The organism is Acinetobacter sp. Root1280 (assembly GCF_001425285.1).
Taxonomy (GTDB): Bacteria; Pseudomonadota; Gammaproteobacteria; order Pseudomonadales; family Moraxellaceae; genus Acinetobacter; species Acinetobacter guillouiae.
On record NZ_LMED01000004.1, the window covers coordinates 1 to 115,343 of the forward strand.

Annotated in this window: 110 protein-coding genes, 1 tRNA gene and 3 pseudogenes (1 of these 114 running past the window's edge); 36 read left to right on the forward strand and 78 right to left on the reverse strand. The window is 36.5% G+C overall.

Features of this window, described 5'->3' with window-relative positions; translation table 11 throughout:
- Nucleotides 1-108 (forward strand): annotated as a pseudogene (locus ASC84_RS05500) (IS5/IS1182 family transposase); the annotation flags it as partial.
- An 841-nt stretch (nt 109-949) separates the two neighbouring features.
- Here ASC84_RS05500 and ASC84_RS05505 read toward each other — a convergent pair.
- The 5 genes from ASC84_RS05505 to ASC84_RS05520 all read right to left on the reverse strand — a co-directional run bounded on the left by ASC84_RS05505 (nt 950) and on the right by ASC84_RS05520 (nt 3,435).
- Nucleotides 950-1,561: an NAD(P)-dependent oxidoreductase gene (locus ASC84_RS05505; RefSeq protein ID WP_004721223.1), complete on the reverse strand. Its 612-nt coding sequence runs from the start codon at nt 1,559-1,561 to the stop codon at nt 950-952.
- Nucleotides 1,562-2,150: 589 nt separating this feature from the next.
- Nucleotides 2,151-2,351: a hypothetical protein gene (locus ASC84_RS05510; protein WP_004721224.1), complete on the reverse strand. Its 201-nt coding sequence runs from the start codon at nt 2,349-2,351 to the stop codon at nt 2,151-2,153.
- A gap of 23 nt (nt 2,352-2,374) precedes the next feature.
- A complete protein-coding gene (locus tag ASC84_RS05515; protein ID WP_004721225.1) occupies nt 2,375-2,644 on the reverse strand; it encodes a hypothetical protein in 270 nt (89 codons plus the stop codon).
- Between the two features lie 101 nt (nt 2,645-2,745).
- Nucleotides 2,746-2,904, reverse strand: coding sequence for a DUF1328 domain-containing protein (locus ASC84_RS22155; RefSeq protein WP_004721227.1), 159 nt, complete (start codon nt 2,902-2,904; stop codon nt 2,746-2,748).
- Between the two features lie 186 nt (nt 2,905-3,090).
- Complete coding sequence (locus tag ASC84_RS05520; RefSeq protein ID WP_004721229.1) at nt 3,091-3,435, reverse strand: hypothetical protein; 345 nt, start codon at nt 3,433-3,435, stop codon at nt 3,091-3,093.
- Nucleotides 3,436-4,002: 567 nt separating this feature from the next.
- On the opposite strand from ASC84_RS05520, the gene ASC84_RS05525 reads away from it, so the two are divergent.
- On the forward strand, nt 4,003-4,452 hold the full coding sequence (locus ASC84_RS05525; RefSeq protein ID WP_056512393.1) for a BLUF domain-containing protein: 450 nt from the start codon (nt 4,003-4,005) through the stop codon (nt 4,450-4,452).
- 39 nt (nt 4,453-4,491) lie between these two features.
- The gene (locus tag ASC84_RS05530; RefSeq protein WP_056512395.1) at nt 4,492-4,959 is read left to right on the forward strand and encodes a BLUF domain-containing protein; all 468 of its coding nucleotides are present in this window, start codon (nt 4,492-4,494) and stop codon (nt 4,957-4,959) included.
- A gap of 328 nt (nt 4,960-5,287) precedes the next feature.
- Here the strand turns inward: ASC84_RS05530 and ASC84_RS05535 are convergent, their stop codons facing one another.
- The 9 genes from ASC84_RS05535 to efp form a co-directional block, all read right to left on the reverse strand.
- A complete protein-coding gene (locus tag ASC84_RS05535; protein ID WP_056512397.1) occupies nt 5,288-5,548 on the reverse strand; it encodes a hypothetical protein in 261 nt (86 codons plus the stop codon).
- Between the two features lie 496 nt (nt 5,549-6,044).
- A tRNA-Val gene (locus tag ASC84_RS05540) sits at nt 6,045-6,121 on the reverse strand.
- Between the two features lie 44 nt (nt 6,122-6,165).
- Entirely contained in the window at nt 6,166-8,181 is a 2,016-nt protein-coding gene (locus ASC84_RS05545) for a DUF3488 and transglutaminase-like domain-containing protein (RefSeq protein WP_056512607.1), read from the reverse strand.
- A gap of 18 nt (nt 8,182-8,199) precedes the next feature.
- Nucleotides 8,200-9,108 (reverse strand): DUF58 domain-containing protein, encoded by a 909-nt coding sequence (locus ASC84_RS05550; protein ID WP_056512400.1) that lies wholly within the window; start codon nt 9,106-9,108, stop codon nt 8,200-8,202.
- Between the two features lie 12 nt (nt 9,109-9,120).
- Nucleotides 9,121-10,080: a MoxR family ATPase gene (locus tag ASC84_RS05555; RefSeq protein ID WP_056512403.1), complete on the reverse strand. Its 960-nt coding sequence runs from the start codon at nt 10,078-10,080 to the stop codon at nt 9,121-9,123.
- A 141-nt stretch (nt 10,081-10,221) separates the two neighbouring features.
- Nucleotides 10,222-11,247 carry a 2-dehydropantoate 2-reductase gene (locus ASC84_RS05560; protein WP_056512405.1) on the reverse strand — a complete coding sequence of 342 codons (1,026 nt, stop codon included), beginning with the start codon at nt 11,245-11,247 and terminating at the stop codon, nt 10,222-10,224.
- Nucleotides 11,248-11,442: 195 nt separating this feature from the next.
- A complete protein-coding gene (locus ASC84_RS05565; protein WP_004721243.1) occupies nt 11,443-11,745 on the reverse strand; it encodes a YbdD/YjiX family protein in 303 nt (100 codons plus the stop codon).
- 32 nt (nt 11,746-11,777) lie between these two features.
- A complete protein-coding gene (locus ASC84_RS05570; protein ID WP_004820734.1) occupies nt 11,778-13,877 on the reverse strand; it encodes a carbon starvation CstA family protein in 2,100 nt (699 codons plus the stop codon).
- 397 nt (nt 13,878-14,274) lie between these two features.
- The gene (gene efp / locus ASC84_RS05575; protein ID WP_004721246.1) at nt 14,275-14,844 is read right to left on the reverse strand and encodes an elongation factor P; all 570 of its coding nucleotides are present in this window, start codon (nt 14,842-14,844) and stop codon (nt 14,275-14,277) included.
- A gap of 340 nt (nt 14,845-15,184) precedes the next feature.
- Between efp and epmB the strand changes: the two genes are divergently transcribed.
- From epmB to ASC84_RS05590, 3 genes are read left to right on the forward strand one after another with little or no spacing between them, the layout of a single operon-like run.
- Nucleotides 15,185-16,201, forward strand: coding sequence for an EF-P beta-lysylation protein EpmB (gene epmB / locus ASC84_RS05580; RefSeq protein WP_004721248.1), 1,017 nt, complete (start codon nt 15,185-15,187; stop codon nt 16,199-16,201).
- A 14-nt stretch (nt 16,202-16,215) separates the two neighbouring features.
- Entirely contained in the window at nt 16,216-17,967 is a 1,752-nt protein-coding gene (locus ASC84_RS05585) for a hypothetical protein (RefSeq protein ID WP_034612070.1), read from the forward strand.
- The gene (locus ASC84_RS05590) at nt 17,949-20,186 is read left to right on the forward strand and encodes an EAL domain-containing protein (protein ID WP_056512410.1); all 2,238 of its coding nucleotides are present in this window, start codon (nt 17,949-17,951) and stop codon (nt 20,184-20,186) included. The genes ASC84_RS05585 and ASC84_RS05590 overlap by 19 nt, the downstream gene beginning before the upstream one ends.
- Nucleotides 20,187-20,332: 146 nt before the next feature.
- Here the strand turns inward: ASC84_RS05590 and rpmE are convergent, their stop codons facing one another.
- From rpmE to ASC84_RS05610, 4 genes are all read right to left on the reverse strand, one after another.
- Nucleotides 20,333-20,557: a 50S ribosomal protein L31 gene (gene rpmE / locus ASC84_RS05595; RefSeq protein WP_004721254.1), complete on the reverse strand. Its 225-nt coding sequence runs from the start codon at nt 20,555-20,557 to the stop codon at nt 20,333-20,335.
- Between the two features lie 227 nt (nt 20,558-20,784).
- Nucleotides 20,785-21,765 (reverse strand): bile acid:sodium symporter family protein, encoded by a 981-nt coding sequence (locus tag ASC84_RS05600; RefSeq protein ID WP_004721256.1) that lies wholly within the window; start codon nt 21,763-21,765, stop codon nt 20,785-20,787.
- A gap of 205 nt (nt 21,766-21,970) precedes the next feature.
- Nucleotides 21,971-22,372, reverse strand: coding sequence for a lactoylglutathione lyase (gloA, locus tag ASC84_RS05605; protein ID WP_056512413.1), 402 nt, complete (start codon nt 22,370-22,372; stop codon nt 21,971-21,973).
- Nucleotides 22,373-22,661: 289 nt separating this feature from the next.
- A complete protein-coding gene (locus ASC84_RS05610; RefSeq protein ID WP_056512415.1) occupies nt 22,662-24,857 on the reverse strand; it encodes an MFS transporter in 2,196 nt (731 codons plus the stop codon).
- 181 nt (nt 24,858-25,038) lie between these two features.
- Between ASC84_RS05610 and ASC84_RS05615 the strand changes: the two genes are divergently transcribed.
- Nucleotides 25,039-27,678 (forward strand): Lon protease family protein, encoded by a 2,640-nt coding sequence (locus ASC84_RS05615; RefSeq protein WP_056512418.1) that lies wholly within the window; start codon nt 25,039-25,041, stop codon nt 27,676-27,678.
- 226 nt (nt 27,679-27,904) lie between these two features.
- Here the strand turns inward: ASC84_RS05615 and grxD are convergent, their stop codons facing one another.
- Nucleotides 27,905-28,246: a Grx4 family monothiol glutaredoxin gene (gene grxD, locus ASC84_RS05620; protein WP_004721264.1), complete on the reverse strand. Its 342-nt coding sequence runs from the start codon at nt 28,244-28,246 to the stop codon at nt 27,905-27,907.
- A 165-nt stretch (nt 28,247-28,411) separates the two neighbouring features.
- Here grxD and ASC84_RS05625 point away from each other — a divergent pair, with 165 nt between their 5' ends.
- Nucleotides 28,412-29,623 carry an aspartate aminotransferase family protein gene (locus ASC84_RS05625; protein WP_056512421.1) on the forward strand — a complete coding sequence of 404 codons (1,212 nt, stop codon included), beginning with the start codon at nt 28,412-28,414 and terminating at the stop codon, nt 29,621-29,623.
- 137 nt (nt 29,624-29,760) lie between these two features.
- On the opposite strand, the gene ASC84_RS05630 is transcribed toward ASC84_RS05625, so the two are convergent.
- The 3 genes from ASC84_RS05630 to surE form a co-directional block, all read right to left on the reverse strand.
- Entirely contained in the window at nt 29,761-30,693 is a 933-nt protein-coding gene (locus ASC84_RS05630) for a LysR family transcriptional regulator (RefSeq protein WP_004721269.1), read from the reverse strand.
- A 95-nt stretch (nt 30,694-30,788) separates the two neighbouring features.
- Nucleotides 30,789-31,625, reverse strand: a complete 837-nt coding sequence (locus ASC84_RS05635; RefSeq protein WP_004820715.1) for a peptidoglycan DD-metalloendopeptidase family protein — start codon at nt 31,623-31,625, stop codon at nt 30,789-30,791.
- Between the two features lie 106 nt (nt 31,626-31,731).
- A complete protein-coding gene (gene surE, locus ASC84_RS05640) occupies nt 31,732-32,517 on the reverse strand; it encodes a 5'/3'-nucleotidase SurE (RefSeq protein ID WP_004721271.1) in 786 nt (261 codons plus the stop codon).
- Between the two features lie 116 nt (nt 32,518-32,633).
- Here surE and ASC84_RS05645 point away from each other — a divergent pair, with 116 nt between their 5' ends.
- The 4 genes from ASC84_RS05645 to ASC84_RS05660 all read left to right on the forward strand — a co-directional run bounded on the left by ASC84_RS05645 (nt 32,634) and on the right by ASC84_RS05660 (nt 35,523).
- The gene (locus ASC84_RS05645; protein ID WP_056512425.1) at nt 32,634-32,999 is read left to right on the forward strand and encodes an MCR_0457 family protein; all 366 of its coding nucleotides are present in this window, start codon (nt 32,634-32,636) and stop codon (nt 32,997-32,999) included.
- A gap of 183 nt (nt 33,000-33,182) precedes the next feature.
- Nucleotides 33,183-33,557: an MCR_0457 family protein gene (locus tag ASC84_RS05650; RefSeq protein WP_004721274.1), complete on the forward strand. Its 375-nt coding sequence runs from the start codon at nt 33,183-33,185 to the stop codon at nt 33,555-33,557.
- Between the two features lie 141 nt (nt 33,558-33,698).
- Nucleotides 33,699-34,847, forward strand: a complete 1,149-nt coding sequence (dacC, locus tag ASC84_RS05655) for a D-alanyl-D-alanine carboxypeptidase PBP5/6 (protein ID WP_056512427.1) — start codon at nt 33,699-33,701, stop codon at nt 34,845-34,847.
- Nucleotides 34,848-34,980: 133 nt separating this feature from the next.
- Nucleotides 34,981-35,523: a gamma carbonic anhydrase family protein gene (locus ASC84_RS05660; RefSeq protein WP_056512431.1), complete on the forward strand. Its 543-nt coding sequence runs from the start codon at nt 34,981-34,983 to the stop codon at nt 35,521-35,523.
- A 121-nt stretch (nt 35,524-35,644) separates the two neighbouring features.
- Here the strand turns inward: ASC84_RS05660 and ASC84_RS05665 are convergent, their stop codons facing one another.
- Nucleotides 35,645-36,127, reverse strand: a complete 483-nt coding sequence (locus tag ASC84_RS05665) for a hypothetical protein (protein WP_004721281.1) — start codon at nt 36,125-36,127, stop codon at nt 35,645-35,647.
- A 13-nt stretch (nt 36,128-36,140) separates the two neighbouring features.
- On the reverse strand, nt 36,141-37,187 hold the full coding sequence (locus ASC84_RS05670) for a linear amide C-N hydrolase (protein WP_056512434.1): 1,047 nt from the start codon (nt 37,185-37,187) through the stop codon (nt 36,141-36,143).
- A gap of 735 nt (nt 37,188-37,922) precedes the next feature.
- On the opposite strand from ASC84_RS05670, the gene ASC84_RS05675 reads away from it, so the two are divergent.
- From ASC84_RS05675 to ASC84_RS05695, 5 genes are all read left to right on the forward strand, one after another.
- A complete protein-coding gene (locus tag ASC84_RS05675; protein ID WP_056512437.1) occupies nt 37,923-38,408 on the forward strand; it encodes an NUDIX hydrolase in 486 nt (161 codons plus the stop codon).
- A gap of 4 nt (nt 38,409-38,412) precedes the next feature.
- On the forward strand, nt 38,413-39,549 hold the full coding sequence (mnmA, locus tag ASC84_RS05680) for a tRNA 2-thiouridine(34) synthase MnmA (protein WP_034613669.1): 1,137 nt from the start codon (nt 38,413-38,415) through the stop codon (nt 39,547-39,549).
- A gap of 30 nt (nt 39,550-39,579) precedes the next feature.
- Nucleotides 39,580-40,311: a high frequency lysogenization protein HflD gene (gene hflD, locus ASC84_RS05685; protein ID WP_004721292.1), complete on the forward strand. Its 732-nt coding sequence runs from the start codon at nt 39,580-39,582 to the stop codon at nt 40,309-40,311.
- Between the two features lie 56 nt (nt 40,312-40,367).
- Nucleotides 40,368-41,756, forward strand: a complete 1,389-nt coding sequence (gene purB / locus ASC84_RS05690) for an adenylosuccinate lyase (RefSeq protein ID WP_056512439.1) — start codon at nt 40,368-40,370, stop codon at nt 41,754-41,756.
- Nucleotides 41,757-41,858: 102 nt separating this feature from the next.
- Nucleotides 41,859-42,500, forward strand: coding sequence for a DUF2238 domain-containing protein (locus ASC84_RS05695; protein ID WP_004721297.1), 642 nt, complete (start codon nt 41,859-41,861; stop codon nt 42,498-42,500).
- Nucleotides 42,501-42,568: 68 nt separating this feature from the next.
- On the opposite strand, the gene ASC84_RS05700 is transcribed toward ASC84_RS05695, so the two are convergent.
- Nucleotides 42,569-42,943 carry a helix-turn-helix domain-containing protein gene (locus ASC84_RS05700; protein WP_004721299.1) on the reverse strand — a complete coding sequence of 125 codons (375 nt, stop codon included), beginning with the start codon at nt 42,941-42,943 and terminating at the stop codon, nt 42,569-42,571.
- Between the two features lie 126 nt (nt 42,944-43,069).
- On the opposite strand from ASC84_RS05700, the gene ASC84_RS05705 reads away from it, so the two are divergent.
- Nucleotides 43,070-43,921 carry an SDR family oxidoreductase gene (locus ASC84_RS05705; protein WP_056512443.1) on the forward strand — a complete coding sequence of 284 codons (852 nt, stop codon included), beginning with the start codon at nt 43,070-43,072 and terminating at the stop codon, nt 43,919-43,921.
- Between the two features lie 60 nt (nt 43,922-43,981).
- Here ASC84_RS05705 and ASC84_RS05710 read toward each other — a convergent pair whose 3' ends face one another.
- The 8 genes from ASC84_RS05710 to uvrB form a co-directional block, all read right to left on the reverse strand.
- A complete protein-coding gene (locus ASC84_RS05710; RefSeq protein WP_056512609.1) occupies nt 43,982-44,662 on the reverse strand; it encodes a hypothetical protein in 681 nt (226 codons plus the stop codon).
- Nucleotides 44,663-44,674: 12 nt separating this feature from the next.
- Nucleotides 44,675-45,409 carry a hypothetical protein gene (locus tag ASC84_RS05715; protein WP_056512445.1) on the reverse strand — a complete coding sequence of 245 codons (735 nt, stop codon included), beginning with the start codon at nt 45,407-45,409 and terminating at the stop codon, nt 44,675-44,677.
- Nucleotides 45,410-45,539: 130 nt separating this feature from the next.
- The gene (locus ASC84_RS05720; protein ID WP_056512448.1) at nt 45,540-46,001 is read right to left on the reverse strand and encodes a hypothetical protein; all 462 of its coding nucleotides are present in this window, start codon (nt 45,999-46,001) and stop codon (nt 45,540-45,542) included.
- 148 nt (nt 46,002-46,149) lie between these two features.
- Entirely contained in the window at nt 46,150-47,607 is a 1,458-nt protein-coding gene (locus ASC84_RS05725; protein WP_004721304.1) for a glyceraldehyde-3-phosphate dehydrogenase, read from the reverse strand.
- 354 nt (nt 47,608-47,961) lie between these two features.
- The gene (locus tag ASC84_RS05730; RefSeq protein ID WP_056512451.1) at nt 47,962-49,662 is read right to left on the reverse strand and encodes a hypothetical protein; all 1,701 of its coding nucleotides are present in this window, start codon (nt 49,660-49,662) and stop codon (nt 47,962-47,964) included.
- 112 nt (nt 49,663-49,774) lie between these two features.
- Nucleotides 49,775-50,704 (reverse strand): EamA family transporter RarD, encoded by a 930-nt coding sequence (gene rarD / locus ASC84_RS05735; protein WP_004721306.1) that lies wholly within the window; start codon nt 50,702-50,704, stop codon nt 49,775-49,777.
- Nucleotides 50,705-50,848: 144 nt separating this feature from the next.
- The gene (locus tag ASC84_RS05740) at nt 50,849-51,439 is read right to left on the reverse strand and encodes a lipocalin family protein (RefSeq protein ID WP_056512453.1); all 591 of its coding nucleotides are present in this window, start codon (nt 51,437-51,439) and stop codon (nt 50,849-50,851) included.
- A gap of 137 nt (nt 51,440-51,576) precedes the next feature.
- Nucleotides 51,577-53,598 carry an excinuclease ABC subunit UvrB gene (uvrB, locus tag ASC84_RS05745; protein ID WP_004721309.1) on the reverse strand — a complete coding sequence of 674 codons (2,022 nt, stop codon included), beginning with the start codon at nt 53,596-53,598 and terminating at the stop codon, nt 51,577-51,579.
- A gap of 177 nt (nt 53,599-53,775) precedes the next feature.
- Between uvrB and ASC84_RS05750 the strand changes: the two genes are divergently transcribed.
- The 3 genes from ASC84_RS05750 to ASC84_RS05760 all read left to right on the forward strand — a co-directional run bounded on the left by ASC84_RS05750 (nt 53,776) and on the right by ASC84_RS05760 (nt 57,706).
- Nucleotides 53,776-54,555, forward strand: a complete 780-nt coding sequence (locus ASC84_RS05750; protein ID WP_004721311.1) for a hypothetical protein — start codon at nt 53,776-53,778, stop codon at nt 54,553-54,555.
- Between the two features lie 108 nt (nt 54,556-54,663).
- Entirely contained in the window at nt 54,664-56,067 is a 1,404-nt protein-coding gene (locus ASC84_RS05755) for a sensor domain-containing diguanylate cyclase (RefSeq protein WP_227515095.1), read from the forward strand.
- Between the two features lie 187 nt (nt 56,068-56,254).
- Nucleotides 56,255-57,706 carry a GGDEF domain-containing protein gene (locus ASC84_RS05760; protein ID WP_004721315.1) on the forward strand — a complete coding sequence of 484 codons (1,452 nt, stop codon included), beginning with the start codon at nt 56,255-56,257 and terminating at the stop codon, nt 57,704-57,706.
- A gap of 101 nt (nt 57,707-57,807) precedes the next feature.
- On the opposite strand, the gene ASC84_RS05765 is transcribed toward ASC84_RS05760, so the two are convergent.
- Nucleotides 57,808-57,987 (reverse strand): hypothetical protein, encoded by a 180-nt coding sequence (locus ASC84_RS05765; protein WP_004721316.1) that lies wholly within the window; start codon nt 57,985-57,987, stop codon nt 57,808-57,810.
- A gap of 221 nt (nt 57,988-58,208) precedes the next feature.
- On the opposite strand from ASC84_RS05765, the gene ASC84_RS05770 reads away from it, so the two are divergent.
- Complete coding sequence (locus ASC84_RS05770; RefSeq protein WP_004721317.1) at nt 58,209-59,444, forward strand: pyridoxal phosphate-dependent aminotransferase; 1,236 nt, start codon at nt 58,209-58,211, stop codon at nt 59,442-59,444.
- A 99-nt stretch (nt 59,445-59,543) separates the two neighbouring features.
- Here the strand turns inward: ASC84_RS05770 and ASC84_RS05775 are convergent, their stop codons facing one another.
- Both ASC84_RS05775 and ASC84_RS05780 read right to left on the reverse strand, forming a co-directional pair.
- The gene (locus tag ASC84_RS05775) at nt 59,544-59,921 is read right to left on the reverse strand and encodes a hypothetical protein (RefSeq protein WP_004721319.1); all 378 of its coding nucleotides are present in this window, start codon (nt 59,919-59,921) and stop codon (nt 59,544-59,546) included.
- 229 nt (nt 59,922-60,150) lie between these two features.
- Nucleotides 60,151-61,047 carry an AraC family transcriptional regulator gene (locus tag ASC84_RS05780; protein WP_056512458.1) on the reverse strand — a complete coding sequence of 299 codons (897 nt, stop codon included), beginning with the start codon at nt 61,045-61,047 and terminating at the stop codon, nt 60,151-60,153.
- Between the two features lie 201 nt (nt 61,048-61,248).
- On the opposite strand from ASC84_RS05780, the gene ASC84_RS05785 reads away from it, so the two are divergent.
- A complete protein-coding gene (locus tag ASC84_RS05785) occupies nt 61,249-61,944 on the forward strand; it encodes an alpha/beta hydrolase (protein ID WP_056512461.1) in 696 nt (231 codons plus the stop codon).
- Nucleotides 61,945-62,117: 173 nt separating this feature from the next.
- On the opposite strand, the gene ASC84_RS05790 is transcribed toward ASC84_RS05785, so the two are convergent.
- The 11 genes from ASC84_RS05790 to ASC84_RS05840 all read right to left on the reverse strand — a co-directional run bounded on the left by ASC84_RS05790 (nt 62,118) and on the right by ASC84_RS05840 (nt 77,929).
- A complete protein-coding gene (locus ASC84_RS05790) occupies nt 62,118-63,608 on the reverse strand; it encodes a surface lipoprotein assembly modifier (RefSeq protein WP_056512463.1) in 1,491 nt (496 codons plus the stop codon).
- 67 nt (nt 63,609-63,675) lie between these two features.
- Nucleotides 63,676-64,437: a Slam-dependent surface lipoprotein gene (locus ASC84_RS05795; protein ID WP_056512465.1), complete on the reverse strand. Its 762-nt coding sequence runs from the start codon at nt 64,435-64,437 to the stop codon at nt 63,676-63,678.
- Between the two features lie 201 nt (nt 64,438-64,638).
- Nucleotides 64,639-67,773 (reverse strand): TonB-dependent receptor, encoded by a 3,135-nt coding sequence (locus ASC84_RS05800; protein ID WP_056512468.1) that lies wholly within the window; start codon nt 67,771-67,773, stop codon nt 64,639-64,641.
- Nucleotides 67,774-68,447: 674 nt separating this feature from the next.
- Complete coding sequence (locus ASC84_RS05805; RefSeq protein WP_056512471.1) at nt 68,448-69,461, reverse strand: FecR domain-containing protein; 1,014 nt, start codon at nt 69,459-69,461, stop codon at nt 68,448-68,450.
- On the reverse strand, nt 69,462-69,983 hold the full coding sequence (locus ASC84_RS05810; protein WP_004721334.1) for a sigma-70 family RNA polymerase sigma factor: 522 nt from the start codon (nt 69,981-69,983) through the stop codon (nt 69,462-69,464).
- Nucleotides 69,984-70,260: 277 nt separating this feature from the next.
- Nucleotides 70,261-70,698, reverse strand: a complete 438-nt coding sequence (locus ASC84_RS05815; protein WP_056512474.1) for a Fur family transcriptional regulator — start codon at nt 70,696-70,698, stop codon at nt 70,261-70,263.
- Nucleotides 70,699-70,715: 17 nt separating this feature from the next.
- Nucleotides 70,716-71,141, reverse strand: coding sequence for a YbaN family protein (locus tag ASC84_RS05820; protein ID WP_004721341.1), 426 nt, complete (start codon nt 71,139-71,141; stop codon nt 70,716-70,718).
- A 31-nt stretch (nt 71,142-71,172) separates the two neighbouring features.
- A complete protein-coding gene (locus tag ASC84_RS05825) occupies nt 71,173-71,769 on the reverse strand; it encodes a biliverdin-producing heme oxygenase (RefSeq protein WP_004721344.1) in 597 nt (198 codons plus the stop codon).
- Nucleotides 71,770-71,810: 41 nt separating this feature from the next.
- Nucleotides 71,811-72,668: an energy transducer TonB gene (locus ASC84_RS05830; RefSeq protein WP_056512477.1), complete on the reverse strand. Its 858-nt coding sequence runs from the start codon at nt 72,666-72,668 to the stop codon at nt 71,811-71,813.
- A 903-nt stretch (nt 72,669-73,571) separates the two neighbouring features.
- Nucleotides 73,572-76,688 carry an efflux RND transporter permease subunit gene (locus ASC84_RS05835; protein WP_056512479.1) on the reverse strand — a complete coding sequence of 1,039 codons (3,117 nt, stop codon included), beginning with the start codon at nt 76,686-76,688 and terminating at the stop codon, nt 73,572-73,574.
- Entirely contained in the window at nt 76,685-77,929 is a 1,245-nt protein-coding gene (locus ASC84_RS05840) for an efflux RND transporter periplasmic adaptor subunit (protein ID WP_081409323.1), read from the reverse strand. The genes ASC84_RS05835 and ASC84_RS05840 overlap by 4 nt, the downstream gene beginning before the upstream one ends.
- 136 nt (nt 77,930-78,065) lie before the next feature.
- Between ASC84_RS05840 and adeR the strand changes: the two genes are divergently transcribed.
- Together adeR and adeS are read left to right on the forward strand one after the other, a co-directional pair.
- Nucleotides 78,066-78,797 (forward strand): efflux system response regulator transcription factor AdeR, encoded by a 732-nt coding sequence (gene adeR / locus ASC84_RS05845; RefSeq protein ID WP_056512485.1) that lies wholly within the window; start codon nt 78,066-78,068, stop codon nt 78,795-78,797.
- Nucleotides 78,787-79,878, forward strand: coding sequence for a two-component sensor histidine kinase AdeS (gene adeS / locus ASC84_RS05850; protein WP_056512488.1), 1,092 nt, complete (start codon nt 78,787-78,789; stop codon nt 79,876-79,878). The genes adeR and adeS overlap by 11 nt, the downstream gene beginning before the upstream one ends.
- A gap of 176 nt (nt 79,879-80,054) precedes the next feature.
- Here the strand turns inward: adeS and mobR are convergent, their stop codons facing one another.
- Nucleotides 80,055-81,737 carry a phenol degradation transcriptional regulator MobR gene (mobR, locus tag ASC84_RS05855; protein ID WP_056512491.1) on the reverse strand — a complete coding sequence of 561 codons (1,683 nt, stop codon included), beginning with the start codon at nt 81,735-81,737 and terminating at the stop codon, nt 80,055-80,057.
- A gap of 405 nt (nt 81,738-82,142) precedes the next feature.
- Here mobR and ASC84_RS05860 point away from each other — a divergent pair, with 405 nt between their 5' ends.
- The 8 genes from ASC84_RS05860 (at nt 82,143) to ASC84_RS05895 (ending at nt 88,847) form a co-directional block, all read left to right on the forward strand.
- The gene (locus ASC84_RS05860; RefSeq protein WP_056512494.1) at nt 82,143-82,433 is read left to right on the forward strand and encodes a phenol hydroxylase subunit; all 291 of its coding nucleotides are present in this window, start codon (nt 82,143-82,145) and stop codon (nt 82,431-82,433) included.
- 18 nt (nt 82,434-82,451) lie between these two features.
- Nucleotides 82,452-83,453, forward strand: a complete 1,002-nt coding sequence (locus ASC84_RS05865) for an aromatic/alkene monooxygenase hydroxylase subunit beta (protein WP_056512498.1) — start codon at nt 82,452-82,454, stop codon at nt 83,451-83,453.
- 12 nt (nt 83,454-83,465) lie between these two features.
- Nucleotides 83,466-83,735 (forward strand): MmoB/DmpM family protein, encoded by a 270-nt coding sequence (locus ASC84_RS05870; protein WP_004721361.1) that lies wholly within the window; start codon nt 83,466-83,468, stop codon nt 83,733-83,735.
- Between the two features lie 67 nt (nt 83,736-83,802).
- Nucleotides 83,803-85,329 carry an aromatic/alkene/methane monooxygenase hydroxylase/oxygenase subunit alpha gene (locus ASC84_RS05875; protein ID WP_004820631.1) on the forward strand — a complete coding sequence of 509 codons (1,527 nt, stop codon included), beginning with the start codon at nt 83,803-83,805 and terminating at the stop codon, nt 85,327-85,329.
- Between the two features lie 94 nt (nt 85,330-85,423).
- A complete protein-coding gene (locus tag ASC84_RS05880; protein ID WP_056512502.1) occupies nt 85,424-85,786 on the forward strand; it encodes a phenol hydroxylase subunit P4 in 363 nt (120 codons plus the stop codon).
- Nucleotides 85,787-85,797: 11 nt separating this feature from the next.
- Nucleotides 85,798-86,859, forward strand: coding sequence for an NADH:ubiquinone reductase (Na(+)-transporting) subunit F (locus ASC84_RS05885; RefSeq protein WP_056512505.1), 1,062 nt, complete (start codon nt 85,798-85,800; stop codon nt 86,857-86,859).
- Between the two features lie 111 nt (nt 86,860-86,970).
- Nucleotides 86,971-87,891, forward strand: coding sequence for a catechol 1,2-dioxygenase (gene catA, locus ASC84_RS05890; protein ID WP_056512508.1), 921 nt, complete (start codon nt 86,971-86,973; stop codon nt 87,889-87,891).
- A gap of 74 nt (nt 87,892-87,965) precedes the next feature.
- Nucleotides 87,966-88,847 carry a transporter gene (locus tag ASC84_RS05895; protein WP_056512511.1) on the forward strand — a complete coding sequence of 294 codons (882 nt, stop codon included), beginning with the start codon at nt 87,966-87,968 and terminating at the stop codon, nt 88,845-88,847.
- 192 nt (nt 88,848-89,039) lie between these two features.
- Here the strand turns inward: ASC84_RS05895 and cntB are convergent, their stop codons facing one another.
- The 6 genes from cntB to ASC84_RS05925 form a co-directional block, all read right to left on the reverse strand.
- Nucleotides 89,040-89,996, reverse strand: coding sequence for a carnitine monooxygenase, reductase subunit CntB (cntB, locus tag ASC84_RS05900; RefSeq protein WP_056512515.1), 957 nt, complete (start codon nt 89,994-89,996; stop codon nt 89,040-89,042).
- A gap of 111 nt (nt 89,997-90,107) precedes the next feature.
- A complete protein-coding gene (locus ASC84_RS05905; protein WP_056512518.1) occupies nt 90,108-91,559 on the reverse strand; it encodes an NAD-dependent succinate-semialdehyde dehydrogenase in 1,452 nt (483 codons plus the stop codon).
- 128 nt (nt 91,560-91,687) lie between these two features.
- Nucleotides 91,688-92,803, reverse strand: a complete 1,116-nt coding sequence (gene cntA / locus ASC84_RS05910) for a carnitine monooxygenase subunit alpha (RefSeq protein ID WP_004721375.1) — start codon at nt 92,801-92,803, stop codon at nt 91,688-91,690.
- 66 nt (nt 92,804-92,869) lie between these two features.
- Nucleotides 92,870-93,823, reverse strand: a complete 954-nt coding sequence (locus tag ASC84_RS05915) for an alpha/beta hydrolase (protein ID WP_056512522.1) — start codon at nt 93,821-93,823, stop codon at nt 92,870-92,872.
- Nucleotides 93,820-95,475, reverse strand: coding sequence for a BCCT family transporter (locus ASC84_RS05920; RefSeq protein ID WP_155860315.1), 1,656 nt, complete (start codon nt 95,473-95,475; stop codon nt 93,820-93,822). Before ASC84_RS05920 ends, ASC84_RS05915 begins: the two co-directional genes overlap by 4 nt.
- A 42-nt stretch (nt 95,476-95,517) precedes the next feature.
- Complete coding sequence (locus tag ASC84_RS05925) at nt 95,518-96,630, reverse strand: tartrate dehydrogenase (protein WP_004721382.1); 1,113 nt, start codon at nt 96,628-96,630, stop codon at nt 95,518-95,520.
- 100 nt (nt 96,631-96,730) lie between these two features.
- Between ASC84_RS05925 and ASC84_RS05930 the strand changes: the two genes are divergently transcribed.
- Together ASC84_RS05930 and ASC84_RS05935 are read left to right on the forward strand one after the other, a co-directional pair.
- Nucleotides 96,731-97,711, forward strand: coding sequence for a LysR substrate-binding domain-containing protein (locus ASC84_RS05930; RefSeq protein WP_004721384.1), 981 nt, complete (start codon nt 96,731-96,733; stop codon nt 97,709-97,711).
- 75 nt (nt 97,712-97,786) lie between these two features.
- Nucleotides 97,787-98,620, forward strand: a complete 834-nt coding sequence (locus tag ASC84_RS05935) for a DMT family transporter (protein ID WP_056512525.1) — start codon at nt 97,787-97,789, stop codon at nt 98,618-98,620.
- Nucleotides 98,621-98,732: 112 nt separating this feature from the next.
- Here ASC84_RS05935 and ASC84_RS05940 read toward each other — a convergent pair whose 3' ends face one another.
- The 17 genes and pseudogenes from ASC84_RS05940 to ASC84_RS06020 all read right to left on the reverse strand — a co-directional run bounded on the left by ASC84_RS05940 (nt 98,733) and on the right by ASC84_RS06020 (nt 111,237).
- Nucleotides 98,733-99,917 (reverse strand): hypothetical protein, encoded by a 1,185-nt coding sequence (locus ASC84_RS05940; RefSeq protein ID WP_056512528.1) that lies wholly within the window; start codon nt 99,915-99,917, stop codon nt 98,733-98,735.
- Between the two features lie 332 nt (nt 99,918-100,249).
- Nucleotides 100,250-100,708, reverse strand: coding sequence for a hypothetical protein (locus tag ASC84_RS05945; protein WP_056512531.1), 459 nt, complete (start codon nt 100,706-100,708; stop codon nt 100,250-100,252).
- A gap of 21 nt (nt 100,709-100,729) precedes the next feature.
- On the reverse strand, nt 100,730-101,452 hold the full coding sequence (locus tag ASC84_RS05950) for a M48 family metallopeptidase (RefSeq protein ID WP_056512534.1): 723 nt from the start codon (nt 101,450-101,452) through the stop codon (nt 100,730-100,732).
- Complete coding sequence (locus ASC84_RS05955) at nt 101,452-101,928, reverse strand: hypothetical protein (protein ID WP_155860316.1); 477 nt, start codon at nt 101,926-101,928, stop codon at nt 101,452-101,454. The genes ASC84_RS05950 and ASC84_RS05955 overlap by 1 nt, the downstream gene beginning before the upstream one ends.
- Nucleotides 101,929-102,040: 112 nt before the next feature.
- Entirely contained in the window at nt 102,041-102,448 is a 408-nt protein-coding gene (locus ASC84_RS05960; RefSeq protein ID WP_227515096.1) for a hypothetical protein, read from the reverse strand.
- A gap of 8 nt (nt 102,449-102,456) precedes the next feature.
- The gene (locus ASC84_RS05965; protein WP_155860317.1) at nt 102,457-102,924 is read right to left on the reverse strand and encodes a hypothetical protein; all 468 of its coding nucleotides are present in this window, start codon (nt 102,922-102,924) and stop codon (nt 102,457-102,459) included.
- 80 nt (nt 102,925-103,004) lie between these two features.
- Nucleotides 103,005-103,256, reverse strand: a complete 252-nt coding sequence (locus tag ASC84_RS05970) for a hypothetical protein (RefSeq protein WP_056512547.1) — start codon at nt 103,254-103,256, stop codon at nt 103,005-103,007.
- A 326-nt stretch (nt 103,257-103,582) separates the two neighbouring features.
- The gene (locus ASC84_RS05975) at nt 103,583-103,831 is read right to left on the reverse strand and encodes a hypothetical protein (protein ID WP_056512549.1); all 249 of its coding nucleotides are present in this window, start codon (nt 103,829-103,831) and stop codon (nt 103,583-103,585) included.
- A gap of 108 nt (nt 103,832-103,939) precedes the next feature.
- Nucleotides 103,940-104,128, reverse strand: a complete 189-nt coding sequence (locus ASC84_RS05980; protein ID WP_056512553.1) for a hypothetical protein — start codon at nt 104,126-104,128, stop codon at nt 103,940-103,942.
- A complete protein-coding gene (locus ASC84_RS05985; RefSeq protein WP_056512556.1) occupies nt 104,125-104,382 on the reverse strand; it encodes a hypothetical protein in 258 nt (85 codons plus the stop codon). The genes ASC84_RS05980 and ASC84_RS05985 overlap by 4 nt, the downstream gene beginning before the upstream one ends.
- A gap of 155 nt (nt 104,383-104,537) precedes the next feature.
- Nucleotides 104,538-105,077, reverse strand: a complete 540-nt coding sequence (locus ASC84_RS05990; RefSeq protein ID WP_056512557.1) for a hypothetical protein — start codon at nt 105,075-105,077, stop codon at nt 104,538-104,540.
- A 415-nt stretch (nt 105,078-105,492) separates the two neighbouring features.
- Complete coding sequence (locus ASC84_RS05995) at nt 105,493-106,635, reverse strand: tetratricopeptide repeat protein (protein ID WP_056512560.1); 1,143 nt, start codon at nt 106,633-106,635, stop codon at nt 105,493-105,495.
- A 194-nt stretch (nt 106,636-106,829) separates the two neighbouring features.
- Nucleotides 106,830-107,987 (reverse strand): SEL1-like repeat protein, encoded by a 1,158-nt coding sequence (locus ASC84_RS06000; RefSeq protein ID WP_056512563.1) that lies wholly within the window; start codon nt 107,985-107,987, stop codon nt 106,830-106,832.
- Nucleotides 107,988-108,099: 112 nt separating this feature from the next.
- Nucleotides 108,100-108,564 carry a hypothetical protein gene (locus tag ASC84_RS06005; protein ID WP_056512566.1) on the reverse strand — a complete coding sequence of 155 codons (465 nt, stop codon included), beginning with the start codon at nt 108,562-108,564 and terminating at the stop codon, nt 108,100-108,102.
- A gap of 337 nt (nt 108,565-108,901) precedes the next feature.
- Nucleotides 108,902-109,369, reverse strand: coding sequence for a hypothetical protein (locus tag ASC84_RS06010; protein ID WP_056512569.1), 468 nt, complete (start codon nt 109,367-109,369; stop codon nt 108,902-108,904).
- 493 nt (nt 109,370-109,862) lie between these two features.
- Nucleotides 109,863-110,669: pseudogene (locus ASC84_RS22165) on the reverse strand (RHS repeat-associated core domain-containing protein); the annotation flags it as partial.
- Nucleotides 110,670-110,763: 94 nt separating this feature from the next.
- Nucleotides 110,764-111,237, reverse strand: coding sequence for a tetratricopeptide repeat protein (locus ASC84_RS06020; RefSeq protein WP_056512575.1), 474 nt, complete (start codon nt 111,235-111,237; stop codon nt 110,764-110,766).
- Nucleotides 111,238-111,263: 26 nt separating this feature from the next.
- On the opposite strand from ASC84_RS06020, the gene ASC84_RS06025 reads away from it, so the two are divergent.
- Nucleotides 111,264-111,533 carry a transposase gene (locus ASC84_RS06025; protein WP_227515099.1) on the forward strand — a complete coding sequence of 90 codons (270 nt, stop codon included), beginning with the start codon at nt 111,264-111,266 and terminating at the stop codon, nt 111,531-111,533.
- Between the two features lie 257 nt (nt 111,534-111,790).
- Here the strand turns inward: ASC84_RS06025 and ASC84_RS06030 are convergent, their stop codons facing one another.
- The 7 genes and pseudogenes from ASC84_RS06030 to ASC84_RS23550 all read right to left on the reverse strand — a co-directional run.
- The gene (locus ASC84_RS06030) at nt 111,791-112,228 is read right to left on the reverse strand and encodes a hypothetical protein (protein WP_056512578.1); all 438 of its coding nucleotides are present in this window, start codon (nt 112,226-112,228) and stop codon (nt 111,791-111,793) included.
- Between the two features lie 366 nt (nt 112,229-112,594).
- Entirely contained in the window at nt 112,595-113,035 is a 441-nt protein-coding gene (locus ASC84_RS06035; protein ID WP_056512617.1) for a hypothetical protein, read from the reverse strand.
- 688 nt (nt 113,036-113,723) lie between these two features.
- Entirely contained in the window at nt 113,724-114,158 is a 435-nt protein-coding gene (locus ASC84_RS06045) for a hypothetical protein (RefSeq protein ID WP_056512583.1), read from the reverse strand.
- The gene (locus ASC84_RS22820) at nt 114,127-114,399 is read right to left on the reverse strand and encodes a hypothetical protein (RefSeq protein ID WP_056512585.1); all 273 of its coding nucleotides are present in this window, start codon (nt 114,397-114,399) and stop codon (nt 114,127-114,129) included. The genes ASC84_RS06045 and ASC84_RS22820 overlap by 32 nt, the downstream gene beginning before the upstream one ends.
- Before the next feature lie 23 nt (nt 114,400-114,422).
- On the reverse strand, nt 114,423-114,773 hold the full coding sequence (locus tag ASC84_RS06055; protein WP_081409325.1) for a hypothetical protein: 351 nt from the start codon (nt 114,771-114,773) through the stop codon (nt 114,423-114,425).
- Between the two features lie 59 nt (nt 114,774-114,832).
- Nucleotides 114,833-115,315: a hypothetical protein gene (locus tag ASC84_RS06060; RefSeq protein ID WP_056512591.1), complete on the reverse strand. Its 483-nt coding sequence runs from the start codon at nt 115,313-115,315 to the stop codon at nt 114,833-114,835.
- Nucleotides 115,316-115,325: 10 nt separating this feature from the next.
- Nucleotides 115,326-115,343 (reverse strand): annotated as a pseudogene (locus ASC84_RS23550) (RHS repeat-associated core domain-containing protein); its annotated part runs 1,215 nt beyond the window's last position; the annotation flags it as partial.

Here is a 115,343-nt window from a genome sequence, read left to right on the forward strand (position 1 = left end):
AAGACTTTCAAAATCCTTGCAGAGCGTTATCGAAATAGAGGGAAAAGACTTGGCTTAAGGTTCAATTTGATTGCAGGTATTTATAATTTAGAACTGAGTAAAAAGTGAGTTATGAAAGAAGTCTATTCTAATAAATTTGCACAAGTCTCAACAAGTGAAACTACACCCCACTCGTCAGAGGATTCTAATGAGTTTTATTCTTCTTCAGCCTAGCAATAATCTTGACCTAAATTTGTTGGCTAAATCAGTCTATTCCACAATCTTTCTTTACAAAGTGGATCAATACTAACATATCTTATTATACCTAAAAATATCTTAATTTTTTAATCACTTATAAGTCTTTAAAAATCTTGCTATATGTATGCTTGAACTAGAAATCATTATGAGATCAATGTATGTATACTTATTATTACAATTCAAAAGTTTATATTAATTTAATGCATTGATTTTATTCATTTTTTACAATAATACATGTATCAAAAAGTGTGGCTTAAATATTTTACAATAGTTGTTATTTCCAACATATAAGTCCACACATAAAAGTGTTATACTATAACAATTCAAAAAAGAGCTTTTCATGACAAATCCATATATCAACAGCAAGTTCTATATTCTAATTTTGGTCTTATTTATATCAATTATGACCACTAATGTAATCCATAATGATTTTTCAGACACCTTATTAACCATAATTAACTGTTTTATCATCATAAAAATATTACATGTATTGTCTATTCAACTTTTAAACACAATCTTTAAAATTTGTAATCCTTAATTCAATTAAACTATACAGTTATATTTATTCAATATAAATAGAATGTTCTTCAGCAACGATTAAAAAAAATTTAAAATAAAACACTTATGAGTACAAATAAGTCTAGAAAACGCTAAAATCATCAATTTAATTTTTATAGAAAAAAGCCCTCAAATGAGGGCCTTTATACATTTCTTAGTATCCAACAGTAAAACGTTGATTAATATGGTTGTTATTTTCAATTTCATCAGATAATGCTATTGCAAAATCTTCAGCTGAAATTTTACTGCCATCTTTACCAATTATAAGTTCATCTTTTCCTAAACGAAATTCTCCTGTACGTTTACCTGGAGCAAACTCAGCCGAAGGTGATATAAAAGTCCATTCAATATCATCGACTTGTTTAAGTTTTTCAAGGAAATTTACAGCAGCTTCTGCTTCAGGTTTATACGCAGCAGGAAAATCATCCGTATCCAATAAGCGTACATTTTTGTTGGGAATAGTCAGTCCACCAGCACCACCAACAACCAAATAACGCTTAACTTTAGAATCCCGAATTGTGTTAATCAATGCATTCGCATCTAAGCCATGAAAAGGAACAGCACTTATCACGGCATCTTGCCCTTTTAGAGCTTCAACAAGCGCTTCATGATCATTTAAGTCCACATCTACGGATAAAACACGTTCCGTATCAGGTACTTTATGTGTATTACGTGCGATGGCTTTAACGTAATGACCACGTGAAACAAGCTCTTCTAAAATACGTGAACCCGCCATACCTGTTGCACCAATTAAAGCAATCTTCATAATCGTTCCTCACTTATTTAAGATAATTCAAAAATCTTAATCAAATAGTTTTATAAACCATTAAATATAAAACTTATAATGTTTAAAATTTTATAAATAATTTACATATGAAATAATTAACAATTTATCGATTAAGATTGATAACCCATTATCACCTACATAGCTCTATTTTAAATTATTATTTAAGTTTATTTTCTGTCAAAATCATGTAAACAATGTCACTTTTTAATAGCTCTCATGTATAGGTATTTATTTTTAAGTACAATGATTTTAGTAACTGACTTTCACTTAAATAAAGCTTGTGCCTTATTTTAAAATATACCTACTAAGATGGCTGAGTTGCCTTAGCTGACCCTATTAAAGGTGGCCAATAAACAGAAAAACGTTATGATTATTCACTTCGATTAGCTAAACACACAGCCCTAAATTTTTGCATCTTTAAAAACTACCTACCAAGAGTGTAGCATCTTATATTCAGGATGTAGTTTTGATTAGTTAAGATATTCTATGAGGTAACTCTTAGTCACTTTAGACCGATTAAATTAAGGCTAAAATTATAAAAAAGAATTGAGAAGCTAGAATATTTGATTCAAGTGCTTCTCATCATTTGTCGTTGCTGGCGAACTAATCCTAACTGCATCTTTCTCTCAAGTATTTCTTCTTCAGAGAATGATAATGAATCTTTTAATATTTCAATAGGTAATGAACTATTTTCAATCAAATAGCAGTCTTGATCAGTTGACCACTCTGAAATCAATGTTGCTTTTTTGCGCTTATGTCTATGATGCATATAGATACCCTTAATCAAAAACCTTATAGATTTATTTGCCGATCAACCCATTCCAAAAATTTATTTTTATTATTTATTTCTGGTGCGTTGACTATTACTATATTTTTTTTACTGCCAAATTTACCCGAGATTTTGTTTGGTTTCTCAAAATTAAACTCATCATCTGTGCCCTCATTTAAAGCTCTGAAATATTCAGCGATCTTCTCAAAATTTGTTTTGCTATTAAAATCAGGTCTTAAAAGTAAAAAATTATAAATTTGTTCTAAAACAAAATCATAGTTAATATTTTTCATAATATGCTCAGTTCAAATTTATTAAGTAATTTAAGTATTTTCAAATTCATTATATCTAACGATAGAATGACTAAATTCTACCGTTAGATGGTTTATAATGACTATACCTTTCCACGAGAAATAAAACCAATCACAGTAAGGATAACAGCCACGACTAATAGAATAACTGCAAAATCTTTTGAAAGACCTGCTACACCACCAAATCCTAAAAGACTCGCTATAAGTGCTATTACAGCAAATATAATCGCCCAACGAAACATAATATAGTACTCCCTAAAATATATTTTGATTTAAAATAACACTATAAATTAATAATTTAATTCGAGTGTTATTTTATGTGATTAAAATGTTCTAGTTTAGAATATATTTTCACTTAAAATAACACTAAAACTTAAGCATAACAATTAAGATCAACTTACTATTTTAAAAATAGTAATTGCTAAAATTTACTTTTTATATAATTTATTAAGAATAAAATATCGATCGACGCGTGTATCCTTTAATTTAGGCATAATCATTTTTATCATGAATAATACAGAACAAGAAATAAAAAGCATGATGATGACTTCAACAGAGTAACTTATCATGAATAAAAGGCTATAAAACCCTAAAAAGAAAGATAGGCTTAGGAATACCTTTTGTAAATAAATTGTGATCAATACCCCATACAGTAAAGCTGATAAAAACAAGTTAAATTTCTTATTCATCCCCAATTGATCAAAAATAATAATGAGCAATGAAATACTTAAAACAGAGACAATAAAAATAACAATATTTTTTAAAATTTGCATTTCATCCCCTCTTATTTCATATTTATAAAAATGCTCCCCCCTTAGTTGTCCGACTAAGGGGGAAGACTCCCCCAATACACAACACTTTTTATTTAGCACATCAATTTTATAACGAATTATTTTAATTTAAGCGTTAGCGACAATCACCTTAAATTAAGATTCAGATTTATAATAATGATGAGCACTTGTGGTGTATCTAGGCAGTATAAATAATATGAAATTTAGCGATATAATCCATGGCTTACATGATTGTGAGAAATTTCTTACATTTGTATATTTTTTAACCACATAAAATTCAAAATATATAAATTAAATATATTATTTTCAAATATTTAATTTTAACAATAGGCTCAATTTGTTTTGTAAAGTAACAAAACACTCAAACAGTGTTAAAAAACTTTACATTTCATGTTTAGACCGGTTGGTACGATTTGTTAGCTTTTGATTAATTATCAATGTATTGTAGTCATCATTACTAATCTTTCTATGTGAATACATAAAGCTTATTAATAAAATTAAAGCGTTAGCACTTAGTTCGAAGTAATTATTTATCGTGGAAGCCTTCTAATGGAATTTGTAAGAGTTTTATATGCAAGTAAAGCTACGAGTACTCATCCAAATCTTAAGAATGATTTGATAGAAATTCTTAACACAGCTGTTGATTTCAACTCTCGCAATGAAATCACAGGCGTTCTTTATTATGGACATGGATATTTTGTTCAATGTCTTGAAGGACATAAAAGTAAAGTTGATGATCTGTTCTATAATCAAATTTTAAAAGATCAACGTCATCAAAACTGTGAGATTTTATATTACGAAACATGCGACATAGGTTTGTTTAAGCATTGGAATATGAAATTTGCCCCTGTCAATAAAAGACTTGGTGACTTTTTCCTAGAAAATCATCGTGATGATTTCAATCCATTTCTTCTTTCTAGTGAGACGATCCCTTCTTTTATCGACCTTTTAGCGGGTGAATACGCTATTGAGCCATATAATTTTGATATCAATGAATAAGATTTTTTATACGAATCTACGCAACTTGAGGAAAGATGTATGCTAATTCGATTGTGCTATGCGAGTACTCGAAATGAATTAGCCAATGACCTTATTGAAGATTTAAATGCTATCTTAAATACTGCGCGCGATTTTAATGGGAAAAATAAAATTTTTGGCGTTCTATATTATGCCAATAATCATTTTTTTCAATGTCTTGAAGGTGAAAAGTCTATAGTTCAATCGCTATTTCAAAGTATAAAAAATGACGCTAGGCACAATAGCATTATTGAATTTGAAACCATGGATATTGACAAAATTAGTTTTAAAAACTGGTCAATGAAATACGTGCAAAAGTGTTCAAAAGTTGATTTATTTTTTAATCAGCTTGGCTATGACTCATTTACGCCAGCAGCCCTCAATAATGCTCATTTAAATAGCTTATTAAATGAGCTTTTGAAAGAAAAGCAAACTCGAGTGCGTAAAAAGGTCGGTTTAAATCAACGAGGAATCTCCTCTTTTCTTTAAATATCAAAAGAGAGGGTTATGGACCCTCTCTTTTAAAGAATTTTAAAGTTTGACAGATTGACTCGAACCCAGTTGCTCTGATTCACCAGATATAGATGCTTTCACTAATTTAAAAAAGTAACAAGCTTCCCAGCGCCATTACAAACTGAGTCTAGTTAATGAATGGATTAATCTCTTGTTGGCCGCTTGTTAAGTTTTCACTTTTAATTTCCTATACCTATAGAAATGTATTGTTACCATCCCTAAATAGATAAAGTTAAATCGTTTTTACCTTAGGTACATGTTTTAAATTATTATGAAAATTATTTATCTTTAATATAATTAAGTTTTATGAGTAATTCATTTTATTGTTATTATTAATACTAACTACTTTAAAGTTACAATTTTTATAATTAATATTTTCGTTTATTCTTGCATGATCAAGTTCATCCCATAATTCAAAGTAAAAAAATTCAGATGTGTCTGAGTAAATCCAAAACCACAAAGTAGATTCATCTTTTTTGACTGGATCATAAATACTATCTTTAACTTTGACAAGTTTATGTAAATGAAATTTATCATCTTGAAGTACTATTTCATGAATACTCAATAGTGTGATTCCTGCAATTTAAAATCATTTAGACTATAACTCATTTTTATTTCTTTTTTTTATTATGATTTTTTTAAAAATGTAATTTAATGATTAAATGTATATATATCTTTATATATGTAAGTTAAATTTAAGCTAAGCTGGAAAGATTATTGAGTAATATATCAATAACGAGAATAGATTTTAATCCGTATTAAATTCAATACAGTAGAACCTGATTTAAAGCCGCACGTGTATGCTATGAGTCCTAACAATAATACATTCTTCTAAGGTATCCCCTGTTCCAGCATCACGAAGATGTTTGTACTTGACTTGAATACGCCAAAAGTTGCCACATGGTCTCTATATTTTTATTTTGTTGCTAACTTATTGCAAACATGTTGAATATACCGCCAGTTTCTGCAATTTTTCTGAATTCACGAATAATAGAGATGCAACAAAAGCACAAAAAAAAGACCTATAAGCTTTTGAATCGCTTATAAGTCTTTAAAAATCTTGGTAGGTATATCCAGACTCGAACTGGAGACCTCTACGATGTCAACGTAGCGCTCTAACCAACTGAGCTATACACCTGAAGTGCTGAGAATATTATTCATTTTTTAATAAGATGACAAGCCTTATTTCTTTACTTTTAATGCATTCGCACACTCTTTAAGCAATTTCTTGATATTTTGAATATCCTGTTGATTTTCATTACCTAAATAGACAATTTTTTGAAAAATCTGATTCACTTGCTCGAACAGATGTTTTTGTTCAGTCCGCAAGGCTAAACGCTGCATCCATTGTTGAAAGGTTTCTGATTCAGCTTTTTGATCAACCTCAGATAATTGATGATTAAATTGAGTAATGATTCGCTCAAGCCCTGACATTTGAAGAATGCGCCAAAATTGCGTCACACCCCAATAGATCAACAGTAATCCAAGAATTCCAAAAATCAAAACCAAACCATAACTATAAGCCGATGTTAAGCCAAGCTTCTTCATCCAGCTGCTTTGCTTCTCTGCATCGTAACCGACAACCTTACTCTGCCATTGAAAACTGGCATAGTCACTCCAAACACGCAGCGTTCTAAGCAGTGATGAATGCTGAAAACGCAAATTTGAATAACCCGCATCGCCAAAAATCGAACGATCGTCATTCATCACATTTTGCATACCACGATCAATACGCATCGGTGCAATGATGGCTGTTGGATCAATGCGTTGCCATTGCCCGTGTTGATAAACCTCAGCCCAAGCATGTGCATCTAACTGGCGTACTTCCCAACTTTGACCATCAGGAGACAACTCACCGCCTTGGTAGCCTGTGACTACACGCGCTGGGATTCCAACATAACGCATCAGCAAGACAAAGCTTGAGGCATAATGTTCACAAAACCCCTGCCGTGATTGAAATAGGAACTCATCAACGCGGTTATTCCCCAACCTTCCTGGGGCAAGTGTATAAACAAAATTTTCTTTCTTGTACCAGTTCAATACATTCTGAATATAAGCTTCAGGATTGGACTGGCTCTGCTGATACAGATTTAAAGCAAACTTCTGGGCTTGTAGATCACTCTTTTTCGGATAACTGAGATTATTTTTCAGCATCATCTGTTCAAAATGTGAATCCTGAATATCTCTAACCTGACTCCCCACCCACTGCAATTCAATTGGCTGGGTACGTTGTACCAGCCGTTTTGGTGTAATCGACCAGTCTTGGTGTAACTCAAAACGTTGTTCTATTGGAATCGACTTTTCCAAACCGGTAATCCATTGCTGACTTGGATCACTGGCAAGATATTGATAATGAAATCCATCAATCTGCCCCGCGATCTTGGAATAAGCTTTTACCTGTTTATTGGCAAACTCACTTGTCCACGTTGTACCATCATAACGATCAAGCACCATCGCTCGCCAATACAGCTCATTACGATTTGGCAATTGCTTCATATTGCCAATAACTCGAAATGCCAATGCACTTGACTGTGAAAGCTCAGCAATATCACCCGGTGACATACGATCACTTAATCCCGTTACCGCTTTATTATTGGGAATGGGGATTTGCCAAAGTGGTGGCAAACGCGGGAAAAACATAAACAGTAAAACAAAGAATGGCAACGCCAAAGCAATAAATTTAAGGATATGCAATGAATCACTTTTAAGAGACTGAAAAATCGGTTGCTCTATTTCAAAATTGGCGATTTGTACACGATACAGTCCAACCAAGCAACTGATTAAACAGCATAAAACTAACAGTGCCATCCAAAAGGCTTGGCTGTGTAAAAATAAACTGGCACTGACGAACAAAGCAAAGTTAAACAGAATAATAAAGTCACGCTTTGATTTGGTTTCTAGTGCTTTCGCAAATAAAAATGTGGAGAGAACCGCTGTACCTGCTTCTACGCCTAGAAAAGTGCGGGAATCAAAATAAATGATGAGCAAAGCTAAAAGCGCAAAAACTAATTTTGGGGTTTGTGCAAAGAATCGAGGCAGATTATAGACTTGATGTTTATTGTTTTTGTCATAATATAGTGCCAAAGCCACTATATTAATGAGGAATAAAATAGACAATGCCACAGGCATATAAGCCAGTTGTGCCAGCCAAATCAAACTCAGCACAACTAAAATTGAAATTTGTATCGATTTATCCATTTTATTCATTGTTCATCCTCACGCTTGCGCCAATAAGGTTTTGATATGAATATAGTGCTGTTCTCCAATCCCGTTTTCAGTTTGTGCATGCGGTAAAATGATGCTGTACGGCGTTTCCGTTTGATGACATCGATCGACCAACTCCATCATAAAACTTAGCTTCTCTTCATGGTCTGCGCTTGGCATTTTGCTATATTCAATTTGCATCGCATGGGTATCAATCAAATCATCGAATTGCTTTACAAATAATCCTTGTCCACGCGCGGCCTGTTTCCAAGAAATGCTTTGCAATGAATCACCTGATTTAAAAGTCCTTAACTCTTTAAATTCATCTAAATCAGGCTCACCTGTATTGGAATAATTCTGTGATTGATGCGTTAAAGACTTCGCTTCAGGGGCAATCCAGTAACTGTCAGTTAAATAGATATAGGTCCATGCCCGCACTAAACCAAGCGGATAGGTGGAGTAAATTTGAATTGGAGAAACTGAAAATTCCCCTCGTTGTTGTGGAATAAAATTCAATTCAAAACTTTGTTGTTTTTCTTCAAATAGAAAAGATTGTAATTGTTCATCAATTTTAAAGTTTAAAAACTTAGGCGTAGCACGGTCTTGTTGTAGGTTAACTCTCACCTTAAAAACTTCATTGACCTTACCCACTTCATCAACAACCACATCTAATGTAATCGCATGTAATTGTTTAAAACTGAGATAGAAACTAATACATAAAATTGCACTGATTAAAAAACAAAAACCAAGAATTAAATTGTTGGCATAATTAATCCCAGCGATAAAAGTAATCAGAATAAGGACCAGATATAAAAAACCCTGCTGGTACATAAACACCAACACTTGGTTTTGTTTCAGTGTACGAGTTCCTGTATAGCGAAACCGAAGATGCAGCCATTTAATAAATCGTTGACCTAACATAAGCGTTTCCAATTAGCCCTTTACAGGAACTTTTTGCATAAGTGCTCGTGTCTCAGATTCACCTAATCCTATACGATGCGACACCACAGCAACAAACACTGCTTGTACATCATCTGCAATTACAAATTGTCTTTTTTCAATCAAGGCATAGGCTTGTGCTGATTTTTTTAATGCCAATAACCCACGTGGAGATAAGCCATGACGACCTTTACGTGTTTCTTCTGCTAGATCAAGCATATATTCAAAAACAACATCACTCAATGTAATTTGATTTACCACACATTGTAATTGCAAAATTTCCTGATGTTGGAAAATCGCTTGCAACTTTTCAATCAAATCATGGCGCGAGTTTTGTTGTAATAATAATTTTTCTGCTGCACGTGATGGATAACCTAAAGACAGTCGAATCAAAAAACGATCAAGTTGTGACTCTGGCAAACTATAGGTTCCACTTTGAAAAAGTGGGTTCTGTGTTGCAATCACCCAAAATGGTTGTGGTAAAGGGTAACGTGTACCATCTATAGTGACATTGCCCTCCTCCATTGCTTCAAGCAAAGCACTTTGGGTTTTAGGGCTACAGCGGTTAATTTCATCTGCAAGCAGAATTTGGGTAAAGATTGGACCATGTTTAAACTCAAATTGATGCTCTTTTTGATTAAACATATTGATCCCAATCACATCACTTGCCAGCATATCATTGGTAAACTGAATCCGTTGAAAATCGAGACCTGCTAAACGTGACAAGCTGCTGGCTAAGGTGGTTTTTCCAAGTCCGGGTAAGTCTTCAAAAAGTAAATGTCCGCCAGCCAATAGACTACAGAGTGCCAGTTTAGTCTGATGACTTTTATCTAAAATAATTTGGTTGATTTGACTTAAAAAGTCATCAATTTTTGGGTAAAACTGAGTGAGGTCTAAATTTGATACAGTGCTATGTTGTTCTGATGCTTTTACTTGTGTTGTTCCCCAAATCACCTTTTATTTCCCCAATAAAATTATTGTAACTTCCTTAACATACACGGTTTTAAGGAATACTCAATCTTGACTGCGATAAATCCTTATTTTCATTTGCTGAATACACTTCAAAATTTATAGCTTCCCCCATCAACCAAAATTTTAAACTTTTAATTTTGCGGCATGTTCTAACTTTGTTTTTAAATCGTGCGCACCAATTGAAAATTCACTTCCTGAAATTTCAGCCTGTTTAATCAATTCGATTAAGGTTTTATTGATGGGCGCTTGTTTACCTAGCTGCTGGGCAAGCTGAACAACTTCCCCATTGATCCAGTCCACTTCTGTTGTTCGCCCTGCCATCAAATCATCTTGCATAGATGAACGCGCCAAGGGATCGATTGCCAACATTTTACGGCTTAATATTTTAAAAATGAAATTTGGCAAACTGATTATTTTAGGCAATAGATGTGCCGAAATTGCTGTGAGTTTGGCTGGCTTAATTTGTGCTAAATCTAAGAGATGTAAAGTTTCTTGTTGCGCCAAAGCAAGGCATCGTCGATATTGATAATTAGACAATTGTTGTTTTAACGGTAACTTTGATAAGGCATTGATTGAATTATTTAAATTCAGCAAAATTTTTGCCCATTGCACTGCAAGCATATCCTGATCAAAAACAATCTCTAATTCAGCTTGTTTAAAAAGCTCGGCTAAATCCTGTTGCTGTGCATACGCTTTCACATGCAACGCACCAGATGTCCCTTGATGAAAATGCCCAACTTTTTGAACTGCAACATTAAAAGGCACCATACCTTCTAAAATCGAATGATGTTTTAAAATCTGCTTTAAAATTGGAACATTACTCAACCCGTTTTGAAAACTCACAATATAGGGTCTGTGTGCGCCCAAGTTGTTATAAAGTTCCTTGGCAACTTGCTCAGTCGCAGCCGATTTTACACATACAAAAATAATATCGGCATCTGTGACTATTTTAAGATCAACACTGAGCTGTAAATCATTTGCCGCGATTTTTATCGTTTTACCAGTGTAATCTGTCAGTTTTAAACCAGACCTCCTCAATTCTTCATATACACGAGGACGTGTAATAAACCTCACTTCAGCACCTACCGCTGCTAATCGACCGCCAATATAGCATCCAATACTACCCGCACCATAAATACAGATTTTCATAGCAGTCTCCTTGCATTTATATCTATTAGATGATTCTAACGGAGTTAGTCTTTACCAACTGTCAGTTATCCGACAAGTCTAATCATGAAGTACACTGTTATTGCGTTAAACCGATAAATCACTTCGCTCATATTCAAAAAAAAACGGCACCCAAGTGCCGTTCTATTTAAGCTTTAAATCAACTTATACCTTCCATCAACATGGGCATTTCTTCATTGTTCCACCAGCTGTTGGATAGCGGGCATCTACACAATAGCGATGAAAAGTCTTTTCATCCATTGCATCCATATCGGGATGATGCTTTTTCATATGTTCCAGATAATTTTGATAATCTGGAACACCCACCATCAAACGGAAACTTTGCTGTAAGCGTGTCCATAATGTTGCAATTCTAGACCAATTTTTAGGATTAAAAATTAGCTCCTTTTGCGACATGATGGTCATCTTGATGATTTTATAAATCACCGTTTTACCACCTTGAGCAAATTTAAGCTTCATCACTCACCTCTCACTCTATCTGTAATATCAACTTAGTGTGATTTAGAAACAGACACTTCTTCAGGATCTGCATACACCGCTGGAGCTTCATTTACTGTTGGTGTAGGACTTGCCAATGCACGACGAATTGCGCCAATAGCAGCAAACAGCATCACAATCGCAACAATCATAAAGAATGCACACAGTGCAGCATTGATTTGATTGGACAATACAATGGTTTGCATTTCTTCAAGTGTTTTGGCTGGTTTTAAAATTTCACCATTGGCAATTGCTGTTGAGAATTTATCCGCCTGAGCCAAGAATCCAATCTTAGGATTAGTATGGAAGATTTTTTGCCAACCCGCAGTCATACAGGTAATGAATAAGAAAATTGTTGGGATAATGGTGACCCATACATATTTCTCTTTCTTCATTTTAAATAAAATCACTGTGCCCAAGATCAAAGCCATTGCCGCAAGCATTTGGTTACCGATACCAAACAAAGGCCATAAGCTATTAATACCACCAAGTGGGTCGACTACACCTTGATAAACAAAGAAGCCCCATCCAGCGACAGCAACCGCTGTACCGATCATATTCCCCACAAAGTTGTGCGAGTTTTTAAGTGCTGGAACAACGATACCCACCGTATCCTGTACCATAAAACGACATGCACGAGTTCCGGCATCGACAGCGGTTAAGATAAACAGCGCTTCAAATAAGATCGCAAAATGATACCAGAACGCCATCATTGAACGATTATTAAAAATATCCGTGATGATATGAGCCATACCAATTGCAAATGTTGGCGCACCACCAGTACGCGAAAGAATCGTACTTTCACCCACTTCTTTTGCCAGCAAGCTCAAAGTTTCAGGTGTAACCACAAAACCAAGTGTACGTACTGCTTCTGCTGCGCTTTCTACCGTAGTACCCAATACTGCCGCTGGCGCATTAATCGCAAAATAAACACCAGGTTCAAGCACTGTTGCACAAATCATTGCCATGATTGCAACAAATGATTCCATCAACATACCACCATAACCAATGACACGAATATTGACTTCGTTATCAATCAGTTTAGGTGTAGTTCCAGACGAGACTAAGGCATGGAAACCAGAAATCGCACCACAAGCAATGGTAATAAATAAGAATGGGAACATAGATCCAGCAAATACAGGACCAGTACCATCAACAAAATGCGTAACAGCTGGCATTTTTAACATTGGCATTGCAACAATAATACCGACTGCTAAACCTGCAATTACACCAATTTTTAAGAATGTTGATAAATAATCTCGTGGTGCTAACAACAGCCAAACAGGTAGAACCGAAGCCACGAATCCATAAATGATGAGTGCCCAGGTAAGTTGTGTTCCAGTTAATGTGAAAAATGGTCCCCAATAAGGATCCGCAGCAACATTTCCACCATAAACAATTGCAGCCATCATCAACACAAAACCAATGATAGAAACTTCTGCAATCTTGCCCGGACGGATATAACGCATATAGATGCCCATAAATAAGGCAATTGGTATCGTCGCTGCAATACTAAACACACCCCATGGACTATGTGCCAGTGCTTTCACTACCACCAGTGCCAATACGGCAAGGATGATAATCATCACACCTAATGCACCAAGCATCACCACCACACCAGCAAATGAACCCAGCTCTTGCTTTGCCATTTCACCAAGTGAGCGCCCATCTCGTCGTGTAGAGATAAATAAAACCAAGAAATCCTGAACTGCACCAGCAAGAACAACCCCGACCAAAAGCCAAATTGTTCCTGGTAAATAACCCATTTGGGCAGCAAGAATAGGCCCAACCAATGGCCCCGCTCCTGCAATAGCAGCAAAATGGTGACCAAAAAGTACATATTTATTGGTCGGGACATAATCCAAGCCATCTGCTAAACGATGTGCTGGTGTTAATCGCCGAGGATTCAGTTCAAAAACTTTGGTCGCAATAAATAAACTATAAAAACGATAAGCGATGCTATAGACACATATCGCTGCAAGCACTAGCCAAACCGCATTGACATGCTCACCCTTGCTGACTGCAAGTATTCCAAAAGATACAGCACCAATTATGGCGACAATCACCCAGATCAATTTTGATAAGGGTGATGATTTTGTTTGAATATTTTCCATTAAAACCTCACATCTTGATTACAAAAAGCAGTTCCATTGTTTTTATAAAGCGTAATGCATTTCCGTGACTCATTCCTTGGTGACTCTACTCCTCATTTTTTTGTTTTCATCTAAGACTTTGGCATTAAAACTGGTCTGAATATGTACTATTAGCATGACATCACAGTGACTTAAATCGCGACTTTGTTATTTTTATCATCAATGTAATCATCTGACTCTCTGACTCTACTATTAATTATAGGCTGTCGATCTACGACTTTAGTCGAAAATTTAGCCGATACCCTCTATTTTTATAAAGGCTTGTACTTTTAAAAAGCCGATACCAACTCAATCTATGCACAATAAAAAAGGGATGATTTTCATCATCCCTCAGCGTCATCATTTTTCAATAAAATGATTAAGCACGCTCTAAGTAATCACCAGTACGGGTGTCTACACGAACGCTTTCTTCTTGCTGTACAAATAATGGAACACGTACAACTGCACCTGTTTCAAGTTTAGCTGGTTTACCACCACCACCTGAAGTATCACCACGCACACCTGGATCAGTTTCAACGATTTTCAATACAACGAAGTTTGGTGCACTAACGTTTAATGGAATACCATTAAATAGCATAATTGTGCATTTTTCGTTTGAATCGTCTTTTAACCATTTTGCAGCATCGCCCATTGCAACTTTATCAGCAGCAATTTGTTCGAAAGATACTGGATCCATGAAGTTCCACAATTCGCCATCGTTGTAGAGATAATCCATTTCTACTTCTACAATATCAGCTGCTTCTAAAGATTCACCTGATTTAAAAGTTTTTTCTAATACTTTGCCAGATCTTAGGTTACGTAGTTTTACACGGTTAAACGCTTGACCTTTACCTGGTTTTACATATTCGTTTTCCATGATTGAACATGGGTTACCATCAAGCATAACCTTTAGGCCAGCTTTGAAATCATTTGTAGAATAATAGGCCATGAAAGGCACACTCCGAACTTACTAATTTAAATCTCTACTGCGATGCTATCAGCAAATCACCCGATTTGTGACAGTGATCATTCCAAACAGCAAAGAATGTATTTTACATTTTTCGTATTCTAAATGAGCAATACATCGTGAAGCAATGAAAAATTACCCATGTTCGGTCAGATTGAGGGTAAAATCTTCGATTCATTGGTGATTCACAGCTGTTCAATACAAATCAGCTGTACTGAAAGCATTTTTCCAGTGAAACATTTCAGATTGAACCTGACAGATTCAATCTGAACAAGCAATACCACCCGCTTTCCCCTATCTTCAACTATTTATTGCACGTGGCATGTTAAATTACTTATATCAAGAGCAAAATTGGCAATCTCAACTCAGTGATTTAATTACTGACCCATTAGAACTGTTAGAAATACTTGAACTTTCTAAAGCACAGTTATTGTCTGGTGCAATCCTTGCGTCTGGACAATTTAAACTACGTGTGCCCCGTGCATTTGTCAGAAAGATGGAAGTTGGCAATCCCCTAGATCCGCTTTTACTGCAAGTTTTACCACATCATCTGGAAATGGAAGAACACGAAGGCTTTGTCACAGATCCGCTTGATGAAGAACAAGCCAATCAAATTGCTGGGGTCTTACATAAGTATAAATCACGTTTTTTACTGACCCTCACTGGTGCATGTGCCGTGCATTGCCGTTATTGCTTTCGTCGTCATTTTCCATACCAAGAAAATTTACCTAAAAATGAAGATTGGTTGAACATTAAAGGCTATTTAGAAGCTCATCCTGAAATCAATGAAGTGATTTTAAGTGGTGGCGATCCATTAACTTTATCTAACCGAAAATTAGCCACTTGGATAGAACGTCTAGAATCTCTCAGTCAGATTAAGATCTTGAGAATTCATTCACGCGTTCCAATTGTAATTCCAGAAAGAATCGATGAAGAGCTGGTTTCTTTATTGAAAAACAGTAGGCTACGTGTAATTCTAGTGGTACACTCGAACCATCCTGCAGAATTAGATAATTTGACCTGTGCAAAGTTATCTCATTTAGCAAAACAAAATATTCTTGTGTTGAATCAAGCCGTTTTACTTAAAGGTGTGAATGATTCTGCACAAACTCTCGTTAATTTAAGTCAACGACTTTTTGAAGCACAAATTTTACCGTATTATCTTCATGTTTTAGATAAAGTAAAAGGTGCGCATCATTTCGATTTAGGGGCGGAAAAAATTGATCAGATTTATAAGGATGTATTGGCCAGTTTACCGGGTTATCTAGTTCCTAAATTGGTTCGAGAAGTCGCGGGAGAAAATAATAAAACACCGCTGTTTGGAGTCACAACCTTTTAAGAGTTGAAATGCTCATGATAAATAAAGAAATTTCAGAAATTTTTCAAAATATCACGGTTCTACAACGAGAAAGTCTAAGTTTTGCAGAAAATTCGGTGGCATCTGTCAATGCATGGGTGGCCACACTGTCTATTATGCAACTTGGCGATACCTCAGAGTCGGTCTTAAAAGCCATTTGTGAAATCAGCGAACTTGATTGTAGCGAAATGCTACGCTTTGATTTAATTCAAGTTTTGCACCCAATTACCGAAAGCATTTTATCAAGCCTTGAAAAAAACATCTTAAATCAAGGTCTTTCTCAAAATGCGCGTATTGAACATATTATTGATTTATCCTCTAGAATTCGTACCTATTTTGCCAACGTCTATATCAATATTGTGCGAAGAAGTCATCAGACACTGGTTTCAAATAAATTCTCATTTTTTAATTTCAAACAAAAACGAAATTTACAAACAGCCCGTACACTTGCAACCTTTTATGCTTTAGAACAACTTGGTTTATTGTTGGTTCAACAGCAAATGCTCTACAGTGGTCCATTGACCCATCAATGGCTCACTACACATCATCTTTATGAGCTTGCGGTTAAAAACCAAGAATTTAATATCAATATCAACCAATTACAAGGTACACACTTTACCATTCAAAATATCCAGCAAGCCTATGCGCAAGTGCTGCTTTTGGATATTTTTAATACGCACCAGATTCGCCCTTCAGAAACACAAGCACTTTATCAATGCACTTTTGATTGGGTCAAACTGATCCAAATTTTACCAAGAGAAACCAGCTTATCGCGTTATGTGATTGATGGCTCTAAAGACGTTCCACCAATTTATAATCGCAAACAACATGCGAATTTCCGTACTTCTCTATATATTTCTACACAGAATCTGCTCGAACATATTAATTCAACGATTCATAAAGACGAATATCTGTCTAAAAATGAACAAATCTATTTATCTGCTGCGTTAAAATTTCATGTGCAAAATGTCTTGGGTACAACAACTGAACGTCAACATGAGCGTTATGAATACTCTGCACAACTTCAAATTTGTTTTAGCTTACAAACCGCACACTTCTATTTATCCAAAGCTAAGAATTTTTATGAAACACTTAATTTAAATAATAATTATGCATTTCAGTCTGAGTCCAATATTCATTCATCGATTTCAACAGGTTCAAGCACAGCATCGAACTTAGGACAAATCAAGACTTTAGACCGTGAAGCAAAACAGATCTATCAAACCCAAGTACTGGATATTAGTGTAAACGGTTATCGTATTCGCTGGTCAGATGAAACCCCACGAAATTTACGCACGGGTGAATTTATCTTGGTCAACGAAAGCCTCAATGACAAATGGAAAGGTGCGATCATTCGTTGGATCAAACAATCGGTTAAAAAAACCTATGAAGTGGGTTTAGAGGTTTTAGCTCAAGACATCTACCCATGTGCAGTAAAAGTTCCAGCTGATCGTTCGACGATTAACTACCACCCTTGCCTTATGGTTCAAGTGCAAAATTTAAATGAATCCAATGTTTCTATTATTTTGCCAAATTTACCGTTCTTCAAAGAACAGCAAGCAATTTATCTACGTTTAGACACTGAAGAAATTAAGGTGTATTTAACAAAAACATTGTTAATTACCCAGAGCTTTATTCAGTACGAATTTGAATTGATCAATGATGAAGAAAATGACCGCATTGATCAATTCATTCAACACCAATCTGCCAATTTGAATAATCAAGATGTATGGGAAGCTTTAAAGTGAGAAATTTATTATTATCGAAAAAATTAAAACTCTCTGAAACTAGATTACTCATTATTGATGATAACCAGATTCGTTATAATCAAATTATTGATCTTTTTCAAAGTAAGAATCATCAAGTACAAGCGCTTTTATTGGATGATTTAAAAAGTTTTGAAAAACAACTCAATACCTCATGGGACTTGATTATTTTTGGTCGTGCTTATGACATCAAAATTGAGCAAGCCATTACCTTGATTCAAGCCTCTGCTGATATTGATCTGCCTGTTTTATTCTTAGAACCTGAAGATTATCAAACCAACCAATATCAATCCTATATTCAAAAAGGCATCTATGATGTCGTTAATTTAGAATATACCGATCGTTTTTATATTAGCTTAATCCGTGCGTTGTCATATAGCCGTACCTTACAAGCGAAAAAGCACCTTTTAAACGATCTTGAAAGTGCAAAGAATCAAGCCCAAGCCTTGGTTGAAGAACAGCATAAAGCGATTGCCTTAATTCAGGAAGGTATCCATACCCAAGCCAATGCTGAATATTTAAAACTGTTTGGTCTAAAAGATGAAGCAGAAATTATCGGACTGCCGATATTAGATATTTTAAAACCGAAAAATATCAATGATTTTAAACAACGTTTTAAAAAAATTTCTCAAGGTAATTTTGATTTAGCACGTTTTGAAATTGATACACTGAATAGCAACGCTAAATCAGAAAATCCATTAAAAATTGAATTTCTGCCTTCAGATGAAGAAGACTGTATTCAAATCACCATTGAGATTAATTCTGCAAGTCAAAAATCGCAGGCACAATCCTCCGAATCGAATAAGAAAAACATCAGTGCTGTTGCAAGTAGTTTGCAAAAAATTCAGTACGCTTTAATTAACCAACCTGCCAAATCGAATGCATTGGTACTGTTTAGCTTTGCCGCTTGTCCTGAGAATATTTTAACGTCTCCTTGGAAAACAGCCGTTCAATACTTAGATGGCTTTAAAAACTTTATTCAAGAACAAACCAATACCACGGTATATCAAATTGATATGTTGTTGTATGCAGTGATTTTACAAGCTGAGTCTGATACCATTTTAGAATCTCGTATTCATGGGCTGCATGCTTTAGAAAAACCACAATTATTGGAAATTGATGGTCATACTTACCCACTGAATATCAAGATTGGCTATTCAAACATACAGCAAAACAGCTTTACAGAAGCAAGTTTTAACGACGTTTTAGAACAAGCTTATAATCATCGTCTGGCAAAAAAAGACTCTGTATCCGAGCAACAATTAACGGCAACTTTACAGGACACTAAAATTGAATTGTCATTGCTTGAACCAAAATTAGATCAAGCAGAACCGCTGCAAGTACAAAGTAACTCCATTGAATTTACCTCAAAACCTCAAGTTGAAAATACAGCTGTAGAGAAACAAGTTCAAATTCAAGAAACACCAGCGCCACATATCTTTAAAACCTCCGCGATTCTTGGTCAAATTGCTCAATCTCTTGAAAAAGGTGAGATTCAGCTAAAATACCAGCAGCTTTATGACAAACAAGATAGCAATTTAAATACCTATGAAGTCAGTAGCGGTTTTATTTTTGAAAATCAGTGGAAAAAAGTAAGTAATTTAATTGATTTAGATGATGATATTGAGCTTTCAATTAAATTAGATCGCTGGATTTTAGTCGAAGCATGTAAGCAATTACATAACTTTATCACTCAATATCCAGAGGCAAAATTAATCGTCAATTTAAATCGTCATGTGCTGTTCCATGATAAACAGTTCCCTGAGCTTATTTCTAAACTATTGACCATTGTTGGAAGCCGCCAATCTCATCCACTGATTTTACAATTTGATGAAGAAGATATTGCAAAAAATATCTTAGAAACTCAAAAGCAAATTGGCGTTTTACGTGATCATGGTGCCGAAATTTCAATTCGACGTTTTGGTTCGAGCATTTCAAGTGAAGCCATCTTAAAACAATTGGATGTAAGCTTATTAACGCTGGATGAGAAGTTTACAAAGCAGCTTAATAGTGATGCGACTATGACGCAATTCCAGCATACCCTTGAAAAATATCATGCAATCAAGCCAATTGAATTGCTACTGAAAAATCTAAATGATATGAACTCTTTTGCAAATGCTTGGAATGTAGATGTCAGATTCTTGCAAGGTGAATATTTCCAAAAGAAATTGGATCACTTGACTGATGTTCAAGATCAATAGAGTCTAATACTAAAAAAGGTTGAGTGTTTTAAATGCTCAACCTTTTTTTAAATCTATCACTTTGTCTGATCCTGAAATAGATCAACACGAGATAAAAATCAGCAACAAAAAAACGGGCTAAAGCCCGTTTTTTATGTTTTGTCGTATTAACGCTTAACAGAACGTGACATACCAGCAAAACGTTGTTTGAATTTATCGATACGGCCGCCAGTATCAACATTCTTCTGTTTACCAGTATAGAATGGGTGGCAAGCTGAACATACGTCTAGATAAAGTGTTTCTTTACCTAAAGCTGAACGAGTTTCGATAACGTTACCACATGAACAAGTAGCAACTAATTTTTCGTATTTTGGGTGAATATCGGCACGCATGGTCGATTCTCCTAAGTTAAGAAAGGTTTAGCTGTCATCGCAATTAACCACTCTCAAAGTCTAATAAAACTTTGAGGAAAGCAGATTCAAATTAAAAACCAGCAGGTTAACACCACAACAGACCATTTCTTTTGGCCCACCGAGACTATAAGCGTCAGAGCTAAGCACAACAAGTGGGCAAGATTATACTCGAAATATTTATAAATTGCGAGCCAATCGATACTAATTTATTCGTCAGGATGCTTTTGCTTAGACCAGTAGTTTGCAATCACCCCACAAACCATTAACTGGATTTGATGGAAAATCATAATCGGTAACACAATCATACCTAAAGGTTGCCCAATAAATAAAATCTGCGCCATAGGCACACCACTGGCAAGGGTTTTCTTCGATCCACAGAAGAAGATTGAAATCTGATCTGCTTTGCTAAATCCAAGCCATTTTGGAACATACAACGCCAACAGCATAATCACCGTGAGTAGAATCGAACATGCCAAGGTGAGATAAATCAATGTAGATAAGCTGACCTGATGCCATAAACCTGCCACCACTGCCCCACTAAATGCACCATAAACCACCATCAAAATCGAGCCTTGATCAAAAACTTTGACGATCTTTGGCATTTTCTGCATCAATGGAAATACATAGGGGCGTAATAGTTGCCCTAAAACAAATGGAACCAATAACAACAAGGTGATTTCGATAATAGAAGAAGTCGGATCGTAATTATGCTTAGATTGACCGAAAATAAATATGCTCACCAAAATCGGAGTAATAAACATACCGATCAGGTTTGAAAATGAGGCACTGCAAACAGCCGCTGCCACGTTCCCTTTTGCAACAGAGGTAAATGCAATTGACGATTGTACTGTCGACGGCAAAAAGCACATAAACAGAAAACCCCAATACAACTGTTGACCCAGCAAAGGTTCAAGCACAGGTTTTGCCATTAGTCCCAATAAAGGAAAAACTAAAAAGGTAAAAGCAAAAACTAATCCATGCAATTTCCAATGCAAAATCCCCTCAATCACGGCTTCACGTGATAATTTTGCGCCATGTAGGAAAAATAAAATTGCAATCGCAATTGTGGTGATTTTTCCAAAGATAAGCGCTGCCTGACCTGAAATCGGTAAAATAGAAGCTAAAACCACCATCGCGATTAAAAGTATCGTAAAGCGATCCAATGCTAATAATTTCAACATTTTCATAAGCAACGTCCTGTATTTTAAACATGAAAAAGCCCAGTAGTTAAATTTTACTATCGGGTAAAATTCAATCTTACTGAGCGAAATAAATAAAGCTACTCATTTGGCTAAATGTTCACTATTTATTTACGACACATATCAAGTTAATTTAAGGTCTATTGATATGTCTTTTCCAAATAAACAATAGCCCCGCATCATTTTTAAATGATCAATTATTTCGTGCATCTTGATCTTGTTGGATCAATTCAATTTTATAGCCATCTGGATCTTCAACAAAAGCAATGACTGTGACACCACCTTTCATAGGTCCAGCTTCACGTACCACATTACCACCACGTGCTTTGATCTCTTCACAGGCTTTATAGGCATCATCGACACCAATGGCAATATGTCCATAAGCATTACCTAATTCATAACTTGCAGTATCCCAATTATGGGTAAGCTCTAATACAGTATGATGCTCTTCATCACCATAACCCACAAATGCTAAAGTAAACCGCCCTTCTTCATAATCACGTTTACGAAGTAATGTCATACCGAGAACTTCAGTATAGAACGCTAAAGATTGTTCTAAATTGCCTACTCGTAACATGGTATGCAACATGCGCATGATTTATTTTCCTGTTTGATCAGATATCATCTGCCAATATAGGCAATACAGTTCAATATTTCAATTTATCTATATTTCAGCTGATCAATGATGTCGTCTTCTGGATTATTTTTAAGCAATAACCGCTTATTTTAGATGAACACTACAGCTTTATCTTTCGAATAAGCTGTTTGAATGTGTTAGCAATCCAATGATTCAAATTCTCATCCTGTTAAAAAAGCCTACTTTATCTATAAGATAAAATAGGCTCTTGCGATCATCATAAATCTATCTTGAGTAATTCAGTCGCTTACTCGATAGATTGATTCACCTTTTGCGCTTGATGTTCTCGCAATAATTTTCCAACCCATAGCACAAGCAATAGAATCGGAATACCAATTAAGGTGGTCATTAAAAAGAATTTAGGATAACCAATGTGGGTGACAATTGTTCCAGAATACCCGCCTAAAATCTTAGGTGTAAGCGTCATCAATGAACTAAAGATCGCATATTGAACTGCTGTAAATGACACACTGGTCAAACTAGACAAGAACGCAATAAATGCTGCACCAGCTAAACCAGAAGCTAAATTATCGACAACAATGGCAAAATACAGCCAACCAGAACTATATTTCTCAATCACTTTACCCTTAATCTCAACGGCTGCAGATGAATCCGCTTTGATTACTGGAATTGCTTGAACATCTACATCGATATCACTTTTTATCGTTGTTAATTGATAGCTTTGTTGAGTACTTAATGCTGCTTGTGCGTGTTGATAATTGACCACGGCGATCACATTTTTTGAGCCAGAAGCATATAAGGCTTTACCGTCAATCGCACCACTAAACAAACCATCTTTATCTAATTTTGCAGGATATGTTTTGCCATCGAGTTTAAGGGTAATCGGCTGATCTGGATTAAGCTCAGATACAGGTATTCCTGCAATCCGCCCCTTAACCACAATACTTTGCTTTGCTTCTGATTCAGACAATTGATTGTCACTGGTAATAGGCAACAATTGAATTTGGGGCTTGGCATTTTCTTTTAAATAGGGCACCGTATATTCATTCGCGACAGCCTGATCAACCAATGCTGTTTTGATATGAATGGTATTTTCCCCTAACAAGTCCTGACCAGGCACAGAAACTTTCCAATAGCCTACTTCATCAGGTTGAGCTTGAAATTTCTTATCGCCAATCTGTACAGATACAGCTTGCATCGGTGCACCAGATTTCACCAATCCAATAAATATTAAATTGGTTGAGCTTGCTAAAACAGCACCCACGAACATCAATTTCATAATGTTCATACGTTGCGCAAGTAAGCCACCTAAAAAACCACCCAATAGGCTAAAAATAACCCCGTAAATTTTAACGGCTTCTGCAATTTGCTCTTTGGTAAAGTTTAAATCTTGATAGAAAACATTCGAAATAACACCCGCAATAATGTCTGAAATTCGATAAAAACCGATCAATAACAGTAAAACCAATGCTAGCTTTACCCCATAACGCTTAAAAAAATCAGCAATCGGGTTAACCCAAGTCTCGTAGGCCATTTTTTTATTGACTACACCAAAACGAATCAACGATGTTGCAACAAGAATTGCACCAAAACCTGAACCTAAAAAGCGTACAGCTTCCATTAAAAACTTCAGCAAGTTGTCTTCGACTTTCCAAGTCGCTTGCAGATATTGAACCATGTCATCGGAGTAAATATATAAACAAACAAAACTCGCCACAGCCAAGATAAAGACCAAAACTAAACGATAGTAATCAATATTTTTATAGTGTTTATCAACTCGATTAACCAAGGGTTCTCGGATTACTAAAGTGGTGATAATGCCCACTAGCATCACCAGCGCCATCGTTAAATAAGTATATTTCCACGCTTCATAAATATAGTTCCCTTTTGCAGTCCCCAAAGAAGCAGCAAGAAATAAAGCGCCCGCACCTGCGAGAATCATCCCTAAACGATAGCCTGCGTTATAGGTCGATGCCAACACCGTTTGCATCTCGGTTTCAGCCAGCTCGATTCGATAGGCATCAATCACAATATCTTGTGTTGCTGCGGAAAACCCCAGTAATACTGCCCCCACAGCCATTTGGTAAATATAACTTTGGCCCAAAGCTGGATCAGAAAATGCCATAATACAGATCGCACAGATAATCAGTACTTGTGCAATCAACAACCATGCACGGCGCCGACCCAGTTTTTTGGTGAGTATCGGGACGGGTAATTCATCAATCAGCGGTGCCCATACAAATTTAAAAGAATAGCCCAGCGCGGCCCAACTAAAAAAAGTCACTGCACTTTTTTCAATTCCAGCCTCACCCAACCATAAAGATAAACTTGAGAAAATGAGCAGAATTGGAATACCTGCTGAAAACCCAAGAAAGAGCATAATTGCAGCACGCCGATCGATAAAAGCGGCAAAAGCAGATTTCCATCCATTTTTTGCTGTGGAATTCTGCCCAGCTGATTGCTGAGATAATTGCGTTGTCATTGCGTTGTTATTTTCTGAAAAATGAAATAGTGCTATTCAACCGCTTAATGCTTAGAGTTTCAATCACTTTTATGCAACTGATGAGCGCTTTTACAGATATTTCCGCTTTTGGCGCTTGATCTTTACCCCCAATCCTGTATACCTTTAACTTTTCAACCCATATAAGTTTTGGATTTCACCTGTGACCCAAAGACACGATCAATTAAGCTCTACTACTGTTTCAATTACGACGACTGCAACCCCAATACAAAAAACTGAAACGATTTTTCCATCTGCTTTTGATCAAACGGAAATTCAAAACACGTTGACACAAACCGCATTAAAATCAGAACAACTGACGCATATCCCCAATCTGAGCAAGATTCCTACGTCAACCAAGCGAATCAAGCCTTTAAATAATTTCTTAGGGCAAGATCGCGCCAGAGCCTCTGTAGAAGCAGGGATTGCTTTACCTTATTCAGGTTACAACATTTTTGCTGTGGGGACGGCAGGTCTTGGCAAAAGAACCATGATCAAGCGTTTGTTACAGCAGCATGCCAAAACCATGCAAACACCTGATGATTGGGTCTATGTTTATAATTTTAAAAATGCGCGACAACCGATTGCACTGCGTTTTCAAGCGGGTCAAGGTAGTAAGTTTCAAGCTTTAATCCACCAAGCATGGCAAACCATTCTCAAGCAACTTGAACGTCGCTTTAGTGCCGAAACCTATCACAATCGTATTGAACGTATTCGTCAAATCACCGGAAATGAGCAACAACTCGCTTTAGTTGAACTGACCAAAGAAGGCGAAGACCTCGACCTAAAACTGATTAATCGTAACGATGAACATATTTTTGTGCCGATCCATGTCAAAGATGACAAAGTATTGGAAATGTCACAGGAAGATATTAATGCGCTCGACAGTAAACAACGCGCAGAAATTAATTCCAATATGCGTTATATGGATAAAAAACTTGAACGCCTTGGTCTTCAGTTAGGTGATTTGGAAGATGATGCACGTGATCAAGTTTCTGAATTGAATCGTGATATTGCCAAACAAGTGGTGATTCCTCGTATAGATTTGATTTTAAGTAAATTTAAAACCGTACATGGACTCGATCAATACTTAAAACATTTTGCTGCAGATATCATTGAAAATGTTGAAACGATTTTAGATCAAGAAGGCGAAGAGTTCTCTCCTGCTTTATTTAATCGGGTTCCTTCACGCTACCAAGCCAATGTAGTGGTCAGCAATAAACCGAATTCTGGTGCACCGGTTATTTTTGAAGACTTCCCAACACATTACAATTTACTTGGACATGTTGAACAACTAACGCAAAATGGCACCATCACCACGGACTTTACTCTGATTCGCCCAGGCTCATTGCATCAAGCCAATGGTGGTTTTTTAATTTTAGAAGCGGAACAGCTGTTAGAACAGCCTTATGCATGGCAAGGTCTAAAACGCGCATTAAAATCAGGACAACTAAAGCTATCTTCTCTTGAGCACATGCTGACTTTAACGGGCAGTATTTCAATTGAGCCTGCATCTGTACCACTCAACTTAAAAGTGGTTTTATTGGCAGAACCTGAAATTTACTATGAAATTTTAGAACTAGAGCCAGAATTAGGCAGTGTTTTTAAAATTCGTGCTGATTTTACCGATACCCTGCAACGTAATGATGATAATGAACAAGCTTATATGCAACTGATTGCAGACTATGTTCAACAAGACAAATTACTGCCCTTTGATCGCTCGGCATTGGCTGCATTACTAACAGATTCAAGTCGCCAAGCTGAAGACCAGAGTTCATTGTCTTTACATGCTTTAACTCTGGGTGATTTAATCCGTGAGTCACATCATCATGCAGCACAGTCGGATGAAAAGTTAGTCACCTCTCATCATATCAACACTGCCCTTAAACATCGTCAATATCGCTTAGGCTATTTAAGAGAGCTCTATTGGCAAGACTTATCACGTGGTACCCAACTGATTGAGACACGCGGCCATCGCTTGGGTCAGATCAATGCTTTATCCGTGATCCACTATGCTGATGTTGAGTTTGGTCTACCTTCACGCTTAACCGCTTCGGTATACCAAGGTGGCGGTGACATTCTAGATATCGAGCGCAGTGTAGAACTTGGTGGTTCATTACATGCCAAAGGTGTCTTGCTGATGTCGAGCTTCTTAAAGGCTCATTTTGGTCGTGAACAGATTTTGCATTTCTCTGCTGCCCTTGCCTTTGAACAAAGTTATGGTCAAGTAGATGGTGACAGTGCCACGGTTGCAGAATTATCGGCGTTAATTTCTGCAATTTGTCAATTGCCTATTGATCAATCGTGGGCGATCACAGGTTCGATGAACCAATTGGGTCAAGTTCAGCCTATTGGTGGGGTCAATGCAAAAATTGAAGGATTCTTCGATGCATGCAAACTCCAAGGATTAACAGGCAAACAAGGGGTGATTATTCCACGTCAGAATATGCAGCATTTAATGCTTCGCCATGATGTGATTGAGGCTGTCAATGAGGGACAATTCCATATACATGCAATAGACACCATTGACCAAGCTTTAGAAATCCTAATGGCACGTCCTGTTGGGGCATTAGATAAAAAAGGTCGTTATACCAAAGGTTCAATCTATGCGGCAGTGATGGCACAGCTTGAATATTGGCAAGCTTTGGAAGATGGCGTTGAAATAGAGCACAAGCCAAAGAAAAAGAAAAAAAAGAACAAAGGGAAAAAACTGAAAAAGGCAGAAGCTGAATCAGCAAGTACCCTCACAGAAGAGAACCAAACTGAAGTTGCAGCAAAGCAAAATAAGCGCAAGTCAGCTTAAATTGCTTCTTGGTTAGACCTTAGATAGACAAAGCTTTGAATATTCAAAGCTTTGTCTGATTTATACTGATAATTTTTTAAATATTCAAAACAAACAAAGATTGAAACAGCTAATCTACCATGACCTAATTTCTCTAGATTGCTGATTAGTTCAGCCACGTGAGAACAACATAAAACTTAGCCAATAAAAAAGCACCTTCTGGTGCTTTTTCTACATCATCTACTTATCAAGCATCTGCTGCTGGGCTATATTGCTCAATCAATGGTTTTAATTCACCATTTTGGAACATTTCTAGCATAATGTCGCTACCGCCAATCAATTCGCCATTAATCCACAATTGCGGGAATGTAGGCCAATTTGCAATTTGTGGCAAAGTTGCACGAATATCTGGGTTTTCCAAGATATTTACATAAGCAAATGGACGACCAATTTGGCTAAGTGCTTCAACTGCACGTGCAGAAAAACCACATTGTGGGAATTGCGGAGTACCTTTCATATAAAGAAGTACTGCATGTTTAGCTATTTGATCGCGAATTAACGCTTCTGTATCACGCGCTTGTTCAGTCATTGATTAAATCCTCAACTCATCTGCCTGCATTATACCTAAATCCACAATAAAGAATATGTCTAGACGATTATTTCCAATTTTATTTATATTAAAGCTTTAAATCTTGCGCATATTTTGGTTAGATAATCCTTTACCCTTTCCACTCCTAACAGATAAGAGTTAGTTATGAATAACATTACCCTCGCTCCGGTACAAACTGATCAACCTTCACATTTGATGCCTGTATTCAGCCGTCAACCGATCAGCTTTATCCGAGGACGAGGTTCTTATCTTTATACTGAAAATGGTACAGAGTATTTAGATGCATTGACAGGTATTGCCGTGTGTGGCTTAGGACATGCCCATCCTGTACTGGCAGAGGCTATTGCAGAACAAGCGGCTACATTAATCCATACCAGCAATATTTACGAAGTCGCTTGGCAAACTGCAGCAGCGCAAAAGCTGGCTGAAGTTTCGGGTATGGAAGAAATCTTTTTCTCAAACAGTGGTGCAGAATCAAATGAAGGTGCAATTAAAATTGCACGTAAATTTGGTCACTTACAAGGTGTTTCTAATCCCAAAATCATTGTTGCGGATCAATCATTCCATGGTCGTACCCTTGCAACGCTTTCAGCTACGGGCAATAAAAAGGTTCAAGAAGGCTTTGCGCCACTGGTTGAAGGCTTTATTCGTGTGCCTTTTGGCGATGTAGAAGCCATTGAAGAAGCCGCTATTCAGCATCCTGATATTGTGGCAATTTTGGTTGAACCGATCCAAGGTGAAGGTGGTGTCAATACCGCACCTCAAGGCTTTAGCTACCTTGAAGATATTCGTCGTATTTGCAACCAACATAATTGGTTAATGATGCTGGATGAAGTGCAAACAGGTAATGGCCGTACCGGTAAATACTTTGCTTACCAACATACCAATATTATTCCAGATGTTTTAACCACAGCAAAAGGCCTAGGAAATGGTTTCCCAATTGGTGCTGTGATGACACAAGGTCGTGGTGTTGGGGTACTTGCTGCAGGAAATCACGGCTCTACTTATAGTGGTACGCATTTAGGCTCACGCGTTGTCTACACAGTGATTGACTTGATCCAAAAAGAAAACATCGTTGCAAATGCTGCTGAAATTGGAGCATATCTCGTCGATCAGTTCCGTGCTCAACTTGTAGAGCAAAATGTGATTGTGCGTGGTTTCGGCATGATGATTGGTATCGAATTACCTAAAGACTGTGCCGAATTAGTAAACATTGCACGTGATAAGCACCATTTAATTATTAACGTTACTTCAGGCAATGTGGTTCGTTTACTGCCGGCTTTGAATATGAATCATCAACAAGCAGATGATTTATTAAAACGCTTAGTGCCTGCAATTAAAGAATTCCTTGCCTAAGTACGAATGAACGCTTTAAGAGATTAACCTGTTAATCTCTTTTTGTTTCATCATCATTGCGTATAAAATTGCAGATATAGAAAAGCCGCTTTAAAGCGGCTTTTTTATTAGAACTTATTAGAATTAGAACTTTGACTTTATGAAGCTTCTTGGAAAATTCTACCACCAGGTAACTGGCTAAAATATTGTTTCAAAGCATCCAAACAACGATGAATTTTCATCGGCTGCTGTTCACGCTTTAAGGTCACAGCACTTAAAGTGAAAGTTGGTAATTTCCACTCTGGAAGCACTTCAACCAATGTTCCGTTCATTAATTCTTTTTGCACATCTAAATAAAGGATTCGTGCAATACCATGCCCATGTTGGCACAATGATTTTGCAACAAATACGTTATTTGTCTGAAGACGATGCTTCATTTCTAAATTAACAACTTCACCTGTTGCACCATGCTGAAATGAAAAATGTTGAGAATTTTTCATGATATTTATCGGAATCAAATCATGATTCTGTAAATCTTCAGGACGTGAAATAGGTGCTGTTTGATTTAAATAACTTGGCGATGCAACTAAGATCTGATCGACTCGTGCAAGTGGCATACAACTCAAGTTATTCGCATCTTCGATTTTTGAAGACATGCGAATAGCAATATCTATACGCTCTTGAATCAAGTCAATATATTGGTTATCTGCTTCAAAATGAACCATCAAACCTCTATGTGCAGACATCCAATGCGATAAAGCAGGAACAACATGTGTTGCTCCTATTTCTGGGGTTGTCGCAATACGCAAATCCCCAACTAAATCATCGCGCAACTCATTAATGCGGATTTTTCCACGCTCTGCGGCAGCGAGCATTTCTTGACAACTGTGGAAAAAAGCTTGACCAGCCTCAGTTAAACTCAGCTTTCGCGTAGAACGATGTAGAAGTGTCACTTCCATTTCATGTTCTAGAGATCTAATTTGCTGACTAACCGCACTAGTCGTAATGCCAAGGTCACGCGCGGCACCACTAAAAGAGCTTTTTTCAACAACACAAGCAAATACACCCATTGCCCGAAGTTGATCTAACATAAATTTCCCTCTGAAATTATGAGCTGTTTCACACTTTTTTGTTCAAAACAACTCATTGTATTATACGAAGAAAATTACACTTTGCATTAAAATATTTAATTTATTGGTAAAATATTTGCTGGGTTTATCGGTTTGCCATCTAAACGTACCTGAAACTCCAACATGGTACTGCTAGCACCTGAAGATCCCATCTCTGCAATCTTCTGTCCTGCTGTCACAGTTTGACCACTTTTCACCAACATTTTGCTGTTATGAGCATATGCAGTAATGTAACCATCAATATGTTTTACTAAGACAAGATTACCATATTCTTTTAATCCATCTGCAGCATAAACCACCTGTCCATCTGCTGCGGCAAAAATTGGATCACCTTGATTCCCTCCAAAACGTATTCCTTTAATATTATTCGCAATATTATAATTTGCAATAACAGATCCATTTGATGGTTTTACCCATCTCAATTGAGTTGATTGTACTGTCGTCGTCGTTTGTACAGGCGGTGGCGTTACTGGCTGAGCCGTCGTTGTGCCAGTTGGCGACGTCGGCTGCTGCGTTGGTAACTTAATCGTTTGGCGTTGAATTTGTGGTTCATTGCTCGTCAACGGTTTCGTTGTAGATCGGGTGACATTACCCCCACCTTTTTTCAAACGTAATGACTGCCCTACATAAATTCGATAAGGCGCAGCAATATCATTCATTTCAGCAACACTGAGATAACTCAAACCATAACGCATAGAGATTGCACTTAGGGTATCACCAGAACGAACTGTGTAATAGTCAGGTGCAACAGCATAACGTGTAGGGTTATTAATTTGAGGCTTCGATGCACACCCAGTCACCACTATGGTAGAGGTGATTGCTATTGTGGACAAAATGATTTTCATCCATCGCTTAGGCATTTGAATTGGAAGTGTTGATCGAGCCAAAAGCATTGATTTCCCTCTCTACAATCTTAAAATTTAAAAATATTTGCTTAAGATTAGCAAAATACACACGTATTTCACTGTTTAACAGTGCTTTTTCACAAAGTTATAACACTCATACATCAAAATGACTATGTGAGAGTTGTGATTGTAGTGTTTCAAGAATTGTGTAATTGGTTGCATCCATCTGAATTGGCGTAATACTGACACAACCATTGGCAATGGCAAAAAAGTCAGATTGCAGGTTTTGTGCGTTTTTTTGGGGATCTGTCACCGCTTCACCCGCCAAACCAATCCAATAGACTTGACGACCACGCGGGTCAACCTGACTGGTCATTGGTTTTGATTGTATGCGACGACCCTGATACGTAATTTGAGCCCCTAAAATTTCTGCGACATCTGGGATATTGATATTTAAGATATGTCGTGGAGGCAGTTCAGGTAATCCTTTGGCAATAAAGTTGTAAACCCAGTTTGCGGCTTGCGCATAATCTTCAGGGTGGTCATAGGAACGTACATTACTGCCTGCCAATGAAACTGCGATTGCAGGCTGTTTCATCAAACGCCCTTCAAATGCCGCCCCCACAGTTCCAGAATAAAGGACATCGTCACCTAAATTCGCACCACTATTGATTCCACTGACAACTAAATCAAACTCAAAATCAAATAAACCATTCATGGACAAATAAACACAATCAGCAGGTGTGCCGTTTACTGCCCACATATCTGGTGCAACTTGAATCGGTCGAAGTGGTCGATCTAGGGTTAATGCACTTGAAAAACCACTGCGCTCACTTTCTGGCGCAACAATAACAACTCGACCTAATGGTCGTAATGCTTTTGCTAAAGCTTGAATACCTGGTGCAAAAACACCATCATCATTGGCAACTAAAATATTCACTAAAAAGTTCTCTGACTAAAAAATATTAAATGACTGCCGAGTAATTTAATTCAAATTTATTGAACAATTATATATAGTTACTTACTCAATTTTAAATCTAATTTGTGACTATAAAGATGATTACACGTTCTCTTACTCGTACTATTTCTATCGCACTCATCACACTTTGCGCACAATCTGCATTTTCAGAAACATTAACTTCACAAGAATCTGATCGAATTCTGAAAGAAGATATTGCCGCAACACAGGTGCTTGCCGAAGTTTGTCCAGCGTTAATTGGAAACAACCCTGCATTTCAAACTAAAATCGGAAGTTTAACCCAAACCTTATTAAAGGATTTGTCTAAACCTACAACATTGACTCAGCTTCAACAAGATCCAGAATACCAAACCGTACTCAAAGAAGCACAAACCAGTGCCAAAGAAGTTGATCAAGCTGAACACAAAGCAGTATGTGCAGATGTACTTGAACTTCCACACTAACATAAGATAAAAAACCTCCCCCCAATGCGATGTTAAAAAAACCCTTTTTTGACATCTTTTGCATTGTTCAGTTTGCGAAAATTTCAAATAAATCTACAACATCGATACACTTTCTCTATATTTTTCACAGTTTTTACGTTTAATCTATGCAGGTTCTCAAATTAAAAATTGATTAGGTTATTTATGCGTATGACTTTAAAAATGCTTACATTAAGCCTTGTTTCAGCAAGTGGTTTGTTTATGACCCATGCTTTTGCCGCATCTGACAAAATCGAAGTCACACAGCAACAAGTATCTAAAGAAGAATTGGCTGCAATTTATGTATTGTCGGATATCTGCCCGAGTCTAATTAAAACAGATGCTGCGTTTAATAAAGGTTTTGATCACTTGCTTAAAGACTATATGCCAAATGACAAAGATCCTAAAGCAACCTTAAAATCACTTGCCAAGCAAAAAGATTTCCAAAGAGCATTAAAAGAAGCAAAAAGTGATGCTAAAAAAGCGGGTGATACTGAAAACACAGCAATTTGTAATGACATTAGTAACTATCAGTCATAACGATTTCTGCAATTTATTCAACAAATATTGAATTAGTTACAATAAGTAAGAAATAAGCCGACTTTCCTTATAGAAGTCGGCTTTGCTTTGCCCTAAAATGCTAGCCTGTTTGTGCTCATATAACGATTGGAACGACCTAGAATGACTCGAAAAAGCGCCATTGCTGCATTATTACTTTTACCTTCATTTTCTTATGCAGCAACCGTCTTAACCACTCCGCCAGAATTAAATAATAAATCGTATGTCTTAATGGACTATGAGACAGGTCAAATTCTTGCATCGAAGAATGAAAATGAAAAATTAGCACCTGCTTCGATGACGAAAATGATGACGAGTTACATCATTGAGCAAAAACTTCTTAAAGGCGAACTGACCGAAAGTGAAAAAGTTCGCATGAATGAGTCTGCATGGTGTCGTGGTAGCAGTACTGAATCTTGTATGTATGTGCCGTTAAATGGTACTGCAACAGTTTTAGAAATGTTACGAGGCATTATTATCCAGTCGGGTAATGATGCATCTAAAGCAATGGCTGAACATATTTCAGGTAATGAAGGTTCATTTGCCTATGCAATGAACCAAGAAGCCAAACGTGTGGGCATGGTCAATACACACTTTATCAATGCAACAGGTATGCCTGCTGAAGGTCATTACTCCACTGCAAAAGATATGGCGGTACTTGCTAAACATATCATTCATGACAGTTCAAAATATTATCCTATTTATTCTGAAAAAGAATTTACCTTCAACGGGATTAAACAAGGTAACCGTAATGCCTTGCTTTATACTGACCCAAGTGTTGATGGCTTAAAAACAGGTCATACAGAGGAAGCTGGTTATTGCTTAACCACATCTTCAAAACGCGGTCCAATGCGTTTGATTTCAGTGATTTTTGGTGCACCGTCTATGAATGAACGTGCGAGCCAAACACGCTCATTGTTATCTTGGGGTTACTCAAACTTTGAAACGGTCAGCGTTCAACCTGCAAATCAAGTGCTTGCTAAAGCAAAAGTTTATTTTGGTAAAGAAAATGATGTACAAATTGGTTTAGCTGAAAACTTCAATGTGACCATGCCTAAAGGTCAAGCCAATGCAATCAAAACACAAGTCACTGTTCAACCCAACTTAAATGCACCATTAAAACAAGGTCAAGTCGTTGGTAAATTAACAGCAACCTTAGATGGTAAAGTGATTGCTGAAAAACCATTAGTGGCTTTAAAAGCTGTAGAAGAAGCAGGCTTCTTCTCTCGCTTAATCGACCATATCAAAATGTTCTTTAGCAACTTGTTCTAAGTTATTCGCTTAAACCTAATATTGAATTTATTAGACTAAAGCACAGGCATCCTGATCACAGATTTGGATGCCTTTTTAATTTATACTCGGTAAAAATACACTGGTTAAATTTGCTTTTGACATGGAAGCCAACATGAAAAAAAATATTCGTTCGTATTTAGGTCATCATCCTAAAATTGATTCAACTTGTTATATTGACGATCTCTCCGTTGTGATCGGTGAAGTAACTTTGGCGGAGAATGTATCTATTTGGCCTTTTGCAGTGATTCGTGCTGATGTCAATCACATCAAAATTGGTCGTTATTCTAATGTACAAGACCATTGCATGTTACATGTCAGTCATAAAAATGATGCTAAACCCAATGGCTCACCTTTAGTGATTGGGGAAGATGTGACCATTGGACATCATGTCACCTTACATGGTTGTACCATTGGCAACCGTGTTTTAGTGGGAATTAATACCATTGTTCTAGATGATGTAGTGATTGAAGATGATGTCATGATTGGTGCAGGCTCACTGGTTCCACCGCGTAAGCGCTTAGAAAGTGGTTACCTCTATGTGGGAAGCCCAGTACAAAAGGTTCGACCTTTAACTGATAAAGAAAAGGAATTTTTACCTTATTCCGCAAGACACTATGTCAAAGTAGCAAATCAATATTTAGAAGCGAATGATTAGGGATATAACAAACATATAAACATCTTTTAAAGCATATTGATTATTTGAATTAAGTGGTTCAAGTCGACTTCGTTCCACTGAAGCACAGTGGAATGAAGCCTATATTTTTTAGATCAAATTTCTATTTTGAAACATTGTAGTATTTGGTTAATTCTTCAAATACTGGTGCTTTGACATTATCTTTTAAGATATATCGAGTAATCACACCTTGATCTGTATGTATTTCCATAAAGATATTTTGAGAACTTTTAAAGTCCCCCATAAGATTGACTGGAATAAGCACACTGTTGCGAGAGCGATTTGCCTTAAAAGCAAAATCAATTTCAGTTGGTCCAATCACATTAAATGAGTGACTTTTTGCGCCATCACTAAATACAACTTTTTCAATATTATATTTTGTATAGGCACTATTTAAGCTAAGTTTCACTTTTAAAAAATCTTTATGTGTCTCATTCCACACTACGGTGACGATTGGACAAAGCTCATTTGGCTGACAAATTAATAATCCCTGCGTACCTAAATTTGAAGTAGCGTCATTAGGATTTGAAGCACACCCAGTAATTAGTAATACACTGAAAGGTATACATAATAATTTCTTTATCATACTTTTTTAAATCCTATTGTATGCCCAAAAATTGAAATGGTGGAGCGACCTTAAAAGAAGAATTAGCCTTACCTGCATAAACTTTTGCTTGATCAGCACCCAACTCAAGCTTTCTGGTTTGACCATCTTTAAAATCAATCTCTTTTAAGTCTACCCAAAAAACATTTGGTGATACAGCAGATTCAAAAAAATAAAGTCCTCGCTTATGATCTACCACTGTACGCCAACGTGTAGAGGAGATATTTGGCTCTTCTTCTGTATTGAGTCCAAACGGAACAGATGTGTTACGTATCACGCTAAATACACTTGCTAAAGAATATTCAGGAGTCGCATCTTTAGGAATCGCATTTATATAAAAAGATGCTCTTGCAAACCGATCTGCAGCTCGATTGGTTCCAGGTAACATCGTTGTTCCGCCAATTTGTTTCCAATATGTATTTAACGCCAATTGCTGATCAAAGGTTGGAGAGTTTGTCATCACTTGATATTGTCGATTATGATGGATGACCTGCTTACCACCAATGTATTCAATAATGGCACTGTCACCCGTTGCATCTGAAATTGATAAATGCAGAGTCGCTAGTCTTTTTTCACCAGGCACTTGATCTGTCACTATCATAAACGGCTCTTGTGCTAAAGCCTGAATTGCTTCATCTACTGTTGCATAGTTATCTAAAACATACTGCGCCCAAAGTGAGATACTTAATGGCGGTTTTTTATTGTTTTTAACATTTGGATATTCAGACTCAACCAGCCAAAGTAAATTTGCAGCCAAACCCTTTTCATTCACACCATCTGTTGTTGAAATATCATAACCTGTTGCGACAACGCTGCCATATTTAGATGTCCATTGAATCGATTTTGGCCCAGCCATACCACTGCGTTTTACATTATTGGGCAATATCCACAAGTTTGTTCCAACATCACTTTTCCAATCCATAGAACGTGCTGTCATCACATCATTATTGCCTAAATAAACAACCCGTGTACATGCCGTCGCCAGCTCAGCCGCAACCAAAAGCCCTACTGCAAACAATACCTTTTTTATTGCCTTTTTCATGATTATACTCACTTATAAAATTACTAAAGTTAGACTTATTTTTGACTCAATATAAGCATATATTTCCAATAAAATATGCTTAAACTATATTTATCAAAAAAGTTTATTTCCATTCTATTTGTGATTACACATCTTTAAACGATAGATCCATGAACTAATTAATTTTGGATAACCATACCTATTCAACAAAGCATCCAATAAAACCAAATTGAATAAACACACTATTAATAGGAAAAATAAATAATTGTTAAGTTTAATAAAATTTTATATATACGTATTTTTTATCATATACTTCAATCATAGTAAATGCCTTAGTCGAGTATTTATTGTACAAAAATAAATTAAATGCCATTCACCATAAAACCAATAACTTTGAAATATTTACTTATGAGTTGCTACCTCTATCTATTGGTCATTACTGATAAGAATTAAAATAATAAAAAAATTACTTCATAAATTGATGTCACATTTAATTGCATTTAGATATCAAGATATAAGAATATTTTTATTAAACTTTTTACATGAAGTATCACCCAAAAAACCATGAGATAAATCTTTCCTTTATAAAATAAGCAAATAAAAATTTAAAAAAAATAAACAAAACTCGACCATGAGGTATTTTTAAACAGCCTATAGATATAAATCCTTTTAGGGTGATCAAAGAAAACCCTTATGAACATAGCCACCACGCGCTAAATTTTGTAGAATAATACTTTATCTCCCTTGGTGCTGGTCATGACCGCTTGGACACCCCACGTTACTGTTGCGACAGTTGTAGAAAAAGATGGAAAATTTCTTTTTGTAGAAGAATACACTGAAGGTGTAAGCCATACTGTGTTCAATCAACCCGCTGGGCATGTTGAATCTGATGAAACCATTATTCAAGCTGCGTTACGAGAAACCATGGAAGAGACAGGATATGCAGTAGAAATCAATTCATTACTGGGAATCTATACCTATACCCCACCCATGTTTCCAGACCGTACCTATTTTAGATTTTGCTTTTTAGCCCATGTAACTGAATACTTTCCAGACGCGCAACTTGATACAGATATCATTGGTCCGCAATGGATGACGCTTGAAGAACTGCTTGAATCTGCTCGCGCAAGAAGCCCTTTGGTCATTAAAGCTGTACAAGACGCACTTTCTGGGCAAAAATACCCGCTTTCGCTCATCTATGAGCACCAAAACTCTCCTTTAATTTCAAATTTGGATGCCTAATCCTATGCAACAACGTGTCATCGTCGGTATGTCGGGTGGTGTAGATTCATCTGTTTCTGCTGCACTTTTACTTCAACAAGGATATCAAGTTGAAGGGCTTTTCATGAAAAACTGGGAAGAAGATGATGGCACGGAATATTGTACTGCAATGGATGACCTTGCTGACGCACAAGCTGTGTGTGACAAAATTGGGATCAAACTCCATACTGCAAATTTTGCAATGGAATATTGGGATCGCGTTTTTGAACATTTCTTAGCAGAATATGCCGCTGGGCGTACGCCAAACCCAGATATTCTATGTAATAAAGAAATTAAATTCCGTGCATTCTTAGATCATGCTGTCAATTTAGGCGCTGATTTTATTGCAACTGGACATTATTGTCGTCGTGGTGAAACAACCACCAATTCAAAAGGCGATCAATATGCGCCTTTATTACGTGGTGTAGACAACAACAAAGATCAAACTTATTTTCTTCACGCGGTTCATGGTCGTGAAATCAATAAGACCTTGTTCCCTGTTGGTGAGATTGAAAAACCACAAGTACGTAAAATTGCTGAAGAGCTTGGTTTGGCTACTGCTAAGAAAAAAGATTCAACGGGGATTTGCTTTATTGGTGAACGCCGTTTTAATGACTTCTTAAAACAATATTTACCGGCTCAACCTGGGAAAATTGTCTTAGATACAGGAAAAGAGGTTGGTGATCATCACGGCTTAATGTACTATACGCTCGGTCAGCGTGGTGGTATTGGTTTAGGTGGACTCAAAGGCGCAGAAGAAGGTGCTTGGTTTGTTCTACATAAAGACATCGAAGGTAATCGTCTTGTGGTTGGACAAGGTCATGAACATCCACTGATGCAAAGTACCATTTTATGGTCTGAAACAATTGACTGGGTTGCGGGTGAACAAGCGATTCCAGACACAGGTTTCCGATGCACGGCAAAAACTCGTTACCGTCAGCCTGATCAAGCATGTACAATTTATAAAGATGCAAACACGCCAAATGGTGTTCGTGTCGAATTTGATGAAGCACAGCGTGCCGTAACGCCGGGACAAAGTGTTGTTTTCTATGTCGATGAAGTCTGTTTAGGTGGAGGTGTGATTCATCATACCAATGCACCAAAACCAGATTTTATTGAGTAATGATTAAAAATTATTTAAAGGAATTTAGGCATGGTTGAGTTGCCCTTTCAACAGCCTCAAACTTTGAATCAACGCCAAAACCGAGCTTTGGCGTTAGCAGCTGTGTTTCAAGCAACGCAGCTAACCCATATGACTGCAATGTCAGGACGTCAAAGTATTGGTGAAAGCGGTAATTTCTATTTTGAACAGCTCATCAAAGCCAGTCTCAATATTCGTGCCACTGCCAATTCGTCTGGTCAAACTTTAGACTTCTTCAATCAATTGGCAGACATCTCCTTAGGTTTAAAAGCTTTAGAAAGTAGTATTACGCAACCTTTCTCGACATCACCGAAATCTAGAATTCCTAAAATTGCCAATGCAAAACTGCCAATGACTTATGCCATGTCATTATTGGCCTTGGAAAAAAAAGTTTATAGCAATCCAAAGTTTGTTGAAATTATTGAACAATCTCAACAAAAAATATTAAAACAGCTGTCTTTTTTTGATAATAACTATTTACACCCAAGTATCATTGCCAATTTAGCACAAACTTATGTCGACACTGCTGGTCAAATTAACCCTCGAATTCTAGTCCGTGGTAATGCAGAAGCCTTTAAAGACTCTGCACATACCAATCGTATCCGTGCCAGTTTATTCACAGGCTTACAAATGGCTCACCTATGGCGTCAATTAGGTGGTAGTTCATGGAATATGATCTTTAGCAAACGTAAACTTCTTCAAGATATTCAAGATCTTGCTCGATTACAATATCAGGTTGTTTAATTTGATACTGTTCGAGTTACGCCATTCGCTCTAATTCCAAAATTTAAGGAATCTTTATGAACGCTTTAACCGCACTTTCTCCACTAGACGGACGCTATGCAAGCAAATGCGATGCATTACGCCCTTACCTCTCTGAGTTTGGTTTAATCCATGCTCGTGTGACTGTTGAAGTGCGTTGGTTACAAGCGCTTGCGAATCGTCCTGAAATCACAGAAGTTCCAGCTTTTTCTGCTGCAACCAATACAGCTTTAGATGCCATTGTTACTCAATTTTCGGAAGATGATGCTAACCGTATTAAAGAAATTGAACGTACCACTAACCATGATGTAAAAGCGGTTGAATATTTCTTAAAAGAAAAAATTGCACATATTGATGAGCTTAAAAATGCAGGCGAATTTATTCACTTTGCTTGTACTTCAGAAGACATCAACAACCTTTCTCACGCTTTGATGTTGAAAAATGGTCGTGAAGTGTTAGTTGTTGCTATGCAACAAATTGTTGATTCTATTGTGGCTTTAGCTGAAACACATGCAGAACAACCAATGCTATCACGTACCCATGGTCAAACTGCGAGCCCAACGACTTTGGGTAAAGAAATGGCCAACGTTGCATATCGTTTAGCGCGTCAAATCAAACAGTTTAAACAAGTTGAATTATTGGGCAAAATTAATGGTGCAGTGGGTAACTACAACGCACACTACTCTGCTTATCCTGAAATCAACTGGCCTGCTCACTCGCAAGCATTTGTTGAATCACTCGGTTTAACCTTCAACCCTTATACAACTCAAATCGAACCACACGATTACATTGCTGAATTGTTCGATGCTTTACGTCGTTTTAACACAATTCTGATCGACTTTAACCGTGACGTTTGGGGCTATATCTCTTTAGGCTTCTTTAAACAACGTTTAAAAGAAGGTGAAGTCGGTTCTTCTACAATGCCTCACAAAGTCAATCCAATTGATTTTGAAAACTCTGAAGGTAACTTGGGCATTGCCAATGCAGTATTAGCGCACTTAGGCGAAAAATTACCAATTTCTCGTTGGCAGCGTGATCTTACCGACTCGACTGTATTGCGTAACATGGGTGTTGGCTTGGCACAAAGTTTAATTGCTTTTGAAGCATGTTCAAAAGGTATTAGTAAACTTGAGCTTAATGCAGCACGTATTCTTGAAGACCTTGATCATGCTCAAGAAGTATTGGCTGAACCAATCCAAACTGTAATGCGCCGTTATGCAGTTGAAAAACCATATGAAAAATTAAAAGCATTGACTCGCGGTCAAGCGATGACACGTGACATGATGGTTGATTTTGTCAATGGCACTGAACTTGAAGCCGTACCTGCTGCTGATCGTGCACGTTTGGCTGAAATGAGCCCTGCGACTTACACGGGTAATGCTGCGGATCAAGCCAAACAAATTAAAGATTTGATTGCTAAAATCTAAGCTTTTTAATCTTCTAAAAGACCTGAAAATGCGAAGCCAATGCTTCGCATTTTTTTGCTTTTTGATTACAATGCGCAGTAATAATTTTTAGAAAATACCATAATGATTTATCATGCCTTAACAAAAAAACATTGGCTTGTTCTTGCTATTCTTGCAATCGCAATCATTCTTGCCAGTATCAATCCTTTAGAATATCCATCCTACATGCTGCATCAGATTGGCACCTTGCTCATGCTGATTACCCTGTTTTTCTGTCTAAAGAAAATAGGGCTGACATTTTCATCATTTTTATTGTATATCCTCTTCTTGGTGATTCATGTCATTGCAGCACATTATCTTTATTCTTATGTGCCTTATAATGATTGGTCAATCAAATACTTACATTTTGATCTCAATCAAGCAATGGGTTGGACACGTAACATGTTTGACCGCTTTGTACACTTGTTCTATGGTTTATTCCTTTACCCATTTTTCTACCGAATTTTCCAAGTCTGGTTACCAAGCTTAAAGCCTAAAACCTTATTTTTATTGGTCATTCAATTTGTTATGGCAACCAGTTTATTTTATGAATGGATTGAATGGTGGATTGCCATTGGCCTATCTCCAGAAGAAGCTGAAAACTACAATGGGCAACAAGGTGATATATGGGATGCACATAAGGATATGTTCTTAGCCACCATTGGTGCAATCATGACAGGACTAGTCTCTTTAAAAGCTGCGACAAAAGGGAATCATCCTCAATAATACGGACTTTCCTCTCAATATACTCACTCAGCGATCAAGTTCTTGGTGAGTATAGAATCCACTGAGTTTTACTTTTGCAATCTTTGTTTATTCTCTAAGATATCGGGCAAACTGCGCTCGATCCAACCAATCAAATAGTTTAATTTTTCAGCCGCTTGTGCACCTAAAATCGTCAATTGATACTCTACTTTCGGTGGTACTTCAGGGTAAACCGTTCTCAATATAAAGCCATCTTGCTCAAGCACTTTTAATGTCTGTGCCAGCATTTTTTCGCTGATCCCCTCAATTCGATTGCGCAGTTCACTAAAACGTTGCACACCATCATTTAAACAACGTAAAACCAATACAGACCATTTGCTGGTTAAATGCTCCAATATTTCTCTAGATGGGCACTGACTGGATAAAACTTGACCAATTAAATCACTTGAAGCATAGATGCTCATAAATTCTCTCTACACAGTAATTAGCTTACTTTTAGGTACGTACTTACATATAGTAAGTTTAATGATTATGATAATAACATCAAGTCTAAAAAACATCCAATTTAAATCATATTTAAAGGTGAATTTATGAAAATCGCAATTACAGGTGCAACGGGTCAACTTGGACAATTGGTGATCCAAGCCTTACTTCAACATACTGCTGCTGAAAATATTGTGGCGCTGGTTCGAAATATAGATAAAGCACAGTCGCTCAAACAACAAGGGATTGAACTTCGCCTATTTAACTATGATCAACCTGAAACATTAATACCTGCTTTACACAATGTAGATAAATTACTTTTAATTTCAGCCAATGAAATTGGTCGTCGCACCCCACAACATAAAGCAGTTATAGATGCCGCAGTCGCAGCCAAAGTTGAATACATTGCCTATACCAGCTTACTCAATGCGACAGATAACCCACTCGGTTTAGCGCAAGAACATCGTGAAACAGAGGCACTCATTCTGCAAAGTGGTTTGAAATATACATTTTTACGCAACAACTGGTATAGCGAAAATTATCTTGGCAACGTTAAACATACGGCAGAAACCGGAACACTTTATGGCAGCGCTCAAAATGGAAAAATCAGTTCAGCTTCTCGTTTAGATTATGCTGAAGCTGCAGCCAAAGTCCTTGCTTCCTCAGGACATGAAAATAAAACCTATGAGCTTGCAGGTTCAAATCATTTTACCCTTGCAGATTTAGCCTCTTATATCGCTTTGGCATCAGGTAAAACTGTACAGTATCAAGATATCAGCCCAGAAGATTATACTCAGGCGCTTCTCACAGCAGGATTACCCCAAGCACTTGTAACGGTTATTGTTGATGCAGATGTACAGACTGTAAATGGTGCAATGTATAGTGAAAGTAAAGACTTGGAACATTTGATTGGTCGTAAAACAACGCATATTCAGGATCAAGTTAAAGCTTTATTTTAGGCATTTTTAAAGATAAGCATGGGTTTAATACAAAATTTAAGCCCATGCTATACTGAGCAATTAAGGGTGAATATTTTTGATAGGAAAATCGATATTCATCTCCAGATCTGCGAGGGACTGTCTTTCTGTGTTGTACATGGTTGCACGGAACACCGCAATTTTTTTCATCGTCATTGGATCATTAATATTCAGTATTGGCTTAAGTTTATGCTTAACATATAAATGAATCACTTCATCAAATTCTAAATAAACGGGTCCATCAAACATAATCTTGATCGGGACTTGATATCGTCGTTTTAACTTAAATGGCACCGAAAGTTTAATCGGAATATCCACTTTTAAAGGAAATTGAGGCAACAGTTTATTTTGATAAACCAAGTCCGTAGTTGTTTCTAATGGCATTAGCGTTTCAATCTGAATATCAGTCTCATAATCAAGCTCAACCTCAATCGGCGTTGTCACAACAAAACTTAAATTAGCCAAATATTTGCCTTTCAAAGGTAAAGCCAACTCACGGTCAATCGTCAACTCAGTATCTAAAGCGCCTTGTGCATGTGTTTGTAAATAATTCCCCACATGGATTTTTGTCGGTAAAGATTCCGACAATTGAATTTGTGCGCTTTGTGCAGAAACCTGCATTGAGGCATGAATATTCAAATATAACCAAACGCACAGTGCAATGAGCAATACGACGCTGATAAAAATGAACAACAAATTTCGTATAGATTTAAAGATCCACATTTCCATACCACCCTATTTTAAAACTTCGGACTGTGGTTGTTGTGGTTCTACTGGCGGATGATCGCGACGTGATAGCCTTAAACTATTGAGTGGAATTTTAAGTTGCCCTTTTTCAATTTTTACTGGCAATGTATTTTGAACATCTACTGTTGCTTGAAGTGCTGATTTAATTGGAACATTGAGGTGGCCTTGAATTGGAATATTGGTTTTTAATGTCGCATCAAGTGGCACATGTAAATTTTCTTTAAGTAAAACCTTTACAGGCGCATCAAACTTTAAATGAATATTTTGGTTGAGTGGCACTTGTAAATTAATCGGCACATCCATATGAATCGGGATGTTCCCTTTTAACGGTAAAGTAATATCTTTGCCTAAAACAGTGACTTTAACCTTGGTATCAATCGGCATATCCTGATTGATTTTGATCACTTCATTCACAGGAATTGTGGTTTGAATTGGGACTTCATTATCAAAATACACATGTGGGGTTAAGGTTTGTGTAATCGGTAAGTTTAGCTTTTCATGAATAGGAATTTCAGCTTTCACTTTTCCTTTGACATCCACATCTAATGCGTCATGAATTTGTACTTTGGCTTGTAAAGGCTCTTTTAAATCGATACGTACAGCTTGATTTTCAAGTGGAATATAAATATTAAAATGTTTAAATACCCAGATTGCAATCAATACACCACACACTGTAGCAATAAGAATAAAGGCAACTCCTGCCATAACTTGCTTCAACTGCAAAATCCTGTCCTTAATTTTTATCCTTAATTATTTTTTATTTTAAATACTTATGTGAATTAATATGCGTTTTTATGTATAAAAGTCGAAGGATTTTGTTTAATTAATAAACAATTGATATCTAACCTACGGATTATTTCGAAAAATCAGCTAACCAATAGCACTGCACAATTGCTGTATTATTTTTATACTCAACACTCACATCGCCTTTTTCATGATTTTGATTGAATTTTAGAGTTTTAAATCGCTGTTTTGCTGCTGTAGCACTCAAATCAAAATATAAATATTCATTGTATTGTTGCGCTGGACGACCAAAACTAAACTCTATTTTGCGAATAGGAATGCCAGCATAAGTGACATTTTTTAATTTATAAGTGGTTGAGTCATATACCTGTTTATCCACATATTTTACATCAATCGTATAGTGTTTAAGTGATGCAATCAGTTCTGTATCTTCATTATGAAAATCATATTGCTGCCGAATTGCACAGTTTTGTTCAAAACGATCTTTTAATAAAGGACGTAATTCTAAGGATTTGGCATGTGTAGCAAAACAAGTAAATAACATCATGATGCATAAGATTTTTGTTTTCATTTTATTTTCTCTAATTTCTTAATCAAATGTTTTTAGTCAAATTGTTGAGACAAATGGTAATTTTCATTTGAATTTAACCATATATCATCAATTTTGAAGATAAAAAAAGGAGCTTCATTTGAAGCTCCTTTTCGACGACTCTTACAAATTATGCATTTGTTTCAGCCGGTACTTTTGGATAGCTTACGCCACATACTTGTTCAGCAATACGCAATACTTGGCAGCTATAACCAACTTCGTTATCGTACCAAACGTAAGCTGTTAAACGGTTACCAGAAGTAATTGTTGCTTGTGCATCAAATACACCCGCAGTACGCGAACCAATAAAGTCAGACGATACAACTTCAGTAGAGTTAGTATAGCCAATTTGACCTTGAAGGTTAGAGTTGATCGAGATTTGACGAATATATTCGTTCACTTCTTCACGATCTACTTCTTTCTCAAGTGTTAAGTTAAGAATAGCAAGTGAAACGTTTGGTGTTGGAACACGTACTGAATTACCTGTTAATTTACCTTGTAACTGAGGTAATGCTTTCGCAACAGCTTTTGCAGCACCTGTTTCTGTAATAACCATATTCAGAGTTGCAGCACGACCACGGCGATCCGCTTTGTGGTAGTTATCAATCAAGTTCTGGTCATTTGTAAATGAGTGAACAGTTTCCACATGACCATTAATCACTTTGTATTTGTCTTCTAACACTTTTAAAACTGGTGTGATCGCGTTAGTTGTACAGCTTGCAGCAGAAATGATTTTGTCTGAATCAATGATGTCTGCTTGGTTAACACCAAACACGACATTCTTCATATCACCTTTACCAGGCGCTGTAAGCACAACACGACTTACGCCAGGGCATTTAAGGTGTTGAGATAAACCATCGATATCACGCCATTTACCCGTGTTATCAATCACTAGTGCATTGTCGATACCATAAGCTGTGTAATCAACTTCAGCAGGACTAGACGCATAGATCACTTTGATAAAGTTACCATTTGCAATGATTGCTTCATTTTGTTCATCAACAGAAATTGTTCCTGCAAATGGACCATGAATTGAGTCACGACGTAACAATGAAGCACGTTTTTCTAAATCACCATCAGATGATTTACGTACTACAATCGCTTTAAGGCTTAAACCACGACCAAGACCTGATTGGCTAATGATTAAACGCGCTAAAATACGGCCAATACGACCAAAACCATAAAGAACAACATCTTTAGGCTCAACTTGCGCAGGACGACCTTCTAAAGATTGAACAGCTTGAGCAACAAATGCATCAATATCGCCACCCTTTTCTTTATATTCAACTGCAAGTTTACCTAAATCAACTTCAGCAGAACCGATATTATCTAATTTCGCTAAAGCTTCTAAAATAGGGAAAGTATGTACAACAGAAAGCTCAACATCCATCATACGTGTACGACGGTGTGCTTTAAGAATTTGAATTACTGAACGGTTCACTAAAGAACGACCGTACACAGAAGTCACAATGTTTTTTTCACGGTATAATTGACCGATTAATGCAATCATACGTTCCGCGATTTCTTCACGGTTTTTCCAGCGACCTTGGTGCTCTGCATGTAGGGCGATGATAGTGTCTTTGCTCACAGATACGTCCTCTATTTATGTATATCTAGACATGGATTTTTAAACCCCATAATTGTAATGTAATTCTCATTTAGTTGAAATCAAATCGTGATACATTTTTATAATATTTTGTCATACTGGGTATTTTATTTTAAATTATGCCTTGATCTCTAAACAATATTTTAGCCATTTCGATTTTTTACATCTATGTAGATTTTTAGTATTGATATTGACTTTAGCAGAGTAAGAGGAAAATAAACCAGATAACAATAAAGAAAAAACCAGACAAAAGAAAAAATAAAGCTGATGTAGCTTCGTTAAACATCCTATTATCGCGCTTAGTCTGAGCTTTCTACTCAGCCCCTAACACGCGCTTTAATCATCATTAATCAACGCATTAAATTCTTCCAAATCAAAATCAGCTAAATTTTCGGGCAGCTTCATTAAATAAGGAAAGCGAATAATACCATTGTCCCCTGAAGGAAATGCGTAATGGCGCTCCAATTCACTCATTGAAGTCAGGCTTTCAAACTCAATAAATACACTATACTTTGCTAAACCTTTAGGGACAGTTAATACCTCTAAATAGGTTTGTTTTTTTATCAACATTGCAGCATGGTTTGCTTGAACAATATCTTTTTCAACTTTCCCACCTTTGATCATTTTTTTTAACAGCGAGCCTTCTACTTCATTTTGTTCATTCTTTAATTGTTTAACATAGCTGTCTAAAGCCCTATAATCTTTCACTTGCTCAGCGATAATTTCTTGAAGTTTTCTAATTGGCTGTTGAGAACGTTCATGCATGACTTGCCACTCTCGCGGACTCATTGGAATAAAAATTTCATCTTTACGCTTTTCCAATAGCTTTAAATAAGCCAGCAGACGATATTCAAACAGTTGTACATGAGAATTAAAAAATAATGCGGGTTGTTCTTTAAAGTCACGATAATGCGATAAAATTTCAGAAAATATTCGATGTACACTCATAAACAAATATTCAAATTCTTCAATATGTGATAAATCGCTTTTAACCGCATTTCTTAAAGGCATCAATATATTGGCCGTGAGCAACTGTTCAATGGTTTTGATATGGTTTTGTGCAACCGTATCACTATTTTTCCCCACCATTCCAAGGGGTTCCATCAAAAATGGCAAGAGCTTGTTTTCTGTGAATTCTTCAAATTCTTGCACAATTTCAATCACATCTCTATGGACTTGATGCTGAATTGTGACCATTTTCTGAATCAAAAGATCCGTGCTATCTCGATATTCACTTTCACTCATTTGATCCGTATCGAGAACCAAACCCGTTACATAGACCTGATTTTTATATTCAATATTTTCTTCAAACAAAAAGCGTCGAATTGAATAAGGATTCTGTTCAAAATTTTCAATTGGTGCAATTAAATAGATAAATTCAGAGGTTTTAACAATCTCAAACTTACGAATCCGTTGTTCTCTTAAAATAAAATACTTAAAAAAAGGACGTTTCATTAATTCAGATGATTTGGTCAATAAGGGCTTAAACCAATAACCCAATAATTGTTGTTTAATAAACACTTCAATAATAAAACATTTAATTTGATCAGAAGTTAAGTTGCGGATACCTGCTGGCGCTTCAATATTTAATGTACGGATCAATTTCGCCACATCTTGTAAAAAAACACGACGAATCAGTAATTTTTCTCGCTGCAAATTTAGATGATCATCCACCGAAATCAAATCAATTTGATACAACGCATTTTCTAAATAGTCTGCAATCTGAATACTATCTGTAATATTTTTTAACCAATTGATTGAGTTGCTCAGTTTGGTTGCAATGGAACGCATTCGCTCATTTTCAAAGGTATATTTTAAATTTTCTAATGAATTTGTGATTTTAAATTCAAAGCTGTTATTGCCTTTGTTCCATTGAATTTCTTTCGGTCTTAAAATTTGACGCTCAATCTCTTCGCGTATTTCGATATTGGCTTCGTCAAAAACATCACACAAAACCTGTTCCCAGTTTAAATCGGTACTAGGCTCTAATTGCAATAAGGTTGCCCGTGTTTGATAGGGAATTATTGTTGTGTTCATAATATATTCAGCGTTTTTTTACTCAAAAACCAAATTAAAACATAGATTAATGAGATGAATTTAACACTTTTAAAAATTATAGTCCAACAATTATCAATTTATTTTTTATTGATTAACCAATTCTTTCGTCTAATTTTTCGATATTCAAGGCTAAGTTTTTCCGTTTATTGTTTTGTTGATAGAGATGCCAAATCCCTTCCAATACCAAAACCCCCACAGCACACCAAATTGGAATATAGGTAAACCATTCATCTGCTGAAATAGACTCACCCAGCGCCAAGGATGCTAAGGCCAACAAGACAGGTTCTAAATAACTTAACAATCCAAACAAGACCATCGGTAGATGGCGACTCGCCAAAATATAGCTACCTAAACCAATCGCACTCAGTATCCCAAGTCCTGCAACCACAAATATTAAAACCGGTGCATCAGCAAATTGGCTATAAGCATCTAATCCTGTTTGAGTGAAATAAATTGCGATGGGAATACAAATTAAAATATCCCACCAAAAGCCACCTAAATTATCGGTTTTAATAGTTTTTCGAACCAGAAAATAAAGCGAATAGCCCAATGCAACACTGAGGGTTTCCCATGCAATAGTGCCCAAACGCCATAATTCGTGCCCTACTCCAAGCACCGCAAAAGCAACGGCAACCATCTGGAATTTAGATAATTTCTCTTTATAAAAAATGCTACCTGCAAGGACTAGAACCAAGGGTAAAAGAAAATATCCAAGCGATACTTGTAAGCCCCGTCCATTCATCGGCCCCCAAAGGAAAAGCCAAAGTTGGAAACAGGTCAAAATAGAAGTAATGATCAATAAAAGTAATAAAGCAGGTTGTTTGACCATTCGATGATAAATGGTTTTAACATGGACAAAATCACCGCTCAATAACATAAATAAGGTCAGGAACGGTAAAGTGGCGATAATCCGCCAACCAAAGGTTTGTTGACTATCTAGATCGCCCAGCAATTTGGTATAAAAGTATAAGACCCCAAATGTTACAGATGCCAATACAGACAATACGACGCCCTTAAACATCTGTCGCCTCACGGTGATTTTCAAATAAATTCTTAGGCATTATAAACATCTTCACCCAAAATTAATTTGAATATTCAATTATTTTTCCAAACTCAAGATTTGCAAATATCGAAATATTCAAAATATATCGGCTTAAATTTCTGATTATTCTTGCGCGTTCTGCTTGGTTCGAATCAGATCTTTTAAGTTAAAACCAACAGTCTGGGCATAACGAAGAAATTCAGTTACTTTTGCTTCATCTGGATGAGGGTCTCTAGACAGCAACCACAAATATTTTCGCTTCGGTTCTCCCACCAAAGCCATTTGATAGTTTGAATCAATTTTTAACACCCAATAATCACCACGTCCCACCGGCATCCAACGAATCGCTTCTGGAATAAAACTTACTTTAAATTTTGAATTAAACGGCTCATTACTGATAAATGCTTCACCCAATGAACGTAATTCTTGTCCATTTTGATCTACACATCGATTATCAACTGCAACATTGCCATATTCATTCACGGTATATCGTGCAGTCACATCCGACTTACAATCTTTTTGAAAATACATTGGCTTGCGGGCAATTTCATACCATAGCCCTAAATATTGACCCAATTCCAATTTTGGAATCGCAGCTAAAGTCGAGTTTTCCGCATAGACTTTTGGATAAAAAAAGCTCGAAAAAACCATCCCAAATACGATTATTAATTTTTTAAAGTCATAAGAATTGGGTAATATTTTAAATAATTGCACCTTATACCCTCAGCATTACTTTTTACTATTTATTATAAAATAATCAGAAATTTAAACTTAGACTGTAGCTTTATGTATCCTTGTTCGAGCTAAAGCTACAGCAAGCACAAAAGTGAAATCATTTCACAATGAGACAATTACTTTAACATTCTGGTTTTTAAACGCACAATTTCGTCACGTAATCGCGCAGCTTGTTCAAATTGCAGTTCTTTAGACGCTTTTAGCATTTCTTTTTCAAGCTTGCTAATGTGTTTCGTAAAGAGTTTTGGATCAGATAAAATATGACGCTCATCCGCAGTTAAAGCCTGATGCTGGTCACTAATACCTGCTTCAATTTGATCATCGCTGATCACTTCACCAGTATCAATTTCTTTAATTGCTTGACGTACAGCACTGCGTGGAATAATGCCATGCTCTTCATTAAATTGAATTTGTTTGGCCCGACGACGATCAGTTTCATCTATGGCTTTCTGCATCGAATCAGTTATACGGTCAGCATATAGAATCGCCTTACCTTTTAAATGACGAGCGGCACGACCGATGGTTTGGATTAACGACCGTTCAGAACGAAGAAAACCTTCTTTATCTGCATCAAGAATGGCAACCAACGATACTTCTGGCATATCCAGACCTTCACGCAACAAGTTAATCCCGACCAGAACATCATGTACTCCTGTCCGCAGTTCGTGAATAATTTTGACACGCTCAACGGTATCAATATCTGAATGTAAATAAGCCACCTTCACTCCATATTCTTTTAAATATGAAGTTAAGTCCTCTGCCATCCGCTTGGTTAAGGTGGTGACTAACACACGTTCATCGAGTTCTTTACGGATATTAATTTCTGAAAGTACATCATCCACTTGAGTCAATACAGGACGTATTTCAATTTCTGGATCGACCAATCCTGTTGGACGTACCACCTGCTCTGCAACTTGTTCAGATTTTTCCAGTTCGTATTTCGCAGGTGTTGCACTGACATAAATGGTGGTTGGAACAATACGCTCCCATTCCTCAAATTTCATCGGACGGTTATCCAATGCACTAGGTAAACGGAAACCATAATTGACCAAGTTTTCTTTACGTGAACGGTCACCTTTATACATTGCCCCAATTTGTGGAACTGTCACATGCGATTCATCAATAATCAGTAACGCATCATCAGGGATATAGTCAAATAATGTCGGAGGTGCTTCACCCGCTGGGCGACCAGATAAATGCCTTGAGTAGTTTTCAATACCATTGGTATAACCCAATTGTTGCATCATTTCTAAATCATAACGGGTCCGTTGTTCGATCCGCTGTGCTTCAAGGAGTTTTTCATGTTCTTTAAAGAACACTAAACGATCAGCCAATTCATCACGAATCGTTCCAATTGCACGCTGCAAATTGTCTTTTGGCGTTACATAATGGCTTTTTGGGTAGATTGTTATACGCGGTGCTTTACGGACCATTTTCCCAGTAATTGGATCAAACCATCGAATTGAATCGACTTCATCATCAAACAACTCAACCCGAACTGCATGTTGGTCCGATTCAGCAGGGAAAATATCGATAATTTCGCCACGAATACGATAGGTACCGCGTAAAAATTCCAGCTCATTACGGGTATATTGCATTTCAACAAGTCTGCGAATAATGTCATCACGACTAATTCTGTCCCCTTGTACAATATGCAATAACATACTCATATAAGCATTGGGATCACCTAAACCATAGATTGCGGATACTGAAGCGACAATAATGGCATCACGGCGTTCTAATAAAGCACGTGTAGCAGAGAGACGCATTTGGTCAATATGATCATTGATTGCTGAATCTTTTTCAATAAAAGTATCCGAAGAGGGTACATAAGCTTCAGGTTGATAATAGTCATAATAACTAACGAAGTATTCAACTGCATTGTTTGGGAAAAATGCTTTAAATTCACCATATAATTGTGCAGCGAGAGTCTTGTTATGTGCCATGACAATAGTTGGACGTTGCGTTTGTGCAATCACATTTGCCATGGTATAGGTTTTCCCTGAACCCGTTACACCGAGTAGAAGTTGGTCGTGAAAACCTTTATTTATGCCTTCGACTAATTTTGCTATTGCCTGTGGTTGATCCCCAGCAGGTTGATAATTTGTAACAAGTTCAAAAGGTTGATGTTCACTCACAATAATTCACTCTTTAACCAATCGGGAAGAAGCAACAGTAGTTTAACAGAAACCAATTAAACCCATACATTGACACCTATTCTAGATGGGGCTTTTTACACAATATTCAACAAATACCTTGACCCTTTTTTATTTCAATAGCAACATGGAAACAAGCCAATTAAAAGATTGAAAAACATGACATATCACTATCATGATGAAAGCATAATCAAAACTTTGCCAGAAGATACTGTGTTTGTTTTTGGTAGTAATATGGCGGGTACTCATCAAGGCGGTGCGGCAAAAACAGCACATTTACATTTTGGCGCAACCAAAGGTGTTGGACGTGGCTGGGCAGGACAAAGTTTTGCTATACCGACCATGAATGAACATTTACAACAAATGCCACTTTCGCAAATTCAACACTATATTGATGATTTTAAAATTTATACAAAAAATCACCCGAAGATGAAATATTTTATTACGTCGGTGGGTTGTGGTGTTGCAGGCTATAAAGTCGAAGAAATCGCGCCGATGTTTAAAGGTATTTCACGCAATGTGATCTTCCCTGCTTCATTCCGTCCATTTGTAGAAAAAACCTTGCCTAAGCTCACGCAAAAATTACTGCATAGTTTTTTAACTGATGACGTCATATTTAGTTCAGATATAGAGCAAAAGATTCAAAGCTTAGATTTAACTGAAGCTGAAAAAAGCCTTGCTACGATTATTCTCAATACGCCAATGTATCCTAACGACAGTAATGGTCGAGATCGTATTTTTGAAATACAAGATATCCTGCACAATTTAAATGGAAAAATATTTGAATTTCAATCTAATTCAGAAGGTTCAATGATTTTTGGAGGGGCTATTTTAGCACTTTTAGAACTCTATAATTTAAATGAAACAGACTTTATTGCAGTATGGACTGGTCAGCGTACTATTGCTGCACCAAAAGCAGAACATCGGGCTAAAAAGTAAAATGCTTTGATTATTTTTAATTGAACAACTATTTATGTTAAGTTTTTACTTATGTTATATAGTTAAGATTAAATTAATAAATAATTTTTTGGAAAATATATGGAGCAAATGGATTTAACAATATTTGATTTGTCTCCAATTGCCATGTGGCTACAAGATTTTAGTGGTATAAAAAAAATATTTGATGAATGGACCGCGCAAGGTATTTCCGATATTAAGCAACATCTATTGGAAGATACTAGCCGTTTAAAACCTTGTTTGGCGGCGATCCGCACCATTCATATCAATAAAAGCACCCTGATTTTATATGAAGCTGATGATTTAGCGGAGATTTTAGAAAAATTTCCGGAAATGCATACAGAAAATACTGAACTATTACATATCCAATTTTTTTCAGCGCTTTGGAATAAAGAAACAGATTGCTCGATTCAAGTGGTCAACCTTAGCTGCAAAGGCAAAAAAATTGATATCCAACTTAGAGCCAATATTTTAACAGATGCAAAACAAAGCTGGGATCGAGTTTTATTAACCACGGAAGATATCTCTCAGTGTCAAAATGCACGTCGGATTGCAGAATCCCTATTTTTGCATTCACCCACTGCCCTCTGGGTCAAAGACTACAGCAAAATAAAATCATTATTTAATCAATTAGTAGCGAATAATGTCACTGACTTAGATCAATATATTCAGCAAAATCCAGATTTTCTATTTCTTTGTTTTGAAAACATCCGATCAGTTGGTGTAAATCAAGCTTTACTAGACTTATTTAATGCCGACAATGAACAACATTTTTATCAGCATTTAAATCATATTTTTAGAGAGAATTATCAACAAAATTTTCATAAACAATTATTACATTTATGGAATGATCATCATCAACTTAAACGAGAATGTGAATACCAGTCAATCAATGGAGATTTGCTGCATGTACTCGAACAGTTTGTTATTTTTCCAGATTCAAAACATAACTGGGATACCGTGCAAATTGCCTTTACCGATTTAACGGAACGAAAAAAATTAGAAGATCATCTGCAACATGCCAGTAAACATGATCAATTAACGCAGTTATATAATCGAACATTTTTTATCGGTGAAATTCAACGCTTACAATCTCAAAAATTTAATTCACTTTCATGTATGTATTTAGACATCAATGGTTTAAAAAGAGTGAATGATTTACAGGGACATCATGTCGGCGACTTACTGATTCAACGTTTTGCGCATCTGTTAAAAAAATCCACCATCAAAACACCTTATTCTGTTTCGCGTATTGGTGGTGATGAATTTGTGATTCTTATGCCTGAATCAAATCATCTGCATATAGAAACATTACTTAAGATCATTCAACAAGAATTAGAGATAGATCGACTGAACAATCCTCAACATCCAATTCATGTTGCGATTGGTTATGCGACAACAAGCCATTATAAAAATATTGATGATTTATTAAAAAAAGCAGATCAAATTATGTATCAAGATAAGCAAGCATATTATTTATTAAATACGGATTAATGTCTTTTAAGAATTAAAGAAATTAATTGAAATTAACCAACATCAATGCAAACCCAATAAAAGGATAACCAGCGATCATAAAATACAATAAGTAATAAATAACTTGGATTTTATTATTTTATATCGCTCTTTTTTAGGATATATTTCAAACATTCTAGATCACCGCTCAACACACGAGAATCTTATAATGGAATTTTCTGATTCTTCTATTTTTGATATATCACCTACCCCGATGTGGATAGAGGACTATAGCGAAGTAAGAGAACAATTTAATCAGTGGAAAGGCCAAGGAATCACAAATCTTCAAAGCTTTTTAGAAGAAAATCCAGATCAGATTACGGCTTGTGCACACAAAATTAAGATTCTACATGTCAATAAAAAAACCTTAGATTTATTTGAAGCCAGAAATCAGCAACACCTGTATCAGAACTTAAATATTATTTTTCAGAAAGAAATGCTGCACTCACATATCAAAGAGCTGGTTGCACTTTGGAATGGAGAACCTGAGTTTTCAAATACCACAGTCAATTACACGATTTCAGGCAAAAAATTAGACATCAAATTACGCGGTATCATCATGCCGGGTTCAGAAGCCAGTTTAGACCGGGTTTTAATCACCACTGAAGATATTACGGACTATCAAAATGCGCGCCGTTTAGAAGAAAAAAATCGCCAACTGGCAGAATCTCGCTTTATTTACTCGCCTACCTCGTTGTGGGTTGAAGATTTTAGTCGTGTAAGACTCCGCATAGACCAACTCCGTGAAATTGGTATCGAAGATTTTCGCACCTTCTTAGATGTACATACCGACTTTGTAAACCAGTGTATCGAAGACATCATCTTATTGGATGTCAATCAAGCAACCCTTGATTTATTTAAAGCCAAAGACAAAGAAACCCTGTTTAAAAACTTAAACAAAGTATTTGCAAAAGAGATGTATCAGACTTTCCGTGAGCAACTGATTGAACTCTGGAATGGTAAAATTCATCATCAACGTGAAGCTGTAAATTATGCATTGGATGGTTCAGTACGAAATGTACTGCTCCAATTCACTGTTTTCCCAGGTTATGAACATGACTGGAGTCTAGTGCAAGTTGCATTGACTGATATTACTGCACGGAAAAAAGCAGAAACGTATTTGGAATATCTGGGGAAACATGATGTTCTGACTAAATTATTCAATCGTTCGTTCTATACAGAAGAAATTAATCGTTTAGAGCGTGGTGTACTGCGTCCGACTTCAGCCATTTTTATTGATATGAACGGTTTAAAAGCTATCAATGATCAGTTGGGTCATGATGTTGGTGATGAATTATTGCGACGAATGGGCAATATTCTGACTCGTACCATTGCCAATACAAGTTATACCGCTTCCCGTATTGGTGGAGATGAGTTTGTGATTCTTATGCCTGCGGCAAATGAACAGACCGTCGAATCGATGATTATGACCATTGAAGAATTACTCAATATCGACAATCAATATTATTCGTCACAGCCTATTAGTATTGCCATTGGTTATGCAACAACATCTGCAAATGAAAGTATAGACAATATGTTGAAACGTGCAGATTTATTGATGTATCAAAAGAAAAAAAATTATTATGAATATGTCACGGAAATGTTAAATGGTAGTGCTTAATATTCCACAAGGATAAATGCTATAGCGTTAAGTAAAAGATTCTTTTTAATTCTTTTTATAAAAATAGGTGCATCAAGCACCTATTTTTATATCTCAAACACTTAGCGTTTTCCCATCGAACGGCGTGTACCACGAGGTGGCATCCAAGTACGATCTGCATATTGCTCAGGTTTAGGACGGACGTTGTTGTGGGCAACATCATCATCATTTTCTAAGGATGATGGCATTGGAAATGGTAAATTCACCAATGGCTTCTTTTTGGGAGTATTTTGGGTGCTCATGTGATTCACTCAATTTTAACTGGCTATATTGTACGTAAATTTCAGCTTTGATGCGAGTGCTCTTAAACTTTCGCTTTTATTTGTATTCTCTTGATACATTAATTTCTGCTTTTCATGAATATTTATTGAATTTGCATAGATATTAGACGACCAAACATGAAAAATTAGGCTATGATAATGTGCTTTTTATTTTTTTAATCCCTATAAGAAGGAATAATGCCGTGGACGTACGTCTCTCTGATCGTGTAAATGCCATCAAACCGTCTCCAACGCTTGCTGTTACCAACAAAGCTGCTGAATTAAAAGCTGCGGGTAAAAATGTAATCGGATTGGGCGCTGGCGAACCAGATTTTGACACCCCACAACACATCAAAGATGCTGCTATTACAGCGATTAACAACGGTTTTACCAAATATACCGCTGTTGATGGTACACCAGGCCTTAAAAAAGCAATTATTGCGAAGCTAAAACGTGATAATAATCTTGACTATGCTGCAAATCAGATTTTGGTGTCTTGCGGTGGTAAACAGTCTTTCTTTAACTTAGCACTTGCTTTGTTAAACAAAGGTGATGAAGTCATTATTCCAGCGCCATATTGGGTAAGCTATCCAGATATGGTGATCATTGCTGAAGGTGTTCCTGTCATCGTGAAATGTGGTGAAGAACAACGTTTCAAGATTACACCTGCTCAACTAGAAGCTGCGATTACAGACAAAACACGTTTGGTGGTTTTAAATAGTCCTTCTAACCCAACAGGCATGATCTACAGCAAAGCTGAGCTTGAAGCTTTAGCAGAAGTGCTCCGTAAATATCCTCAAGTTTATGTTGCTTCTGATGATATGTATGAGCCGATCCGTTGGGATGATGAGTTCTACAATATTGCTACTGTAGCTCCTGATCTTTATGAGCGTGTTATCGTGCTTAACGGTGTATCTAAAGCATATGCAATGACTGGATGGCGTATCGGCTATGCAGCAGGACCTGCAAAATTGATTGGCGCAATGAAAAAAATCCAATCACAATCAACTTCAAACCCAACTTCGATTTCACAAGTTGCTGCTGAAGCTGCATTGAATGGTCCTCAAGATGTACTTCAACCGATGATTGAAGCGTTCAAACGTCGTCATGATTTAGTTGTGAATGGCTTGAATGAAATTCAAGGGATTAGCTGCCTACCAGCTGATGGTGCATTCTATGCTTATGCCAACATTCGTCCTTTGATTCGTGCAAAAGGCTTAAAATCTTGCACAGAATTCTCAGAATGGTTGTTGGAAGAAACTGGTGTTGCTGTTGTTCCTGGTGATGCTTTTGGTTTAGGCGGCTATATGCGTATTTCTTATGCGACTGCTGATGAAGTACTTGTTGATGCGCTTGCTCGTATTAAAAAAGCTGCAGATTCTATTGACGGTGTTGATGCAGCAATTGCTTCAATCGCAGCTGAAAAAGCAGCGCAATAAGACGAGATTGGTTTAAATGAAAAATGGGTGTATTGATTACACCCATTTTTTTATCTTTGTTGATCTTACTTATCAACAAGCTTCTATATTTTTTATAAATTAATCTTTGAGTAACAAGCCCGTGGTATTGTCTCCATCATTTCCAGTACCGTAATGATCTATACGTACAGTATCAACTTGTACAGTAGATGTGTTTGCCGCATAGTATTTTTCATGATCGACTAATAATAACCCTGTGGTATTGTCTCCATCATTGCCTGTGCCATAATGTTCAATTCTCGGCTCCTTATTTTGATCAAGCTTTGAATAAGGCACAAGTTTTATTGGCTCTTTCAATAAAAGACCTGACGTATTATCTCCATCGCTACCTGTACCAAAGTGATCAATGCGTATTTCTTGCGTATTTTGATGTGATGCAAAACTTAAACTTGAAACACTACAAAGACCAATAACAGTTAATCTGATTAAAGTTTTCATGTCATTCTTCCCATTGAGATATCATTTCATTCTAGAGGTCGAAACTATACAATTCACGGTCATGGGAATTACATTTATGACATTAACCAATCTAAGCAAGTCTTTAATAAAAATCTGAAATCTAGCCTAAATCTTCAAGTTTTATTGCTGTTCCAGATCAGTTTGGCTAAATACGATTCAGTGTTAAAGCGCGTTTTAAAGCATAAAAACTAACTTTGATCATTTGTATTTATTGATCACTTTGTATCAATGACGCTCTAAATACTTTCGGTGCGCATCCATATGTTTGTGTGAAAGCACGAGTGAATGCTGCTTGTGAGCTATATCCTACTAATTCAGCAATTTGAAAGATATTTTTGTCTGTCTCTTTTAGAAACTGACTTGCCAGTCTCATCCGCCAATTTTTTAAATATTGAATTGGAGAAACACCGACTTGTTCAACAAATTTTTTAGCAAAACTTGAACGAGATTGATGGGTGGATTGAGCCAAATTTTCCACATTCCATGCATAAGCAGGACGATCATGCATTAAAGATAATGCTTTACTAATCGCAGGATCACGTAAAGCGACAATCCAGCTTTTATGTTCGATGGTTGCCTTTGCCAACCAAAACCGTATTGACCACACCAATAGAAGATCGATGATTCGTGAAAGCATCACTTGACTACCAAGGCTAGGATGCTCAAGCTCAAGCTTTATCGCAGCAACAGTCATTGGCACCCATTCTGCAATTTTACCATTATCATTATGCGATGGGACATGAATATAACGAGGCAACCCCTCGATTATGGCTGCACCATAAATTCCGCTGAGTTTAAAAATACAGCTAATCACAGCGGCTGCTTGGTTTTCAGCATCCAACAATTCAATCGTGTGTTCTGCAGTTGAAGGTAGAACAATAATGTCCCCTGCTTTTAAAACCAGATCTAGATTAGAGTTTGCTACTTTAAGTCTGCATGTCGCCTGCTGAACGATATGGATATATGCATAATCCTGTTTAAAGCTTAACTGTTGTTGATCTGTAAATCGCGCGAAGTCATAGATCTCAGCTGATATTTTTGCAAACTGATAAATATCAAAAAATAGATCCGTTAAAGCACTTTTTTCAGCATATTCATCTCTCATTCTTTGTCACAATTCCTAAAAAGTGTTTCTGCAAAAACATTGGTGTTTCTGTTATTGTTAAAGTGAATTTAAACATGAATAATCGTTTATAGAAGCTTTTTTGAGTATAAAAATTACATTCAGTATCTATCCAATCTTTATACAAAAATTCTTCAACCATTTAGCTCAACAAATACAATAGCATTTAGCTAGGAGACACACATGAGTAATAAACCGACAATTATATTCGTACACGGATTTTGGGGAGGCGCTGCTCATTGGAGTAAAGTGGTAACTGAGCTGTCTCACCGAGGATATGAATCATTACGTGCAGTAGAACTCCCGCTGAGCTCACTGGCTGAAGATGTTGAACGAACAAGAAAAATGATTGCGCAAGTTAAAGGAGATGTGCTTCTGGTTGGTCACTCATATGGTGGCGCTGTAATTACGGAAGTTGGCAATCAAGCGAATGTGGTAGGTCTGGTTTATATTGCTGCTTTTGCGCCTGACTCAAACGAAAGTCCTGGTGGCATTACTCAACAACATTTACCTGAGGCTGCACCAAACTTAGAACCAGACAGTGATGGTTATCTCTGGCTTAAAGCAGATAAATTCCATGAAAGTTTCTGTCAGGATTTAACTAAAGATGAAGGGTTTGCAATGGGTGTCACCCAGAAAGCGCCAGTAGCAAGCACTTTTGCCGATACGATTTCCACGCCAGCATGGAAAACGAAACCATCTTGGTATCAAATCTCGACTCAAGACCGAATGATCCACCCTGAAAATCAAAAAGTCATGTCTGCACGCTTAAATGCAAAAAAAGTGATTTCGCTAGATGCAAGTCATGCTTCTTTGGCATCACATCCAAAAGAAATTTCAGACTTGATTGAGGAAGCTGTCAGCTTTCTTGCTCAATAAATGATGAATGAATAGAGGAAATCAATGGATTTCCTCTATATCTTAGACCCATTTAAAACTTAGATTTATTGAAATTCAATTTGGCTATATAAATTTCTAAATTAGAATTCAGTAAGAAGACCACTTTTATACGGTTTCAATTCCTCAAATAGAGATAAAACCTCTACAACACTTTAAAACCGATGCTCCAGCTTTAAACTAACATTATGTTTATCATAAGAATATAGCCACTCTACATTGCTGTTATTTTGATTATATTGATAAGTGAGATTAGGTGTTAAACCATAAAAAGCCCAACGAGGTGCACTTAAAATCAAAGTATAATTTTGTTCAAAATCATGTCGTCTAGCCTCCAACACCGGAGTAAATTTATCAAATTGACGCCAACGGAAAGAACTAAATAAATTTGCGTTAAAACCTGAGTCAAAGTTTTTGGAAAGGCCTAAACGTATGCCCTGTTGCTGATAAGCTGTGAAATATTGCTCTTGGGTATTATGGTCGACAAAATCCAGTCCGCCAAATAGGGTCCAGTTTCTCGGTAAAATTTTCCAAAAGGTTGAATAGACTGAATATTCTACGCCATCTTGGCCTTTATACTGGGAATAATTTATATCTTTCATTTCGGCTTCTAACTTGACAGCTTTGTCGTTAGAGATAAAACGCATCCACTCACCCCTTAGCCCATAGGCACTATACAGCGGGTCGTGGGCATAGTATTTATGTTCAAATACGGGGGCAATCAAGACTTGATTACGTTCGTTGTAATAACTATAACCCGCATTTAAGTTAAAAGTTAATTCATTATAATCTGTCTGCTCTGGGTAAACTTGACCATAGAATAATCCACGCAATGCAATACCATGTTGTCCAGAAAGCGACCATCGTTTAGTTAAGGTCGCTTCATAGTCCAAACCTTGTGCACTGATCGCATCAGGTGTGCCACGCTTTAATTGTTCAACAGGCACTACTTCCTTGGTCACTGGATCAATACCGTAGTAAGTAATAATCTCGTATTTATCGGAAGCATTATTGATATTGCTGGCATAGCGTGAACCAAAAGCCAATGAACCATGCCATTCATCTCGTTGTTTAAGCCCTTTGAGATACATCTCTACGGTTTGACCAATACCTTGGGCAGCGGGATCTGTAGATAGAGCCAGTTGAGATTGAATGTGTTGAAATAACTGTTGACCTTGCTGATTTTTTTGTTGTTCAGTATAGACACGAGCCAGTTCAAGTTGAGTCATTAAATTATTCGATTGAATCTCTAGACTGTGTTTTAGTTTACTCTCAGCTAAACTTAAATTCCCCTGTGTTCGTGCCATGACGCCCTCAGCGAACTCAGTCAAAGCCTGATCATAATTTGGAAATTTTTTATATTTTTCAAGATAGCTTAAAGCCACTTGCCATTGTTTTTGCATCACTGCCAAGTAAAGTGCATATGCAACTTCTGCGGGTTCATCCTTAACCACATATTCTTGACCTTGTATGATCAGATTCGGTAATGCTTGTGTGTTTTTAGGGTCTTCTGATTTGAGTAGTTTCTTATCATTTTGATATTGCTGTTGGCTAATTTCCTGATTTAACCTGATACTGGTATCATCCGCTGCATAAACACATTGTCCACACTGCAATACGGCACCAAGCAATACTATTTTTTTCATCTATAAACTCACCAGATAGAATAAAAAAAGAAAGACTTACCGAAGTAAGCCTTTCTCATTTAAATCATTATTTTTTTCCACCAAAAGCAACGTCATGCACATTATTGTTAAATGTTGCAATTCCAGCTAAGCTGCTTTGGCTATTATAGAATTGACCTGAAACTGTCCCTGCACCAGCTGACGGATTAGTCGTCCAAGATGCATTTGAACCACTAATCGTTGCGTCGTTATTAATTGTTGCAGTACCCAAATTAAAGGTACGTGAACTATCGCTCAATGAACCCGTTAACTGTTTGGTTGCAAAGTTAGCAGTAAAAGTACCTGACAATAAATTAGAGCCATTATAATTATTGACACCTTGAACACTATAATTTGCAGTACCTGTAGGCGGTACGCTGGTATCCGCATCTTTACCATTGTAATAAACAGTGTGTGTTGCTGGATCAACCGTACCTAAACGCTTACCGCTGGCATCTTTGGCTTCGGCATTCCACTCACCAAACCAGACGTCTTGTGTAGGCACTTGTTTATAGTTAGCATAACCAATCCCAGCATGAGACGCTGGAAGCCCAGGTAAGTACGGGCTTAGACGTACAACACCATTGCCATCTGCATAGCCATTAAAACCTGAGAATGCAACAATTGCACCGTTATAAAGAGTGTTAACACCAAAACCAACACCTGAGTTTGGATGAGTCGGTCCAAGTGAACCTGTAGAACCAACTACAATGTTACCAATATCACTTGATTCACCTACAACAGCTGCTTGTGCAACACCGACTAAACCAACAGATAGTAAAATAGCCAATGAGATAGATTGAAGTTTCATTTTAAGTTCCTCGATTTGAGTTTAAAGTTTTATCATTAAGAATAAAAACAAAAGTCTTAATGATTATCATTAAAATAAAACATGTGCTGCACTGATTTTAATATTTAAATTCAAGTGTAAAATCAAGGAGTACGTGTCTTATTTTCCACACATTTATTGCATTTGGTGTGCAATAAATTCGGTTAATTACCTCTAAGTTCCTTAAAACTTATGGGTAATGCTTAGCTTAAATGTTCGACCTGGTGCTGCAATTGCCGAACGAGTTAATGGATCAATATAGAATTCGTCAGTGAGATTAGTCCCCACCAGTTCAAATAAGGTGTCTTGTTTAAGTCGATAATTGATATAAGCATCCACAATGGTCATTGAGTTCCATGCCAAAGGGGTATTGGCGTAATAACTCATCTCTATATCGTTATAGTTTTTCGTTTCAGGATTTTCATACTTATGGTGATAACTCGCACGAGTTCCGACTTCAAGTTTTTGATCAAAGAATCGTCCACCAAGTGTTAAATTAACTGAATATTTTGGGGTTGCCATACTGACTAAATATCCGCCTACAAATCCATCATCAACACAACGATTTAATAAAAACTGGTGGCTCGCCCCTAGAAGCATCGCTGAGTTTTCATCACAAACTTTATTTTTAAAACGATAATTGGCACTTAAGTCAGTAAAGAAACGCCCATTGTCAAAGCGACTTTGCAGTTCTAATCCTTCTGTGGTAAGGCTATCGACATTGCTAAATGCCAAAGTTGGACTACGTTCAATCGCATTCTTGGTTTTGTTATAGTAATAAGCCAACTTAATATCTGCATAACTGCTATTTTTAAATAACTCAGATAGATTATGAACATAGGCAAGTTCATAATTTGATGCATGCTCTGGTTGCAACTTATAACCACTTAAGGTTCCAGAAAACCCAAGCGTGCTTTCAAACATACTTGGCATTCTATAAGCTTCGCTATAACGTAAATACATTCGACTATTGGGGCTAAAATTAACCGTTGCTGAAGCTGTCGGTGTCCAACCATGATCTTTGCTTTTTTGCACACCTGTTTTTGTTAAGTCAATATCTTCATAACCGCTAGGAATGCCACTACCAGAATAATATCCATAATCCCGACCTTGTACTAAGGTCCCATTTAAAAAGGGATTATTGGCAATGGTTAATTTTCCACGGTTATCCATTTTGTAATCAATTTTATTAGATTTCTGATAAATTCGACTTAAAATTCGAGCCTGCTTGCGCTCATCAGTCCAACCTTCCGCTAAAGCAAGAGCCTCTATACTTTCTCGTGTTTGCTGTTCAAGTTCTGGTGTCATATTTGGGCGTTTAGTAAAATAAGTCATACTTAATGCCGTGGCTTTTTTAATCAGGCTAAACTGGGGATCACCCGCATTGACTCGTTCATTAAGAAAATCATCAAAGGCCCAATAGTTTTGATATCTTGCACCTGCGTTTAAATTCAGCCATGAGACAGGTTGATAGTCAAAGTTAAAATTAAATTCTTTTTCTTCTCGACGACCTGCTCTCGGTAACATCCTATAACCCGAATTTGTTCCGTTAATATTCGGGTCTTTATAAATATCATCCGAACTGAGTTTTTCTTTTTGAAAACTCCCCCCAACAGTTAAACCCAGATTAGACAGCAATTTAAACTTATTACTTAGGGTCATTCCTTGGCGAGTATTGTCTGAATTTGCGGTAGCACTGTTCACAAAAACACCCAAGTTTGCATTGGTATCATTGGGAAATCCACCTGAACTATAGGTATGACTCTTGGTATCAGTCCGCCAAATATTGCCGTAGAAATCGACTAAATTATTATTTTGAGGTTGATATTTGTATTCCATATTATAGGCTTTAGAGTCGATATGACTTAAAGGCCATTGTGGTACCCCTGCTTTATTTTTGACGACTTCACCCCAAGCAATTCGTGAAGGTAAAATTTCTCCATTGATGATTGAACTGTCCCGATAACCGAACTCTAAACGCTGTTCATCTGTAGGTTTCCACGCCGCTTTTAACAAATAAGATTCTGTTTCAAGGGATGTATTGGGAACTTCTGTACCTCCTGGGTAAACTTTGGCAAGGTATGGAACGTAATTAAATCGTCCTGTGGCAGGTTTATCATAAAAATCACTGCCATTTTTCCCTGCAAAGTGATTGCCTTTATTACGATAAGCATAAGCAGCCAAAACTTCAAAATTATCACTACGTCCTGCCAAAGCAATACGTGTTGCAACATCATCGCCTGAATAAATATTATTTTCTTTATTTTGTCGTGCTACTTTAAATAAGGATGGATCATAATAAGGCTCGAACACTGGATTGCCTTGCCAGTCCGTTCCTGTAGCTGGATAATTTGGATTATCGTAAATGCTTTGACCAGTTAATAGTTGTGGTTCTCTAGGTTTCACTGCATTGCTGCTGGTTTCTACTTTTATCTCCCCACCAAAATTTTTACCTTCCTTTAAAACATCATCTACAGCTAGAGTATGAATAACGACCGCACCACCCACACCTGTATTTACATTGCGTGTGATGGAAGGCCCCTTAATGACTTGTAGCCCACCGATTAAATTAGGGTCAATATAACTCCGATTATTAGCACCGTTATAGCCACGCCATACAGTGAGTGCCTGTTCTGTCCCATCAATAAGGACAGGAACACGTCCTGGTCCTTGAACACCGCGTATACTTGGATCTAAAGCACCACTGTTTCGGGCATCACCACTGTATACTCCGACCATTCCCTTGAATAAGTCTGCTGGCTGAGCGCCTTTATATCGTTCTATTTGCTCTTTGCTGGCATAGACGCTAGAAATATCTTGATCATAAACATCATTCTGCCCTTTTGTATCGCGACTGACAGTGCCAAAAACAGTCATTGGGCTAAGTTGTACGACATTTTCTTGATCAGCTATCATCGGCTGAGATTGTACTGGAATGGGTCTAATTTCAGCTTTATCCACATGCTTCAATATATAGCCATTTCCAACTTTCACCACAGTAAACTCGGTTGCTGCTAAAATATGTTGAAAGCCGTTTTCTAAATTATATTGTCCGCTTAAACCTAAGCTACGTTTACCTTTAAGCTGATTTGCATCAATTGCAATCGAGGTCCCCGCTTGCTCGGCAAAGGTATTCAGAACACTGGCAAGTGAACCCGCTGGAATATGATATGACTGCGTTTCTGTACTGAGCGCATAACTGCTTTGTGTCGCGACTGTTGTTGCTACACCCACACAAACGAGATGAATCGCCAATGCCAATGATGTCACTTTGAAAGAATATTTTGGATGCTTTTGACCGCAAACAGCTTCACTCATTTTACGCCCCAGTAAATGTAAATAAGAATCATTCAATATATTAAATTAAATGTATTCCTAATATTTGCTTCTACTTACTATGACGTACAAGAATTGAAAAAGTGGAACCGTTTATTCAAAATAAATTTAAATTATCTATCTTTTATTTTTCCAAGATTATTATTGATTATATTTATCCATCATTTTTAAAAACGATATGCAAAGTCAGCCTTTCATAAACTCAGACACAAGAATATAATTTCTCTTAATTAATATTTTTAATTAAATCAATTGTATAGGAAAATAAATTGTTTGATTATAAAAAGTTTGCAATGCCACAACTTACATTCAAAGTTTAAATATCTTTGCGTAGGCGATGCCTCACTTTTCAGAGATGAAAAGATGACAAAAATCTTTTGTTTGGCGAGGGGTACGTCCTATACCCCCGCCAAACGGCGACATCCATGTCGCCCCACGGTAAGATCACCATCTAGGATTCAAAAGCACAAAAAATGAATTGTTAACCAACAGTTTCTAAAAGTTCATACAAAACATAAGTTTCATTCATGATCAATGACTTGATGTAAATCACTTGTATGAATAATTAGAAGATTTGATCATATTTTATCCTAAAATTTTAGGTCTAATTTAAAGCTAAACAGCATGATTCAAACCAAGTGCTTAAATCATGATGTTTATTGCAAAGTCACAACTGTGAAATATGGGGTAATTTGATAGACATTTAGCTGAGGGAACACACTGCTTAATAATTGCAATGCACTTTCGGTATGATCTAAAGGCAATACAGCATTGACCTTAATTTGCTCTAACTTGGCAGCGTTAAATATAATTTTTTCTTTGCTGTTTCGATTCAACTCATTTAGCACTTTTGACAAAGACATATTTTCAACAATCAAATGCCGTTGATTCCATTTCTGCTGTTCATTGTATAAATTAAAAGTATGTATAGGTTGTATACCATTTCGATCAAGTATGACTTCTTGCCCTGCTGTCACAATCACAGAAGATGCTTTGGTTTGATCTTCGTCTTGTTTCGAGGACTGAACTTTCACTTTGGAATGTAGCATTTTAAGACCAGTCGCATCTGGCTGATATTGAACACTAAATGCAGTTCCCAATGCTTCAATTTGACCATGTTGGGTTTTGACAATAAAAGGACGGGCTTTGTCTTTGGCCACATCTACAAATATTTCCCCTTGAACCAACTCCACAACACGCTGATTTGCTGAGAAGTCTAGATTAACCGCACTCTGACCACTGAGTTTAAGTTGTGAACCATCTGCTAAAGTTTGGGTTGCCCATTCTCCCGCATGATTTTTAATATCAGCGGTTAGATATGACACTGGATGATAAATAAAATAACTATAAATGCCACCTATACAACACAATATCACCGTTAAAATTCCACCATAGCGCATATTTTTTTGCTTGCGGGCACTATGTAAACCTGTTTTTAATACAGATTGGGTCATTTTCTGTTGTTGTGGATTCTGTACCAGTTTTTGAATCGAAGTAATATATTGCTCGATATCTTGAGCAATTTTTTGGCGTTGTGGACTCTTGCTTTTCCAAGCATCAAAATCTGTTTGCGCTGTTCTTTTGAGTAAGTCATCATCGGTACTCAGCAGCACAATCCATTCCGCTGCTTCTTCGATTAATTGTTGCTTACTCTTCTCTTCTTCAATCATTTACTCAAACAAATCCTTCTCTTGTTTCAGTGCGTAGCATTGCACAAGGCAAGTTGCTAGATATTTTTGAATCATCTTGGTTGAAACACCAATGATTTCTGCAATTTCTTTATGGGTTAAACCTTCAAAATAATGGAGCACAAAAGCTTGCTGTGCTTTTTCAGAGACGCGTATCAAAGCCTGACAAATCTGGTCAATCGCTTGAACAACCTGAAGTTGATCTTCTGGCGAAGGAATTGTATCCAGCATATATTCCATCTGACTTAATTCATTCAGATAGGCTTGCTCTATGCGCTTACGGCGCACCTGATCAATCATTAAATTTCTAGCAATGGTCACCAGATATGCACGAGGTTCTTTTACTCCAAAAAGTTCATCACGCGTTTGCAGAATTTTAATAAACGTATCTTGTACCAAATCTGCAGCTTGCTCACTATTGCCTACTTTTTTTCTAAGCCATTGATGCAACCAAGATTGGTGATTACGGTACAATTGATCTACAAATGCAGGATTTTTGTTCACAATAGGATCAACTCTTTGATGGTCTGTTAAATGATAATAATTATCATTTAAATGTCAAGACACTCTGAGAGAAATTCCCCGTATATATGATTATTTTTTAGTTCATGCACATCCTTATGTTCTATTTGATCGTTTAATATACTTAAAAAATAAAGCTAAATTATCAATAGTTAATACACATTGAACATCAATATCTGGGTTATCATTCAGTGTAAATTCCGATTTATTATTTATGGATATTTTTATCATAAAATAATCTACCCTTTGGCATGTTGTTTTAATGACTACAATAAGGACAAGAGGATTTTTCTACAACAAGATGATATGAACTTGCACCATGTTCTAAAATAAGTCCTCGAATTTGCTGCTCTAAAGCCTCATCATTAATTTGTTGCAACTGACTACACTTTTTACAATATATTCTCATATTGGTTTGACTTCCCTTGAATGAATATAATGCTTGTTCACTGCCAAGCTTAAATTTAACCAACAATCCTGCTTTAACAAGCTGTTTCAGGGTTTGATAGACACCAGCAAAAGATAATTTTTTCACTTTTAAATCTGGACTATACAAAATTTCGGCTGCTGTCAGCTCTCGTTGTGCATTTCTTAAAATATTCAGTACAGTTAATCGTGTTGTGGTTACTTTTAAGTTTGCTTGCAACAGCAAGCGTTTAAGTTCTTCAGTATTTTTATAATATTCAAAGATTTCCATCCTGAGATTATCCTCATTTATGCTTTTAACCACATCCACAATTGCACACAAACCATCATCAAAACAATGGTCCCTACTGCCCATGGATGAGGCACAGTCCAAATTAAAATGCCAGCAGCTACACTCATACTGGCCAAAGAAAATAGTTTTACTTTTACAGGTAAAGTTCGTTTGAGTTGCCATTGCTGTAAAATTGGAGCAATGACTTTATTATTAACAATCCACTGATGCATTCGCTGCGAACCCTTTGCAGCAAACAACGTTGCCAAAAAATAAAAATCAAACGTAGGCAAACCAGGAACCACCAAACCGATCGTCCCTAAGACCAGACATAACCCCGCCAGTGCAATACAGATCCAGCGAACCAACCATGACTTCGCCAATCTCGGCTCCGACATAGAAATACTGGTATTTAGATTGGTCTCTGACCCCGTTTGCTTCATTGCTTGATTTCCTTTATCCATCATCAATTATTTATTTCAGTGTTTTTAATTGTGCTAAAAGTTCACCAAAACGATGAAAGCCTTGCATAGCCCCCTCAATAATCAATTGCTGTTCCTCTAAACTAAAATTTGCATCATCTAGGGTTTGCTTGAAACGCTTCCACACTAATCCACGACCCTCTGGATATGCTGCTAAGTTACGTGCAGCAAAATCAGCATTAAAGCCAAATCTAGCCTGAGCCTCTTTGAGTAAAAATGCTGCGCCTAAGGTTGAACCTTCTGAAACATAAATCCAGCCCAAAGATTGTGGAAAACTAATTTCATCGGTTGCAATACCCTGCTGCTGAGGTGTTAAGCCTAAATCAGCTAAATCCTGTAAAGCTGCATCGGAACGCCCACGCACATCTAAATCGGGAATCAATTGTTCAACCTGTGAATCTTGATAAAGATGTTCAACATCTTTCTGAAAATAATATTGCGACAGGGTGAATTGCGCATAATTCTCTTTACTCTCAAACGCGCCTGATTGCTGCATCAAGATTTCCATACGTTCATGCTCTGCCAGTGTTTCTTGTTTCAAGCGTTGCATTAAACTACTGCTGATCACTTTTTCTGTTGATGCGTTCATAAAAACTCCTAAATAAACCCTTTCATTGTTTAATGATCCAATCAGCGATTACGACCAAGCTTAAGCTGAATGGGAAAATCCACCACGATTGCCAATGCTTCACCATTGACAATATGTGGTTTAAATTTTGCTTTTTGTGCAGCTTGTATAGCTCTTTCATCCAAACTACTAATACCTGAGCTTTGCTTTACTCTGACATCTATCGGCTGCCCTTGAGGATTGATTTTGATGGTGAGAACCAACAAGCGCTGCTGGTTTTGCAATTCGCGATCATCGTAATTAAGCTTGCCAAAGCTGAGTACATCGACCCGACTCACGGGAAGCGGTTGCTGTGGTTGAGAAGTAGAGGCAGCGTTTTGATCTTTTTTATTGTCTTTGCCTGCTTCACCACCTGCACGTTTGGCTATCTCATTTGACTGACCTGAAGCAGTCTGTTCAGTATTCGTAGATGATTTTGTTTCAGTGAATGTTTGTGTTGACTGACGATTTGATTCAGATTTACTTTCCGTCTGTTGATCGGTTGGTTTTTTTTCTTGTGCTTTTGTTGTCTGTTGTGTTGTTTGATCCATCTTCAACTTTTTTGACTCAGTACTATGTATCACTTTGACCTGTTGTTGATGTTGTACCGCTGTTGCTACTGTAGATTGAGGTTGTGCTTTTGATTGCGTTGCAGCTTGCTCTGATGCCATCTGCAGCTTTGTACTGCTTTGTTGTACAACATCGGTTTTGTTCAAGCTGATAAAACGAATTTGAATCGCATTTTCAGGTGAATGTGATTCAATACGAACATCTGTTTTTAAATAAGACAAAGACCATAACAACAATATATGACTGATCACTACCCCACAAAACGTAGAGTATTTTTGCTTATCATTTGAAGCGAGAATTACAGCAGACATAGGCTTAGATACAGCGCAAATAAATGTAGCGCATTTGCTGAGTGCTGGATAAAACCCTGTGCTTTTCTTGTCTGCTCAATCTATTGTATTGCGTTGTACTGTTCATGAATCCTTCCTGCTTCGTCTATCAGATCAATTGCCGTGAATTTAAAAAACATTGCCTTTATCTATATAGACGAATGAGAAGGCAAAAATGCCTAATGAGAAATGTAATTAAATGTAAATATGAATAGTTTAGAGGGGGTAATTTGACGATAAAAATGCGGGGAACTAACCATATCTATTCAAATGTAAGTCAACCTGTCAAAAAACTCAGACACATGAATATCATTTCCATTAATTAATATTTTCTATTAAATCAAATATATGTAAAAAGTTATTTGGTTATAAAAAAGTTTACACTGCCACTTCTTACATTCAAAGTTTAAATATCTTTGCGTAGGCGATGCCTCACTTTTCAGAGATGAAAAGATGACAAAAATCTTCCGTTGGGCGAGGGGTACGTCCTGTACCCCCGCCCAACAGCGACATCCCTGTCGCCCCACGGTAGGATCACCATCTATGATTCAAAAGCACAAAAACGAATTGATAACCAACAGTTTCTAAAAGTTCATATAAAAACTTAAGCTTCATTGATAAACAATGACTTAATGGAAATCATTTGTATGAATTATTAGGTGGTTTGTCTATATAACAATAAACTTATATAAATAATGCAGTTAAAACAACTGACCTGTATATCTAAAGAAAACAATACGAGATAAAAATAATGGGAAGAATAATTAGGCATTCAAATAAATGCATATAATAAATGCGATGGAGGACTTAGAAATATTGTAGAGGACAAATGCTTTATCCTCTACAAAACACAAGACTTAAAATTAAAAGCTTAACACAGAGCGCTTAAGGCAGTTTACGTACAGGTAAAGCTTTGCCACGTAATTTCTCAACAGCACTGAGAATAAACACAAAAAATACTGGGACAAAAAAGATTGCAAGTATCGTCGCACTGACCATACCACCAAAAACCCCTGTACCAATCGCATGCTGAGTTTCAGAGCTTGCACCTGTAGCAATCACCAATGGAATTACACCAGCGGTAAAAGCCAACGATGTCATCAAGATCGGTCTTAAACGAAGTTTGGCAGCTGCAACAGTGGCTTCAATCAGAGTCATTCCCTCTTCTTTTAGCATTTTGGCAAATTCAACAATCAAAATGGCATTTTTTGCAGATAATCCAATGATGGTAATTAAACCCACTTTAAAGAAAATATCATTGGGAATTCCTCTGATCCATACCGCAACCACTGCACCAATCATACCTAAAGGTACAACCAACATCACCGACAATGGAATCGACCAGCTTTCATAGAGTGCAGCAAGGACGAGGAAAACTACCAACATTGACAATGCCAATAAGAAATTGGTTTGCGCTTCTGACTGTTTTTCCTCCAAGGATTGCCCTGTCCACTCATAACCAATTCCTTTTGGTAATTGCTCAATCAGTCGCTCCATTTCCTTCATCACTACCCCTGAAGAAACCCCTTCTGCGCCTGCCCCTGCAATACTCAATGATGGTCGTCCATTATAGCGATTATATTGCTGCGGAGACTGTGTCCACACAGGTGTAACAATCTCAGAGAGTTTAACCAGTGCTCCAGTCTTGTTAACCACATTCAAATTTAGAATATCAGTGACTTTCATCCGTGAATCGGCATCGACTTGAACAATCACTTGCTGCATTCGTCCCTGATTTGGAAAATCATTGACATACATTGAGCCCATTGAAGATGAAATGGTGTCTGTCACATCAGCAAAATTTACACCTAAAGCTTCTGCCTTATTCCGATCAATTTTTAAATCGACATTACTACCTGGCGGTAAACCCTCTGGATAAACATAAGCCAGTTTTTTACTGGTTGCTGCAAGACCGATCAACTGCGCTTGTGCCTCATTCAAAGCTTGCATTCCAAGATTACCGCGATCTTGTAAACGTAAAGTAAAGCCCGAAGTTGTTCCCATTTCTTCAATTGCAGGCGGTAAAACAGACATAATCGTACCTTCTGCACTTTCTGCCATGGCCGCATTTACAGCGTTAACCTCATCTGCAGCGGAGGTATTTCTTTCTTTGAAATCTTTTAAATTTGTAAAGGCAATTGCAGTGTTATTGCCAGAACCACTAAAGCCAAACCCGAGTACAGAGACATTTTCTTTAATACTTTCTCTGCTTTTTAAATGTTCCTCAAACGATTTTACAATGGTCAATGTACGCTCTTGACTGGCATCTGCAGGCAATTGAAATGAGGTGATAAATGAGCCTTGGTCTTCTTCTGGTAAAAAAGCAGTTGGGATCGATTTAAACGCAAATACTAAGAAACCTGTCAGAACAACAAATACAATCATCACAGTAAAAATGTGTTTTAACAATTTCACTAAAATTGCTTCATACTTTTTATTGACGCGGTCAAAAAAGCGATCAAACCACGCAAAGAAGCCCTTTTTCTGATGATCGGCTTCAATCGGTTTTAACAAGGTTGCACAAAGTGCAGGGGTTAAGGTCAGTGCTAAAAATGCTGAGAATGCAATGGATACCGCCATGGTCACGGTAAATTGTCTATAGATAATCCCGACCGAACCACTGGCAAAGGCCATTGGTAAAAATACCGCCACCAGTACCAAGGTTATCCCGATGATTGGACTGGTAATTTCTTGCATTGCTTTAGAAGTCGCATCAACAGGTGATAAGCCTTCCGTTGCCATGATACGTTCCACATTTTCAATCACCACAATCGCATCATCGACAATAATACCGATGGCTAAAACCATACCAAACATGGTTAAAACGTTGACCGAAAAACCACTGATCAACATCACTGCAAATGTGCCTAGAAGTGCAATCGGTGCAACAATTGAAGGGATCAAAGTGTAGCGAATGTTATGTAAAAATAAATACATGACAAGGAAAACCAACACCATTGCTTCCAGCAAAGTCATGATTACTTTTTCAATCGAAATTTTAACAAACGGCGCAGTATCATAAGGAATCGAATATTGCATCCCCTCTGGTAAAACCTTGCTCAACTCCTCAACTTTTGCTTTGACCGCTTCAGATGTCTTGACTGCATTCCCCCCTGGGCTCATTTGAATCGCCAAAGCGGTTGCTGGCTTTCCATTTTCTAAAATAGAAAAACTATAGGTTTGCGCACCAAGCTCCACCCGTGCAACATCTTTCAGTGTGACTTGTGCGCCACTCTGATTGGCGCGCAAAGTAATATTTTGAAATTCTTCGACTGTACTTAATTGTCCTTCAGCCGTTAATGGCAGTGTAATCATCTGTCCTTGGACCGCAGGCAAACTCCCGACACTTCCCGGAGATATCGGCGTATTTTGTGCTTGAATGGCATTTGTGACATCTTTAATCGACAGCTGATAAGACACCAGTTTGTTTGGATCTATCCAAATACGCATGGCTTTTTCAGATCCAAAAGATTGGATACGTCCAACCCCATCAACCCGTTTTAATTCTTCAACCACATTTCGAACCAAATAATCACTTAAATCAATTTCTTTAAATTGATCATTTGGTGAGTTGATTCCGACCATCATCAGAAATCCAGAAGATGCCGCTTCAACAATCAGTCCTTGCTGTCTAACAGATTGTGGCAATCTCGGTTCGATAGACTTTAGTTTATTTTGCACATCTACCTGAGCCAACTCTGGATCAGTCCCCGGTTTAAATGTGGCGGTGATACTCGCTTGACCACTGGCATCTGAGGTGGCGCTGTAATAAAGTAAATTCTTTACTCCCGATAACTCTCTCTCAATCAAGGTAACAACACTATCATTCAAGGTTTCTGGTGTTGCTCCCGGATAGGTTGCATAGATACTAATCGAAGGTGGTGCAACTGAAGGAAAACGAGAAATCGGCAACTTTGGAATACTTAAGACACCAAACAGAATAATAAAGAGTGCAATTACCCAAGCAAAAATTGGCCGTTTAATAAAGAACTGCGATATCATAATTTTTCTCCTATATTCGAAGAAGACTGACCTGCCGTGCTTTGATCACTGCCCTTATTTTGTGCTTGCGTGCCCCCAACATCGGTTATGTATTGCGACTTCCACTGGGTTATTTTTAAAGGCTGTTCTGGCTGTTGAATTCGATCATGCCCCTCAACGATGACTTTTTCACCAGCTTTAATTCCACTATTCACCACATAGAAACCTTTATATAACTGCCCTAAACTCACTGGACGTGTTTCAGCAGTCTGATTTGCTTTTACAATCATCAGTTGTGCTTGACCTGAAATATCTCTTTGCACAGCTTGCTCAGGTACAAGTAAGGCATTGGGTTGTGATGCTCTGTTTAAACCAACTCTGACATACATCCCTGGCAATAATTTCCGTTGAGGGTTATTTACTTCCACACGGATGGTGACATCACCCGTATTAGGATCTACGCTGGTATCTGAGAATAAAATCTTTCCAGTCACTGGATACAATTTACCCTGACTATTGGATATGCTGACATCAGCACCACCACGTTGTAACAACGAACCATCATTCAAACGATCTTGCAATTGCTCATATTCAGAAATTGATTGTTTAACATCAACATAGACTTTATCTAACTGATGTACCAAAGCCATTGGATTGGTATCGCTGGTGCTGACCAATGCACCTTCGGTTACCAGCAACTTACCAATTTGACCTGAAATCGGAGCGCGTACAGTCGCATAGCGTAAGTTTAAATTTTGTCGTGCCAATGCTGCCTTAGTTTGAGCAACTTCAGCCAAAGCCTGTTGATAAGCGGCTTCCGTATTATTAAATTCCTGTTTACTAATGGCATTGGAAGGAAGCAGTTGTCGATATCGCTCCTGTTGCGTTTTTAGACGCACCACTTCTGCCTGTGCTTTTGCCAATAAAGCCTGATTACTATTGACATCTGCTTGAAGAATTTCCGAATTGATCTTAAATAAGGGTTGTCCAGCCTTAACTTCACTGCCTTGGGTAAACAGCACCTTTTCAATAATTCCGCCAACTTGTGGGCGAATTTCTGAAATTCGATAGGCTTGTACACGTGCAGGTAAGTTTTCAATCAAATGAATATATTGCTGTTGAACGGTATAAATACTGACTTTGGCTGGTGCAGCCTGCTGTGCTTGTTCTGCTTCAGCATTTCCTGAGCGATTACATCCAGTTAACGCACTCCCACTTAAAACAACCAATAAAATAATAAAAAAATAAGGCTTAGGCATCATCTGCACCCAGAGTTCTAGATATGACGATTATTGGCAATATTTGTGTACTTAGCGTCACCAAAGTGTGGAGATTGTGTGGATATAGCCACTAAAAATAAATTATGATGGGCCTGTATCCATTTTAAAGTATCCAGCAATGGGCAATATTTCTTTTGCGTCTGATCCAGCCAGTAAACAAATTTTAGTCGTTGAAGATGATTATGATATCGGCGATATTGTGGAGCATTATCTGAAAAAAAATGGCTTCAATGTGCTTAGAGCACTTAATGGACAGCAAGCCATCGAAATACATGCGCAGCAACAGATTGATCTGGTGATTCTTGACGTGAAATTGCCGATCTTAAATGGTTGGGAAGTTTTAAATCATATTCGTCAATCCAAACAAACCCCTGTGATTATGCTGACCGCATTAGATCAAGAAGTGGATAAAGTCACAGCACTTAGAATCGGGGCTGATGACTTTGTGGTAAAACCATTTAATCCAAATGAAATTATTGCCAGAGTTGAGGCAGTATTGAGAAGAAGTGCAATGTCATCTCAGGCGAAAACCCAAATCATTAGCTTTAAATCAATTGAAATTAATACAGAAACACTTTGTGTATACATTATCAAAGAACATTCGAAAGCACTGTTAAACCTTACCTTAACGGAATTTAAGATTCTTGCGTTGATGTCGCAAGCACCCTACAAGGTTTTTACCCGATCAGAATTAATGAACCATTGCTTGCCTGATGGTGATGCCTTAGAGCGTACTGTAGACAGTCACATCAGTAAATTACGTAAAAAACTGGAAGATCATCATCAAACTGACTTACTGATCAATGTCCGTGGTGTTGGCTATCGTTTAAGGCAAAATGATGAAAAATAACATTGGAATTAGCCGCCAGCTGATTATCACCATGGCCAAAGTGAGCTTATTGACCACTTGTTTTTCCTTGATTTTTGGCTATTTGACTTATTTTGTTGCCATCGAGTTTAAATTGGTCTCGCTAGAACAGTTAAATTCTGAGGATTGGTCATTTAATTTGATTGATCTGATCTGGATTTTACTGGTGACTTTATGCGGTTCATTAACTTCTGTTTATTTAGGATTAAAATTAGCGCAACGCTTTATCGCCCCGCTAAATTCTTTAGCCATTGCAGCAAGAGAAATTAGTTTGGGCAATCTTTCCGTAAGAGCGCAATTGGACAATCCCTCTTCTGTCGCTGAAATCACAAAGATGATCAATGATTTTAATCGTATGGCAGAAAAACTGGAAATCTCAGTCAACAATGCATCTATTTGGAATGCCGCAATTGCACATGAATTAAGAACACCTGTGACCATCTTACAAGGTCGCTTACAAGGCGTGCTTGACGATATATTTACCCCCGATAAGACCTTATTAAAAAATTTGCTCAATCAAGTTGAGCAACTGTCATTTTTAATCGAAGATCTAAGAACCCTAAGTCTGGCGGATAATCAACAACTTCGACTTAACCTAGAGTCAGTTTGTCTATCTGACGTCATTACACAATCTGTAAACTTACTTCAAGACCGTTTTGATCAAGCAAAATTAGTCATCGAAACCGATCTATCAGATCAAACCTGCTTTTTTGACCGACAACGGCTTGAACAGATTTTAATTGCGTTATTTGAAAATGAAATTCGTTATGCACAGGCAGGGATTTTACGGATTAGCACCCAAAAAAAATCAGAAGGTTTGGTTTTAACCATTGAAGATCAAGGACCCGGTATTGCAGATCAGCATATCCCCTTTATATTTGATGCGTTTTATCGACTTGAAGAATCCAGAGGCAAGAAGAATGGTGGCAGTGGTTTAGGTCTATCTGTTGTCAATGCAATTATGATCGCGCATGAAGGTCGGATTGAATATTCCAAGTCACAAGCTTTAGGGGGAAGTTGTTTTAGTATTTTATTTAAGCCCGATAATTTAAATAAAATATGAGATCAACATCCAAGTATAAAATCGACTTCATTGAAACAAACATTCAACTCATCTGTTTTAAATTGACAACTATCAACAACTATAGACAAATAACATAGCGGCCTGTAGCTGATCAAAGCGCTATCCAAGCACATTTCTATGGCTATTGGTCTATGGTTATTGAGGCAAATTTGATTTTAACCTAGCGTAATTTTCTTTAACCGGTAATCCAATGTTGCCCGACTAATTCCAAGCATACGTGCAGCTTCTGAGACATTCTGTTGGCTTTTATCCATAGCACTACGAATAATATTTTGTTCAAGTTGATCTAAAGAGAAATTCTCACTAAATAAATCCTCTACATTGATCAGCGATTGTGCAGTTTCACCCACTGCTTCTAAATCCTTATGTTGAGGAAACAAACTGTCCAATTTAATTTCCTGTTGATGATCGGTCAGTAAGGTGGCTCTTTCCAACAAGTTTTCCAACTCACGAATATTGCCAGGCCAATCATATTTCATCATAAAGTTTTTCGCTTTATCACTGAGCCCTTTTAGGGTCTTGTTATACATATTTTCAAAGCGTGCCAAAAAGTGATTAATCAGCAAGGGAATATCTTCTCTTCGCTCACGTAAAGGCGGAATAATCACAGGAAAAATATTTAAGCGATAATATAAATCTGCACGGAATTTTCCATCTTTAACGGCCTGCTCTAAATCCTCATTGGTCGCAGCAACAAGTCTGACATCGACTTGGCGGGTGCGACTATCTCCTACCCGTTCAAATTCACCTTCTTGCAGCATACGTAATAACGCAGCTTGTGCACGCGGTGAAAGCTCGACCACTTCATCTAGAAAAATTGTTCCGCCATGAGCACGTTCAAATTTTCCCATACGAGATTGAACCGCACCAGTAAATGCGCCTTTTTCCACTCCAAACAGTTCTGACTCAATCAGATCAGGAGGAATACAGGCACAATTCACTGCCACAAATGGTTGCGCTTGGCGCTGACTGCCATTATGAATACCACGTGCAAATGCTTCTTTGCCAACGCCTGTTTCACCTTGTAATAAAACTGCGACTTTACTCCCTGCTGCTTTTTTAAGTAGATCACAGACTTTGCGGTAGGCGACCGACTCGCCAACCGCATTAAACATGGTGTAATCACTTTCAGCATCGGTATAGATATTTTTCTTTAATTGATTGAGTTCCGCCTGTAAGGCAATGATTTCATCCGAGACGGCATCGGGTGACATAAAGCGAATCAACTCATCGGCATTTTCCCATTCACTCAACGGCTTTCCAATGATTCGACAATGCTCATCACCCTGAGCAACGCAATGTGTCTCTTGATAGATAATGGTCTGCCCCATGACAAAGCTGCTATAGCCACAGGCATAGCCCAATAACATCCAACAAGCGGGTTGGTCCGAAGCACCAAATTCACTTAAATGCACCTCTGCCTCAAATGAATTAAGCCAGTTAAAATCAGCATAAAACTGTTTTAAATCATGACTTAAATGCAGCTCATTGACTTCAACCTGTACCATGCCACGGATGCCATGCATTTGCGGTCCAGCCATAAAAGCTTCTGCTTCATTTAAATTTGGTCGTAGTTTTGAGGTCACTTCTGCATCGCGCATGCCAGCTTGGTAACCACAACGAATAAAAAAGCGTTTGGTGCGTTCAAGCCCCAGCATTTGATAGAGATCTTTTCTTAAAAAGCCCAGAATACTGGTATGCATCAACAGCATTCGATTTTCATCAAACCAGATTTGTCCGTGTTGAGCATCAAAAACGATTTTATCGAGTAAATCTTGAATATCTTTGTTCTGTTCCAGTATTTTTTTATATACCTTCACATCTTTGGCTGGGGGCATGATATATCCATCCTTGGCTATATGTCTTTGTGAATGCAATCTTGATATTACCTAATTCTGAACCAAAAGCTTCACTACCTTTTCTTATATTTTCATACCTTTAAGGTATATTGTTTTTATTTTAACCAATATCAAGTCGTTATTGGTTTTTATAAACATTAACTCGACCTCTCCCATCAAAATCACTGTTTCATCTTTTGATGAAATCAGCATCTCTTTACGTTCATTATTTGATGAAAATAATGTTGTCGTGCTTCATATCCTCATGAGCAATAAATAATAAACATTTGAATTTTAATTAAATTTTAAAGTTGGCACGACTTTTGGAATATCTAGAGCAAACCTAGTACATGAGCATGAAGCTCTACATCGAAATTGTTTTGATGTTGATAAAAGGATAAGCACATGATTGACGCTAAACAGCCTACCGCATTGGTCAAATATATCCGTATTACTGGTGAGCGGAATGCCAAATTTGTCGAGTTCGATTTTGCCATTCAAGATCCTACGCTTTTTGTTGAACTGATTCTCCCCCAACAGGCTTTCCAGCATTTTTGTGAAATTAATCATGTCATTGAAATGACCGCAGAACAACAAGCTTGGAACGATGCGCAGGAAGATAAATGGCGTTATGGCATTGAACCGACTGTTTTAAATCATGCTCGCCAACATTCTGATCAAGAAGATCAGGCTTAATTCTACAAGGAGAAGCTAATGACTTTAGAAATTAAAACATCCAATTTGCAACCGATTCGTCAGACTTATGCGTATATCGAACGCCGTTTTGGAGCCAAGCCCGCAACACGCTACCAAGAAGTCAGCTTTGATATTCAAGCTTCGACAAACTTTCACTATCGCCCTTTGTGGAAACCAGACAAAACCTTAAATGATAAAACCCATACGGCTTTGCAAATGCAAGATTGGTATGCATTTAAAGACCCTCGTCAATTTTATTACGGTGCTTATGTGCAACATCGTGCACGTCTGCAAGATACCGCTGAAAGTCATTATGCTTTTTTTGAAAAACGTCAGTTGGTCAATAATCTCAGTGATGAAGTGAAACAAAAAATCATCCAGTGTTTATTACCTTTTCGCTATGTCGAACAAACGGCCAACTTACATATGATGTCAGGCAGCGCCTATGGTTATGGCACCGTCATCACCCAAGCATGTATTTTTGCAGCAATGGATCGTCTCGGTATGGCGCAATACATTTCACGTATTGGCTTAATCCTCGATGGCAATACAGGTGAATCATTACAGCAAGCCAAACACACTTGGCTAAATGATGAAACTTGGCAACCCTTACGTAAACTTTGTGAACAAAGCCTAACCGAACAAGACTGGTTCAAACTTTACATTCTGCAAAATCTGTTGATTGACAGCATGTTACAAGAGCTGGTTTTTGGACAGCTGGATGAATGGCTGGTTGAAAATGGCGGGCGTGATATTGCCATTCTTACTGAATTTATGAAGGACTGTTTAACTGATTTAGCGAAATGGTCAGACAGTGTTTTAAAAACTGCAATTTCAGAATCTGAAGACAATAAAACCCTGATTCAATCATGGATCACGGAATTACTACCCCAAGTTAAACAAGCATTTAGTGCTTGGGCACAAACCGCACTTACGGATTCTGGGATTGATTCAGGTCTAAATAAGATCTCTGAACGTAGCAAAAAAGTCGGCAACATTTTACTCGATTTAGCAGCATAAGGATTTGCCATCATGACCTCTAAAGTTTATTTAGCATTGCAAGACAATGACACCTCACGCTACATCATTGAAGCGATTGAACAGGACAATCCTGAAGCAACAATTCAATATCTTCCCGCGATGATTCGGGTCGAAAGCACTGGCGAACTGGTGGTACGTGCAGAAACAGTATCAGAAAAACTTGGGCAAAACTGGGATATCCAAGAACTACAACTCAACATGATTACCTTGGGTGGCAATGTTGATGAAGATGATGACAGTTTTACCTTGAAGTGGAACTAAGCCGTACTTCCCCTAGATTTAAAGCATAAATAGCAGGCAGCTGCATGTAAGTTAAAGGATGATCAAAATGAATAGCCAAGCCAAAGTAAACAATAAAAAGCTCAATGCCAAAGAACGTTATCGGATACTCACCCGTGATCTAGATTGGGACTTTTCCTATGCAGATCGTAAAGATGCCTTTCCGTATGAAGAGTTTGAAGGCATCAAAATTACCGACTGGTCGAAATGGGAAGATCCTTTCCGTTTAACCATGGATAACTATTGGAAATACCAAGCAGAAAAAGAAAAGAAGCTATATGCCATTTTTGATGCTTTTGCACAAAACAATGGGCAAATGAATGTTTCAAATGAACGTTATGTCAACGCGATTAAATTGTTTTTAACCGCGGTAACCCCGCTTGAGTATCAAGCGTACCAAGGGTATGCCCATGTTGGGCGTCAGTTCAGTGGCATTGGTGCACGTATCGCCTCGCAAATGCAATCCATTGATGAATTACGTCATGTACAAACCCAGATTCATGCGATGAGCCATTACAACAAGTTCTTTGATGGCTTCCAAGACTGGGCACATATGCATGACCGTGTCTGGTACTTGTCTGTACCTAAATCATTCTTTGAAGATGCACGTTCAGCGGGACCTTTTGAGTTTTTATTGGCAATCAGCTTTGCCTTTGAATATGTCCTTACTAACTTATTGTTCGTTCCTTTCATGTCGGGAGCAGCTTACAACGGTGATATGGCGACCGTAACATTTGGCTTTAGTGCACAATCAGACGAAGCACGCCACATGACGCTAGGACTGGAAATCGTAAAATTCTTACTGGAACAGCACGAAGATAATGTGCCAATCGTACAAGAATGGATTGATAAATGGTTCTGGCGAGGAACTCGCCTGCTGTCCATCGTCGGTATGATGATGGATTACATGTTGCCCAATAAAGTCATGTCATGGAAAGAAGCTTGGGAAACTTATTTTGAAGAAGCAGGTGGCGCTTTATTTAAAGACTTAAGTCGCTACGGGATTCGTATGCCGAAATATAGTGAAGTGATTAGCAAAGAGAAAGAACATGTTTCGCATCAAGCATGGTGGATTTTCTATAACTTCGGTCATGCAGCAGGCTTCCATACGTGGATCCCAACAGATGAGGAAATGGATTGGCTCTCAGAAAAATATCCTGACACGTTTGATAAATACTACCGCCCACGTTGGGAACTTGCTCGAAAAATGGAAGCTGAAGGTAAACGCTTCTATAGCGCGGGTTTACCTCAATTGTGCCAAGTGTGCCAAATTCCAATGACCTTTACTGAAATGGATGGTGACCCAACGCTATTTAGCTACCGCGATTCAATTTACAAAGATGAACGTTACCACACTTGCTCTGATGGTTGTCATGACATTTTTGAACGCGAACCTGAGAAATACATCCAAGCGTGGTTGCCTGTACATCAAATTTTGCAGGGTAACTGTGGTGGTCCAGATTTAGAAAGTATTTTAAGGGATTACTACAACTTTAATGTCGGTGCAGACAATCTCGATATTGAAGGTTCACCTGACCAACAGCGCTGGAAAAAGTGGAAAGGCAACGCAGCTTAAACCCTCATCCAAAAATTAAAAAATAAACAATGGATGTTGTCTAACTCGACAGCATCCGCTCAAGGATTTATTCAAAAGTTTAAGGAAATACACCATGACTGTACAAGCGATTGTTGAAAAATATCAATTTGAACCACTAGATCTACAACAAAATTACGGCGAAAACATGTTGTTGTTTATTGGTTGGGATCATCACACCTTATTTTGTTCGGCACATGCTTTTGTGGTTTCACCAAAACAAAGCTTACAAGACTTGATTGATGGGCAAATTCAGGCGGGTTTTGAGCAACATCCCGATTTTAAACATATTGATTGGTCTAAAGTTGAATTCCGTTTAAACCGCAATCTTTTACAGGCTGATTTTTCTAAGTCCCTAGAAGATTTGGGTTTTGATCATAAATCTCTCCTGCGCTTTGTAACGCCTGATTTAGCAGGTTACCAAGGCACACATGTTTAAGGAGAACACAGATGAGCTATCAAGTCACGATTGAACCAGCAGGAACCATCATTCAAGTTGAAGAGGATCAAACCATTTTAGATGCAGCATTGCGTCAAGGTGTTTGGTTGCCCTTTGCATGCGGACATGGCACTTGCGGTACATGTAAAGTTCAAGTCACAGACGGCTTTTATGATGTAGGTGAAGCCTCGCCTTTTGCGCTTATGGACATTGAACGTGAAGAAAATAAAGTGTTGGCTTGTTGTTGCAAGCCAGAATCTGACATGGTCATCGAAGCGGATGTGGATGAAGACGAGGATTTCTTAGGCTATTTAGTTCAAGACTACCAAGCCAAGGTCATTGAAATAATGGATTTATCACCGACCATTAAAGGTATCCGACTTCAACTTGATCGACCAATGCAATTTCAAGCAGGCCAATACATCAATATCCAACTCCCCAATATTGAAGGAACCCGGGCATTTTCAATCGCCAATACACCGAGCGAAGCAAATCTGATCGAATTACATATTCGTAAAGTGCAAGGGGGTGCTGCAACACGCTATGTGCATGATGAACTGAGTGTTGGTGAAGAAATGGCGCTTTCAGGACCTTATGGACAATTTTTTGTGCGTAAGTCTGATCAGCAAAATGTCATTTTCATTGCAGGTGGTTCAGGGCTTTCAAGCCCTCAATCGATGATTCTGGATCTTTTAGAACAAGGTGACACCCGTATCATTTATTTGTTCCAAGGTGCACGGGATGTTGCTGAATTATATAACCGTGAAAAATTCGAACAGCTTGTCAAAGAATATCCAAATTTCAGATACATCCCTGCTTTAAATGCGCCTAAGCCAGAAGACCAATGGACAGGGTTTACAGGTTATGTACATGAAGCGGTTGCCAATTATTTTGAAAATAAATGCAGTGGGCACAAAGCATATTTATGTGGCCCGCCACCGATGATTGATGCCGCCATCTCCACCTTGATGCAAAGCCGTTTATTTGAAAAAGACATCCATACCGAACGCTTTTTAAGTGCGGCAGATGGTGCAAATGGGCAATCACGTTCGGCACTTTTTAGACACATCTAAAGCTGAGTGGTTGAACCCTTAAATTATCCAATATACCAACACCAGCTTGAGTGATCTGCACTGATTCCAGATCACTCTCAAGATACTCATGCCAATCAAAGGAAGATGATGATGAATAGACAACAAATCGATAGCCTCGTTCAGCAAATGAATGTCGCGACAGCAACAGGTGAAGTCAATCTGCGTGTTCAGCAAATCGTTGTTCGTTTACTTGGTGATTTATTCCAAGCCATTGAAGACTTAGATATGTCTCAAACCGAGCTTTGGAAAGGCTTAGAATATTTGACAGATGCAGGTCAAGCCAATGAACTGGGACTTTTGGCAGCAGGTCTAGGGCTAGAACATTACTTAGATTTACGTGCAGATGAAGCAGATACTAAAGCCGGTATTACAGGTGGAACACCACGAACAATTGAAGGACCGCTTTATGTTGCAGGTGCGCCTGAGTCCGTTGGCTTTGCTCGTATGGATGATGGCTCTGAATCTGCGCACGTCGATGCCTTAATCATTGAAGGCATTGTCACTGACACTGCTGGACAGATTATTCCCAATGCAAAAGTAGAAATCTGGCACGCCAACAGTTTAGGCAACTATTCATTCTTTGATAAATCTCAGTCTGCATTTAATTTACGCCGCAGTATTTTCACCGATACACAAGGTCAATATATCGCTCAAACCACCATGCCTGTCGGTTATGGCTGTCCACCTGAAGGTACAACACAAGCTTTACTCAATTTATTGGGTCGACATGGTAACCGCCCTTCGCATGTTCACTACTTTGTCTCTGCGCCGGGTTATCGCAAACTGACCACCCAATTTAATATTGAAGGAGACAAATACCTTTGGGATGACTTTGCCTTTGCTACTCGTGAGGGACTGATTGCTACTGCGCTGGATGTAACGGATCTCGCAAAAATTAAACAATACAATTTAAATAAAGCCTTTAAACACATCAAATTTAATTTCCAATTGGTCGAAGACGCTGATCAAGTCCCCTCTACAGAGGTTGATCGTCGTCGAGTAGCCGCTTAGTCAACAATGTAGTGATGCTTAATCCGTTTAACTACAGCTAGCTGCAATATAAATATCATTGAAAAGGATTTTCTATGAAACAATTGATGTTCAAACTTTCAGTTCCATTGATGCTCGGTTTAACCAGTAGCATTGCCTGTGCCACAGAAAATGGGGCTGACTCATTTGCCCTCGGTGCCGAAGGTATGATGGCGGGCGCACTACCACCTGCTGGCGTGTATCTATTAAGCTATTATCAAAATTACCATGCTGGAAGTTTTGACAACGGCCCAGCGAATTTTCATTTAGATGTAAATGCCTTTATCCCCCGTTTGGTCTGGATGACAGAACAAAACTATCTCGGCGGTCAACTGGGTTTCTATGCCATACAGCCTATGGTTGATCTCAGATTATCTGCAGCGGGGATGTCAGACCATAACACTGCCTTAGGTGATTTAATGTTGGGGTCAATGTTAGGTTGGCATCAAGGAGATCACCACTGGATTGCTGCGGTAGAAACAGTACTCGCCACAGGTCAGTATGATAAGGCCACAGCACAACAACCTTTGGTCGCCAATATTGGCAAAAACTATAATACTGTTCGACCGATTTTTGCTTACAGCTATGCGCCAAAAAATGGTTTAGATATTTCAACTAAAATTTCTTATAGCTTTAACACTGAAAATGATGATACCCAATACAAATCTGGGGAATATTTTGCTGGTGATTATAGTCTTGGGTATAAACTTACTGATCAGGTTAAAGTGGCTGTTGAAGGCTACGCTTTGAAGCAAACCAAGTCAGATAAGCAACAGGGTGAAAATATTGCGATGCGTGGACAAGTTTTGGCAATTGGTCCTGCAATACAATATCAAGATAAAAACTGGTCAATTGAAGCAAAGTATTTAAAAGAAACTCATGTTGAGAATCGCCCTGAAGGTCATACGAGTGTATTAAAATTTGTGTGGGCTTTTTAGTGGCTATGCTTTGCACTTAGCAGTATTTGGTTTTTTACGCAGATGCTCAATTGTAGTTGTTAAATCATACTCATAATCAGTCATTAACGCCGAATGAACTTCATTCGGCGTTAATTTAGAAACCGTCAATTCGGGTTAAAGTAAAGCTGCAATATATCAACATAAATCACTTCGGTTTACGCCAATAATCATTTATAAATCTAATACCAATCTTTTGCCTTTGGCACGAGATACACAGATCATCATCGATTGCTGTGATGCCTTTTCATCATCACTCAAATACTGATCAAAGTGCTCTGCTTCACCGTCTAGGATTGCAGTTTCACAGGTACCACACACCCCTTCACGACACAAACACTCAACATCAATATTCAGTGCTTCAATCGCCTGTAAAATAGTCTGGTTGCCTTGAACTTCGACTTGCTGATTGGATTTCACCAAAACCACAGTAAATGCTTCACCATCTTCAGGTACGGTTGAAGCAAATTGTTCCCAATGAATATATTCATCTCGATAACGATGAAAATTACAACGATCAATCACCGCATCAATCATTGGCTTTGGCCCACAGACATAAACATGTGTGCCCTTTGGCTGTGCGGAAATTAATTGATCGAGGTCAAGGCATTTCCCATCTGAATCGATATAACTAAAAATATGTTCAGCATGTTTTTGTTTGAGCTCTTGCAACAGTGCAGCATGCTCTGGCGAACGATAGGCATAATGCAATTCGTAATCTGCCCCACGTGCAGCCAACTCATCCATTTGCGGCACAAAAGGCGTAATCCCAATCCCACCCGCAATTAAAATATGTTTTGCGCCATTTTCAGCCAGTGGAAATAAATTTTTAGGTTCTGAAATCAGGATTTCACAGCCTTCATTGCATTGCTCATGCATATAGACCGAGCCACCTTTACCTTCTACATCTTTGCGTACGCATACTTGGTAAGTGCTAAGATCCTGAGCACAGCTCATCAGTGAATAGGCATTGGAAAGCTGATCATTCATTTTAACAATGATATGACTGCCCCCATTAAACTGAGGAAAATTTTGTCCATCCTGACGTTTAAATGTAAACCGTTTGATCAATGGTGTAAGTTGCTCTACCCCAGTGACCACTGATGCAAACATTTCATAATGACTTGCCATGTCTAAATCCTCTTTACCACATGTTGCTTTTTTAAGTACTTATTCAAGCGCTTTCTCATTGGAGGGCAGCGTGTTGGATGATCATCAATGAATGTCCAACACGCCTTTATCCTATAGCCCTAAACACATATATTTAATGGTCATGAATTCTTCTAAGCCATACTTAGAACCTTCACGGCCTACCCCTGATTGCTTCACACCGCCAAACGGGACCACTTCATTTGAAATTGCAGTTGAGTTCATCCCCACCATGCCATATTCAAGTTGTTCTGCGACACGCCAGATTCGTGAAATGCTTTCACTATACACATAAGCTGCCAAACCAAAGATGGTGTCATTGGCTTGGGCAACCACATCTGCTTCATCACTAAATCGAATCAGTGGTGCCACTGGCCCAAAGATTTCTTCTTTGACAATTTCCATGCTTTGATCCACATCAGTAAGCACGGTTGGTTCAAAAAAGGTCTGTCCAAGTGCATGCTGTTTACCACCACAAGCCACTTGTGCACCTTTTTTACGTGCATTATCGATTAACTGTTGTGCTTTAAGGACGGCTTTTTCATTGATTAAAGGCCCTATCTGTACATTTTCTTCAAGACCATTGCCAATCTTAAACTTTTCAACTTCTTGCACAAACTTCTCAGTAAATGCCTGATAAACCTTGTCATGTACATAAATACGGTTGGCACAAACACAGGTTTGCCCTGCATTACGGAATTTGGCAAAAATTGCACCTTGTACTGCTTTATCTAAATCTGCATCATCAAAAATAATCAATGGCGCATTTCCACCGAGTTCGAGCGCAAGTTTTTTAATCGTGTCTGAACATTGCTGCATCAATAAACGGCCAACAGGCGTTGAACCGGTAAAAGTCAGTTTTTTGACTTTTTCATGACTGGTAAATACCGCACCGATTTCTTGTGACTGACCTGTTACAACATTGATCACCCCAGCAGGAATCCCTGCCATTTCTGCAAGTTTTGCAATGGCCAAGGCGCAATAAGGCGTTTCATTGGCAGGTTTAATCACAATCGTACAACCCGCAGCTAAAGCTGGCGCAGCCTTACGAGTAATCATAGCGATTGGGAAATTCCAAGGCGTGATCGCTGCAACCACTCCTACAGGTTCCTTGGTAATGATAAAACGCTGTTGATTATTGGTGGTAGGAATCACATCACCATAAACTCGCTTACCCTCTTCTGCGAACCATTGAATAAATGAAGCAGCATATTTCACTTCACCTAAAGCTTCAGCCAAAGGCTTGCCTTGTTCAATGGTCATGATACGAGCCAGTTCGTCAGCATGTGCCAATACCAACTGATACCAAGCCAATAATAAATCTGCGCGTTTTTGTGCAGTTAAGGCTTTCCACGTTGCTAAAGCTTGATATGCAGCATCAACAGCTAGGCTTGCTTCTGCCGCCCCCATATTGGGAATAAGCCCAATATCTTCACCTGTTGCTGGGTTGGTGACGGGTACAGTGGCATTGGATTGTGCATTGATCCACTGACCATTTACCCATCCACGTTGTTGAAATAGCGGACTACCTTGCAAACTTGACATGTCATGATCCTATGGTTTGAAAGCAAGGTACGACTTTATTTGCCGCACCTTTAACTTGAGAGCTTCTCTAAAAAACACATGATCGAGCTGTTTGCCCCAGTGATATTTTGAGAGGCTCCCTTAAATGATTATTTGTGATATTGCGCAACGAGGTTTTGGAAATAAGCAATGCCGTGTTCACTAATCCCCGAACGTTGCTTATCCGTCATGATTCGCCCTTGACCGCGATAACCACGTGACTTTAAGCCACGTTGCACACTTTCAACCAGATTTAAATCTTCTGGGCGGAAGACATTACGATACCATTCAATCAAATCTTTTTGGTCTTGAGTCAGTTCTTCATTGGTAAAGTAAATATCATAATGTTGTAATGTCGTTTCAGCATCTACAGGAAACTCATAAATTACGGTCATAAAATTACCGCCTGGTGGCACATTAAACATGGTGCAAGGCCATGTCCAAAAACCACTAAAAGTTGGATCTTGTACTGATGGATCCAGCTTGAAGGATTTTTCTGAAGAACGTGCATAACCATATTGCAAGGTCCAGTTTTGATGTGTGGTATGCCAATATTTATCCACCTGAACAGAATCAGCAAAGCCCGGATGCGCAGGCCCACAGTGATAACATTCCATATAGTTATCTACAATCACTTTCCAGTTCGCTGGTGTTTCCGTCACAAAGCGTGCTGCAAGTTTTAAATCTTTGATGACCGCACAAGTTTCATTGAGCTTTTGTGCAAACTCAGGCAATTGATCTTCAACACAAGTGGCATTTTCATCCATATTGATAAAAATAAAACCGGCATACTCTTCAACTTTTACAGGCACCATACTTGAGTTTTGTTTATCAAAGGATTCAACATGATCACAGTTACGTGCCAGCGCCAAACTTCCGTCTAGCTTAAATGTCCATGCATGATAAGGACAGGTAATCACATTCTTCGCTTTACCACTACCACTTAACAACTCATGCCCACGATGCGGACAGACATTATAAAAAGCCCGTAATACGCTGTCTTTACCGCGAATCACAATAATATTTTCACCAATGACCTTACGGGTAATATAGTCATTGGCTTGTGCCACTTCACTGCCGTGTGCAACGCAAATCCAGCTTTTTGCAAAAATTTCTTCTTTTTCACGCTCGAAAACTTGAGACGATGTATAGAACACTTTGGGAAATGTCCAAGCAACGTCTGGGTTTGAACAGAAATCTTCTGGTAATTTTTCAACTGCATTCATGTTTTTACTCCATTAAACTCTTTTTTGTCCTAACGACCGTTTGTTTAAAATTGGCTGATGTTCAAATCAATTGAACATTGGCTTTAACGAACTCAGCATGCGCTGATATAAATCTTGCACCACAGGACAGTCACGTACTAAACGCAAACTGCCATGTAGTAATCCTTTACCGAGATAAAATTCGGTTGCAATATTGGCCTGTTTTAACTTTTCAGCAAAAATACGCCCATCATCACTGAGAGGGTCATACTCAGCGACGGCAATAAAACTACGAGGCATATTGGAAAAATCCTGTGCCAACAGTGGTGATAAACGTAAGTCCTGCCAGTCGCTTGTATTTGGCGCATAGGCTTGCAAGTAATCATGCATATCCGCTAGCGACAGTAATGGTGCATCTGCTTGCTGCTGACATGATGCCGTATCAAAACCACTACTCAAACATGGATAAATCATTGCAAGACCACAGGCTTGAGCACCTGTATGTTGTAATTGCACTGCAAGTGCAGCCGCTAAATTACCACCCGCACTGTCCCCCATCAAAACAATTTGATTTGGATTAATCTTCCATTGCAGGCCATGTTGATAGAGCCAGTGATATACCGTTTCACAGTCTTCATATGCAGCTGGAAAATGGTGTTCTGGTGTTAAGCGATAATCCACACTCAGCACAGCAACATTTAAATCACGACATAAATAGCGGGTGATAAATTCATGTGAATCAAGATTTCCCACCATCCAACCGCCACCATGAAGATACAAAATACATGGCCAACCTGTCGCTGGTGCTTCGCCCAATGGTGAATACAACCGAACATTGACTGGATGATTGAGCTGCGGCACAGTTTTATCTTCAATATTGACCGTACCATCACGCGGTAAGGTGTAATGTAAGCACATCGCATCATACGCAGCCCGAATAGAATCGATATCGTCATCCGCAGGTGAATAAATGCTGCTCCAATACACCAGACTTTGCATTTCTTCACTCAATCTATAGTGCATGCTCGATTGTTGTGTCATGACAATTCCTTTTGACTGGTTTTATCCACAGTGGGTTCAATTGCAACATCAATGTGCATATGTTTATTTGCATCTGTTTGATCTAAAGATTCCAACTCACTAAAACTCATTTGCTCAATCAGATGGGATGGAACCTTTGAATAATCCTCAATCAACCATTTCACTAAGCCATAGGTCTGTATCAAAATAATCACAATGAATGGCAAGGCAGTCACAATGGTCGCGGTCTTCATGGTGTCCAAAGGCGCTTTAGAGAAAATCATCGCAATCGGAACAAGGGTTAACATCACACACCAGAACAAACGTGCATTTGGTGATGGGTCTTGCCCCTCACGTAAACCACGGGTACAAGTTGCCGACACTGCATAGCCCACAGCATCCATATGTGCTGCAAGAAAAATCACCATAATTCCAAGGAAAATCCACATCATCAGCTTGCCAGCAGGCAATAAACCAAGCAGTTGGCTAATCGCAACTTCACCACCTTGTTGGCTTAAAACTTGTGGCACATTGACCATACCGTGAATAAAGTTATAGACACTGTAGTTTTCAAACACCCCAAAGATGAACCATAAACCAACGCTACCGCCGATGACCATGGCAAGAATCACTTCTTTGATAGTACGTCCCTTTGAAACACGCGTTACAAATAACGCCACACCCGGTGCATAAGAAATCCACCATAACCAATAAAATACGGTCCATTCACGGGTGAACTTTCCATCGCCCATTGGGTCGGTAAATAAACTCATATCGACAAAATTGGTTGCCATTAAGCCAAAGCTCATCAGCGAGTTATTCATAATGAATTGGGTCGGCCCAAAGCACAGCACATAAATCGCAAACAACACCACACCTAAACACACCATATGGCTGAGACGTTGCATGCCCTTATCCATCCCCACATAAGAACTCAGGGCGAATAAAATCGATACTGCAAAAATAATCACCACTTTGGTCATAAAGGTATTGGGGATACCTGTCAGCTGCGACAAAATATTGGTAAAAGTCACCGCAGTCAGCACCAAAGAAATTGTTAAAGCACCGAACATACACAACAAGAACATCAGATCGACAAGGCGCCCAACAGGTCCAGTTGCCTTAAAACCAGTGACCGCTTCAATCATTGACGCCAAACTTAAGCCTTTATTCTTTCTGACGTGATAGCTATAACACAGTGAAATTGAAGCCAGCGCATAGATCGACCAAGCACTCAATCCCGAATGAAAGAATGAGTAAGCAACGCTATATTTCAGTGCTTCCGCAGATTCAGGAGTTAAATTTAAACCCGGTGTTTGATAATAATAAGCCCAGTCTAAGAAGCCCCAATATAAGGTCGAAGAACCAATACCCGATAAAATGAACATGAAAATCCATGACATGGTACTGTATTGCGGTTTGCCTTCACCTAATTTGATTTTTCCATATTTACTAAACGCCAAAGCAAAGGTAAAAATAATTGATAAAAATGCAAATAAAAGCACTGGTGTAGTAAAAACAGATGTTGTCCACTTCATCCATTGAGCAGCAAGCTGTATAGATTCAGTCGAGTAAATTGCTAAACCAGCCACCGAAATAAACACAACGGCAAGACTGGTTATTGCAAGTGTCTTATCTGTATAAAGTTTTGTATTTTGATTATCCATATCCATTCAATCCATCTTGGATCCTGATTGTTTATTCCCTAAGGGCGATTACTCCATCGCGAATAAGTCCATTTTTTGATGTGTTACAAATGCTGCTATCGCATCTCCAACGTCGTCCGTTTTGGCTGTTCCACCCACATCTGGTGTTTTTGGGCCATGTAGCAATACATGTTCAATCGCCTGCATAATCTCTTGACCTGCTTGAACCACCTGTTCGTCGCCATCTGCCAAGAAATCCAACATCATTGCGCCAGACCAGATTGCAGCAATTGGATTGGCAATTTTTTGACCATAAATATCGGGTGCAGAACCATGTACAGGTTCAAACAACGATGGGAAATTACGTTCTGGATTTAAGTTTGCAGAAGCAGCTAAACCAATCGTTCCTGTACATGCAGGTCCCAAATCCGACAAAATATCACCAAACAAGTTTGAAGCAACCACGACATCAAAACGTTCAGGCTGTAACACAAAACGCGCGGCCAAAATATCGACATGCTGTTTGTCTGCCTTAATTTGCGGATATTGTTTTGCCATCTCATCAACACGTTCATCCCAGTACGGCATACTGACTGCAATACCATTTGATTTGGTTGCAGCGGTAACTTTTTTAGCATCGCGTTGATTGGCAAACTCAAAGGCATATTTCAAAATGCGGTCTACACCATGACGGGTAAACACAGCTTCTTGTAAAACAAACTCACGCTCAGTACCTTCAAAAGCCTTACCACCAATCGCAGAATATTCACCTTCGCTATTTTCACGTACCACGTAGAAATCAATATCCCCCGGTTTTTTCCCTGCAAGTGGGCATTTCACCCCTGGCATTAAACGTACTGGACGTAAATTCACATATTGGTCAAAACGACGACGGAACTGTAGCAACGACCCCCAAAGAGAAATATGATCTGGCACTTTTTCAGGCCAACCCACTGCACCAAAGAAAATCGCATCGTATTGCTGTAAAATTTCAAACCAGTTATCCGGCATCATTTTTCCGTGTTCAAGATAGTAATCACAACTTGCCCACTCAAACGCATCGAACTGTAGCGCTATGCCATATTTGTCTGCAGCTGCCTTTACAACCTTGATCCCTTCTGGTAGAACTTCTAACCCGATTCCATCGCCTGCAATCGTCGCAACTTTATACTTTTTTGCCATAACGCTCCCTTACACCTTTGGTTAATATCCTTAGCTGTAAACATGCTATTTTCAGCAAAAATGATCAATAATAAAACTATCACCCCAATGGACACGGATCGTGAATAATCTACCTAACCTATCGGATTTAAAGGTTTTTTGCACAGTCGCAAAACGTAAAAGTTTTGTTGATTCTGCTGAGGAACTGGGTGTTTCGCCTGCATTTATTAGTAAGCGCATCAACATTTTAGAAAACAATTTAAACTGTAAATTGTTTCATCGCAGTACCCGTCATGTCAGTTTGACTGAAGATGGCAAACTGATTTTGGAGCGAGTTGCTCATATTTTGGATGAATTTGATGAAATCAGTGAGTTGGTCAATAACCCTTTAAGTACCCCCACAGGGCATCTTGATATTGTCAGTAGCTTTGGTTTTGGGCGGAAACACGTTGCACCGATCCTTTCTAAACTGCTGACTATGTATCCAAAATTAGAAATTCAGTTTGATACAATTGATAATACGAAAGATTTAATTCAACACAGTATTGATCTGGATATTCGGATTGGCAATGAAATTGCACCCAATATGATTGCCAAAAAAATGGTTTCTAATTTCCGAATTTTTTGTGCTGCACCAAGCTATTTATTAAAAAATGGAATGCCTGAAAGTTTAGACGATTTGCGTAGTCATGATTGTTTAACCATCAGTGAACGTGACCAATCTTCGGTATTATGGAAATTACGCCACGCTTCAGAAGATATGTCGGTACATGTCACCCCACGTTTTATCTCCAATAATGGTGAAATTATTCACCAATTGGCAGTCGAAGGTCATGGCATTATCTTACGTTCAATTTGGGATGTTGCAGATGAGTTGATTAGCGGTCAGTTACAGCATATTTTGCCTGAATACTGGCAAGATGCCGATGTATGGGCAGTCTATCCGTCACGTTTAAAAAGCTCGTCTAAATTACAGACCTGTATCCTGTTTATCCAAAATGAATTACAGAATCGATTGCAGCATGTTCAGAACCTATCACGTGGACAACTGATTCAACCGGTAGAATCGGTAACACAGCACGCTGAAAAGGTATTTTTATAATCGAGATCAGCTGCCTGCTTTCTTTTTTTAACAACATCATGCACATTAATTCAATCATGAACATGCAGGCAGCATATGAGCACGGCAATATTTGGCCTTATTTTAATCGCAGCGGTATTTCACGCCACATGGAATGCTATTGTCAAAGCAGGCTCAAATAAATTTTTAACCACTGTACTGGTGACTGCATCAGCAGCAGTTTTAGCAGCGCTACTACTGCCCTTTTTCCCGATACCACATCGCGCTAGTTGGCCTTATATTTTGGCCTCAACGGGAATACAGATTCTCTATTTTGGTATGGTTGCCAAAATCTATCGTGTCGCTGACATGGGACTAAGTTATCCACTGATGCGTGGTACTGCACCGCTTATTGTGGCAGTTTTAGGGACATTCTTGCTGCATGAAACATTAGAACTCAATGCTTGGCTTGGGATCATTACCATTTCCATCGGCATTTTATCCATGATCTTCGCAACCTCTCAAACAGGACGAAAAGGAATTGGTTTAGCCTTGCTCAATGCAGTTTTAATTGCTGGCTATACCTTGGTGGATGGTCATGGAATTCGTCTCTCAGGATCACCCATTTCTTATATCTTATGGAGCTTTGTGCTCTCGGGTCTGATCTTTTTTATGTTTGCCTTGAAAATGCAATATCACCAGATAGGTAATTATTTTCGTCATAATTGGCATTTCGGTTTAATTGGTGGGATTGGCTCATTTTTCTCTTATGGACTCGCATTGTGGGCGATGACACTTGCACCAGTTGCTATTGTTGCCGCACTGCGTGAAACCTCGATTTTATTTGCGACGCTGATTTCGATTTTTATTCTCAAAGAGCAAGTTAATACGATACGTATTATCTCGTCATGTATTATTTTAATCGGGGCATTGGTCCTAAGAGCCGTCTAATCCTAACAGCCATTTATTCCTAAGTGCCATCTATTCCTAAGAGTGGCTGGCGTAGGCAGAACCGAAAGAACCAGCCTATTTTAAATAGACTGGTTGATCCTCAATGTTAATTTTAGAAGTAATAACCAAGTGATAAGTAAAATAATTTATTCCATTGATTACTGTCGCCTTGTGCAAGACCATTGGCACTACCGCCTGTCATTGGATCATTACGACTCCAAATATATTCGCCCTGAATCCCTACTGCTTTGTAATTAAAATACACCCCAGCAATTAAACGATCTGAATCTTGATAGCCCTTCTGATCTTTAAAGAAACGGCTATAGGACAGATAGGGTTTAATATTTTCCAACTGATAAAAGGGTTGAGCCAAGGTGTAATTAATTTCATTGGCCATAAATTTGCCTTTATTGGCCACTTGGTAGGGATAATCAAATGCCCCGATGGTTGAGCTATTTGGCAGAAGATTATCGGCATTTTTAATGTTCTGTTCACCTGCAAGGAAAAGCCATTGCCATGCTTGATAATTGGTTGTACTAAATACACTCCATGTACTTCGATGACCATCTTGCTGCGTGCGATTATTTTCCAGATCTGAGTACCAGAATGAACCACCAATCTCAGTTGAAAACTTTTGCGCTGGGTCCAACTCAAATTTTTTAGATAAGCGCGTCACCCACATATTTTTTTCATCGATATCTGTGCCTTGGCTTAAATCATCGGCTTGAACGAAGTTACCACTATAGCGACTTGCGTCTTTGGATGTCCCTGTATAGTTACCGCCATCTGTTGGGTAAAAACCTAAAATAAAATTGTATTGATCATTTTTAAACTGATACTTCGCACCTAGATTTTGAATATCTTCTAAGCCAACCGTATTTAGCAAGGTTTCATAATAGCTGTTGCCCCACAGTCGACCAAATCCAAAATCAACTGACTGGAAACCTACGGTAAAGCGTTGTTGGTCTGAAATTTTATATCCAGCCCAAGCATCTTTTAGAAATAATCCATCACATAAACGGCTGTATTGATAACAGCGTAGATCTAATGAGGCAATCCAATTTGGGTTTTCGTAACTCAATACCGTTTTAATATCTGCAAGCTGCCAATCCTTGTTTTTAGAACCTTCATTTGCTTCAACGATATAATCTTTGTACATATATCGGGTACGGATTGCGCCTGAAAGTTTAAGTTCACCTGATTCTGTTTTAGGGTCACCTATACTTAAATCTGCTGCAAAACTAGGCATGCTGACCAAAAGCCCCATTGAACCTATAAATAGAAATAACTTCTTCATTGTTGTACATCCTTGTTTAACCTCATATAAAAATGAAGAATTTATGTACAACAAACAATGGGCAAACTATAAAGTCGGAATTTACAGACTGTGTTTAATGCGGATTGATTCAATCACGATAAGGGAGTAAAAAAACTGTGATTTTTAGGTTTTATTGAAAAACCTTGCTTATTGAGAAATTAAAATCAATTTTTAAATTTATTATAGAGAATGGCTGGGTTGCATATTAAAAAACAAAATAAATATCAATAACTTAAAATATATTTTTACTTATAATAATGATAAAGCAAACAATCAATGGTAGAAGTTCTGTTTAATTTCATTCTTTAAATCTAACTACACGCCGCAATTGTTGTTGTGCTTTTATAAAGAAAAATGTTCCAATTATCCATCTCATTAAATTTAATTGGGACTCCAGAAGGTGTTACCTCATATTTTTTTAATGGAAATAAAATATCCAAACTAAAATTGTTGCCATAACAAAAACTTATAAAATTTTTATCATTAGATTCAATTACACGCCAGCCATTTTGAGCCAATTGATTAAATATCAATTTCATTTCACCCTGATCTAAGTCAATTTTTTTAATTTCAAACAGTGCATATTGCTCACCATAATTATGATTACCACGAGCATTAATATCCTTATATTCATAAATATAGCCATGAAAATATATATTCATAAAATTCTTAAATCGATCAGGAATAATTTCTGGTTTGTCTGTATTTGAACATGCAGCCAGCCAAAAAACTAGAAATGAGGTTACAGTAGACTTAATAATTTTTTTCATAACTTCTCTAAAAAAACCTAATTATAAGTATTTTTTAATTCTATTTGGCACTTTGCTTAAAAGACCTAATTTTTTCATCTCGGCATAATATATAGCGTAGTTTTTCCTAGCAAGCAGTTCATTTTTTTGTGCGACATATATATCGGCAATATTTAAGTAAGCAATTGCTCTACTTGGATCTAGCTTTATAACATGGTTTAAAATGTTTAAAGATTCATTGTAATAGCCTAATTTATATAAATAAAATGCAGAATCATTAAGCTCTAGAACATCATTTTTGCTATATACAGGCAATTGGCAATTTATGCTTTTGATTATTTCATCTATTTCTAATTTCTCAGACTTTTTCAATTTCTTTAAATTTTGGCTTGTTGAATAATTCATATAAACAACTGCGCCTCTTCCCCCACCTACATCAGCCTCCCAAATAGGTAGATCCTTTTGCTTATCCCACCTTCCAGCACACATACCGCTTAACATTGTTGGAATAGCATCCACAATCACTTTATTTTTATTATTGATAATTAAACAGTAACGTTGATCTTGATCTGAAATCGGTAACGTCAAAAAGTTATAATTTTTAGTGATGTATGAATATTCAGGAAAGACATCTTTCGATGAAAGACTAAAATTTGCATCACTTAAATTTAGCGGACTGCAATTTTTATAGCTTAAAAAATCAGGAGTTGCATGTACTGTAAAAATTGTACTACTTAACAATATAAAGAGCGTTTTCTTTAGCATTATCGTTGTCCTAATATCGGTGTTAAATATTTACAATTATTCGTACCATCATCTTTAAACCTATAATACACAACCCAATAGTCTAGATATTTTTTTGTTATACTAAACCCATTCTTGCCATCTTTCGAAGAATAATTTTGTTTTGTAGGATATAAGATTGCCATTTCATTTTTTTCATCATAACAGTATATATCCTGATTCTCATAGGTTGATTTAACTTTTTTCCAACCCATATCTTTAATTCTTTTTGTTACAGCACTATTATAAAAGTCAATACTCATGTCTTTTTTACTGACAAAAACATTATAATTTTCGACCTTATCCTTGACTATAACTTCAACAAAATCATATTTAACATCATAAAATAATTTTTCACTTTCCAAAGAGAAATTTAAACTATCTTTATTTTCATACATATTTGTATTTGAGCTACACCCTACCATTAAAACAAATAAAATACATATATATTTCAACACTATAAAAACCTTCGACTTTCAACCCTATTAATTAATCAGCACTTCAAACAAGAAAACTACTATCTTAATTTTCAATCACTCCAAATAATTTTAAATAAAAATTCTGCATAAATTACTCACACCCATCTACACCAGAATCACTATATGCATAATAAATCAACCAATTATCAAAATTACTAATTTTAATACTACTACCATCCTTATCCAAATATGCTTTCCTTTTTGGATATAAAATTCCTAATTTATTATAAATATCATAACAATATACATTAAATCCCTGATACTCATACTTCTTGACCCATCCTTCTTTTAATATTTTTTCTTCGATACCAAAAAAATTAGACTGACTCATAACAGATTTAGATATTACAATATTAGAAATTTCCGCACTAGGCTTCACTATCCCAGGCTCATACTCATATTTATACCCTTTAAAAACCAATTTTGAAAACTCTTGAATATCGACCTTATTTTTGTGTGAATTATTATTTACTTCCTTAATGTTTGATTTTTTTAACAATCTCAAAGCTATGTTTCACACTCATCAAACCCATGATATTTATAGATATAGGAAATCACCCATTTATCTAAGTTTTCTTTTTTAATTGACAATACATCTCCTTTTAAATTTCTGTAAACCTCCTTAGTGGGGTAAACCACACTCATCATATTGTTAGAACCGAAGCAAAATAATTTTTGATCTTGAAAATCGGGACTAACTTCTTTCCAACCTTGATTTTTTATATTATCAACAACAGTATTATTAAAATAATATTTAGTCATATCTGACTTTTTTACATATACTAAATTTACTTCTGATTTTTCTTTTTTTAGAATATTTACATATTCATAATTCACACTCTTAAAAACCCTTGATGTAAAATTAACAGGATCTACATATTCTAGCCTTTCTGTCTTTTGGGTACAAGAAGTTAAACTTAATATAAATAAAAAAATGACTAATCTCATTATTGTTTTCTTTGTTTGTTCTAACAAAACATTCACCCACCTTATTAAAATTCACTCTACACAACTAGAGAAATTTTCGTTAAAAATTGGTAATTTTTAAACATATTTTAACTCAGGTTATTTTTAAAATAATTCTTACAGTTTGTCGTACCATACATATCATAACCATAGAATATGACCCATTTATCTAAGTTTCCCTCACCTACACTCATACTATTTCCTTTTTTATTTCTATAATTTATTTGAGTTGGATAAACAATACTCATTGCATTTTTTCTATCATAACAATATATGTATTGATCATCAAATAATGCAGGTATTTTTTTCCATCCTTTTTCTAGTAGTTTTTTTCCAACCACATCCGTAAAATCCCTTTTACTTAGGTGGTTTTTATCAATATAAACATTACTCTCATCTAAAATTTAATTTATATGTATAACCATAAGCACTAAATAATTCTTTAGATAATTCCTCAAAATTTACTCTATCTTTCCGATCATTCTTTACAGTACAACTACTAAGTAATATCGTAATACAAGCAAAAATTAAGCTTCTAAGCATTTCAATTAACCCAACCATTTTTTAGTTAATTTATCTTCTTCTAATGAAATAAAATCACTTCTAGCAATATCAAAACATTTTCCAAAGGTTAAAAATATTATCACATATCTATAATTTTATATGTTTATCTTTCAACATTCTCTCGCCCTATCTCACAAATCCTAGCAATAAAACTTATTAACAGTCCAATAAATAAAGAACAACCAACTAACCAATTTAAACTTACCACTATTTCTTTCCCACTAGATTCAAAAATAATTAAAAATAATGCCGTTATTAGACTAATAGTAACAGTCCTTATGAAAAAAGTTAGATATGGCTTATCCTCAATCCTTAAAAAGCTTGATATCAAAGTGATAACAAATTCTAACATTGTAATTTCCTAAAATTTAAAAATTAGTAAACAAACTTCACTTTTCTATTTATCAATTATTACCATATATTTCAATAGAATACTTAATTAAAATATACGATTAGGAGATTATTTTTTACGACAATCGTTAACTTTTCCCTCGCCATAATCAAGGAAGATTATCCAACTATTTTTACTAGAAGGCATAACCTCATGTCCAATAAAGCTATAGTATTTATCTTTCTCTGGAAATAAAGCTCCAAGATAAATTTTTTCTTCTAAACAATACTCATAAAAATGATCTTTATTAGAAATCATCCTCCATCCATCCTTTTCAATTTTGAATGCACTTGATTGTATTCAACTAGTGATAATTTAGATTTCTGTATTTTAACAATTGAATATTTATTTTCTGGCTTATCAATAGAAACATATTCATCTGGATCATAATTTTTAAAATATTTATGAGTGATAGTTTTGAAAAATCGCGCATCCTGATTAATTTCACTATTTACACATGAAGAAGTTAAAACTATGAGTATAGTAATATAGCTAAATTTTAAAAAATTCATTTCGCATTTTCCTTACAAATATTTTTAAATTGAAATGAATTACTGCATTCTCAGTTTCAGAAATATCAAATTTTCTTGAACCTGCACCCATCTTAACACCAACTTTAGCATCAAGATTAAACCCTTTTCTGCTTCGAGAGTGCTTGATTCACTATTTAAAATATTTTTTTACAATTAGTGGTTCCATATACATTATATACATAGGATATAACCCATTTATCCAAATTCCAATCTCCCACACTCATACTATTACCTTCTTCATTACGATAATTTACGCGAGTTGGATAAACTATACTTATTGCATTTTTTCTATCGAAACAATACATATATTGATCATCAAATAATGCTGATATTTTTCTCCAACCTTTATTAATTAATTTATTTTCGACTACATTTTCAAAGTCTTCTTTACTCATTTTATCTTTTGAAATATATACATTACTCCCGTCAGATGTTTCTTTTGAATTGTGCATTTCATATCGATAGCCATATGATGAAAATAATTCTTTAGATAATTCTTCAAAATTAACACGATTATTTTTAATTGTGCAACCTGAAATAAAAATATTACAAAAAATCATTATAACAACCAGCTTTATCATTACACCTCTAATTTTATTTAAAACCTCATAATTACGACCTGTATTATAACCTATAGACTTATTAATTAGCACAATTATTTTAGAAATTTTCATCTTTTTTATCTAAAAACCAATACTCAATTAAAAGAAAAATTAATGAAACGATCCCTCCTAAAGCTTGAGTTAATAAAAATATTAGGTCATTAAAAGGCATTAGATAATCATCTTTAAAAAAATTATAACTAACCACTAAAAAAACCTGTCAACCCTAAAAAGCATCCCTTTATCAAACAAAATAAACAAGGATGATCCTCTGCTTTGAGATTAGATATAAATTACCCCAACACAACTTCAATAATTATGGTAAACATATAAAAATACTTTCTTATTTATTGTACTGTGGTTCATTTAACTTTAGGCTCGATTTCTCTTGATAGGCTTCGTTACAATGACTTTTATGAGCTAGCAATCTCAAAAGATCTCTTAAATTATCCTATTTAAGAGATCTTAAAAATCAATTTAAAAAGATCTATAGTTCTTTTAACATATCCTTAGCAGGCTCATAACCTCCATTTGCAGCTATTTCCAAGAACTCTTTAGCTTTAATTTTATTTTTTTGTACACCTAAACCATTTAAATACATATATCCTATGTTTGATGCAGAAACAACTTTAATATCTTTATCTGTAGAGTTAAATAACGTTAAAAAAATATCCAAAGCTTGTCTATAGTTTTTATCACAATTTCCTCCTGTTAAGTATTCTGCACCTAAATTTATACCAGCAGGCATATACCCATTTTCAAAAGAATTTTTATATAATTTACAAATTTCAGGTGTTCTTAAATTTTGATAATGAAAAACTTTTGCTTTGACAAAATCACCAATGATCACATCATGTTCAATTAGTTTGTTTGCCAATAAATCAGCTTTTTTTAGATCACGATAATCTTCCAAGTTTGGCATTTCACCTAAATATAAAGAGGCTAAATCAACAAGTGCAAACCAATATTTTTTTTCAACTGCTATATTATTATTTTCAATAAAACCATCAACATCTCCTTTTTGTAAATCTAGTAATGCTATTTCTGAATAAGAGGCTGGAATAAATTCTTTTGATTGATTTAATAAAAATAATGCTTTTTCTGTATTTTTTTCAACACCACTCCCTCTAATATACCTTGCACCTAAATTATGCATTCCCAAAGGGCTACCCAAATCTGCCGCTATTTTTATGTATTTAATTGACTCTTGAATATCACCTTTTTTTGAAAAATAATCTCCTAACCAAGCATTCGCCTCAGGATTATTATTATCTGCAGAAAATTTTATAAGTTTAACCCCTTCACTTTCATTCTTAGTAAAATATTTACCATAATATTTAAAATTCCCTAAGATATATGCATCAGCTGGTCTATTATAGTTTTCTTCTAAACATTTCTTTTCGTTTTTAGTAAAATTATTAAAATCTATATCGCAATTTAGATAAAGCTTTTTGTTTACCTCATCATTAATACTAATAGGTACTTTACCACATCCTATTACTCCATTTGCATTGGTTATTTCACAAGGAACTTTTATAACATCAAAACGATTGGATTCAGTATTAGAATTTATACATCCATTTAAACCTCCCAATATTAAAAAAAATGGTATTAACAAAAAAACTTTCATAAACCCTCTATATAAAACATTCTTCATCTACAGAAATCAAAATTTTATTAGTCAAATTCTAATTTTAAATTTCCTATTAAATAAATATAATTTCTATTGTTCAAAATTAAAAACCTCAAACAATAGAAAAACAATAGAAAAACAATAGAAAAACAATAGAAAAACAATAGAAAAACAATAGAAAAACAATAAAATTATTTTATTTTTTGCAACATATCTATAGCAGGCTGAAATCCATAGTTTTTAGCATACTCTAGATATTCTTTTGATTTATTTAAATCACGATTAACTCCCAATCCATTTAGATACATATAACCTAAATTTGAGGCTGCTACAACTTTTATGTCCTTATCTGACTCGCTATATAGTGAATTAAAAGTAGTTAATGCTAATTTATAATTTTTAGAACAATTATTACCTAACAAATATTCAGAACCAACGCTTAAACCAGCAGACAAATAACCTTTATCAAAAGATAATTTATACAAATCACAAATCTCAGGATTAGCAACTCCATCTGATTTATATTGTAATACTCTAGCCTTCAATACATACCCTACAGCAACATTATGTTCTATTAATTTATTCGATAAATCAATAACTTTATCCAAATCACGATAACCTTCAAGATTTGGCATTTCTCCCAAGTATAAAACAGCTAAATCAGCATAAGAAAACCAATACTTTTTATCAATTGCAATGTTATTATATTTAATAAACCCCTCTATATTACCTTTTTGCAGTTCAATCAAAGCTATCTCTGAAAAAGAAGCAGGAATATATTCTTTAGATTGATTTAACAATAATAATGCTTGATCTAAATTTTTATCTACACCAATTCCTCTACTATATCTTGCACCTAAACTATGTATTGCCAAAGGATTTCCTAGATTAGCTGCTTCTTTTATTAATATAGTTGCAGAATTAATATTACCTTCTGCTTCAAATTTTTTAGCTAACCAAAATTTTGCTTGAGGATTCTGATGCTCTGCAGCATATTCGATATATTTTAATCCTTCTACCTCATTTTTATTATAAAACTCTCCATAATATTTTAAATTTCCTAGGATATAGGCATCAGCAGGTCTTTTATCATTCTGTTCTAAGCACTTTTTACTACTATTATTAAAATTTTCAAAGTCTATTTGACAATTTGGTATCAATTTTTGATTGACTTCATTTTTTAGACTTATTGGGATCAGTCCACATTTGATCGTGCCATACTCATTTGCAATTTCACATGGGATTGAAATTATATTTGGATTTTTATCCTCAATAGTATTTATCTTTGAGTTTGTGCATCCGCTAAGCAAAAACACAAATGAAAAATTAAATATCAATCTATTATACATCAAATGCCCTATCTAAAGACTCCAAATAATTAGATTACCGTAAATTAAACAAGATTAAATTTCGACCAACCCAATTATTTTTAATGAATTATTTCCAATAAGAATAATAAATTTATTTGCTTTGCAAATAACATCTATTTAATGTTCCATTAATTGTATGACTTAATATAATGTTCCATTTATTTTCTATTTGCTTACCTATATCTCCACCACCTAAAATTTTATTGCCTACTAATTCCTGTGGAGGAATAACTTCTAATTGTCTTGTTCCTTGACAAAAAATATATGCTTGATCTTTCTTTTTTAAAAAAAACCATCCCCTGTCTTCAATCAAATTATTTTTGATAATATTGAATTGTTGCATGGATAAATTATTAGAACTGATTTCATAAAATACATCACTAGAAGAATATGATTTGTAACTTCCCTCATTTTCTAACTTATTTTTAAAAATTTCTTTAGCTTCATGTTTTAGCTCTTCATTTATAGGATCATTACTTTGTCCTCTACCAATATTATTATCTTTCACACAAGCTACTAATAAGATAATTAAAAAAAAAGGAAGTATTTTTACCATTACTCTTCTCCTGATACGAGCCCTGTTCCTGCAAAATTTCCATTAATGCCACTACTACCAACAACAACTTCATGTGCTGTAGCCCCATATACCATACTATCTTTCGGTACAACAGGTTTAACTCTATTATATCCAACTCCTAAAAGTGGAGTTCCTACTAATCCCCTAACTCATTACTTAAAGTTTGTGGTGTACCGACTTGGTCACAGTGGTAAAAGGCAACACGTTCTAATTTAGCTTTGTTCTTTCTGGTTTCAGTTTTCCATATTGGGTCTTTATAGGTCGAATTGCATTTCTGGGTATATGACAATCAGACTAACTATAAATATGTTACTAATTACTCTTTATTTTTTAGAAATTTAATTTCTTCATATATTGCATTCTTTTCAGATAAATATAAAAATTTATCATAGATTGGTTCTACAGCATCTGGATATTGATCTGTTATTAAAAAAAATGTATAAAAAGGTGAAAATACTTTAATTAAAAATTTTTTATTAATAATTATTTTTTTCCAAAATAAAATTTTATTTACTTCGACTTCACTCACTTTAAACTCATTATTTTCATAAAGCAGATAAAGTACGTTATCCTTATAATATAATATTGCATTTTTTTTATTTTTACTCCAATCATAAAATTCGTAATAAAAACCTCTAAGTCCGTGTATTTCCACCTCACCTAAAGCAATTCTAGTTCTTGACAAAACAGACCTCGTTCCCAAATCATATTCTATAATTTCAGAATATTTGTCATAAGCCTTTCTTGACTCTTTAATAAGCAATAAAACGTTGTTATTAATCACACATGACTCCTTTAGCAACAGCTACACCTGTACCCCCACCTACAATTCCTACAGTATAGTTAATATTTGTTCCGCCAGATCTTTTTAAAATTTGTTCAGGTGTTTTCTTTGCTGCTAGAGAAGCATAGTCACTAATATGCCAATTACTTTTAAATGGCTCTGGCCAGCCTTTTCTATAACTGATTTTTAATGCATTTCTCATTTTTACTGCTTCTTCTGCCGTTTTTGCAATTGTAGGAATTCTTTTCGCTTGTAAAACGTAACCCACCCGCCCCGTTGGAACCATCATTCCTCCAGCAAATTGAGCACCATTATAAGCAAGTGAACACTTATTAACCCCGCTATTAGTACCCATTTTTTCACGAACCCAATTTGTTCCTCCCATACTTACACTATCACCAAACCCAGCTGCAATGTTTACAGTAGTATCTGACGGTTCGTACCTCGTAGTATCATGAATTAATTTAAAAACTGGATCCATGAAAGTTTCATCCAACCCCATTGGATCCACCCACTGATTTGGATCACTTACATAAGCAGAATTATTTAATCCCCCAAATAATCCTATCGGATCTTTACTCACATACCTTGCACTAAACGGCTCGTAATAACGATAACGGTTATAGTGTAAACCTGTTTCCTTATCGTAATATTGCCCTTGAAATCTTAAGTTGGTTTGCTCAAGCAGATTATCACTTGTATTAATTTCTAAAGCAGTGCTCCATGTATCCTGTTTGATTTCCCAAACACACTCCCCTAGCTCATTACTTAAAGTTTGTGGTGTACCGACTTGGTCACAGTGGTAAAAGGCAACACGTTCTAATTCAGCTTTGTTCTTTCTGGTTTCAGTTTTCCATACAGGATCTTTATAAATCGAATAAGGTACATTTTGGAATTGGCGATAATCAGGTGTTTCAATCAGCTGAATAAAGCCTGTATAACCAGTCTGTAATAACGGTACAAAGCTATTCGGTTCATAGACATATTGTTTGGTGTAGTCTTGCTGTTTTGATTGAGTTTGGTTTGCTTGATATGACTCCCATATCATTAGATCACCATCCCAACCAAATAAGGTTAGGCTGTGGTCTTGATGATTATTCTTAAATAATCGGCGACCAAAAACATCATAACCATAGTCTGTGATTTGACCATTGCTGTCACTTTGAATTAGACGATTTAAGTTATCCCAAGTGAGTTTTAAGGTCTGACCTGCTTGAGTGGTTTCAATCACGTTGCCTTGTGTATCATATTTATAATGTTTGCCTTGATACTGGCTAATCAAGTTATTTTTCACTTGCGCAGCTTGAGTGGCAATCGGACCAATTATGCGTAAAATCCTAATTAAAAAAACCTTTGTTTGCCTATCATTCCGATATAATTTTAAAATATAGTTTTTACTTAACTACACCTAATTCCTTTAATTTATCTTGAGCTTCTGTATTCCCCTGTTTCTCAGCTTTTTTTAACCAAAATATAGCTTCTTTTAAATTCTTATTTTTATCTTTATTTAATAATATTAAAGCTAATTGAAGCTGTGCATTCTCATGATCTTGATTAGCGGCTAATCTATAATAATATTCAGATTTATTTAAGTTTTTCTCTCCACCAATTCCTCTCAAATACATAATACCTAAACCATTTTGGGAAGGGGCATCTCCCTTTTTTGCTGCTTTTTCTAACCATTCTTTAGCTACATTTGCATCTTTGGGGAATCCACTATCACCATTTAAAAAATTCATTGCGACATTGTATTGTGCATCAATATTCCCTGACCTAGCTAATTCTAATTCATAACTTTTTTCATATGAGGCGCTATTAGCACATGCACTACAAATAAATAAAATACTCAAAATAACCAAAATCTTCATAACTAATAAACCTATACTTCATTTGGCTGGAATATTTATTAAAAGGGTTACAACCTGCCCGATATTTACTGATATTGGATAATGCCGCAATTCATAAAGGTGAAGATGTAGATGCAGTCGAAAGGAAATATCAAGTTAGGTTGGCGTATTTACCTGCTTATAGTCCTTATCTAAGTCCGATAGAAAAAGCATGGTCCGTTCTAAAACGAAAAGTCAGACATCTGGTGGGGCAACATAAGAAGACCATGGAGCAAGCCTTAGAGGCTGTATTAAATAATGTAGTAAACTTTATTTAATTAGCTATATTGAAGATCATAGTCAAATTTATCTATCTCCCCCCCATTCAGAAATTGTAGGGACTTGATCATTATTCATTAATATCTACTTAAATCCTTGATAAATTGTTAGTCTAGTAAAATCTATTAACGCTTTCGATGATTTAACTGATTCCCAATCCATCAGATCAACCTCCCAACCAAATAGTGTTAAACTATGATACACTCAAGCATCCTATCAAATATAAAATCAAAAATTTATTCATTTACTTGCCTTGTTATTTTTCGAAATTGGTAATTCTTTTATTAATTAATTTTTTGTTCTCATAGCTCAACTCATTATAACCCTCTGTTTTTATGAAATTTTTTAATTTTTCCAATAAGATTTTCTTATCATTCTCATTAATATACTCATACAATATTGCTTCTGCCTCAGCATCATATATAAAAGCATCTCCTCCCAATATAATTATTGAATAATAGAAATCTACTCTATCACTTTCTTTTTTTTCTTTAATCATATGTATTTCTTTATAGAACATACTAATCCAGATTCTATCTGGAGCCTTTTGAAGTAATAGCACTTTAACGCTTCCCCATTGGGCACTACCGCCAATTGCTTTAATTTCAGACAAAACAAAACCTATGTAGCCTAAAATATAGATAACTAAAAATAGAAAAACACTTAAAAATATATAAAAAATACGATGATTCATTTTATCTCTTCGTTCAAATAAATAAAATTTATATACTTATTTTTATTTCCTAAAAGATAACCAATTAAGCCTATTGTTATCCTTTTTAAAAATTTACCACGAATTTGTCTGAATAATATATTTACTCTCCATCTTAATCTACTTTCTAAGTATTCAACCCTGTTTCAATTACTTTTAGCGTTGTTAAATTTAACCAATCTATATTTATGGGTTGGGCTAGACCCGCTCTAAAATTCCAAAGAGTTATACCAGATCAGTCGTTAATTTCATTTGAAAGTTATCAATTATATAAACTATTAACTACAGCTCCCCCCTAAACAGCTGATTTAAAAAGTGATCCACACTTAAAAAATTAAAATCAATAGATTAATTGCAGGAATCAACACCAGAAATTAGATACATAAACGCAACGCCATTTACAGAAAAATCTCCTGGAGTCAACACTGAGCCTTGATAATCAATTACAGGACCTGAATTTGAAGTTACAATATTAATACGATTATTCCTACCTAAACAATATGTATCAACCCCTTTACCCTGTCCTTTGAGCACCCATCCATCTTGTTTTAATATCTTTATTATTTCATCAAGTTTTTTTGAATCCTTAGAAACTTCTACATTAGAAATCTGTGTTTGCGATTTATTTATTGCATTTTTTATTTTAACATCAGGACCCAATATTTTGATCATTTTATCATCAAAAGCATACTTGTCTGAATTATCTGGTCTCAGACCTGCTGTACACGCGATCAAGTTAACCGTTGAAATAATACAGAACAGTGTTTTTATATTTTCACCTATTTTCAAAATATTACACCTCATATTTGAATTAAATTTCCTTTAAACACCAGAAAAATATTTTTTAAATACTTCTAATAATTTTAAATAAAAACTCCGTAAAAATTACTTACAACCATTTACACCATCATCATTATATACATAATAAATCAACCAATCATTAAAATCACCAAAGACAACTCTACTTCCACTTCTATCAAAATATTCATTCTTTTCTGGATATAAAATTCCTAATTTATTATAAATACCATGACAATATATATATAATCCATTATAAACATCCTTTCTTACCCATCCTTCTTTTATTATCTTTTCTTCAACACCAAAAAATTCAACTTTACTCATATTATCTTTGGATATCAAAATATTAGACATTTCAGCATTAGGCTTCACTATCCCAGGCTCATACTCATATTTATACCCTTTAAAAACCAATTTTGAAAACTCTTGAATATCGACCTTATTTTTGTGTGAATTATTATTTACACAAGACACTAAGAAAAAGGATAATCCTAGTATAGAAAAGAATATTTTATACATTTTANTCTTGAATATCGACCTTATTTTTGTGTGAATTATTATTTACACAAGACACTAAGAAAAAGGATAATCCTAGTATAGAAAAGAATATTTTATACATTTTAAATCCATAAATTTTATACAAAGTTGATTTTAGTTTTCTCAATAAAAAAACCATTCAAAATTTTACATCCTTACAATATGACGTTCCTTCTTTCTTATAAATAACACCTATATTCCATTGATCCAACAAGCTAGATTTAATATATAATTTTTGCCCAAACTTATCATAATAGTCCATTTTTTCTGGATAAATAATTGTCATTTGATTATACCGATCATAACAAAACACATACTGATCCTCAGATGTATAAACCAACTTCCATTTCTTCTCCATTTTACTTTTTATCATTTCAAAATCAGACAAGGATAAATCAGACTTAGGAATAAAAACATTATAGTAGTTGGCAAAACCTCGTTGCATACCTACCTTTAAATCATAATTATAGCCATCAAATAAATAAGAAATTTCTTTCTCAACTTCAATTTCATTGTTTTTAGAACTATCTTTATGTATGCCATTACAAGCTAGAAAAAACAAAATTAAAGTCATTAAATAAACAAATCTCTTGATAGCACATCATCCTTAATAATTTATGTAACAACGTAGCATTAAAAACATTATAGTAGTTGGCAAAACCTCGTTGCATACCTACCTTTAAATCATAATTATAGCCATCAAATAAATAAGAAATTTCTTTCTCAACTTCAATTTCATTGTTTTTAGAACTATCTATATCATTACATGCTTGTAAAAATAGATTAAAAATTATTAAAAAAATAAATTTATGCAATATGTTTTATCTCCTAGATTAACCTAAAATTTTACATCCTTACAATATGAATTTCCTTCTTTTATATACTTTATACTTATCCCCCACTTATCAAGAGAACTAGACTTTATGTATAACTTCTGCCCAAATTTATCATAGTATTCCATTTTTCTTGGATAAATAATTGTCATTTGATTATACTTATTATAACAAAAAACATACTGATCCTCAGATGTATAAACCAACTTCCATTTTTTCTCTATTTTACTTTTTATCATTTCAAAATCAGACAAGGATAAATCAGACTTAGGAATAAAAACATTATAGTAGTTGGCAAAACCTCGTTGCATACCTACCTTGCCATTACAAGCTAGAAAAAACAAAATTAAAGTCATTAAATAAACAAATCTCTTGATAGCACATCATCCTTAATAATTTATGTAACAACGTAGCATTACATATTGCTAATATTTTGTGGCTTATTATAATATCCCATACAATAATCAACACCATAGGCATTAAAATACAACTCTAAAGCCCAATTATTTTTATCATCATATTTAAATATATTACCTCTTGAATCATAATGATTATTTTTACTTGGAAATAGAATTGATAAAATCTGATATTCATTTAAACAATATTTAAACAATCCATCATTTTGATCAACCAATTTCCATCCATTTCTATTTAATTTTTTTTGAACTTGTTGGAATTCATAAAAATCCATCTTTTTCTTACTTATATCAATAGCCATATATTGCGTGACATCTTTATCAATAAGGTTAAATGATTTTGGCTCATATTGAATAAAATAAGTATTTATAACCTTATTAAAATCCTCTTTATAAACTTTATCAGTTGGAACATTACTTTTTTTAATTATGCAACCTGAAACAAATAAAATGCACAACATTATTATTGCAACTACTTTCATCATTATACCTCTATTTTTTATTTAATAG

Coding starts and splice junctions, on each gene's coding strand:
- ASC84_RS06000 (WP_056512563.1), bottom strand. CDS start 107,987: ATGTATAATAGATTGATATTTAATTTTTCATTTGTGTTTTTGCTTAGC.
- ASC84_RS05730 (WP_056512451.1), bottom strand. CDS start 49,662: ATGAACACAACAATAATTCCCTATCAAACACGGGCAACCTTATTGCAA.
- ASC84_RS05700 (WP_004721299.1), bottom strand. CDS start 42,943: ATGAGCATCTATGCTTCAAGTGATTTAATTGGTCAAGTTTTATCCAGT.
- rpmE (WP_004721254.1), bottom strand. CDS start 20,557: ATGCGTGCCGATATTCACCCAAAATACGAAAAATTAGTTGCTACTTGT.
- ASC84_RS22155 (WP_004721227.1), bottom strand. CDS start 2,904: ATGTTTCGTTGGGCGATTATATTTGCTGTAATAGCACTTATAGCGAGT.
- ASC84_RS05635 (WP_004820715.1), bottom strand. CDS start 31,625: ATGCTTTTGGCTCGATCAACACTTCCAATTCAAATGCCTAAGCGATGG.
- ASC84_RS05775 (WP_004721319.1), bottom strand. CDS start 59,921: ATGAAAACTTTAATCAGATTAACTGTTATTGGTCTTTGTAGTGTTTCA.
- ASC84_RS05630 (WP_004721269.1), bottom strand. CDS start 30,693: ATGTTAGATCAACTTCGGGCAATGGGTGTATTTGCTTGTGTTGTTGAA.
- ASC84_RS05720 (WP_056512448.1), bottom strand. CDS start 46,001: ATGAAAACAAAAATCTTATGCATCATGATGTTATTTACTTGTTTTGCT.
- ASC84_RS05915 (WP_056512522.1), bottom strand. CDS start 93,823: ATGACACAACAATCGAGCATGCACTATAGATTGAGTGAAGAAATGCAA.
- ASC84_RS05835 (WP_056512479.1), bottom strand. CDS start 76,688: ATGATATCGCAGTTCTTTATTAAACGGCCAATTTTTGCTTGGGTAATT.
- ASC84_RS05665 (WP_004721281.1), bottom strand. CDS start 36,127: ATGATAAAGAAATTATTATGTATACCTTTCAGTGTATTACTAATTACT.
- ASC84_RS05865 (WP_056512498.1), top strand. CDS start 82,452: ATGACTTTAGAAATTAAAACATCCAATTTGCAACCGATTCGTCAGACT.
- ASC84_RS05825 (WP_004721344.1), bottom strand. CDS start 71,769: ATGAACGCATCAACAGAAAAAGTGATCAGCAGTAGTTTAATGCAACGC.
- ASC84_RS05520 (WP_004721229.1), bottom strand. CDS start 3,435: ATGCAAATTTTAAAAAATATTGTTATTTTTATTGTCTCTGTTTTAAGT.
- ASC84_RS05625 (WP_056512421.1), top strand. CDS start 28,412: ATGAATAACATTACCCTCGCTCCGGTACAAACTGATCAACCTTCACAT.
- ASC84_RS05800 (WP_056512468.1), bottom strand. CDS start 67,773: ATGAGTGAAGCTGTTTGCGGTCAAAAGCATCCAAAATATTCTTTCAAA.
- ASC84_RS05990 (WP_056512557.1), bottom strand. CDS start 105,077: ATGAAAATTTCTAAAATAATTGTGCTAATTAATAAGTCTATAGGTTAT.
- ASC84_RS05980 (WP_056512553.1), bottom strand. CDS start 104,128: ATGATTTCTAATAAAGATCATTTTTATGAGTATTGTTTAGAAGAAAAA.
- ASC84_RS05695 (WP_004721297.1), top strand. CDS start 41,859: ATGATTTATCATGCCTTAACAAAAAAACATTGGCTTGTTCTTGCTATT.
- ASC84_RS05560 (WP_056512405.1), bottom strand. CDS start 11,247: ATGAAAATCTGTATTTATGGTGCGGGTAGTATTGGATGCTATATTGGC.
- ASC84_RS05515 (WP_004721225.1), bottom strand. CDS start 2,644: ATGAAAAATATTAACTATGATTTTGTTTTAGAACAAATTTATAATTTT.
- ASC84_RS05710 (WP_056512609.1), bottom strand. CDS start 44,662: ATGTGGATCTTTAAATCTATACGAAATTTGTTGTTCATTTTTATCAGC.
- ASC84_RS05840 (WP_081409323.1), bottom strand. CDS start 77,929: ATGATGCCTAAGCCTTATTTTTTTATTATTTTATTGGTTGTTTTAAGT.
- ASC84_RS05905 (WP_056512518.1), bottom strand. CDS start 91,559: ATGTCAAGTTTGCAAGGTAGTCCGCTATTTCAACAACGTGGATGGGTA.
- grxD (WP_004721264.1), bottom strand. CDS start 28,246: ATGACTGAACAAGCGCGTGATACAGAAGCGTTAATTCGCGATCAAATA.
- ASC84_RS05790 (WP_056512463.1), bottom strand. CDS start 63,608: ATGAAAAAAATAGTATTGCTTGGTGCCGTATTGCAGTGTGGACAATGT.
- ASC84_RS05805 (WP_056512471.1), bottom strand. CDS start 69,461: ATGATTGAAGAAGAGAAGAGTAAGCAACAATTAATCGAAGAAGCAGCG.
- ASC84_RS05510 (WP_004721224.1), bottom strand. CDS start 2,351: ATGCATCATAGACATAAGCGCAAAAAAGCAACATTGATTTCAGAGTGG.
- ASC84_RS05660 (WP_056512431.1), top strand. CDS start 34,981: ATGAAAAAAAATATTCGTTCGTATTTAGGTCATCATCCTAAAATTGAT.
- ASC84_RS05870 (WP_004721361.1), top strand. CDS start 83,466: ATGACCTCTAAAGTTTATTTAGCATTGCAAGACAATGACACCTCACGC.
- ASC84_RS05750 (WP_004721311.1), top strand. CDS start 53,776: ATGACATATCACTATCATGATGAAAGCATAATCAAAACTTTGCCAGAA.
- ASC84_RS05860 (WP_056512494.1), top strand. CDS start 82,143: ATGATTGACGCTAAACAGCCTACCGCATTGGTCAAATATATCCGTATT.
- ASC84_RS05765 (WP_004721316.1), bottom strand. CDS start 57,987: ATGAGCACCCAAAATACTCCCAAAAAGAAGCCATTGGTGAATTTACCA.
- ASC84_RS05830 (WP_056512477.1), bottom strand. CDS start 72,668: ATGTCTGCTGTAATTCTCGCTTCAAATGATAAGCAAAAATACTCTACG.
- dacC (WP_056512427.1), top strand. CDS start 33,699: ATGACTCGAAAAAGCGCCATTGCTGCATTATTACTTTTACCTTCATTT.
- ASC84_RS06055 (WP_081409325.1), bottom strand. CDS start 114,773: ATGACTTTAATTTTGTTTTTTCTAGCTTGTAATGGCAAGGTAGGTATG.
- mnmA (WP_034613669.1), top strand. CDS start 38,413: ATGCAACAACGTGTCATCGTCGGTATGTCGGGTGGTGTAGATTCATCT.
- ASC84_RS05610 (WP_056512415.1), bottom strand. CDS start 24,857: ATGACAACGCAATTATCTCAGCAATCAGCTGGGCAGAATTCCACAGCA.
- ASC84_RS06030 (WP_056512578.1), bottom strand. CDS start 112,228: ATGAATCATCGTATTTTTTATATATTTTTAAGTGTTTTTCTATTTTTA.
- adeR (WP_056512485.1), top strand. CDS start 78,066: ATGGGCAATATTTCTTTTGCGTCTGATCCAGCCAGTAAACAAATTTTA.
- ASC84_RS05820 (WP_004721341.1), bottom strand. CDS start 71,141: ATGAAGCAAACGGGGTCAGAGACCAATCTAAATACCAGTATTTCTATG.
- ASC84_RS05585 (WP_034612070.1), top strand. CDS start 16,216: ATGATAAATAAAGAAATTTCAGAAATTTTTCAAAATATCACGGTTCTA.
- ASC84_RS05705 (WP_056512443.1), top strand. CDS start 43,070: ATGAAAATCGCAATTACAGGTGCAACGGGTCAACTTGGACAATTGGTG.
- ASC84_RS06045 (WP_056512583.1), bottom strand. CDS start 114,158: ATGACTTTAATTTTGTTTTTTCTAGCTTGTAATGGCATACATAAAGAT.
- purB (WP_056512439.1), top strand. CDS start 40,368: ATGAACGCTTTAACCGCACTTTCTCCACTAGACGGACGCTATGCAAGC.
- cntA (WP_004721375.1), bottom strand. CDS start 92,803: ATGAATGCAGTTGAAAAATTACCAGAAGATTTCTGTTCAAACCCAGAC.
- ASC84_RS05885 (WP_056512505.1), top strand. CDS start 85,798: ATGAGCTATCAAGTCACGATTGAACCAGCAGGAACCATCATTCAAGTT.
- ASC84_RS05975 (WP_056512549.1), bottom strand. CDS start 103,831: ATGTTAGAATTTGTTATCACTTTGATATCAAGCTTTTTAAGGATTGAG.
- rarD (WP_004721306.1), bottom strand. CDS start 50,704: ATGTTTAAGGGCGTCGTATTGTCTGTATTGGCATCTGTAACATTTGGG.
- ASC84_RS05670 (WP_056512434.1), bottom strand. CDS start 37,187: ATGAAAAAGGCAATAAAAAAGGTATTGTTTGCAGTAGGGCTTTTGGTT.
- ASC84_RS05675 (WP_056512437.1), top strand. CDS start 37,923: ATGACCGCTTGGACACCCCACGTTACTGTTGCGACAGTTGTAGAAAAA.
- hflD (WP_004721292.1), top strand. CDS start 39,580: ATGGTTGAGTTGCCCTTTCAACAGCCTCAAACTTTGAATCAACGCCAA.
- ASC84_RS05600 (WP_004721256.1), bottom strand. CDS start 21,765: ATGAAAATGTTGAAATTATTAGCATTGGATCGCTTTACGATACTTTTA.
- ASC84_RS05940 (WP_056512528.1), bottom strand. CDS start 99,917: ATGAAGAAGTTATTTCTATTTATAGGTTCAATGGGGCTTTTGGTCAGC.
- ASC84_RS05550 (WP_056512400.1), bottom strand. CDS start 9,108: ATGTTAGGTCAACGATTTATTAAATGGCTGCATCTTCGGTTTCGCTAT.
- ASC84_RS05880 (WP_056512502.1), top strand. CDS start 85,424: ATGACTGTACAAGCGATTGTTGAAAAATATCAATTTGAACCACTAGAT.
- cntB (WP_056512515.1), bottom strand. CDS start 89,996: ATGGCAAGTCATTATGAAATGTTTGCATCAGTGGTCACTGGGGTAGAG.
- ASC84_RS05895 (WP_056512511.1), top strand. CDS start 87,966: ATGAAACAATTGATGTTCAAACTTTCAGTTCCATTGATGCTCGGTTTA.
- ASC84_RS05815 (WP_056512474.1), bottom strand. CDS start 70,698: ATGGAAATCTTTGAATATTATAAAAATACTGAAGAACTTAAACGCTTG.
- ASC84_RS05570 (WP_004820734.1), bottom strand. CDS start 13,877: ATGGAAAATATTCAAACAAAATCATCACCCTTATCAAAATTGATCTGG.
- ASC84_RS05795 (WP_056512465.1), bottom strand. CDS start 64,437: ATGAAACTTCAATCTATCTCATTGGCTATTTTACTATCTGTTGGTTTA.
- adeS (WP_056512488.1), top strand. CDS start 78,787: ATGAAAAATAACATTGGAATTAGCCGCCAGCTGATTATCACCATGGCC.
- catA (WP_056512508.1), top strand. CDS start 86,971: ATGAATAGACAACAAATCGATAGCCTCGTTCAGCAAATGAATGTCGCG.
- ASC84_RS06020 (WP_056512575.1), bottom strand. CDS start 111,237: ATGAAGATTTTGGTTATTTTGAGTATTTTATTTATTTGTAGTGCATGT.
- ASC84_RS05875 (WP_004820631.1), top strand. CDS start 83,803: ATGAATAGCCAAGCCAAAGTAAACAATAAAAAGCTCAATGCCAAAGAA.
- ASC84_RS06060 (WP_056512591.1), bottom strand. CDS start 115,315: ATGAAAGTAGTTGCAATAATAATGTTGTGCATTTTATTTGTTTCAGGT.
- ASC84_RS05985 (WP_056512556.1), bottom strand. CDS start 104,382: ATGAATTTTTTAAAATTTAGCTATATTACTATACTCATAGTTTTAACT.
- ASC84_RS05995 (WP_056512560.1), bottom strand. CDS start 106,635: ATGAAAGTTTTTTTGTTAATACCATTTTTTTTAATATTGGGAGGTTTA.
- ASC84_RS05780 (WP_056512458.1), bottom strand. CDS start 61,047: ATGAGAGATGAATATGCTGAAAAAAGTGCTTTAACGGATCTATTTTTT.
- ASC84_RS05950 (WP_056512534.1), bottom strand. CDS start 101,452: ATGCTAAAGAAAACGCTCTTTATATTGTTAAGTAGTACAATTTTTACA.
- ASC84_RS05945 (WP_056512531.1), bottom strand. CDS start 100,708: ATGAAAAAAATTATTAAGTCTACTGTAACCTCATTTCTAGTTTTTTGG.
- ASC84_RS05785 (WP_056512461.1), top strand. CDS start 61,249: ATGAGTAATAAACCGACAATTATATTCGTACACGGATTTTGGGGAGGC.
- ASC84_RS05650 (WP_004721274.1), top strand. CDS start 33,183: ATGCGTATGACTTTAAAAATGCTTACATTAAGCCTTGTTTCAGCAAGT.
- efp (WP_004721246.1), bottom strand. CDS start 14,844: ATGGCCTATTATTCTACAAATGATTTCAAAGCTGGCCTAAAGGTTATG.
- ASC84_RS05645 (WP_056512425.1), top strand. CDS start 32,634: ATGATTACACGTTCTCTTACTCGTACTATTTCTATCGCACTCATCACA.
- ASC84_RS05935 (WP_056512525.1), top strand. CDS start 97,787: ATGAGCACGGCAATATTTGGCCTTATTTTAATCGCAGCGGTATTTCAC.
- ASC84_RS05925 (WP_004721382.1), bottom strand. CDS start 96,630: ATGGCAAAAAAGTATAAAGTTGCGACGATTGCAGGCGATGGAATCGGG.
- ASC84_RS05760 (WP_004721315.1), top strand. CDS start 56,255: ATGGAATTTTCTGATTCTTCTATTTTTGATATATCACCTACCCCGATG.
- ASC84_RS05590 (WP_056512410.1), top strand. CDS start 17,949: ATGGGAAGCTTTAAAGTGAGAAATTTATTATTATCGAAAAAATTAAAA.
- gloA (WP_056512413.1), bottom strand. CDS start 22,372: ATGCGCATGTTGCATACCATGTTACGAGTAGGCAATTTAGAACAATCT.
- ASC84_RS05565 (WP_004721243.1), bottom strand. CDS start 11,745: ATGAAGCTTAAATTTGCTCAAGGTGGTAAAACGGTGATTTATAAAATC.
- ASC84_RS05505 (WP_004721223.1), bottom strand. CDS start 1,561: ATGAAGATTGCTTTAATTGGTGCAACAGGTATGGCGGGTTCACGTATT.
- mobR (WP_056512491.1), bottom strand. CDS start 81,737: ATGCCCCCAGCCAAAGATGTGAAGGTATATAAAAAAATACTGGAACAG.
- epmB (WP_004721248.1), top strand. CDS start 15,185: ATGTTAAATTACTTATATCAAGAGCAAAATTGGCAATCTCAACTCAGT.
- ASC84_RS05755 (WP_227515095.1), top strand. CDS start 54,664: ATGGATTTAACAATATTTGATTTGTCTCCAATTGCCATGTGGCTACAA.
- ASC84_RS05530 (WP_056512395.1), top strand. CDS start 4,492: ATGCTAATTCGATTGTGCTATGCGAGTACTCGAAATGAATTAGCCAAT.
- ASC84_RS06005 (WP_056512566.1), bottom strand. CDS start 108,564: ATGGTAAAAATACTTCCTTTTTTTTTAATTATCTTATTAGTAGCTTGT.
- ASC84_RS05920 (WP_155860315.1), bottom strand. CDS start 95,475: ATGGATATGGATAATCAAAATACAAAACTTTATACAGATAAGACACTT.
- ASC84_RS05545 (WP_056512607.1), bottom strand. CDS start 8,181: ATGGATAAATCGATACAAATTTCAATTTTAGTTGTGCTGAGTTTGATT.
- ASC84_RS05525 (WP_056512393.1), top strand. CDS start 4,003: ATGGAATTTGTAAGAGTTTTATATGCAAGTAAAGCTACGAGTACTCAT.